This is a genomic window from Vibrio sp. 2CM40D, from assembly GCF_023161825.1.
GTDB classification, from domain to species: Bacteria; Pseudomonadota; Gammaproteobacteria; order Enterobacterales; family Vibrionaceae; genus Vibrio; species Vibrio alginolyticus.
In genome coordinates this window covers 346028-461370 of the sequence record NZ_JALNTL010000005.1, presented here as the reverse complement: position 1 = coordinate 461370, position 115343 = coordinate 346028, and the positions used below count along the sequence as shown (strand labels likewise).

At 44.8% G+C, this 115343-nt stretch carries 94 protein-coding genes, 1 tRNA gene and 1 other RNA gene (1 of these 96 cut by a window edge); 36 read left to right on the top strand and 60 right to left on the bottom strand.

The genetic code is table 11. The features are described from left to right. Positions 1–19: 19 nt before the first annotated feature. Both MTF70_RS14455 and MTF70_RS14450 read right to left on the bottom strand, forming a co-directional pair. Positions 20–1765 carry a GGDEF domain-containing protein gene (locus MTF70_RS14455; RefSeq protein WP_025768422.1) on the bottom strand — a complete coding sequence of 582 codons (1746 nt, stop codon included), beginning with the start codon at positions 1763–1765 and terminating at the stop codon, positions 20–22. Between the two features lie 35 nt (positions 1766–1800). Next, on the bottom strand, positions 1801–2760 hold the full coding sequence (locus tag MTF70_RS14450) for a TIGR01212 family radical SAM protein (protein WP_017633631.1): 960 nt from the start codon (positions 2758–2760) through the stop codon (positions 1801–1803). Positions 2761–3311: 551 nt separating this feature from the next. On the opposite strand from MTF70_RS14450, the gene gltB (MTF70_RS14445) reads away from it, so the two are divergent. The 10 genes from gltB (MTF70_RS14445) to MTF70_RS14400 all read left to right on the top strand — a co-directional run bounded on the left by gltB (MTF70_RS14445) (position 3312) and on the right by MTF70_RS14400 (position 20414). After that, positions 3312–7862 carry a glutamate synthase large subunit gene (gene gltB, locus MTF70_RS14445; protein ID WP_136976980.1) on the top strand — a complete coding sequence of 1517 codons (4551 nt, stop codon included), beginning with the start codon at positions 3312–3314 and terminating at the stop codon, positions 7860–7862. Further along, positions 7862–9331, top strand: a complete 1470-nt coding sequence (locus MTF70_RS14440; protein WP_248394064.1) for a glutamate synthase subunit beta — start codon at positions 7862–7864, stop codon at positions 9329–9331. The genes gltB (MTF70_RS14445) and MTF70_RS14440 overlap by 1 nt, the downstream gene beginning before the upstream one ends. 448 nt (positions 9332–9779) lie before the next feature. Further along, a complete protein-coding gene (gene gltB, locus MTF70_RS14435) occupies positions 9780–14243 on the top strand; it encodes a glutamate synthase large subunit (protein ID WP_205461395.1) in 4464 nt (1487 codons plus the stop codon). Positions 14244–14263: 20 nt separating this feature from the next. After that, positions 14264–15676, top strand: a complete 1413-nt coding sequence (locus MTF70_RS14430; RefSeq protein ID WP_005381833.1) for an FAD-dependent oxidoreductase — start codon at positions 14264–14266, stop codon at positions 15674–15676. A 91-nt stretch (positions 15677–15767) separates the two neighbouring features. Beyond that, positions 15768–16196: a DUF1499 domain-containing protein gene (locus MTF70_RS14425; RefSeq protein WP_025768418.1), complete on the top strand. Its 429-nt coding sequence runs from the start codon at positions 15768–15770 to the stop codon at positions 16194–16196. A gap of 63 nt (positions 16197–16259) precedes the next feature. Then, positions 16260–16955, top strand: coding sequence for a 5'-methylthioadenosine/S-adenosylhomocysteine nucleosidase (gene mtnN, locus MTF70_RS14420; protein ID WP_005381837.1), 696 nt, complete (start codon positions 16260–16262; stop codon positions 16953–16955). 11 nt (positions 16956–16966) lie between these two features. Further along, entirely contained in the window at positions 16967–17920 is a 954-nt protein-coding gene (locus MTF70_RS14415) for a cobalamin biosynthesis family protein (RefSeq protein WP_025768417.1), read from the top strand. Continuing rightward, positions 17920–18741: a vitamin B12 ABC transporter substrate-binding protein BtuF gene (gene btuF, locus MTF70_RS14410; protein WP_025768416.1), complete on the top strand. Its 822-nt coding sequence runs from the start codon at positions 17920–17922 to the stop codon at positions 18739–18741. The genes MTF70_RS14415 and btuF overlap by 1 nt, the downstream gene beginning before the upstream one ends. A 69-nt stretch (positions 18742–18810) precedes the next feature. Beyond that, on the top strand, positions 18811–19431 hold the full coding sequence (locus tag MTF70_RS14405) for a TRIC cation channel family protein (RefSeq protein ID WP_005387377.1): 621 nt from the start codon (positions 18811–18813) through the stop codon (positions 19429–19431). Positions 19432–19559: 128 nt separating this feature from the next. Continuing rightward, the gene (locus MTF70_RS14400) at positions 19560–20414 is read left to right on the top strand and encodes a LysR family transcriptional regulator (protein ID WP_044129573.1); all 855 of its coding nucleotides are present in this window, start codon (positions 19560–19562) and stop codon (positions 20412–20414) included. On the opposite strand, the gene MTF70_RS14395 is transcribed toward MTF70_RS14400, so the two are convergent. Next, positions 20356–21135: a TSUP family transporter gene (locus MTF70_RS14395; RefSeq protein WP_017821480.1), complete on the bottom strand. Its 780-nt coding sequence runs from the start codon at positions 21133–21135 to the stop codon at positions 20356–20358. The two genes, MTF70_RS14400 and MTF70_RS14395, sit on opposite strands and share 59 nt — an antisense overlap. Before the next feature lie 248 nt (positions 21136–21383). On the opposite strand from MTF70_RS14395, the gene MTF70_RS14390 reads away from it, so the two are divergent. Both MTF70_RS14390 and MTF70_RS14385 read left to right on the top strand, forming a co-directional pair. Then, on the top strand, positions 21384–22298 hold the full coding sequence (locus MTF70_RS14390) for a hypothetical protein (protein WP_248394062.1): 915 nt from the start codon (positions 21384–21386) through the stop codon (positions 22296–22298). After that, positions 22288–22707 carry a hypothetical protein gene (locus tag MTF70_RS14385; RefSeq protein ID WP_155396149.1) on the top strand — a complete coding sequence of 140 codons (420 nt, stop codon included), beginning with the start codon at positions 22288–22290 and terminating at the stop codon, positions 22705–22707. Before MTF70_RS14390 ends, MTF70_RS14385 begins: the two co-directional genes overlap by 11 nt. A 75-nt stretch (positions 22708–22782) precedes the next feature. Here MTF70_RS14385 and carB read toward each other — a convergent pair whose 3' ends face one another. From carB to secA, 5 genes are all read right to left on the bottom strand, one after another. After that, positions 22783–26016 carry a carbamoyl-phosphate synthase large subunit gene (gene carB, locus MTF70_RS14380; RefSeq protein ID WP_005381854.1) on the bottom strand — a complete coding sequence of 1078 codons (3234 nt, stop codon included), beginning with the start codon at positions 26014–26016 and terminating at the stop codon, positions 22783–22785. 16 nt (positions 26017–26032) lie between these two features. Next, positions 26033–27172 carry a glutamine-hydrolyzing carbamoyl-phosphate synthase small subunit gene (gene carA / locus MTF70_RS14375; protein WP_017821483.1) on the bottom strand — a complete coding sequence of 380 codons (1140 nt, stop codon included), beginning with the start codon at positions 27170–27172 and terminating at the stop codon, positions 26033–26035. 481 nt (positions 27173–27653) lie between these two features. Further along, positions 27654–28463: a 4-hydroxy-tetrahydrodipicolinate reductase gene (dapB, locus tag MTF70_RS14370; protein ID WP_005381860.1), complete on the bottom strand. Its 810-nt coding sequence runs from the start codon at positions 28461–28463 to the stop codon at positions 27654–27656. Between the two features lie 110 nt (positions 28464–28573). After that, positions 28574–28972, bottom strand: a complete 399-nt coding sequence (gene mutT / locus MTF70_RS14365; RefSeq protein WP_005381867.1) for an 8-oxo-dGTP diphosphatase MutT — start codon at positions 28970–28972, stop codon at positions 28574–28576. A gap of 155 nt (positions 28973–29127) precedes the next feature. Continuing rightward, positions 29128–31857 carry a preprotein translocase subunit SecA gene (secA, locus tag MTF70_RS14360; protein WP_025768412.1) on the bottom strand — a complete coding sequence of 910 codons (2730 nt, stop codon included), beginning with the start codon at positions 31855–31857 and terminating at the stop codon, positions 29128–29130. Positions 31858–32264: 407 nt separating this feature from the next. Between secA and MTF70_RS14355 the strand changes: the two genes are divergently transcribed. Next, the gene (locus tag MTF70_RS14355; RefSeq protein WP_025768411.1) at positions 32265–32723 is read left to right on the top strand and encodes a DciA family protein; all 459 of its coding nucleotides are present in this window, start codon (positions 32265–32267) and stop codon (positions 32721–32723) included. Positions 32724–32837: 114 nt separating this feature from the next. Here the strand turns inward: MTF70_RS14355 and lpxC are convergent, their stop codons facing one another. The 16 genes from lpxC to rsmI all read right to left on the bottom strand — a co-directional run bounded on the left by lpxC (position 32838) and on the right by rsmI (position 51146). Beyond that, on the bottom strand, positions 32838–33755 hold the full coding sequence (lpxC, locus tag MTF70_RS14350; RefSeq protein WP_025768410.1) for a UDP-3-O-acyl-N-acetylglucosamine deacetylase: 918 nt from the start codon (positions 33753–33755) through the stop codon (positions 32838–32840). A 101-nt stretch (positions 33756–33856) separates the two neighbouring features. Further along, a complete protein-coding gene (gene ftsZ, locus MTF70_RS14345) occupies positions 33857–35095 on the bottom strand; it encodes a cell division protein FtsZ (protein WP_017633617.1) in 1239 nt (412 codons plus the stop codon). Positions 35096–35125: 30 nt separating this feature from the next. Then, positions 35126–36388: a cell division protein FtsA gene (gene ftsA, locus MTF70_RS14340; RefSeq protein WP_005372946.1), complete on the bottom strand. Its 1263-nt coding sequence runs from the start codon at positions 36386–36388 to the stop codon at positions 35126–35128. Beyond that, positions 36381–37163: a cell division protein FtsQ/DivIB gene (locus MTF70_RS14335; protein ID WP_025768409.1), complete on the bottom strand. Its 783-nt coding sequence runs from the start codon at positions 37161–37163 to the stop codon at positions 36381–36383. The genes ftsA and MTF70_RS14335 overlap by 8 nt, the downstream gene beginning before the upstream one ends. Before the next feature lie 192 nt (positions 37164–37355). Further along, the gene (murC, locus tag MTF70_RS14330; protein ID WP_005387395.1) at positions 37356–38813 is read right to left on the bottom strand and encodes a UDP-N-acetylmuramate--L-alanine ligase; all 1458 of its coding nucleotides are present in this window, start codon (positions 38811–38813) and stop codon (positions 37356–37358) included. A gap of 23 nt (positions 38814–38836) precedes the next feature. Then, positions 38837–39904, bottom strand: a complete 1068-nt coding sequence (gene murG / locus MTF70_RS14325) for an undecaprenyldiphospho-muramoylpentapeptide beta-N-acetylglucosaminyltransferase (RefSeq protein ID WP_025768408.1) — start codon at positions 39902–39904, stop codon at positions 38837–38839. After that, positions 39891–41087, bottom strand: coding sequence for a cell division protein FtsW (gene ftsW / locus MTF70_RS14320; protein ID WP_025768407.1), 1197 nt, complete (start codon positions 41085–41087; stop codon positions 39891–39893). The genes murG and ftsW overlap by 14 nt, the downstream gene beginning before the upstream one ends. Before the next feature lie 18 nt (positions 41088–41105). Beyond that, on the bottom strand, positions 41106–42419 hold the full coding sequence (gene murD / locus MTF70_RS14315) for a UDP-N-acetylmuramoyl-L-alanine--D-glutamate ligase (protein WP_025768406.1): 1314 nt from the start codon (positions 42417–42419) through the stop codon (positions 41106–41108). Between the two features lie 39 nt (positions 42420–42458). Then, on the bottom strand, positions 42459–43541 hold the full coding sequence (gene mraY / locus MTF70_RS14310; protein WP_005372931.1) for a phospho-N-acetylmuramoyl-pentapeptide-transferase: 1083 nt from the start codon (positions 43539–43541) through the stop codon (positions 42459–42461). Further along, positions 43541–44905: a UDP-N-acetylmuramoyl-tripeptide--D-alanyl-D-alanine ligase gene (murF, locus tag MTF70_RS14305; RefSeq protein ID WP_205461397.1), complete on the bottom strand. Its 1365-nt coding sequence runs from the start codon at positions 44903–44905 to the stop codon at positions 43541–43543. The genes mraY and murF overlap by 1 nt, the downstream gene beginning before the upstream one ends. Continuing rightward, positions 44902–46383, bottom strand: coding sequence for a UDP-N-acetylmuramoyl-L-alanyl-D-glutamate--2,6-diaminopimelate ligase (gene murE, locus MTF70_RS14300; protein WP_054578500.1), 1482 nt, complete (start codon positions 46381–46383; stop codon positions 44902–44904). The genes murF and murE overlap by 4 nt, the downstream gene beginning before the upstream one ends. A 62-nt stretch (positions 46384–46445) precedes the next feature. Then, a complete protein-coding gene (locus tag MTF70_RS14295) occupies positions 46446–48239 on the bottom strand; it encodes a penicillin-binding transpeptidase domain-containing protein (RefSeq protein ID WP_086046525.1) in 1794 nt (597 codons plus the stop codon). Continuing rightward, positions 48236–48553 (bottom strand): cell division protein FtsL, encoded by a 318-nt coding sequence (gene ftsL, locus MTF70_RS14290; protein WP_005372920.1) that lies wholly within the window; start codon positions 48551–48553, stop codon positions 48236–48238. Before ftsL ends, MTF70_RS14295 begins: the two co-directional genes overlap by 4 nt. A 5-nt stretch (positions 48554–48558) precedes the next feature. After that, entirely contained in the window at positions 48559–49509 is a 951-nt protein-coding gene (gene rsmH / locus MTF70_RS14285) for a 16S rRNA (cytosine(1402)-N(4))-methyltransferase RsmH (protein WP_017633610.1), read from the bottom strand. Positions 49510–49684: 175 nt separating this feature from the next. Further along, positions 49685–50115, bottom strand: an RNA gene (gene rnpB / locus MTF70_RS14280) — RNase P RNA component class A. A gap of 167 nt (positions 50116–50282) precedes the next feature. Beyond that, positions 50283–51146: a 16S rRNA (cytidine(1402)-2'-O)-methyltransferase gene (rsmI, locus tag MTF70_RS14275; RefSeq protein WP_065274174.1), complete on the bottom strand. Its 864-nt coding sequence runs from the start codon at positions 51144–51146 to the stop codon at positions 50283–50285. Between the two features lie 68 nt (positions 51147–51214). On the opposite strand from rsmI, the gene MTF70_RS14270 reads away from it, so the two are divergent. The 4 genes from MTF70_RS14270 to MTF70_RS14255 are packed head-to-tail and all read left to right on the top strand — an operon-like array spanning position 51215 to position 54665. Continuing rightward, on the top strand, positions 51215–53026 hold the full coding sequence (locus MTF70_RS14270; protein ID WP_005372905.1) for a penicillin-binding protein activator: 1812 nt from the start codon (positions 51215–51217) through the stop codon (positions 53024–53026). After that, entirely contained in the window at positions 53013–53381 is a 369-nt protein-coding gene (locus tag MTF70_RS14265; protein ID WP_005372903.1) for a YraN family protein, read from the top strand. The genes MTF70_RS14270 and MTF70_RS14265 overlap by 14 nt, the downstream gene beginning before the upstream one ends. A 3-nt stretch (positions 53382–53384) precedes the next feature. Further along, entirely contained in the window at positions 53385–53975 is a 591-nt protein-coding gene (locus MTF70_RS14260; protein ID WP_005372901.1) for a phosphoheptose isomerase, read from the top strand. Positions 53976–53996: 21 nt separating this feature from the next. After that, positions 53997–54665 carry a BON domain-containing protein gene (locus tag MTF70_RS14255; RefSeq protein WP_025768401.1) on the top strand — a complete coding sequence of 223 codons (669 nt, stop codon included), beginning with the start codon at positions 53997–53999 and terminating at the stop codon, positions 54663–54665. A 71-nt stretch (positions 54666–54736) separates the two neighbouring features. Here MTF70_RS14255 and sspB read toward each other — a convergent pair whose 3' ends face one another. The 8 genes from sspB to zapE form a co-directional block, all read right to left on the bottom strand. After that, complete coding sequence (gene sspB, locus MTF70_RS14250; RefSeq protein WP_005387408.1) at positions 54737–55222, bottom strand: ClpXP protease specificity-enhancing factor; 486 nt, start codon at positions 55220–55222, stop codon at positions 54737–54739. Between the two features lie 17 nt (positions 55223–55239). Then, positions 55240–55875 carry a stringent starvation protein SspA gene (sspA, locus tag MTF70_RS14245; RefSeq protein WP_005372897.1) on the bottom strand — a complete coding sequence of 212 codons (636 nt, stop codon included), beginning with the start codon at positions 55873–55875 and terminating at the stop codon, positions 55240–55242. A 96-nt stretch (positions 55876–55971) separates the two neighbouring features. Continuing rightward, complete coding sequence (locus MTF70_RS14240; protein ID WP_005372881.1) at positions 55972–56709, bottom strand: cytochrome c1; 738 nt, start codon at positions 56707–56709, stop codon at positions 55972–55974. Then, complete coding sequence (locus tag MTF70_RS14235) at positions 56706–57971, bottom strand: cytochrome bc complex cytochrome b subunit (protein ID WP_005372880.1); 1266 nt, start codon at positions 57969–57971, stop codon at positions 56706–56708. The genes MTF70_RS14240 and MTF70_RS14235 overlap by 4 nt, the downstream gene beginning before the upstream one ends. After that, on the bottom strand, positions 57971–58561 hold the full coding sequence (petA, locus tag MTF70_RS14230; RefSeq protein WP_005372877.1) for a ubiquinol-cytochrome c reductase iron-sulfur subunit: 591 nt from the start codon (positions 58559–58561) through the stop codon (positions 57971–57973). Before petA ends, MTF70_RS14235 begins: the two co-directional genes overlap by 1 nt. Positions 58562–59255: 694 nt before the next feature. Continuing rightward, positions 59256–59648 carry a 30S ribosomal protein S9 gene (gene rpsI / locus MTF70_RS14225; protein WP_005372876.1) on the bottom strand — a complete coding sequence of 131 codons (393 nt, stop codon included), beginning with the start codon at positions 59646–59648 and terminating at the stop codon, positions 59256–59258. A 15-nt stretch (positions 59649–59663) separates the two neighbouring features. Continuing rightward, positions 59664–60092, bottom strand: coding sequence for a 50S ribosomal protein L13 (gene rplM / locus MTF70_RS14220; RefSeq protein ID WP_005372872.1), 429 nt, complete (start codon positions 60090–60092; stop codon positions 59664–59666). Positions 60093–60343: 251 nt separating this feature from the next. Then, the gene (gene zapE / locus MTF70_RS14215; protein WP_005387411.1) at positions 60344–61447 is read right to left on the bottom strand and encodes a cell division protein ZapE; all 1104 of its coding nucleotides are present in this window, start codon (positions 61445–61447) and stop codon (positions 60344–60346) included. A 195-nt stretch (positions 61448–61642) separates the two neighbouring features. On the opposite strand from zapE, the gene zapG reads away from it, so the two are divergent. From zapG to degS, 3 genes are all read left to right on the top strand, one after another. Next, positions 61643–62086, top strand: coding sequence for a Z-ring associated protein ZapG (gene zapG, locus MTF70_RS14210; RefSeq protein ID WP_005379861.1), 444 nt, complete (start codon positions 61643–61645; stop codon positions 62084–62086). A gap of 200 nt (positions 62087–62286) precedes the next feature. Next, positions 62287–63654, top strand: coding sequence for a Do family serine endopeptidase (locus tag MTF70_RS14205; protein ID WP_025768400.1), 1368 nt, complete (start codon positions 62287–62289; stop codon positions 63652–63654). 190 nt (positions 63655–63844) lie between these two features. After that, positions 63845–64909, top strand: coding sequence for an outer membrane-stress sensor serine endopeptidase DegS (degS, locus tag MTF70_RS14200; RefSeq protein ID WP_017633606.1), 1065 nt, complete (start codon positions 63845–63847; stop codon positions 64907–64909). Positions 64910–64946: 37 nt separating this feature from the next. Here the strand turns inward: degS and parC are convergent, their stop codons facing one another. The 6 genes from parC to nudF form a co-directional block, all read right to left on the bottom strand. Beyond that, positions 64947–67232 carry a DNA topoisomerase IV subunit A gene (parC, locus tag MTF70_RS14195; protein ID WP_025768399.1) on the bottom strand — a complete coding sequence of 762 codons (2286 nt, stop codon included), beginning with the start codon at positions 67230–67232 and terminating at the stop codon, positions 64947–64949. A gap of 3 nt (positions 67233–67235) precedes the next feature. Further along, positions 67236–69116 (bottom strand): DNA topoisomerase IV subunit B, encoded by a 1881-nt coding sequence (gene parE / locus MTF70_RS14190; protein ID WP_005387417.1) that lies wholly within the window; start codon positions 69114–69116, stop codon positions 67236–67238. 249 nt (positions 69117–69365) lie between these two features. Further along, positions 69366–69950: an esterase YqiA gene (gene yqiA, locus MTF70_RS14185; protein ID WP_017820245.1), complete on the bottom strand. Its 585-nt coding sequence runs from the start codon at positions 69948–69950 to the stop codon at positions 69366–69368. 47 nt (positions 69951–69997) lie between these two features. After that, positions 69998–70804, bottom strand: a complete 807-nt coding sequence (gene cpdA, locus MTF70_RS14180; protein ID WP_025768398.1) for a 3',5'-cyclic-AMP phosphodiesterase — start codon at positions 70802–70804, stop codon at positions 69998–70000. A 61-nt stretch (positions 70805–70865) separates the two neighbouring features. After that, a complete protein-coding gene (locus MTF70_RS14175) occupies positions 70866–71309 on the bottom strand; it encodes a DUF1249 family protein (protein WP_017633603.1) in 444 nt (147 codons plus the stop codon). Next, a complete protein-coding gene (gene nudF, locus MTF70_RS14170) occupies positions 71309–71959 on the bottom strand; it encodes an ADP-ribose diphosphatase (RefSeq protein ID WP_025768397.1) in 651 nt (216 codons plus the stop codon). Before nudF ends, MTF70_RS14175 begins: the two co-directional genes overlap by 1 nt. A 229-nt stretch (positions 71960–72188) precedes the next feature. Between nudF and tolC the strand changes: the two genes are divergently transcribed. Next, positions 72189–73517: an outer membrane channel protein TolC gene (tolC, locus tag MTF70_RS14165; RefSeq protein WP_005379884.1), complete on the top strand. Its 1329-nt coding sequence runs from the start codon at positions 72189–72191 to the stop codon at positions 73515–73517. 178 nt (positions 73518–73695) lie between these two features. On the opposite strand, the gene hldE is transcribed toward tolC, so the two are convergent. From hldE to MTF70_RS14150, 3 genes are all read right to left on the bottom strand, one after another. After that, positions 73696–75126: a bifunctional D-glycero-beta-D-manno-heptose-7-phosphate kinase/D-glycero-beta-D-manno-heptose 1-phosphate adenylyltransferase HldE gene (hldE, locus tag MTF70_RS14160; RefSeq protein ID WP_017633601.1), complete on the bottom strand. Its 1431-nt coding sequence runs from the start codon at positions 75124–75126 to the stop codon at positions 73696–73698. A 67-nt stretch (positions 75127–75193) separates the two neighbouring features. Further along, entirely contained in the window at positions 75194–78037 is a 2844-nt protein-coding gene (gene glnE / locus MTF70_RS14155) for a bifunctional [glutamate--ammonia ligase]-adenylyl-L-tyrosine phosphorylase/[glutamate--ammonia-ligase] adenylyltransferase (protein WP_205461406.1), read from the bottom strand. A 113-nt stretch (positions 78038–78150) separates the two neighbouring features. Next, a complete protein-coding gene (locus MTF70_RS14150) occupies positions 78151–79407 on the bottom strand; it encodes a methyl-accepting chemotaxis protein (protein ID WP_042521819.1) in 1257 nt (418 codons plus the stop codon). A 105-nt stretch (positions 79408–79512) separates the two neighbouring features. On the opposite strand from MTF70_RS14150, the gene MTF70_RS14145 reads away from it, so the two are divergent. Beyond that, positions 79513–80286 carry a potassium channel family protein gene (locus MTF70_RS14145; RefSeq protein ID WP_025768395.1) on the top strand — a complete coding sequence of 258 codons (774 nt, stop codon included), beginning with the start codon at positions 79513–79515 and terminating at the stop codon, positions 80284–80286. A 41-nt stretch (positions 80287–80327) separates the two neighbouring features. On the opposite strand, the gene MTF70_RS14140 is transcribed toward MTF70_RS14145, so the two are convergent. Continuing rightward, complete coding sequence (locus tag MTF70_RS14140; protein ID WP_005379894.1) at positions 80328–81860, bottom strand: inorganic triphosphatase; 1533 nt, start codon at positions 81858–81860, stop codon at positions 80328–80330. 212 nt (positions 81861–82072) lie between these two features. Here MTF70_RS14140 and MTF70_RS14135 point away from each other — a divergent pair, with 212 nt between their 5' ends. The 3 genes from MTF70_RS14135 (at position 82073) to MTF70_RS14125 (ending at position 84934) form a co-directional block, all read left to right on the top strand. Further along, positions 82073–82753 (top strand): TIGR00153 family protein, encoded by a 681-nt coding sequence (locus MTF70_RS14135; RefSeq protein ID WP_005379896.1) that lies wholly within the window; start codon positions 82073–82075, stop codon positions 82751–82753. Between the two features lie 131 nt (positions 82754–82884). Further along, positions 82885–84144 carry an inorganic phosphate transporter gene (locus MTF70_RS14130; protein ID WP_005379898.1) on the top strand — a complete coding sequence of 420 codons (1260 nt, stop codon included), beginning with the start codon at positions 82885–82887 and terminating at the stop codon, positions 84142–84144. Positions 84145–84322: 178 nt separating this feature from the next. Continuing rightward, a complete protein-coding gene (locus tag MTF70_RS14125; protein WP_005379900.1) occupies positions 84323–84934 on the top strand; it encodes a TIGR04211 family SH3 domain-containing protein in 612 nt (203 codons plus the stop codon). 88 nt (positions 84935–85022) lie between these two features. Here the strand turns inward: MTF70_RS14125 and ggt are convergent, their stop codons facing one another. From ggt to MTF70_RS14110, 3 genes are all read right to left on the bottom strand, one after another. Further along, positions 85023–86753, bottom strand: coding sequence for a gamma-glutamyltransferase (ggt, locus tag MTF70_RS14120; protein WP_025768393.1), 1731 nt, complete (start codon positions 86751–86753; stop codon positions 85023–85025). Positions 86754–87026: 273 nt separating this feature from the next. Next, on the bottom strand, positions 87027–87713 hold the full coding sequence (locus tag MTF70_RS14115) for a general secretion pathway protein GspB (RefSeq protein ID WP_205461410.1): 687 nt from the start codon (positions 87711–87713) through the stop codon (positions 87027–87029). After that, a complete protein-coding gene (locus MTF70_RS14110; RefSeq protein WP_025768392.1) occupies positions 87713–89329 on the bottom strand; it encodes an ExeA family protein in 1617 nt (538 codons plus the stop codon). Before MTF70_RS14110 ends, MTF70_RS14115 begins: the two co-directional genes overlap by 1 nt. Positions 89330–89466: 137 nt before the next feature. Here MTF70_RS14110 and MTF70_RS14105 point away from each other — a divergent pair, with 137 nt between their 5' ends. Further along, the gene (locus tag MTF70_RS14105; protein ID WP_205461419.1) at positions 89467–90687 is read left to right on the top strand and encodes a multifunctional CCA addition/repair protein; all 1221 of its coding nucleotides are present in this window, start codon (positions 89467–89469) and stop codon (positions 90685–90687) included. Between the two features lie 52 nt (positions 90688–90739). Here MTF70_RS14105 and MTF70_RS14100 read toward each other — a convergent pair whose 3' ends face one another. The 3 genes from MTF70_RS14100 to folB are packed head-to-tail and all read right to left on the bottom strand — an operon-like array spanning position 90740 to position 92396. After that, positions 90740–91543: an undecaprenyl-diphosphate phosphatase gene (locus MTF70_RS14100; RefSeq protein ID WP_205461421.1), complete on the bottom strand. Its 804-nt coding sequence runs from the start codon at positions 91541–91543 to the stop codon at positions 90740–90742. Positions 91544–91557: 14 nt separating this feature from the next. Beyond that, entirely contained in the window at positions 91558–92040 is a 483-nt protein-coding gene (gene folK / locus MTF70_RS14095) for a 2-amino-4-hydroxy-6-hydroxymethyldihydropteridine diphosphokinase (RefSeq protein ID WP_005387457.1), read from the bottom strand. Beyond that, entirely contained in the window at positions 92037–92396 is a 360-nt protein-coding gene (gene folB, locus MTF70_RS14090) for a bifunctional dihydroneopterin aldolase/7,8-dihydroneopterin epimerase (RefSeq protein ID WP_005387458.1), read from the bottom strand. Before folB ends, folK begins: the two co-directional genes overlap by 4 nt. A gap of 250 nt (positions 92397–92646) precedes the next feature. Between folB and plsY the strand changes: the two genes are divergently transcribed. After that, on the top strand, positions 92647–93258 hold the full coding sequence (gene plsY / locus MTF70_RS14085) for a glycerol-3-phosphate 1-O-acyltransferase PlsY (RefSeq protein WP_005379857.1): 612 nt from the start codon (positions 92647–92649) through the stop codon (positions 93256–93258). A 34-nt stretch (positions 93259–93292) separates the two neighbouring features. On the opposite strand, the gene MTF70_RS14080 is transcribed toward plsY, so the two are convergent. Continuing rightward, on the bottom strand, positions 93293–94108 hold the full coding sequence (locus tag MTF70_RS14080) for an alpha/beta fold hydrolase (RefSeq protein ID WP_205461423.1): 816 nt from the start codon (positions 94106–94108) through the stop codon (positions 93293–93295). A gap of 176 nt (positions 94109–94284) precedes the next feature. After that, positions 94285–95301: a tRNA (adenosine(37)-N6)-threonylcarbamoyltransferase complex transferase subunit TsaD gene (gene tsaD / locus MTF70_RS14075; protein WP_005379854.1), complete on the bottom strand. Its 1017-nt coding sequence runs from the start codon at positions 95299–95301 to the stop codon at positions 94285–94287. Positions 95302–95531: 230 nt separating this feature from the next. Between tsaD and rpsU the strand changes: the two genes are divergently transcribed. From rpsU to MTF70_RS14050, 5 genes are all read left to right on the top strand, one after another. Further along, on the top strand, positions 95532–95747 hold the full coding sequence (rpsU, locus tag MTF70_RS14070) for a 30S ribosomal protein S21 (RefSeq protein WP_001145625.1): 216 nt from the start codon (positions 95532–95534) through the stop codon (positions 95745–95747). Between the two features lie 27 nt (positions 95748–95774). Next, complete coding sequence (locus MTF70_RS14065; protein WP_005379720.1) at positions 95775–96218, top strand: GatB/YqeY domain-containing protein; 444 nt, start codon at positions 95775–95777, stop codon at positions 96216–96218. Between the two features lie 149 nt (positions 96219–96367). Further along, on the top strand, positions 96368–98134 hold the full coding sequence (gene dnaG, locus MTF70_RS14060) for a DNA primase (protein WP_005379719.1): 1767 nt from the start codon (positions 96368–96370) through the stop codon (positions 98132–98134). Between the two features lie 99 nt (positions 98135–98233). Beyond that, positions 98234–100096, top strand: a complete 1863-nt coding sequence (gene rpoD, locus MTF70_RS14055; protein WP_005395986.1) for an RNA polymerase sigma factor RpoD — start codon at positions 98234–98236, stop codon at positions 100094–100096. 155 nt (positions 100097–100251) lie between these two features. Then, positions 100252–100327 (top strand) — tRNA-Ile (locus MTF70_RS14050). Between the two features lie 224 nt (positions 100328–100551). Here the strand turns inward: MTF70_RS14050 and MTF70_RS24370 are convergent. From MTF70_RS24370 to MTF70_RS14040, 3 genes are all read right to left on the bottom strand, one after another. Next, positions 100552–100683 (bottom strand): hypothetical protein, encoded by a 132-nt coding sequence (locus MTF70_RS24370; protein ID WP_017634400.1) that lies wholly within the window; start codon positions 100681–100683, stop codon positions 100552–100554. Positions 100684–100750: 67 nt separating this feature from the next. Continuing rightward, the gene (locus MTF70_RS14045; protein ID WP_033906066.1) at positions 100751–101626 is read right to left on the bottom strand and encodes a phage integrase N-terminal domain-containing protein; all 876 of its coding nucleotides are present in this window, start codon (positions 101624–101626) and stop codon (positions 100751–100753) included. A 482-nt stretch (positions 101627–102108) separates the two neighbouring features. Continuing rightward, complete coding sequence (locus MTF70_RS14040; RefSeq protein ID WP_017634402.1) at positions 102109–102432, bottom strand: hypothetical protein; 324 nt, start codon at positions 102430–102432, stop codon at positions 102109–102111. 314 nt (positions 102433–102746) lie between these two features. Between MTF70_RS14040 and MTF70_RS14035 the strand changes: the two genes are divergently transcribed. From MTF70_RS14035 to MTF70_RS14025, 3 genes are all read left to right on the top strand, one after another. Next, positions 102747–103250: an Hcp family type VI secretion system effector gene (locus MTF70_RS14035; protein ID WP_140331584.1), complete on the top strand. Its 504-nt coding sequence runs from the start codon at positions 102747–102749 to the stop codon at positions 103248–103250. After that, positions 103247–104032, top strand: a complete 786-nt coding sequence (locus MTF70_RS14030) for a DUF4225 domain-containing protein (RefSeq protein ID WP_158173645.1) — start codon at positions 103247–103249, stop codon at positions 104030–104032. Before MTF70_RS14035 ends, MTF70_RS14030 begins: the two co-directional genes overlap by 4 nt. 384 nt (positions 104033–104416) lie before the next feature. Continuing rightward, positions 104417–104674: a hypothetical protein gene (locus MTF70_RS14025; RefSeq protein ID WP_248394060.1), complete on the top strand. Its 258-nt coding sequence runs from the start codon at positions 104417–104419 to the stop codon at positions 104672–104674. 60 nt (positions 104675–104734) lie between these two features. On the opposite strand, the gene MTF70_RS14020 is transcribed toward MTF70_RS14025, so the two are convergent. From MTF70_RS14020 to MTF70_RS14005, 4 genes are all read right to left on the bottom strand, one after another. Continuing rightward, positions 104735–105505 carry a hypothetical protein gene (locus tag MTF70_RS14020; RefSeq protein WP_248394058.1) on the bottom strand — a complete coding sequence of 257 codons (771 nt, stop codon included), beginning with the start codon at positions 105503–105505 and terminating at the stop codon, positions 104735–104737. 183 nt (positions 105506–105688) lie between these two features. After that, on the bottom strand, positions 105689–105889 hold the full coding sequence (locus MTF70_RS14015) for an AlpA family phage regulatory protein (RefSeq protein ID WP_158173642.1): 201 nt from the start codon (positions 105887–105889) through the stop codon (positions 105689–105691). Between the two features lie 195 nt (positions 105890–106084). Continuing rightward, positions 106085–107353, bottom strand: a complete 1269-nt coding sequence (locus tag MTF70_RS14010) for a VapE domain-containing protein (protein WP_213906566.1) — start codon at positions 107351–107353, stop codon at positions 106085–106087. Continuing rightward, the gene (locus MTF70_RS14005; RefSeq protein WP_213906567.1) at positions 107337–107537 is read right to left on the bottom strand and encodes an AlpA family phage regulatory protein; all 201 of its coding nucleotides are present in this window, start codon (positions 107535–107537) and stop codon (positions 107337–107339) included. Before MTF70_RS14005 ends, MTF70_RS14010 begins: the two co-directional genes overlap by 17 nt. Positions 107538–108100: 563 nt before the next feature. Between MTF70_RS14005 and MTF70_RS14000 the strand changes: the two genes are divergently transcribed. Next, positions 108101–109948 carry a KAP family NTPase gene (locus MTF70_RS14000; RefSeq protein WP_248394056.1) on the top strand — a complete coding sequence of 616 codons (1848 nt, stop codon included), beginning with the start codon at positions 108101–108103 and terminating at the stop codon, positions 109946–109948. A 339-nt stretch (positions 109949–110287) separates the two neighbouring features. Here the strand turns inward: MTF70_RS14000 and MTF70_RS13995 are convergent, their stop codons facing one another. The 3 genes from MTF70_RS13995 to MTF70_RS13985 all read right to left on the bottom strand — a co-directional run. Beyond that, positions 110288–112378: a UvrD-helicase domain-containing protein gene (locus MTF70_RS13995; RefSeq protein WP_248394054.1), complete on the bottom strand. Its 2091-nt coding sequence runs from the start codon at positions 112376–112378 to the stop codon at positions 110288–110290. A 4-nt stretch (positions 112379–112382) separates the two neighbouring features. After that, positions 112383–114740 carry an AAA family ATPase gene (locus MTF70_RS13990; protein ID WP_248394052.1) on the bottom strand — a complete coding sequence of 786 codons (2358 nt, stop codon included), beginning with the start codon at positions 114738–114740 and terminating at the stop codon, positions 112383–112385. Positions 114741–115076: 336 nt separating this feature from the next. Continuing rightward, on the bottom strand, positions 115077–115343 hold the 3' portion of the coding sequence (locus MTF70_RS13985; RefSeq protein WP_017633489.1) for a site-specific integrase. 1029 nt of this gene lie beyond the right edge of the window; 267 of the gene's 1296 nt are visible here — the last part of the coding sequence; its start codon lies off the right edge, out of view; the stop codon is at positions 115077–115079.

The window sequence follows — 115343 nt, the reverse complement described above, 5'->3', positions numbered from 1 at the left end:
AGCAAGCGGTCACAAAGCGTTAGCAAGAACTGGGGTGGATACAGGTGCGATTACGTCCATCAGCTTTAGCTTGGTATAACGCACTGTCAGCCATAGCGATGCCCATTTCGGGTTCATCACCATGCTGAGGAATGTAAGAGACCAGACCGATACTGACGGTAAGGCGTTCAGATGCTTCTGAACTGTCGTGTTCCATATCAAGCTGTAGAATTTTCTCATGAATACGCTGCGCTACGTTGCGCGCACCTTCCGTGGTGGTATTCGGCAATATAAAACCAAACTCCTCGCCACCATAACGCGCAACACAATCCGAAGAACGATTGATGACTTGTGTAAACACGGTAGCGACACTGACTAACGCTTCATCACCTTGTTGGTGACCGTAACAGTCGTTGTAATCTTTGAAAAAGTCGATGTCACATAACATGATGGTGAGCGGCAGCTTTTCTCGAGCGTGGTGGTACCACAATACCTGCAGCTGTTCGTCAAAACGGCGTCGGTTCGATACTTGAGTTAAGCTATCCATAAAGCTCAATTTTTCTAACTCTAGGTTGGCTTTTTCCAACTTTTGTTCTGCAAGATAACGCTCAGAAATATCACGCGCCATGATCAGCACACCATTCGTTCCTGATGCTTTATCTTTAAAAGGCGATTTCACCACATCAAACCACGTACTTTTACCATCACTACTCACGACTTTATCTATGTATCGAACTGGCTCTAACTGGCGTAATGCTTCTAAGTCACTGTCTGCTAAGCGCGCGTACATCTCTTTAGGAATCACGTCTTGGAGGCGCTTACCTATCAAATCAGAAATTTTTGAAATGCCTAACGCCTTAACAAAAGGCTGATTACACGCTTGATAGACCATGTTCTCATTGAAAATACCAATAGAGTCCGGACTGGCATCCAGAATCGTTTGTAAGATAGTATCTCTTTGCGCTAGCGCCACCTCTGTATCTTTGCGACGCTCCATTTCATCTCGCAGATTCTGTTGCATCTTGTGCCATTCAGTCACGTCATGACTAATAGACAGCGTACCGATAAGCTCACCACTCGGCGAAACAAGAGAGTTTTGATTGACTTCCAATAAGCAACTTCGACCTTGTGGATCCGTTGTCCATTTACGTTCGCTTTTTCTGGTCATCTCACCCAAGGCCTTGGATGCGCAAGCTTCTTCCCTTCGCCCTTGCCAGAATTGATCAAATGCTCGATTGGTCGTTAATAGATTGCCTTGGCGGTCTTGGGTACAAATCAGCTCTGAAAGTGAGTCTAATGCCGAACGTGCGATGATTAATTGGGCAAGTTCTTGTTGCTGCTCTTGGTGAGTGGCTTGATATGGCTGAGCATAAAGAATCCAAACTCGATGATTGCGCAATAAACTCTTTCTGCCTGACAGCTCCACTTTAATAGATTCACTATCAGATAGTCGCCAGTCAAAAGCCTGCTGACGAAAATGACGACTAGAGAAGCGCTCGAGAAACTGCTCAAGCTCATGAATATCGAATAAAGCAGGATACAAATACCCCGTTCCCAAAGAGCGAATGCCTAATAACTGCATCGCAGCCTGGTTAGATAGCAAGAGCTGAGCATGGCTAGTGTCCACCACTATGACTGGATAGGGAGAATCCGTTACTAGTTGCTTAAGTGATGTCTGAAAGTGCAAATAGATCAGTGCTAACGCGCACACGCCTGCGATTAACAACAAGACGACATAGCCATAACCGCCTTGACCACCCCAAAGCCAATTGAGTAACTGATCCATCGTTTAAACCTTCAAAGAACACTGGTTAAAATATATCAGTTATTTATTGAGCGATCTGCTATTAATTCCGGTTTAGTATAGATAAAGGTATTCCCCGTAAGACTCCCTTGAGCACCATGAGCACTGAGATCTCGACCAATTTCCGTCATCGCTAGCCAACGGTTTTCACACCACAGAGGCGATAATAACGTGGGCCTCCTAGCTGCTGATGAAACGCGATGATAAATCACATCTGGTGGTGTCATACGAATCATTTCACTGGCGATCGCAACATATTCTTCTAATTCAGGGGCTTCTAGCTTTCCAGCACGCCAAGCTTTCGCCATGGTGCTACCTTCGACAATATGCAAGCCATGTAACTTGATGCCATCCGTTCCCACGGCTAACACTTTTTGCAGCGTTTCAATATTTTCGGCGCGGGTTTCTTTGGGTAAACCCACAATTAAGTGAGTACAAACCTTGATTCCGAGTGTTCGCGCACGCTTAGTGATTTCGGCATAACACTCAAAGTCATGACCACGATTGATACGTTTTAGGGTGTCATTGTTGGCGGTTTGAAGACCTAGTTCTAGCCAAATTTCATAACCTTGCTGTACATAGCCCGACAGTAAATCCAATACCGCATCAGGGACGCAATCAGGACGCGTCCCCACACAAAGACCAACCATGTCTGCAGCCTTTAGTGCTTCCTCATACATGTTTTTGAGAACTTGTACTTCTGCATAGGTACTGGTGTAGGCCTGAAAATAAGCGAGATACTTCTTCGCTCTGTGAATTTCACCTGCGCGATCTTTTAACTGTTCGTGAATGCTTTTTATCTGGACTTCTTCATCTGCAAACGAAGCCACATTGCAAAATGTACATCCTCCCCGCCCAATCGTGCCATCGCGGTTAGGGCAACTAAATCCACCGTGCAATGTTAACTTATGAACCTTTTCACCGTATCGACGCTGAAGATCTTGGCCGATTGTATTGACCAACTCATGTAACTGCATAAATTCTCACCAACAATAAATCGTAATCAATCTCACTACGATCTGTGTAAATAAATTACATCCCTGCAAGAAAAAACACACAATATTAATCAATTCAAACACCCATCATGCGGGTCAAAATCAATAAACTTGCATAATTAAAGACAAAAAACGTTCATGTTGCGTAAATGTTAAACTAAAAATGCATAATTAAACGAAAAAATTGGGTCACAACGCCGACTTTTTCATTGCATTCTGAAGTGACAAAATTGTAGGATACTTACACAACCCCGTTATTTTTGTGACTTTTATTACAAAGCACACTGCGGGATTTGTCGGTGTTATCCCACTCCTACCTATATAAATCACTAGATAGTGATAATAAATAAAGGGATACCACCAAGGATTGTTTTTCTCGCAAAACTTTTCCTGCGAGATACGGAAAGGAATCAAGACCGGTCAACCTAGATCGGTGGCGATAATAAATATAAAGGACAAGACGTAATCAATAGTCTAGGTAGTATTTTCTGCCCGGTACTTTTGCGTCGACATTGAACTGGAAGGATGTATCTATGGTAGATAGAGAGCAAAATCCACAGGGTCTGTACACTCCGGAACTGGAGCATGACGCTTGTGGTATCGGTTTTGTTGCTCACCTTAAAAACCGTAAATCTCATGAAGTAGTGACTCAAGCATTGGATATGCTGGCTCGCATGGAACACCGTGGTGGTCAAGGTTGTGACCCATGCAGCGGTGACGGTGCGGGTATCTTGCTACAAAAACCTCATGAATTCCTATTAGAAGAAGCCGTTAAGCTAGGCATTAAACTGCCTTCGTTTGAAAAGTATGGTGTTGGTGTCGTTCTTTTCCCGAAAGACGAATACAAACGCGAGCAATGCCGTGACATTCTAGAACGTAATGCACAACGTCTAGACCTTGAAGTTATCGGCTACCGCGTATTGCCAACCGATAACTCAATGATCGGTGCAGACCCACTAAGCACAGAACCTCAGTTTGAGCATGTGTTTATCTCTGGTGGCCCTGGCATCACACCTGAAGAGCTAGAGCGCAAACTGTACGTACTTCGTAACTACACTGTACGTGTTTGCCTAGAAAGCGTTTCGAACATTGGTGACGACTTCTACATTAACTCAATGTCTTACAAGACATTGGTGTACAAAGGTCAGTTAACGACCGAGCAAGTACCTCAGTACTTCCTTGATCTGCAAAACCCGACCATGGTGACTGCACTAGCACTGGTACACTCTCGCTTCTCTACCAATACCTTCCCGAAATGGCGTCTTGCACAGCCTTTCCGTTACATTGCCCACAACGGTGAAATCAATACAGTTCGCGGTAACTTGAACTGGATGAAAGCCCGTGAAGCAATTCTAGAATCAGACCTGTTTACTCAGGCTGAAATCGACATGCTTCTTCCAATCTGTCAGGAAGGCAGCTCAGATTCATCTAACTTTGACATGGCACTTGAGCTCCTAGTTCTGTCTGGTCGCAGCCTGCCACACGCATTGATGATGATGATCCCGGAAGCATGGCAAGAAAACAAAAACATGGATCCTAAACGTCGCGCGTTCTATCAGTACCACGCGAACATCATGGAACCATGGGATGGTCCTGCTTCAGTATGTTTTACTGATGGTGTTCAAGTTGGTGCGACACTAGACCGTAACGGTTTGCGCCCTTCTCGCTACACAGTGACCAAAGACAACTTCCTAGTGATGGCATCTGAATCTGGTGTTGTGGATATAGAACCAGAAAACGTTGAGTTCCGTGGTCGCCTACAACCGGGTCGTATCTTCGTTGCAGACCTAGAACAAGGTCGAATCATCTCTGATGAAGAAGTGAAAGACACCATCGCAACAGCGCAGCCTTACGAGAAGTGGGTAGAAGAAAACCTACTGAGCTTGAAGAAGCTGCCAGATGCGAGCAACCAGTTCAGCCAACCTAAGCCAGAACACCTTCTACACCGCCAACAAGCGTTTGGCGTAAGCACTGAAGAAGTGAACGAAATCATCGTTCCAATGGCGAATGACGCGAAAGAACCATTATCAGCTATGGGTGCCGACTGGCCTCTTGCGGTTCTATCTCATCAGTCTCAACATCTTTCTAACTACTTCAAGCAGCTGTTCGCACAGGTAACCAACCCACCGATCGACCCGATCCGTGAGCGCATGGTTATGTCGCTGAACACTTACTTGGGTAAAGACCAAAACCTTCTGACTGAAACACCACTTCACTGTCAGAAAGTCGAATTAGAATCGCCGGTTCTAGCCAACTCTGAGCTTGAAAAACTGCGTGCGATCGATAACGAGCACCTACAAGCGAAAACGTTGGATATCGTATTCCAAGCTAGTGAAGATCAAGGCAAGCTTGAGCGCGCACTAAAACGTATCTGCCAATACGCAGAAGACGCGGTTATCGATGGTTACTCAATCATCCTACTCACTGACCGCGCAGTGAATTCAAACCACGCGGCGATCCCAGCAATGCTGGCAGTTGGCGCAGTGCACCACCACTTGATCCGTAAAGGTCTACGTGCGAAGTGCGACATCGTGGTTGAAACTGGTGACGCGCGTGAAACGCACCACTTTGCAACGCTACTTGGTTACGGTGCGAATGCGGTTAACCCTTACCTAGTGATTGAAACCATCATTGAACTTCAACGTACGAAGAAGTTGGATCCAGAAGCGAACCCTCGTGATCTGTTCAACAACTACCGTAAAGCGATCAATGGCGGTCTTCTGAAGATCTTCTCGAAGATGGGTATCTCAACGCTACAGTCGTACCATGGTGCGCAAATCTTCGAAGCATTGGGTATCCACAAATCCGTGGTCGACAAATACTTCACAGGGACGGTTTCTCGTATCCAAGGTCTAACCCTTGATGATATCGCCAAAGAAGTACTTATCCGTCACCGCATCGGTTACCCACAACGCGAAATCCCAATTCAAATGCTGGATGTTGGTGGTGTTTACCAATGGAAACAGCGTGGTGAGAAGCACCTATTCAACCCAGAAACCATTTCTCTACTGCAAGAGTCTACGCGCAACAAGAACTACGATCAGTTCAAGCAGTACGCGACAGCCGTAGATAAACAAGGTGACAACGCAGTAACTCTGCGTAGCCAGCTAGAATTCATTAAGAACCCAGCAGGTTCTATCTCTATCGACGAAGTCGAACCAATTGAAAGCATCGTGAAACGCTTCGCGACCGGTGCAATGTCATTCGGTTCTATTTCTTACGAAGCACACTCCACACTAGCTGTTGCGATGAACCGTCTTGGCGCGAAATCGAACTCTGGTGAAGGTGGTGAAGATCCAATGCGTTTCGAGCGCAAAGAGAACGGCGATTGGGAACGCTCTGCAATCAAACAGGTGGCTTCAGGTCGTTTCGGCGTAACCTCTTACTACCTAACTAACGCTGAAGAGCTGCAAATCAAAATGGCTCAAGGTGCGAAGCCAGGTGAAGGTGGTCAGCTACCAGGCGATAAAGTAGATGACTGGATCGGTGCAACGCGTCACTCGACTCCGGGCGTTGGCCTTATCTCTCCACCACCACACCACGATATCTACTCAATCGAAGATTTGGCTCAGCTTATCTACGACTTGAAGAACGCGAACCGCGCAGGCCGTGTAAACGTGAAGCTGGTATCAGAAGCAGGCGTAGGTACGATCGCTTCTGGTGTAGCGAAAGCGAAAGCGGACGTTGTACTAATCGCAGGTTTCGACGGCGGTACAGGTGCATCACCAATGTCTTCAATCCGCCATACCGGTCTTCCTTGGGAACTTGGCTTGGCAGAAACGCACCAAACGCTACTGAAGAACGGTCTACGTAACCGTATCGTGGTTCAAGCAGATGGTCAGATGAAGACACCTCGCGACCTTGCAGTGGCAACACTACTTGGTGCAGAAGAATGGGGCGTAGCAACCGCAGCATTAGTGGTTGAAGGTTGTATCATGATGCGTAAGTGTCATAAGAACACTTGTCCTGTTGGTATCGCGACTCAGAACAAGACGCTTCGCGAGCGCTTTGATGGCCGCGTAGAAGACGTCGTTACCTTCTTCCAATACATGGCACAAGGTCTACGTGAAATCATGGCTGAGCTTGGCTTCCGCACTATCGATGAAATGGTCGGTCAAGGTCAGAAACTGAAGATCCGCCAAGACATTTCTCACTGGAAATACAAGAACCTAGATCTGTCTCCTGTTCTCCACGTTGAGCAACCACGTGAAGCTGATGGTGTATTCAACCAAGCTCAACAGAACCACAACCTAGAAGAAGTGCTAGACCGTAAGCTGATTCAAGCAGCGATTCCTGCACTAGAGAAAGGCGAAGCGGTGAATGCCGAGTTCCCTATCGTCAACACGGACCGCTCTGCAGGTACCATGTTGTCGAACGAAATCTCGAAAGTGTACAAAGATGCAGGTCTACCTCAGCCAATGAACGTGAAGTTCAAAGGTTCTGCAGGTCAGTCATTCGGCGCATTCCTAGCTAAGGGCGTGAAGTTCGAAGTGGAAGGCGACGCGAACGACTACTGGGGTAAAGGCTTATCCGGCGGTACTTTAGTACTTTATCCAGATGCGAAATCAAGCATTGTCGCGGAAGACAACATCGTGGTTGGTAACGTGTGCTTCTACGGTGCAACTTCGGGTGAGTCTTTCATTCGTGGTATGGCTGGTGAACGTTTCTGTGTTCGTAACTCAGGCGCGAAAGTAGTAGTAGAAGGCGTCGGTGACCACGGTTGTGAATACATGACTGGCGGTGCAGCCATCATCCTTGGGTCAACAGGTCGTAACTTTGCCGCAGGTATGAGTGGTGGCGTGGCTTACGTATGGGATAAATCAGGTGACTTTGAGTCAAAACTGAACCCAGAGTTAGTAGACCTAGATCCAATCGAGCAAGAAGACAGAGATCTATTACTCGACATGCTAACTAAGCATGTTCAATTCACAGGAAGTGAAGTCGCTCAGTCTTTCCTAGACAACTTTGAAGCAAGCCTAGCCTCTATGGTTAAGGTAATGCCGCGTGACTACAAAGCGGTTCTTCAAAAGCGTAAAGCTGAAGCACAGTCTCAAGGAAACGAAACTCAAGTGGAGGCCGTATAATGGGTAAGCCTACTGGATTTTTAGAGCATGGTCGTGAACTACCACAGAAGATCGACCCAGCTGAACGCATCAAGAACAACAAAGAGTTCGTTCTGAACGAGGAGTTTGGTGACAAGATCAATACTCAGGCTTCTCGTTGTATGGATTGTGGTGTGCCGTTTTGTCATAACGGCTGCCCTATCGGTAACATCATCCCAGAGTTTAACGATGCGGTTTATCGTGATAGCTGGGAAGAAGCTTGGAACATTCTAAGCTCAACCAATAACTTCCCAGAGTTCACTGGTCGTGTTTGCCCTGCTCCGTGTGAAAGTGCTTGTGTACTTGGCATCAACCAAGATCCAATCACTATCTGTAATATCGAGAAAACCATCGTAGAAACGGCGTATCGTGAAGGGTACGCCAAACCAAAAACACCACGCTCTCGCACTGGCAAAACCGTTGCGATCATTGGTTCAGGTCCTGCTGGCCTTGCGGCAGCAGAGCAGCTAAACAGCGCTGGTCATACTGTGACGGTATTCGAGCGAGACGAGAAAGTGGGCGGTCTGCTACGTTTTGGTATCCCAGACTTTAAACTGAGCATGGAAGTCATTGATCGCAAGATCAATCTAATGGCAGAAGCTGGCATTGAGTTTAAAGTAAACCAACACGTCGGTGTTGATGTAAATGCTCAACAATTGCGTCAAGAGTTCGATGTGGTTCTACTAACCGGTGGCTCAACGGTTCCACGTGATTTGCCCGTTCCGGGTCGTGAACTAAAAGGCGTTCACTTCGCGATGGAATTCCTAGGTCAAAATAACCGCCGTGCCAACGACATGGATCTTAAGGGTAAAGAACTTCACGCCGCGGGTAAACACGTTGTCGTTATCGGTGGTGGTGATACGGGTTCTGACTGTGTAGGTACATCAAACCGCCACGGTGCAGCAAGCATCACTCAGGTTGAAATCATGCCGATTCCACCAGAGAAACGTCCTGCCAATATGCCATGGCCACAGTACCCGATGATCCTACGTACTTCGACGTCTCATGAAGAAGGCGTTGATCGTCACTGGAATATCCTAACCAAAGAGTTCATCGGCAATGACAAAGGTGAAGTTACCGGTCTTCGTTTAGCTGATATCGTTTGGCAAGATGCGAAACCAGGCGAGCGTCCAAGCTTCAAAGAAGTAGAAGGCAGCGAGCGTGTGATTCCATGTGATATGGCATTTCTAGCGATGGGATTCCTACACCCTGAACCAACAGGCGTACTTGCTCAACTGGATATCGCACTAGACGATCGCGGTAACGTAGCAACTCAAGATTTTGCTACTAACCAAGAAGGCGTATTTGCTGCTGGTGATATGCGAACAGGCCAATCTTTGGTGGTTCGTTGTATCAATGAAGGCCGCGAATGTGCCCGTGCTATCGATGATTACCTAATGGGTGGCACAAACCTAGAAGCAAAAGCAGATTCACTGATGCTTTCTGCTTAACGAAGCAGTCATGCTTCTCTCTTTCAATTGCCTAATAGCCATCAGCAATATCGATGGCTATCGGTGAAGAAAGAAAACAATTCCTTCCAATCTTTCTATTTTGACCAGCATTTTATGCTGGTCTTTTTTATCTCCCACAGAATCAAATGTTACTTTTTTGTAACAATCAATTTTCTATCTATTTGAAATTATTAAACTATTTTAGCTTATTAAATGGTAAATCGTATATTCACGTGATGATCCACTAATAACTTGACCTTTTTTACAATAAGCTATAGCTTGTGAAGTTGATGAAAATAAAACACTCAAAAAATGTTAAATATTTCACAATTTTTACTGAATAATTATACATAAAGCTATAAAGATGACGCATAGTTAGTCATCGATATCAACGTAAGCAGTGTTGATATATCTGTCGGGATGACGGATAAGCAAAGGGAGAATTGCAATGGCTCTTTATGATCCAAGTCTTGAGAAAGACAACTGTGGATTTGGCTTGATCACGCATATGGAAGGCGAACAAAGCCACAAGCTGGTACGTACAGCAATTTCTGCACTTGACCGCATGACTCACCGTGGTGGTATCGCCGCCGATGGTAAAACTGGTGATGGTTGTGGTCTTCTATTACAAAAGCCCGATTCCTATTTACGTCTTATTGCCGAAGAAAATGGTTTCAACCTTGGCAAGCAATACGCCGTAGGGATGATTTTCTTCAACCAAGATCCAGTCAAAGCTCAACTCGCTAAAGACATCGTCAACAAAGAACTGGCGCAAGAGACGCTAACTGTGGCTGGTTGGCGTGAAGTACCAACTAATTCAGAAGTACTCGGTCCAATTGCGGCCAACTCGCTTCCAAATATTCAGCAAGTCTTTGTCTCTGCACCGGCAGGTTGGCGCGAACGCGACATTGAACGTCGTCTCTACATCGCACGCCGTCGCATCGAGAAACAAATCACCGAAGATCCGGATTTCTACATCTGTAGCTTATCGACTCAAGTTTTGGTGTACAAAGGCCTATGCATGCCTGCGGACTTACCGCGCTTTTATCTTGATCTTGCCGATCTACGTATGGAATCTGCTATCTGTCTGTTCCACCAGCGTTTTTCTACCAACACTCAACCGCGTTGGCCATTAGCTCAACCGTTCCGCTACCTTGCTCATAATGGTGAGATCAATACCATTGAAGGTAACCGACAATGGGCACGCGCTCGTGCTTACAAGTTCTCGTCACCACTGCTGCCTGACCTACAAACTGCAGCACCGTTTGTGAACGAGACAGGCTCAGACTCGTCTAGCCTAGATAATATGCTAGATCTCTTTTTAGCTGGCGGCATGGATATCTTCCGTGCCATGCGTATGCTTGTGCCGCCAGCATGGCAAAACCACCCTGACATGGATCCGGATTTGCGTGCGTTTTACGATTTCAACTCCAAACACATGGAACCATGGGATGGCCCAGCAGGTATCGTACTGTCCGATGGTCGTTATGCTGCTTGTAACCTAGACCGAAACGGTCTACGTCCTGCGCGTTATGTAATTACCAAAGACAAGTTGATCACTCTGGCGTCTGAGGTAGGGATTTGGAATTACGCCCCAGATGAAGTTGCCAAAAAAGGTCGTGTAGGTCCGGGGGAATTGCTCGTCATCGACACTCGTAAAGGTAAGCTTTGGCAATCTAGCGAGATCGATAATGACCTGAAATCTCGTCACCCTTATCGCGAATGGATGGAGAACAACGTTCGCAAACTAACACCGTTCTCTCAGCTGCCTGAAGATCAAGTAGGTGAGCGCAGCTTTGATGAAGACTTGCTTAAGACTTATCAAAAGCAGTTTGCTATGAGCAATGAAGAAGTCGATCAAGTATTGCGTGTCCTCGGTGATATGGGGCAAGAAGCCGTCGGTTCGATGGGTGATGACACCCCGATGGCGGTTCTTTCTTCGAAAGAGCGCTTGGTGACTGATTACTTCCGTCAGAAGTTCGCGCAGGTCACCAACCCACCAATCGATCCACTGCGTGAGAAACACGTCATGTCGCTGGCGACCAGCATCGGTCAGGAAATGAATGTCTTCTGTGAAACCGATGGCCACGCGCATCGTGTAACCTTTGATTCTCCAGTACTGCTCTATTCTGACATGCAGCAACTACTAGAGCTGAGTGACGATCATTACCGTAATACCATTCTCGATATCAACTACGACCCACAACAAAAAGATCTTAAACAAGCCATTAATGATCTGTGTGAGCAAGCAGAGCAAGTCGTTCGTGAAGGCACGGTTTTAGTGGTTCTTTCGGACAGAGCCTTGGTCAAAGGTAAGTTACCAATTCCGGCAGCAATGGCAGTCGGCGCCGTTCAAACTCGTCTGATTGACGCGAACTTACGTTGCGATGCCAACATTGTTGTCGAAACCGCAACAGCCCGTGATCCACACCAATTTGCCGTCTTACTTGGTTTTGGTGCCACTGCGGTTTACCCATACCTTGCTTATGAAGCGTTAGGTAAACTGATTGATGATAAAGCACTAGAGAAAGACTACCGCGATGTGATGCAAAACTACCAATACGGCATCAACAAAGGCCTGTACAAGATCATGTCGAAAATGGGGATCTCAACCATCGCCTCTTACCGCTGCTCACAACTGTTTGAAGCAGTTGGCTTGAGCCAAAATGTGGTCGATCTGTGTTTTAAAGGCGTCACAACTCGAATTGAAGGCGCGAATTTTGACGACTTCCAGCAAGATCTTACAAACTTATCTCGTAAAGCATGGGCGAAACGCAAATCGATTGATCATGGCGGCTTGTTAAAGTACGTCCATGGAGGTGAGTATCATGCTTACAACCCGGATGTCGTCGGCACGCTGCAACAGGCCGTTAAATCTGGCGAAAGTAACGACTATCAGAGCTTTGCTAAGCAGGTAAACCAACGCCCTGTTGCCATGCTGCGTGACTTAATGTCGCTGAAAAAATCAGACTCACCGCTGCCACTTGAGCAAATAGAACCACGCACTGAACTGTTCAAACGCTTTGACTCAGCGGCAATGTCCATTGGCGCACTTAGCCCAGAAGCGCATGAAGCACTTGCAACGGCGATGAACCGTCTTGGTGGTTACTCTAACTCGGGTGAAGGCGGTGAAGATCCTCGCCGTTTCGGTACTGAGCGTAACTCACGTATCAAACAGATTGCTTCTGGCCGATTTGGTGTAACGCCGCATTACCTGACTAATGCGGATGTACTGCAAATCAAGGTGGCACAAGGTGCGAAACCGGGTGAAGGTGGACAGCTACCAGGACACAAAGTCACCGCAGAAATCGCAAAACTGCGTTATTCGGTACAAGGCGTGACTCTGATCTCCCCTCCTCCGCATCACGATATCTATTCGATTGAAGATTTGGCCCAGCTGATCTTCGACCTTAAACAAGTCAACCCGAATGCGCTGGTTTCGGTAAAACTCGTCTCCGAGCCAGGTGTCGGCACCATCGCAACGGGTGTAGCCAAGGCTTACGCTGATCTTATTACCATTTCGGGTTACGACGGTGGTACCGCAGCAAGCCCATTAACTTCGGTAAAATACGCTGGTAGCCCTTGGGAGTTGGGGTTGGCAGAGACACAACAAGCTCTGGTTGCTAATGGTCTGCGTCATAAGATCCGCCTACAGGTAGACGGTGGTCTAAAGACTGGTTTAGACGTAGTTAAAGCCGCAATTTTAGGTGCAGAAAGCTTCGGTTTTGGTACTGCGCCAATGGTCGCTATGGGTTGTAAGTTCCTACGAATTTGTCACCTCAACAACTGTGCAACTGGGGTTGCGACTCAAGACGAGACACTGCGTAAAGAATACTTCAAAGGTCTACCAGAAATGGTGATGAATTACTTCATCGGCCTGGCAGACGAAGTGCGCGGATTACTCGCCGAACTTGGCGTTGAAAAGCTGACGGACTTGATTGGTCGTACCGATTTACTTGAGGCAGTAGAGGGATTTACAGCGAAACAGACCAAGCTGGATCTATCCAATATTCTAGAAGCTCCAGTATCACCTGAGGGCCATCCGCTATTTTGGACAGAGCCAAACAAACCGTTTGATAAAGCTGAGCTCAACCAAAAGATCGTTGATGATGCCATGCATGCGGTCGAAAACAGTCAATCGGCAAGTTTCTTCTACAATGTCATCAACACTGATCGTTCTGTTGGTGCACGCTTATCTGGCGAAATAGCAAAACGCTATGGCAACCAAGGGTTGGCGGCTTCCCCTATCAAAATCTATCTTGACGGCACCGCAGGCCAGTCCTTTGGTGTTTGGAACGCAGGTGGTGTAGAGCTTTACCTCACGGGCGATGCGAACGACTACGTGGGCAAAGGCATGGCGGGTGGTAAAGTGGTTATCAAACCTCACCTTGGCACTGCATTTAAGTGTAATGAAGCAACCATCATTGGTAACACCTGTCTGTACGGCGCGACCGGCGGTAAACTATTTGCAGCCGGTAAAGCAGGTGAGCGTTTCGGCGTACGAAACTCAGGTACGATAGCCGTCATTGAAGGTGCTGGCGATAACGCTTGTGAGTACATGACTGGCGGTATTGTTGCCATTCTTGGTGCGACAGGTGTGAACTTTGGCGCGGGTATGACTGGAGGCTTTGCCTATGTTCTGGATGAGAACCAAAGCTTTGAAGGTCGAGTTAATACTGAGTCTGTCGAAGCCATCTCATTGTCCGATCTTTACATCCACCAAGAACATTTGCGTGGCCTAATTGCGGAACACCTTGAAGAAACAGGGTCGAGTCATGCTGAAAATATTTTGGCGAACTTTGATGAATGGATTCCAAAGTTCTATTTGGTGAAACCACAAGCGGCAGATCTTCGCACGCTACTTGGTCACCAGAGCCGCAGTGCCGCAGAGCTGCGTGTTCAAGCACAGTAATCATGGAGGATGTTTGAATCATGAGCCAGAACGTTTATCAATTTATCGATGTGCAGCGTGTAGATCCTGCGAAAAAGCCTATCAAAGTTCGTAAGATCGAGTTCGTTGAAATCTATGAACCGTTCACTAAACAACAGGCGACTGCACAAGCGGATCGCTGCTTAGATTGTGGCAACCCATATTGTGAATGGAAATGCCCAGTCCACAACTACATCCCTCAATGGTTAAAACTTGCCAATGAAGGTCGTATTCTTGAAGCGGTTGAACTATCGCATCAAACCAACAGCCTACCGGAAGTATGTGGGCGCGTTTGTCCTCAAGACCGCCTATGTGAAGGTTCATGCACGCTTAATGATGACTTTGGTGCCGTCACCATCGGTAACATAGAAAAGTACATTACCGACAAAGCGTTTGAAATGGGCTGGAAGCCAGATATGTCCAAGGTGGAGTGGACCGATAAAAAGGTCGCAATCATTGGAGCAGGCCCAGCTGGCTTGGCTGCCGCGGATATCCTAGTGCGCAATGGCGTTAAGCCAGTCGTGTTTGACCGCTACCCTGAAATTGGAGGCCTTCTGACCTTCGGTATTCCTTCCTTCAAGCTTGAAAAAGGCGTGATGGAAAACCGCCGCCGTGTGTTCACTGAAATGGGCGTCGAGTTCCGCATGAACATGGAAGTAGGCAAAGATGTCCAAATGCAAGAGCTGCTTGATGAATACGATGCTGTTTTCTTGGGCGTTGGCACCTATAAATACATGCGTGCAGGTCTAGATAATGAAGATGCACCGGGTGTGTATGACGCGCTGCCATTTTTAGTTTCGAACACCTACAAAGTCATGGATCTTGAGAGTAACCAACCCTTTATCGATATGGCAGGAAAGAAAGTCGTCGTACTGGGTGGTGGTGATACAGCAATGGACTGCGTTCGTACCTCAATTCGCCAAGGTGCCTCCAATGTAGTTTGTGCTTATCGTCGTGATGAGGCCAACATGCCGGGCTCTCGTCGCGAGGTAAAAAACGCAAAGGAAGAAGGCGTGAAGTTCATGTTCAACCTTCAGCCTTTGGGAGTTGAAGTGGATGCGTCAGGCAAAGTCTCGGGGGTCAAAGTGGTGAAAACCGCACTTGGTGAACCTGATGAAGCGGGTCGCCGACGCCCAGAGCCCGTTGAAGGCAGCGAGCACGTTCTACCAGCAGACGTTGTTATCATGGCGTTTGGTTTCCAGCCGCACAAAATGGACTGGTTAGCACCGTTTGATGTCGATTTGGATCAATGGGGTCGTATCAAAGCCCCTGCGAAGCAAGAGTTCCAATTCCAGACCAGCAATGAAAAGATCTTCGCGGGCGGCGATGCGGTACGAGGTTCTGATCTTGTCGTAACCGCAATTGATGAAGGACGAAAAGCGGCAGAAGGCATTCTCGATTACCTCGAAGTTTAATCTCAGCTAACCTCACAAAAAGGGTCCTGTTATTGGATCCTTTTTCTTTTGTATCCATATAATTAGAAACAAAATTATAAGAGTAAATATAATGAAAAAAGCCGCTCTCCTTTCCATTACTTTGCTCGGCTTAACCGCTTGTAGCCAAGGAGTCACAACCATGACGGATCGTTCTCAATCACCTTGTGGTGACAAACCAAACTGCGTCTCCACCCAAGACACGCGAGAAAAATACAACCTAACGCCATTTATCTTAGTTGATTCAGCGAACATCGACGCTATTGAGCAAGTTGCGCTTGAACTGCCAGGCGCGAAAACCGCGGTGAAAGAAAGCAACTACCTTCGTATCGAGTGCACATCTAAAATCATGCGCTTCGTGGATGACCTCGAACTAAAAATAGCAGGAGACCAACTGATTGTGCGCTCGGAATCTCGTGTGGGCTACTCTGACTTTGGCGTAAACAGAAAGCGCGCCGATCAATTACGAGAAAAGCTCACTCAAGCTAAGCTCATCAAATAGAAAACTGCCAACGGGGAGTGCTATACTCTCGGCCAACTAAAATATTTACCTAAAGAGAGTGTTATGAAAGTTGGTATCATCGGTGCGATGGAACAAGAAGTGACCATCCTGAAGCAAGCAATTACAAACTGCAAAACTGTAAATAAAGCAGGTTGTACGTTTTTCTCTGGTCAAATTAACGATGTTGAAGTCGTCGTACTACAATCGGGCATCGGTAAAGTTGCAGCGGCAGTGGGCACGACAATCCTTCTTGATGAATACCAACCAGACGTTGTGATTAACACAGGCTCTGCTGGCGGTTTCGATTCAAGCTTAAACCTTGGCGATGTAGTTATCTCTACAGAAGTTCGTCATCACGATGCAGACGTAACCGCTTTTGGTTATGAGATTGGCCAAATGGCCGGTCAACCAGCTGCATTCAAAGCGGATGACAAGCTAATGGACTTAGCCGAAAAAGCCCTAGCACAAATGGAAAACACTCATGCGGTTCGCGGCCTAATTTGTACTGGCGATGCGTTTGTTTGTACTGCTGAGCGTCAAGAGTTTATTCGTAAACACTTCCCGTCAGTTATCGCTGTAGAAATGGAAGCATCTGCTATCGCTCAAACTTGTCACCAATTCAACACACCGTTTGTTGTTGTGCGTGCAATCTCTGATGTCGCTGATAAAGAATCACCAATGAGCTTTGATGAGTTCCTGCCTCTAGCAGCAAAAAGCTCTTCCGAAATGGTATTCAAAATGCTGGAACTCATTAAGTAAACGACTCATTCATGGAAGAAGTTTTTCAGTCATTTTATGCCAACGGTGCGCTCCTCATTATGTGGGGTGCACTGATCTTGCACCTTTTAGTGCCAATCCCCCATTCAGCGCACCCCATCACTTTATGGCGAAAGCTAGCAGAGCAGCTAGCTAACAAAGTGAACAATAATCACAATTACTCACAGAGTGTAATCTCAGGCAGTCTTGCATTAGGCTTGATGCTGTTTCCTTGCTTGATATTACTGATTGCAGTAAAGCCATTTGTTTGGCAAATCCCTTTATATGAACTGGTTCTATTGATCCTTGCGCTAGACTGGCGCAACAGCGAAACGTTAACGAAACAGCTCGTCACAAGTATCTCTTCGGAAGACAAAGCCCAATGTCGAGCATTACTGCAACCATATCTTAATCGCGATACTGGTAGCCTCTCGCTCGTTGGCATAGGTAAAGCTGGCTCAGAAACCCTGATTATGGCATACAGCCGCAACGTGATCGGTGTGCTATTTTGGTACGCACTAACAGGTGGTATTGGTGCGTTAATGTATCGACTCACAACAGAATTAGCGCGAGTGTGGTCCCCTAGCCGACGCCAATATTTGCCCTTTGGTAAACCTGTGGTTCAACTGGTTGCTACTCTGGATATTATTCCACTTCGTCTCTTTGCCATACTTTTAGCTGCCGGAAAGAATACAAGTAATGTGCTCTCTGGAATACAACAGCAAGCGAAGTCTTGGCCCTTACCAGGACCTAGTTGGGTGTTATGTACTATCGGACACAAACTACAACTGTCTTTATGCGGCCCTGCTATCTATCAAGGTGTGCGTGCAGAGCGCGCAAAAATCGGTGGGCGCATTGCGCCATCGGCTATTCACCTTTCACAAATACATACGCTGCTCGTTTGGCGCGTCCTGGCTTGGATCGCAATCCAAAGTTTGCTTTTAGGAATAATTTATCAAGGATTATGATGAATAAATTATGCTTCGCATTAACGCTGTTTGTTTCGACAGCGACCGTCGCTCAACCCGCTCAACGCATTATAAGTTTAGCTCCACATGCCACCGAAATTGCCTTTGCTGCAGGGCTAGGAGACCAGCTTGTTGCTGTCAGCGAAATGAGCGATTATCCAGAACAGGCAAAGCAGCTAGAAAGAGTCTCAAATTATCAAGGAATTAAATTAGAGCGCATTATTGCTCTTCAACCGGACTTAGTGATTGCTTGGCCAGCCGGAAACCCCGCTAAAGAGTTGGAGAAAATTAAACAGTTCGGTATTCCTATCTATTACTCCACTACAGGTTCATTAGAAGATATCGCCAATAATATCGAGCAACTCAGCCAATACAGCGAAACTCCACAAGTAGGAAAAAAGGCCGCTGAAGATTTTAGAACGCAGCTGAGTACACTAAAAGAACAGTACAACACGAACGAGAAAGTTCGTTACTTTTATCAGTTGAGTGAAAAGCCTATCATCACTGTCGCTGGAAAGAACTGGCCAAGTGAAGTCTTTACTTTTTGCGGTGGTGAGAACATTTTCGCCGCATCCAGCGCGCCTTATCCTCAAGTTAGCATCGAACAAGTCATTACTCGCCAGCCAGAGGTTATTTTTACTTCTCGTCACGCAATGAGTAACGATGGTATGTGGGCTGAGTGGAGTAATGAGCTTCTTGCCCTTAAAAACAAACACATCTGGTCCCTAAACTCTGATTGGATTAACCGTCCGACACCACGCACATTGAACGCGATCAAGGAAGTGTGTGAGCACTTTAAAAGCGTTCGTCAAAAACGCTAACGATTTCGTGGCAAATACCGTACAATTTCCGCCCATTTTTTCTCACACTATTTAAAGGTACTAAGTAACATGGACTCCATGCTGCTTTATATGATCGATTTGTTCGGTACCGCTGTTTTCGCCATCTCTGGCGTATTACTGGCGGGCCGTTTAAAAATGGATCCATTCGGCGTTATCGTGCTCGGCAGTGTGACTGCTATAGGTGGCGGAACAATCCGAGACATGGCGCTTGGTGCCACTCCCGTATTTTGGATAACAGATACGACTTACTTATGGGTGATATTTGTTACGTGTCTACTAACCATGCTTGTTATTCGAAGACCCAAGCGACTCTCATGGTGGGTATTACCCGTTTGTGATGCCATCGGTCTCGCTGTATTTGTGGGAATAGGAGTAGAAAAGGCACTCGCCTACAATGCTTCTGGGATGGTCGCGGTGATAATGGGGGTTATTACTGGCTGTGGCGGTGGCATTATACGAGACGTGTTGGCTCGCGAAGTTCCTATGGTATTAAGAAGTGAAGTCTATGCTACGGCATGTATTATTGGCGGCATCTTCCATACGATGGCGGTAAACATGGGTTATGACCACTCAACGGCTTTACTCGCTGGTGTAATCTCAACGCTCATTATACGTCTCGGTGCGATTCGTTGGCATCTATCCCTGCCAACTTTCGCCATTAACCGTTAAACACCAACAACATCACTCATCATGGAGTCGACCAAGTGTCGGCTCCTCTCATTTATGCTCATTTGATTCGCCAATTCTTGGGCAATTCGCTAAATTATCTCAACCATTCCTAACTTTCATTAATCATTATGTTGCTTGAAGGTATTGAAACGTTACTTATCCTCAGTAAAGAAAAAACCATGAGCCGCACGGGCAGTCAACTCTATATTAGTCAGTCTGCCGTGAGTAAACGTATTTCAAATCTAGAGAAGAAGTTAGGAAAAAAATTGATAGAGCCAAATGGTCGGCACATAAAGCTGACCTCCGATGGCCTTGCCCTCATAAACACAATAGAACCCACGTTCAATGAGTTAAGAGGAAAAATCTACGATCAACAACAAATAGAAGACACTTCTTTAATCAAAATGGACTGCTCTGAAACCTTAGTGGCGGGATACCTCAGCATGATCATGGCAGAACACTTTGCCCATGATCAGTACATACGAATATCGACCAATCATACGCCACGCATTATTGAGAATGTGAAATCAGGTAAAGCGACACTGGGATTCTGTGCTGGTTATTTACCGCCTCACCATGGATTAATGAGCCTTCACCTCGCCGATGAACCTTTCTCAATTGTCAGTCGACATTCACTTTCACAACTACCTAAAGCTATTTTGACCAATGACCTAACTAACCCTGCCAACACATATCAACAAGCTATTTTATCCAAACACGGAATCGAACCTTTGATGGAAATGGATTCGTATACTGCGGCAGCACAACTGGCTTTGGGAGGTATGGCTCCCGCTTTAATCCCTAAATCTATCCTAACGATACTTAATATCACACCTAAGTTCTGCTATGACTTTGAAGAGCTAGATCAGTTAGTTCGACCAATACATATCTGCTTACGTCACAGCACATATCGTAGCGAGCGAGTTAAAGCACTGACAGAATCCATTGCTGATGTTGTTGCCAAAGAAGTTTCGTTGCCATAAGCATCGACATCACTATAACTAGAGGACGAATCCATTTTTGCCCTTTACTTACCACGACCTTCGCCCCTAACTGAGCACCAAGAAAACCGCCAACAGCCATAGTTAAGCCAAGCTTCCACACTGGCAACCCAGCTAAGATAAAAAAGAGTAGTGCCGCAATGTTTGACGTGAAATTGAGGATTTTGGTTCTAGCTGTGGCTTCGACCAAAGAAAAGTGACCTAGTGCAACAAAACAAACAGTAAAAATAGATCCAGTCCCAGGGCCAAAAAAGCCATCATAGAAACCGATCCCGCCACCAATGCATAGCGCAAACATCGCTTCAGATAACTTTGGTTCTCCATCGATTTTTCGCGTACTTGGCGCGAGTAAAAAATAGAGGGAAATGGCTATCAAAAGAACAGGGATCAAACTGGTGAGTACGCTAGCATCAATAAACTGCACAGCCTCGGCACCGATTGCAGCGCCTATAAAAGTGCAGAGTATCGCAAAACGCATTTCCTTTAAGCTAACAATACCGTTACGCACGAAATACCAGCTAGCAGAGAAACTGCCAAACGAACTTTGTAACTTATTGGTCGCTAGAGCTTGAGTCGGACTCAACCCCGCAGCCAAAAGCGCAGGGAGCGTAATGAGCCCTCCCCCACCAGCCATCGCATCAATAAAGCCTGCGGCAGTCGCAACCAAAAATAAGGCCAACAAAATTTCAACCGTGATTTCCACTACACTTCCTTTTTGAAGAGGTATCAAAGAGGAAGAAACGGTAGCACTTATTCACAAAACTACCAATGGAAAGTCAAGACACCAATCTATTCCTAATTTTCATCAGTTAATAAATCTAGAGAATGATACATTAAAAATATCAATTACATCCAAATATAGAGCCTCACCTCAAGAGCCTCTTAATATTTTGATAGAAAAAGAAAATGCTGTCTTAATAGGAAATATTTAATCTGATAAAAACGAAAATAATGGAAGCCTTACTGACTCGACCATCAATAAAAGAACAGCAATTACGCTTAAAAATCGAACAGATAGTGAATATTAATCAGCTATTCAGCGTTATTGACGCTAAACCAGAGACTAGCGGTGCGGGTGTAATTTATATTGATAACAAATTCACCGTTGTACGCTTAAGAGACTTTAAATCCACATGCCATATCAATCCTACCTTTATCATTCTACGAGAACCGATAAAATTACAATCATCTCAAGAATTTGCAAAAAAAATAAAACAGGAAGAGTCAAAATCAAGATTCAATCAAGAGCTTCTATCAGCGAGCATTAGCTGTATTGGTGCAGCGATTGGCTGGATTGGGGTAGTTGGTTCGGGGCTAACAATACCAGTAAGTGGTCCTGTGGGCGTAACTATGTCCTATATCTCACACGCCGCTACTGTTGCTGCCACAGCTCAATGTGCTATTGGAGTAGCAAGAACCCGTATGGTATCTAAATCACCAGACAAATTATCGGATATAGACAGTAATGAGTGGTATCAAAATACAACTAAAGCTTTAGATTACATCTCCTTAGCTGGAGCGGGCGCTAGTGGATATCAAACGATAAAAATGGTTCAATCTCTTAAGCAAACCACTAAGAAAGGCGTTCCCGAGATTCTAAAAGGCTTAAACAGACAAGAAAGAACAAGATTAACTAAAGAAATCATCCGTAAAAACCTTCCGAGCATTTCGAATAAAGCTCGTAAACAGCTAATGTTGTCAGGAGAAATTCCTAAGAGGTATTCACAAGCAACAATATCCGCATCCATTTCTCATCAGCTTCTAGATGCAATTGGAGGCTCAATTAGCATAGTAGAAAGCGGTTATTCGGGAGAGTTAAGAAATCTTGCTATTGGAATCTATGAGGAATTGAAAGTTGAATACTAAATCAATTAGCATAGCAAACATCTCACTAAGTATATGTTTATACTTGGCATTGACTATTGGTCTGGCTATTAGCTTAAGCATTTGGAATGACTGGTTTTCTTTCACTCAACACATTGCTCTAGATACTTACCTCCTTACATTGGGAGCTATTACGGTTGTTGTTGTATGCATTCCAAACATTCTGACAATAAGCAAAGGATTAAGTGTTGCTGCAAAAATAAACTTACTTACTATCTCTTTTATCATTCTCACTTGCAGCATTAATTTTGTTGTAGCAAATGGTAGTACTATTTCTTCATCTTTGGGTACATTGCTTGCCATCATTAGCTTAATGATCTTCAAAAGCGAAGCATACCAATCGTTCCTAGCACACTTTAATGCTCTTCATTTTAGAAAAACCTCGATATAAAAAAGCCCGCTCAAATGAGCGGGCAATGAGGTTGTCATGTAAGTCCTGATTAATGAGCTTACTGATTTTTATCTGTTACGCGTCTAGACTCGCTTTCACTTTAGCGTGTAACTCTTGAACCGAAGTTACTGACGCTTTTGCGTCTGCAGTATGAGACATACATGTAGCGAACGCTGCATTCAGTGTCGTTGTGTAGTTCACTTTTTCAGCCAGTGCACCACGGCGTAGAACTTTCGAATCTTCAATCGCTTGACGACCAGCAGCCGTGTTTACGATGTAGGTGTATTCGTTGTTCTTGATGCGGTCAAGAATGTGTGGACGACCTTCGTGTACTTTGTTTACCAAACGTGGGTTAATACCCGCTTCGCCCAGAATTACAGCTGTACCGTGTGTCGCATCCAACTGGTAACCCAGTTTCACTAACTTAGAAGCTAGGTCAACAACACGCTCTTTATCACCTTCACGTACAGACAGTAGCGCACGACCACCTTCAGGATAAACCGCACCACAACCTAGCTCTGCTTTCGCGTAAGCTTCTGCGAACGTTGCACCCACACCCATTACTTCACCTGTTGAGCGCATTTCAGGGCCCAATAGAGGGTCAACACCAGGGAATTTGTTGAACGGCAGAACCACTTCTTTCACTGAGTAGTAAGGAGGGATAATCTCTTTAGTAAAGCCTTGTGACTCTAGAGATTGACCCGCCATTACACGTGCAGCGATTTTCGCTAGAGGAGCGCCTGTCGCTTTCGATACGAATGGTACCGTACGAGCAGCACGAGGGTTCACTTCAATTAGATAAACGTCGTTATCTTTCACAGCAAACTGCGTGTTCATCAAACCGCGCACACCGAGTTCGAATGCTAACTTCTCAACTTGCTCACGCATCTTGTCTTGAATTTCCTGACTTAGCGTGTATGCAGGCAGTGAACATGCAGAGTCACCAGAGTGAACACCCGCTTGTTCGATGTGCTCCATGATACCGCCGATAACGACGCGTTCACCGTCACAGATAGCATCAATATCAACTTCGGTTGCATCATCCAAGAAACGGTCTAGCAGAACTGGAGACTCGTTCGATACGCTTACTGCTTCGTTGAAGTAGCGACGCAGGTCTTGCTCGTCGTATACGATTTCCATCGCACGACCACCGAGTACATAAGATGGACGAACAACTAATGGGAAGCCAATTTCTTTCGATTTCTCAACCGCTTGCTCCATCGTTGTTACTGTCGCGTTTTCTGGCTGAAGTAGACCTAAACGGTCAACAGCGGCTTGGAAGCGTTCACGGTCTTCCGCACGGTCGATAGCATCTGGGCTAGTACCAATGATTGGCACACCAGCCGCTTCTAGAGCACGAGCCAGTTTAAGTGGCGTTTGACCACCGTACTGAACAATCACACCTTTTGGTTTTTCAACGCGAGCGATAGACAGTACATCTTCCAGAGTTACTGGCTCGAAGTACAGACGATCAGACGTATCGTAGTCAGTAGATACCGTTTCTGGGTTACAGTTAACCATAATGGTTTCGTAACCGTCTTCACGCAGCGCAAGTGATGCATGAACACAACAGTAATCGAATTCGATACCTTGGCCGATACGGTTTGGACCGCCACCAAGAACCATGATCTTATCTTTGTCTGTTGGGTTTGCTTCACATTCTTCATCGTAAGATGAGTACATGTAAGCCGTGTCAGAAGAAAACTCTGCTGCACATGTATCCACACGTTTGTAAACCGGATGAATATCAAACTGCTCACGAGCACGGCGAATTTCACTTTCAGCGACACCAAGCAATTTAGACAAGCGAGCATCAGAGAAGCCTTTGCGTTTCATCTGACGAAGCACTTCTTTGGTCAAACCTGCGTAGCCGCCCGCCTTGACTTGTTCTTCGAGTTTTACAATTTCTTCGATTTGAACCAGGAACCAGCGGTCGATTTGAGTCAAGTTGAACACACCGTCGACTGACATACCCGCTCGGAATGCATCGGCGATGTACCAGATACGCTCTGCACCTGCTTCTTTAAGTTCGTGACGAATCTTAGTCAGTGCATCTGGCGCTTCCAGATCGACCATCTCATCAAAACCAGTTGCGCCAACTTCTAGGCCACGCAGTGCTTTGTGAAGAGATTCTTGTTGGTTACGACCAATCGCCATTACCTCACCAACCGATTTCATCTGAGTTGTCAGACGATCGTTTGCACCAGCAAATTTCTCGAAGTTAAAGCGAGGGATCTTAGTTACGACGTAGTCGATAGTTGGTTCAAATGACGCAGGTGTTGCACCACCTGTGATGTCGTTTTGTAGTTCGTCTAGCGTAAAGCCAACAGCCAGTTTCGCGGCAATTTTCGCGATTGGGAAGCCTGTTGCTTTTGATGCTAGCGCAGAAGAGCGAGATACACGTGGGTTCATCTCGATGATGACCATACGACCATCTTTCGGGTTGATACCAAACTGTACGTTTGAACCACCTGTTTCAACACCAATCTCACGTAGAACGGCTAGCGATGCATTACGCATAAGCTGGTATTCTTTGTCAGTCAGTGTTTGTGCTGGAGCAACCGTGATTGAGTCGCCCGTATGGATACCCATTGGGTCAAAGTTCTCGATTGAACATACGATGATACAGTTGTCCGCTTTGTCACGAACGACTTCCATTTCGTACTCTTTCCAACCGATTAGTGACTCATCGATAAGAAGTTCGTTGGTCGGAGATAAGTCCAGACCGCGACGACAGATTTCTTCGAACTCTTCTTTGTTGTACGCGATACCACCACCAGTGCCACCCATGGTGAACGATGGACGAATGATACAAGGGAAGCCAACCATATCTAAAACTTTGTAAGCTTCTTCCATGCTCTTCGCTGTATCTGCGCGAGGACACTCAAGGCCGATAGACTTCATCGCTTTATCAAAACGAGAACGGTCTTCCGCTTTGTCGATTGCATCAGCCGTTGCACCAATCATCTCTACGCCAAACTCTGCGAGAACGCCGTGCTTCTCTAAATCTAACGCACAGTTAAGTGCTGTCTGACCACCCATAGTTGGCAGAACTGCATCAGGACGTTCTTTCTCGATGATCTTGCGTACAACTTCCCACTGAATCGGCTCGATGTAAGTCGCATCTGCCATCTCTGGGTCAGTCATGATGGTTGCTGGGTTAGAGTTAACCAGGATAACTCGGTAACCTTCTTCGCGAAGAGCTTTACACGCTTGTGCGCCAGAGTAGTCAAACTCACATGCCTGACCGATAACAATCGGACCAGCACCAAGAATTAGAATACTTTGAATGTCAGTACGTTTTGGCATTATCTACTACTCCGAATTAAGCGCTGTGTTTTTTGATTAGTTCGATAAAGTGGTCAAATAGCGGTGCCGCGTCATGTGGACCAGGGCTCGCTTCTGGGTGACCTTGGAAGCTAAATGCTGGCTTGTCTGTGCGGTGGATACCTTGCAAAGAGCCATCAAATAGCGATACGTGAGTAGCACGTAAGTTTTCCGGTAATGTTGCTTCATCTGCCGCAAAGCCGTGGTTTTGCGAAGTGATCATCACAACGTTACGCTCTAAATCTTTTACTGGGTGGTTTGCACCGTGGTGACCAAACTTCATTTTCACCGTTTGAGCACCTGATGCTAGCGCCAGAATTTGGTGACCTAGACAAATACCAAAAATTGGCAGGCCTTTTTCTAGGAACACTTTGGTTGCTTCAATCGCGTAAGTACATGGTTCTGGGTCACCAGGGCCGTTCGATAAGAATACGCCATCTGGATTTAGTGCCAGAACTTCTTCCGCTGACGTTTCTGCAGGTACAACCGTTAAGCGGCAGCCGCGGTCAACCAACATTCGTAAGATGTTGCGTTTTGCGCCAAAGTCGTAAGCGACAACGTGGTATGGCAGCTCGCTGTCATCTTTCGCCTCTGGAAGTCCACCTTCAAGCGTCCACGAACCTTGCTTCCATTGATACGCTTCTTTTGTTGTAACTTCTTTCGCAAGGTCCATTCCTTTTAAGCCTGGGAATTCTTTTGCTTTCGCTAGTGCCAAAGCTTCGTCTAGGTTGTTGCCCGCAACAATACAGCCGTTTTGAGCACCTTTTTCACGCAGGATACGAGTGAGCTTACGAGTATCGATATCAGCGATGCCAACGATATTTTGAGACTTAAGATAATCAGAGAGGGATTGTTCGTTACGGAAGTTAGAAGCGATTAGAGGAAGATCGCGAATCACAAGGCCTTGTGCATGAATGGAAGAGGATTCTTCATCTTCGGAAGTGGTTCCGGTATTGCCAATATGAGGATAAGTGAGAGTGACGATTTGCTGAGAATAGGAAGGATCAGTGAGGATTTCTTGATACCCCGTCATCGAGGTATTAAAAACGACTTCACCAACGGAAAGACCATCTGCCCCTATGGACACTCCGCGGAACACTGTCCCATCTTCTAGGACCAACAGTGCTAATTTACCCAAGACAACCTCCAGAATAAAAATGCAAAAAAAATAAATCAAACTGCAAACATGCCTTCCTTTACCTATAAAATCTACATAAATAGGTATTTCAGACAAATTGGCGGTATTCTAAAGTTGGACTCGAAACCTGTCAACCTACAATCAAAAATAAATGATTAATTTCTAGCGAGTAAGGTCATTTTGAATCAGTAAGGCCCAAAAAGATAACTTTTACATGCTATTACATAGAGAGGCATAGAGGTTTAATGAATTTTACAAATTTGAACTTTTTAGAGATCACAAAAAAGTATGAGTTTTTCACGCAAACGTTCACCCAACAAAAAAGACATTAGTTTTTAGACATCAAAACCCAAAACACCCACAAAACAACCAAAACAACAACAAAAGTAAGCACCAAAATACTTTCTGTTAGAATCATTTCATTTACAACTAATTCTATAGATATAAAAAAGCCGGCTACCGCCGGCGAATAATTATGTATTTAGAGTTCATTCAATCCCAAAACATCTGTCATGGTATAAAAGCCCGCTGGTTTGGCACTCAACCAAACAGCGGCCTTGACGGCGCCATTAGCAAACGTCATACGATCGGTCGCTTTGTGCGTTATCTCCACTCGTTCCCCGATATCAGCAAACATGGCTGTGTGCTCACCGACAATATCGCCAGCGCGAATTGTAGCAAAGCCGATCTCATCTTTAGTACGTTCACCTGTGATACCTTCTCGCGCATAGACAGCTACATCATTCAGCTTGTTGCCCATCGCACCAGCAATGGCTTCGCCCATCCCGATAGCGGTACCAGAAGGAGCATCAACTTTATGACGATGATGTGCTTCGACAATCTCAACATCACAGTAGTCGCCCATCACTTTGGCTGCTTTCTCAAGAAGCTTAAATACTAGGTTCACACCAACAGAGTAGTTAGGAGCCATGACAACAGGCACTTGCTTAGCGGCTTCGTCAATCAGTTCACGCTCTGCATCACTGAAACCAGTCGTCCCAATCACAATACTCTTTCCATGCTTCTTACACAGTTCAAGATTCGCCAACGTACTTACTGGGGCAGTAAAATCGATGATTACATCAAAATTATCGACGTCTTTAGCAAGATCATCCGTTAAGAACACATCGAATTTGCCTTCACCACAAAGTTCACCGATATCGACACCGACAAGTGAGGACTCAGGTCGTTCTGATCCCGCGCTCACTGTCGCCTCTGGGTTAAGGTGTGAAGCTTTAACCAAATTACGGCCCATTCGGCCTGCTGCTCCTGCGATTGCAATACGAACCATTGCGCTTTCTCTCCTTCTCTGGATAACGAGGTTTGCTCTCGTTCTCTCGTTTCGCTTAATCTGTTTAAACTAACAACATACCGTGGTTACCACAAGCAAGTTCATCAGGCTTAAGCGAACTCTTTTACGACACGCACCAAGATAGGCACGTTCGCTTCAGGAAAGGCATAGTTACCCAATTCTCTTATCTCAACCCAGCGACCTTCTTGACCTTCTCGGCCGTAAGGCTCATTACTGAACTTAGATACCGTAATAAAATCAAACTTAAGTGATTTGTCTGGATAGTCATATTCCAAATGCTCGAAAAGGGCTTGCTCAGTAACTTCAATTCCTACCTCTTCTTCAAGTTCTCTTGCTAGAGCATGTTCAATACTTTCTCCTGACTCGACTTTCCCGCCGGGAAACTCCCAAAACCCGCCTTTATGCTTGTCGTCTGGACGCTTTGTAATAAAAATTTTTGATTTGTCTTGGTTAAAAATAATAGCCGCGACTATGTGAATTCTTTTCATAGGGGTTCCTAACTCTCAAGCCGTTACACTTCAACGGTCTTTGAATCTCTAAAACTATCCGATGCTATCAAAACTTATGAAATTCGACAGCCACAGAATTTGCTTAAAAAAAGAGCCGCCTAGGCGACTCTTTAAAAAATTATCTGACTAATACGTTAGTCGATTTTGCCGTGGCACTGTTTATACTTCTTACCACTACCACAAGGGCAAGGCTCATTGCGACCTACTTTGCGTTCATCACGTACCATTGGCTGACTTGAACCTTCTTCAGATTCTTCACCTTCAGAAAGAGGGTTTTGTGCTGCTGCGTGTTGCGCTTGAGCACGACGAGCGGCCTCTTCAGCTTGCGCACGACGTTGCTCTTCCATACGTTCAACTTCTTCTTGTTGCTGAACTCGAACGCGAGATAGAACAGTAATCACATCAGTTTTCAGCGCTTCTAGTAGACCTTCAAACAGTTCAAACGATTCACGCTTGTATTCCTGTTTCGGGTTCTTCTGCGCATAGCCGCGTAAGTGAATACCCTGACGCAAGTGATCCATTGCTGCCAAGTGATCTTTCCAAAGCGTATCCAGAGTTTGAAGCATAACCGATTTCTCGAAGTTACGAAGCACTTGCGCACCCACCACTTCCTCTTTCTCTTTGTACACTTCAACGGCTAGATTGATGATCTTCTCGCGTAGCGCCTCTTCGTAAAGCTTATCGTCTTCTTCAAGCCATTGCTTCACTGGCGCATCAAGATCGAAGTCTGCTTTCAAGCGCTCTTGCAGACCTTCAACGTCCCACATATCTTCTAGTGATTGTGGCGGGATGTACTCATCAATAACCGCGGTTAGCACATCTTCACGGTTTTGCTCGATCATACCGCTGATGTCTTCAACGTTCATCAATTCGTCGCGCAGCTCGTAGACAACCTTACGCTGATCGTTCGCCACATCATCGTATTCTAGTAGCTGCTTACGGATATCAAAGTTACGACCTTCCACTTTGCGCTGTGCTTTTTCAATTGAGCGAGAAAGCATTTTCGATTCAATAGCTTCACCTTCTTCCATACCACTTTGAATAAGGCTCGCCATACGATCAGAAGTGAAAATACGTAACAAAGAGTCTTCCATAGATAGGTAGAAGCGCGATGAACCCGCATCACCTTGACGACCAGAACGACCACGTAGCTGGTTATCAATACGGCGAGATTCGTGGCGCTCAGTACCAATGATGTGTAGACCACCAGCATCTAGTACTTGATCATGTACCACTTTCCACTCTGCTTTAATCGCATCGATTTGTTCTTGAGTTGGGTTCTCCAAAGCTTCCACTTTTGATTGCCAACTACCGCCAAGCACAATATCCGTACCACGACCGGCCATGTTGGTCGCGATAGTTACCGCACCCGGCATACCCGCTTCAGCAACAATTTCCGCTTCCTTCTCATGGAATTTCGCATTCAATACGTTGTGTTTGATCTTCGCTTTCTTCAAGGCGTTGGAGAGTAGTTCTGATTTTTCAATCGATACGGTACCAACCAATGTTGGCTGACCTTTCGCAACGCGCTCTTTGATATCTTCAATGATTGCAGCAAACTTCTCAGCTTCGGTACGGTACACCACATCCGGCATATCGTTACGAATCATTGGTTTGTTGGTTGGGATAACCACCGTTTCCAAGCCATAAATAGATTGGAACTCAAACGCTTCAGTATCCGCAGTACCTGTCATACCAGACAGTTTTTCGTATAAGCGGAAGTAGTTCTGGAAGGTAATCGAAGCCAAAGTTTGGTTTTCGTTTTGAATCTTAACGCCTTCTTTCGCTTCTACTGCTTGGTGAAGACCTTCAGACCAACGACGACCTGGCATTGTACGACCAGTATGTTCATCAACAATTACTACTTCACCTTCGTCAGTAACGATGTAATCAACGTTGCGCTCAAACAACACATGAGCACGCAAAGCGGCATTCACGTGATGCAACATGCTGATGTTAGTCGGTGAGTAAAGTGTGTCACCCTCTTCCATAAGACCATTTTTCACCAACAGTTCTTCAACGTACTCTTGGCCCGTTTCTGTGAGGTATACTTGCTTTGATTTCTCATCAACAGTGTAGTGACCATCACCACGATATTCTTCAGAGTCTTCTTTGTCTTGCTTTTTAAGATGCGGGATCAAAAGGTTGATTCGGGTGTATAGCTCAGAGCTATCTTCAGCAGGACCAGAAATGATTAAAGGGGTACGAGCTTCATCAATTAGGATTGAGTCCACCTCATCGACAACTGCAAAGAAGCGTTCACGTTGTACGCGATCTTCGCTACGGAAAGCCATATTGTCACGAAGGTAGTCAAAACCAAATTCATTGTTCGTTCCGTACAAGATGTCAGCTTGGTACGCTTCTTTTTTCTCTTGAGGAGGCATGTTTGGCACGTTTACGCCAACAGTCATACCTAAAAATTCAAATAGAGGGCGGTTTGTCTCTGCATCACGTTTAGCTAGATAATCGTTCACTGTTACAATATGAACGCCTTTACCAGCTAGGGCATTTAGGTAAGCAGGGAGCGTTGCCGTCAGCGTTTTACCTTCACCCGTACGCATTTCAGCGATTTGACCCGCATTTAGAACCATACCACCGATAAGCTGGACGTCGAAGTGGCGCATACCGTAGACACGCTTAGATGCTTCACGAACCGTAGCAAAAGCTTCTGGAAGTAGTTTATCAAGAGTTTCACCCTTCTCTAGGCGCTCACGGAATTCAACCGTCTTTGCTTTTAGCTCTTCGTCACTTAGAGCCTCGAATGTTGGCTCATAGTTATTAATTTCTTTTACAATTTTTCTAAGGCGGCGCAGTGTTCGGTCGTTGCGACTGCCAATCACTTTTGTCAGTAGCTTAGTTATCATTTTTCGTGAATCTCTCTTTATTCAGACCGTTCCCGATCTACTCATAATGCCTTCAGTCTCTGCCAGTTTGGAACTAAGAATACTGAGATAAATCATTTATCAAAGATATTGAGTTCAAACATCCATATTTCAAGGCTAAGTTTTGAAACAATGTGGCTTAGTGTAAGGATTTTTAATCGATACAACCATAAATAGACGTATTTGTTTGAAGCACTCTGAAGTTTTTACTTAAAGTGGTGACTGATTAGCCGATATTGCATACCGCAATATGTGTAATCCATCCAGAGCAAACTTTGCTTTTTACCTTGCTACATTGTAAAACTGAAGCTAAAGACGTTAATGTAAACTATACCTTGATAGAAAGCTGCTCTAGAATAGCTATATCTCAACAAAATTAGATTTTACCTATGCGTGATCACCGTCCAACCTCGACTGAAGATGTTATTGCTGAGTCACAGTTCAAGCAGATTCAAGAACATGCTGGAGAAATCTTACAGCTTAACCAAGCTTTGCAAGAGGTCTTACCCACGGGGACGGCCGATCATTGCCGAGTAGCGAATGTTCGTAACGGCCATCTATTGATCGATGTCTCTAGTGCCGCGATCAAAATGAAGATCGATTACGATCGCCTCATGATCCTAAATAAACTTCGTACTCAAGGCTTTGCCAAGCTGATGAGCGTTGAAGTGAGGATCAATCCTTCACTATATCGAAACCGCTTTCAACAAGGCGACAGACCTAAGCGTCCACCACTAACCGAATCTGCAGCAAAGTCATTAATGACGATTGCCGACATGGCGCCACCGAAAATTCAAGAGCGTTTAAAACGATTAGCCGATATGGCAGAAAAGGAAGATCGTAAGTGAACGTTATTTCAATATGCTGAAAGCTTGAATGTTATTGATAAATCCAGGATTAAAGCCAAATAGCAAAAAACCAGGCATAAGCCTGGTTTTTTTATTAATTCTAATGCCAAGTATTTACGCAAGCACCATATTTGGTTCTGCGAATGCTACTGGTGAGCCGACTTCTTCTTCGAATGTAGTCCACTCCCACGCTTCCTGATCTGCAAGAACAGCACGTAACAGTTGGTTATTTAAACCGTGGCCAGATTTAAAGGCACGGAATTCACCAATGATTGGGTGGCCACACATGTAAAGGTCACCAATCGCATCCAACACTTTGTGAGTCACAAACTCATTTTCAAAGCGTAGACCTTCTTCATTAAGAATACGGTAATCATCCAAAACGATAGCATTGTCAAAACTACCACCCAAAACTAGGTTTTGAGATTGTAGATATTCGATATCACGCATAAAGCCAAACGTACGTGCTCGAGAAATCTCACGAACAAAGCCTTTTGACGAGAAATCAAACAGCAAACGTTGCTCGTCTGATTCAATCGCTGGGTGATTAAACTCAATTTCGAAGTCCATACGGAAGCCGTTAAATGGTACAAATTCTGCCCATTTATCACCATCTTCAAAACGAACTGGCTTTTTGATACGGATGAAGCGTTTTGGCGCATTTTGCGTTTCGATACCTGCTTGTTGTAGCAAGTATACAAATGGGCTTGCACTACCATCCATGATCGGAATTTCAGGTGCGTCTACTTCGACAATAATGTTATCGATGCCCATACCAGCAAGTGCCGCATTCAAGTGCTCAACAGTTGAAATACGCACACCTTCATCGTTTACCAATGCAGTACAAAGCATGGTGTCACGAACCGAAGCTGGATCAGCTGGAAAATCTACAGGTGGATTTACATCTGTACGACGGTAAATGATACCTGTATTTGCAGCAGCCGGGCGCAGAGTAAGTGTGACTTTACGACCAGAGTGGAGACCCACACCAGTTGTTTTCACTATTTCTTTCAGAGTACGTTGTCTGATCATCTGCTTGCCTCTCAAAAATTTGCTACAAAACACGGCCGTCTGTAACGTCGACCGTGAATGCTACCATAATTTTGAGCCATGTCAAATTTATGGGTTAAAGATTAATCAGCCTGACGACGCAAAAATGCCGGTATGTCTAAATAACCACTTTCCTTTTCTTGCTTTGGAGCCGCAGAACTTTGGCTCGACGAAGCTGGAGAAGAAGGAGCAGTGTTTGTCGGCTGAGGAGTTACCTGTGGCTTCTCTTGCACTTGATTATTCTGCAAAGTCTGTGCCGGTTTTTCTTCAGCTTGCGTTGCCGCTGCTTGTTGCTGTGGTTGAGCTTGCGGCGTCGGTGCCACTTTAGCTTTACCACCCGCAACTAGCGTGATATCTGGCTTTTTCTCATTACCAATACCTGTCGCTACAACTGTTACGCGGATTTCGTCAGTCATATCAGGGTCTAGAGAAGTACCGATAACAACAGTCGCATTGTCAGAAGCGAATGCCTTCACTGTATTACCAACCGTCTCAAACTCGTCAAGACGCATATCCAGACCAGCAGTAATATTGACAAGAACACCACGAGCGCCCGCTAGATCGATGTCTTCCAGAAGTGGGCTAGAAATTGCCATTTCAGCCGCTTCTTCAGCACGGTCTTCACCTTTGGCGATGCCGCTACCCATCATTGCGTGACCCATTTCAGACATTACAGTTCTTACGTCCGCAAAGTCGACGTTGATCATGCCAGGGCGAGTAATTAGCTCAGCAATACCTTGAACGGCATTCTTAAGAACATCGTTAGCGCTTGCAAAAGCTTCTAGTAGTGTTACACCACGACCAAGTACTTTAAGTAGCTTTTCGTTTGGAATCGTGATCAAAGAGTCAACATGCTTAGAGAGCTCATCGATACCTTGCTCAGCAAATGCCAAACGCTTTTTACCTTCAAAACTAAACGGTTTAGTTACTACCGCTACTGTTAGAATGCCAAGCTCTTTAGCCACTTCAGCAATAACAGGCGCTGCACCAGTACCGGTACCGCCACCCATACCAGCTGCGATAAACACCATATCGGCGCCAGTCAGGGAATCTTTAATTCGATCTCTGTCTTCGAGAGCTGCGTCACGGCCAACCTGTGGATTAGCACCTGCACCCAGACCTTTAGTGATATCACCACCGATCTGAATTACATTGCCAACGCTTGTCTTACGAAGTGCTTGCGCATCAGTGTTGACGCTGATGAATTCCACACCTTCGATGGATTCACGCACCATGTGTTCAACGGCGTTACCACCGCCGCCACCAACCCCAACGACCTTGATTACTGCATCGTCAGACATTTCCATCATCGGTTCAAACATGTGTTGTCTCCGTTTATCCTGCAACTCAGGTTAAAACTCTTTTTGTATCCAGTTACGCAATTTATCGAAAAAGCCAGTTACAGATGAGCGTTTAGGTTCATTATAATCGCTATCGTCGCTAGACTGCATGTCTCTTGCGTAATGAAGTAATCCAACTGCCGTAGAATGGTACGGCTCTTTTACATAGTCAGTTAATCCGCTGACTTCGAGCGGTTTGCCGACCCTTACTTGATTGCGGAATACGCGTTCCGCACATTCTACCACTCCGTCCATTTGCGCAGCACCGCCGGTGAGTACAACTCCCGCAGCCAGATGGTGCTTGATACCCTCTTCGCGCAATTTTGCTTGTACAGAGTCGATAGTTTGGTTAACCAGTCCCATAAGCTCAGAGTAGCGTGGCTCAATCACTTCTGACAACGTTTGACGTTGCAGGCTACGTGATGGTCGTCCACCTACGCTTGGTACATTAACCGTGTCATCCTTACTGACCAGTTCACTCAAAGCACAGCCATATTTGACTTTTATTTCTTCAGCATCGCTCACTGGCGTGCCAAAAGCAAAAGCAATATCACTGGTTACAGCATTTCCTGCGTACGAAAATACTTCTGTGTGACGTAACGCACCGCCAGTCCAGATGGCCACATCCATCGTGCCGGCGCCAATATCAACCACACAAACTCCAAGCTCTCTTTCATCCTCGGTGATTACTGCATTACTAGCAGCAAGCCCAGAAAATACGAGTTGTTCTACTTTAAGGCCGCAGCGTTCTACCGCCTTAATAATGTTGCGTGCCATGTCATTATGGCATGAGATAAGGTGGACACTCACTTCCATTCTTACCCCAGATAAACCAAGCGGATTTTTGATTCCTTCTTGGTAATCAATGGTGAACTCTTGCGGGATCACATGAAGAATTCGCTGTTCATCACCGATTTTAATCGATTTTGCGGTATGGATAGCGCGATCCATGTCTTCTTGAGACACCTCTTCATCAGAAATCGTGCCCATACCTTTTTCAATTCGGCTTGCGATATGCTTACCAGACAACGAAATGAAGACTCGGCTGATCTGGCACTCTGCCATTAATTCAGCTTGATCAATTGCACGTTGTACTGATTTTACAACCGACTCCAAATCATTCACGCCACCTTTATCCATGCCGCGTGAGGGGCTACTACCTGCGCCAATAATATTAATTTGACCGTCTGGTAAAACCTCACCCACTAGAGCCGATACGGTTGCAGTGCCTATATCAAGACCAACAATAATGTTGTCATCAGCGGCCTTAGTCATCTGTACTCTCTTCTAACTCTTGTTCAGGAAACCAACCAACTGCGGCTCCTGTATCGTACCTAAGATCGATATAACTGATTCTTTGCGTGTCACTGCCAAGCTTGTTATAGAGCTTAAAAAAGCGCTCTATACGCTCAAGAAGAGACTCTTTACCGAGCTCTAATCGAATACCGTTATCAAGGATGATTTGCCAAGCTCGTCGCTCGTTTAATACCAGAGACGATATCGCTAAACCCAATTGCTGAAACTTAGGACTCAAATCACGGTAAGTCTGTAAGACTTCCGGTCCGCTATCTTTGGGTCCGTACAGCTTCACTTTTTCTTCTTGCAACAGAGCAACATCTCCATCAAAAACGAACCCGTTTTTATCTAACAGTTCGTTGCCATTCCAAATGGCTTCTGGTTGATGCTCCGTCAAAAAAACTTTTACTGTATCCGGCCACTGCTTTCGGATTGCGGCATGCGCTACCCATGGCAGAGCTTCGACACTTTGCTGTAATACATCAATATCCTGGGACATAAATGTACCGATGTGATCGATTCGACTAAATGCAGCCTGCACATCGTCAGCTTGGACATACTCCAGTTTCCCCTGAAGTACTATTTTGGAGAGAGGTAACCTTTGGTCATCCCACATCCAACTGATCGCCGCGTACAAAACAGAACTAATTAAAGTCACAACCACAACGAAAAATAACGCACCCAAGATTTTTTCTTGGCGACCAGGGTTGTTACCCGTATTTGGTCGCTCGTCATTCAGTGCAATATTCAACAACGTCTTCGTTTCCTGACTTTTGTCGTGTACTTTTTACCCATATAATTACGCAGAGGTAAAAGTCTTGACTTTAACCTTGGGATTATACTGAGCTCTTGTAAACTATCAAACACTGATAGCAATAAATCACAATGATATTGACGCAAAATCGAGATCTGAGTCTTTATCTGTCCTTCGCATCAACAATATGTGTCAGCCAAGCATCTTGTTTATATTCAATTTAAGACCTGCCAGCTGTTTCGCCACTTTACCAATATCACCCGCACCTTGCGTTAAGATTAGGTCGCCGTCTTGTATAACGTTAGCTAAAACTGAAGGTAATTGCTCGATTTCTGGAACAAAAATCGGGTCTACCTTGCCTCGGCTGCGAATTGTGCGACATAAAGCGCGCCCATCAGCACCTGCAATCGGCTTTTCACCCGCTGCGTAAACATCCAGCATGATCAATACATCCACCTGTTCAAGCACATTCGCGAAATCATCGTATAAATCACGAGTACGGCTATAACGGTGCGGTTGGAAAATCATCACCAAACGCTTGTCTTGCCAACCACTGCGTGCTGCATTAATGGTTACATCCACTTCTGTTGGATGATGGCCGTAATCATCAACAAGCATTGCATGGCCGTTGCCAGTATCAAACTCGCCAAGGTGATCAAAACGTCTTCCCGTACCTTGCGTACCAGCCATTGCCTTTAGGATCGCATCGTCTTCAATGTCATCTTCAGTAGCAACCGCAATCGCAGCAGACGCATTCAATGCATTGTGACGACCTGGAATATTCAGCGTGATATCTAAGTTAGCTCGCCCTTTACGTACTACCGTAAATTTGCCTTGCTGCCCCTCTTGACGATAATCTTCAATACGTACGTCGGCATCTTCAGAAAAACCGTAAGTTATCACTTGACGACTAATACGTGGGATTAACTCTCGAACCACAGGATCATCAATGCAAACAATTGCTTGGCCGTAAAACGGTAGATTATGAAGGAAATCGATGAAGGTTTGCTTTAAGGTTTCAAAGTCACCACCATAGGTATCCATATGATCGGCTTCGATATTGGTAACAATGCTCACCATTGGTTGCAAGTGCAGGAATGACGCGTCACTTTCATCTGCCTCTGCAATTAGAATACGACTCGAGCCTAGACGCGCATTTGTACCTGCGCTTTTCACCAAACCGCCATTCACAAACGTTGGATCAAGACCGGCTTCAGAATAGATTTGAGTAACAAGAGCGGTCGTCGTGGTTTTACCGTGTGTACCCGCAACGGCAATACCGTGACGGAATCGCATCAATTCAGCCAACATCTCTGCGCGGCGTACAATAGGGATGCGTAATTCACGTGCCGCCATCACTTCTGGGTTTTCTTCGTTGATCGCCGTTGACACAACAACCACACTGGCTTTTTCTACATTACTGGCTTGATGACCAATAAATACCGTCGCACCTTTTGATACCAAACGCTCTGTCACAGCGTTCTCTGATAGATCAGAACCTGTGATTTGGTAGCCTTCGTTCAACAGCACTTCTGCAATGCCGCTCATGCCCGCACCACCAATACCGATGAAGTGGATGGATTTCACGCGGCGCATCTCTGGCACCATTGCGCGAATCTGAGCTAAGTCTTGTGTATGTTGGATTGTCATCAATTCTATTCTCAATAATTCGGTTAACGCTTTTCGGTCAAAGCGACAATGGCTTGTGCGACAACTCGGTCAGCATTCAATTTTGCAGCGCCACGCGCTTGCTCAGCCATTGTAAGTAAAGCTTGGCGATCCAATTGTTGGATCTGCTGAGTCAGAGACTCAACGGTTAAATCTGGTTGTTCAATCATTTTCGCCGCGCCGCAATCCACCAAGTGGTCTGCATTAAGTGCTTGCTGGCGGTCTTTGTGCATGAATGGAACAAAAATAGCGCCTACACCTGCCGCCGAGACTTCAGAAACGGTTAACGCTCCAGAGCGACAAACTAAAAGGTCAGCCCATGCGTAAGCTTCTGCAACGTCATCAATGAATTCCATTACTTCTGCATTTACCACACCATTAGCTTGGTATGCTGCATTCACTTCTTCGGCGGCACCTTTGCCCGCTTGATGACGAATACAGTAATCTTCGCCCAATTTCGACATCACGTCTGGCAGAGTTTGGTTAAGAATACGTGCGCCTTGGCTGCCACCCATAACCAAAATGCGAATTGGACCTTGGCGCTCTTGCATGCGCTCAATTGGCGCTGCTAATTGAGTCACATCTTCACGAACTGGGTTCCCAACCACTTCGGCATTTGGAAAAGCGCCAGGGAAAGCCTGAAAAACCTTCTTAGCGATTTTCGATAACCATTGGTTCGTTAAACCTGCTACTGCATTTTGTTCATGCAGAACAACAGGAATGCCACTCATCCAAGCGGCAATACCGCCCGGGCCGCTAACATAACCGCCCATACCAAGCACTGCGTCTGGCTGCCAGCGTTTCATGTGAGCACGAGCCTGCATAATGGCATTGATAATTTGAAATGGTGCTGCAAGAAGACGTTTAACGCCTTGACCTCGTAACCCTTTCACTTTGATAAAGTCGATTTCAATGCCATGTTTTGGCACCAAATCCGCTTCCATTCGATCCGCCGTACCTAACCAACGGATCTCCCAACCTTGCTCTTGAAGCTGTTTTGCTACCGCCAAACCTGGGAATACGTGACCGCCAGTACCACCAGCCATCACCATCAAACGTTTATTTTGTTTCATTAGTTTGTTGTTCTGATTGTTCTTGCTCGCGTTTCAAGCGGCATTCGTAATCGATACGCAGCAATATGGACACTGCGACGGACATAATAATCAGACTGGAACCACCATAACTGATTAGCGGAAGTGTTAAACCTTTGGTTGGTACGATACCAGCTGCAGCACCAACGTTCACCAAGGTCTGGAACGCAAACCAAATACCTATACCGAAAGCCAGATAACCGCCGAACATTTCGCCTTCTTCAAACGCACGCTTGCCTATGTAAACCGCTTTTAGCACTAAGCTAAAAATCAACATTAAGACCAACACAACGCCCACGAAACCAAGCTCTTCAGCAAGTACCGCAAACACAAAGTCGGTATGCGCTTCTGGTAGATATTCCAGTTTTTGAATTGAGTTACCGAGACCTTGACCGAACCATTCACCACGACCAAACGCCATCAAAGACTGAGTCAACTGATAGCCACTGCCAAATGGGTCTTCCCACGGGTCAAGGAAGGAGGTTACTCGTCGCATACGGTATGGCTCGACGAGAATCAAACCTACCACAGCGCCGATACCTGCCACCATCAAGGCGAGAAACTGGGTTAGTTTTGCACCTGCGATAAAAAGCATGCCAAACAGCGTGACCAGCATCACGACGACCGTCCCCAAGTCTGGCTGACCAAGTAGTAATACTGCAAAGAAGGCAAACACCATGATTGGCTTCATAAAGCCACCAAAGAACGTTTGTCGTACTTCGTCTTGCTTTCGAACTAAGTAACCAGACATGAAGATAAACAGCGATAGCTTCGCGACCTCCGCTGGCTGAAGGTTAAACAGCCCGAGGGGAATCCAACGAGACGCACCATTAACCGACTTACCCGCCAAGAGCACGATGATCAACAGTGCGAAAGAAGCCCAAAGTAAGTAATGGCTCTTCTTAAACCACTCTTGCAAAGGCACTTGCAAAATAACAGCGGAGGTCCCTAACGCCAGCACGAGAAACGTCGCATGACGAAACATAAAGTGGAACGGCTGTTCCGTTAATCGAGAGCTGATTGGAAATGATGCAGAGGTTACCATGACCAAACCAGTCAACATCAAACCCAGTGCAATCCACACTAACTGACGATCAAACATCGCCTCTGGGGCTGGATGCTTGAGCCAATTGCCAATACTGCGTTTAACGTTACCTAAACCCACGAAGTGTGTAACCTTTAATTATGCATATTTCTGAGCAAGAGCAGCGAAAGCATCACCTCTTGCCATAAAGTTGTCGAATTGATCAAAGCTAGCACATGCAGGAGACAGCATCACCATATCACCTGGTTTTAACTGCGAAGATACTTGTTGAATCACATCTTCCATAGTGTCGAAACGTATTGCAGATTCATGCAGTGGCATAAATTCATCGCCATCAGCGCCAAAGCAACACAGTTGCAAGTTAAGCGTCGAGAAGATCGGTTTTAATGGCGAGAAGTCAGCACCTTTGCCAACACCACCAACGAGTAAGTAGAGCTTGCCTGTCGATTCCAAACCAGATAGCGCAGCCATAGTGCTGGCAATATTAGTTGCTTTAGAGTCATTCACCCATTTGACGCCTTGATTATCCGCAACCACCTGGCATCGGTGTGTCAGTCCCGTGTAATTTTTAAGTGCATTCAATGCTTTGTGATAGTTTACGTCCGCAGCTTTTAATAGCGCTAAAGCAACCAGAGCGTTAGATAAGTTGTGCTTACCAACCAACTTAAGCTCATCACTTGCGACAACTCGTTGACCGTGATCGAGCAGCCAAGTACGGTTGCCATCCACCTCGAGACCAAAGTCCTGATTGTCGCTGCCAAATGTCACCAATGGCATCTCTGCGTCTGGGAAGGTTTCTTGATCATCACGGTTCACGACTGCAAGAGCAGCATGGTTAAAAATACGCAACTTAGCTTGTCGATAGTCAGACATGCCTTGATAACGATCCATATGATCTTCAGAAAGATTCAGAAACGCAGCGGCTTTGAGCTTTAAGCTTGACGTCGTTTCTAACTGGAAGCTCGAGAGTTCGAGTACATATAGGTCTGCGTCTTGTTCTAACAAATCCAGTGCAGGCACACCGATGTTACCACCAACGCCAACATCCAAACCTGCAGCCTCAGCCATCACACCTGTGAGGCCGGTTACTGTGCTCTTACCGTTTGAGCCCGTAATCGCAATCACCGGTTTCTGCACCGCCCAAGCGAATAACTCGATATCACCTACTACGGCCGTACCTTTTGCTAATACGGCTTGGATCTCTGGTGTCGCTAGCGCAATACCAGGGTTGGTCACGATAAGATCCGCGTCAGAAAGCCAGTCTGTATTCCAACCACCACTATGCAGTTGAACACTTTCCGGCAAGCGCTCTGCACCTGGAGGGTTTACACGAGTATCAATGACTTTGACCACAAGTTGTGGCTGATTTTTTCTTAGGTGTTTAACGACAGAGAGCCCGGTAATACCGAGCCCTACGACGACAACACTATGTATGTTTTGCCAACGTTCCATATTTGATCACACTGTAAATCTTGTTCTTGGAAAGCGCGATTAACGCACTTTCAATGTCGCAAGACCAATCAGAACAAGAACCATAGAAATAATCCAGAAGCGCACGATTACGCGAGGTTCTGGCCAACCTTTCAATTCGTAGTGGTGGTGAATTGGTGCCATACGGAAAATGCGCTGACCACGTAATTTGTAAGAACCTACCTGCAGGATGACTGATAGCGTTTCCATTACAAATACGCCACCCATGATCACCAACACCAACTCTTGACGAACTAGAACAGCAATGGTGCCCAATGCACCGCCAAGCGCTAGTGAGCCCACATCGCCCATGAACACTTGTGCTGGGTACGTGTTAAACCACAAGAAACCAAGGCCTGCACCTACGATTGCTGTACATACGACAACTAACTCAGAAGCATGTGGTAAGTATGGTATATGAAGGTATTCAGAGAAGTTAACGTTACCGGTCGCCCATGCAATAACCGCGAAGCCTGCTGCAACAAGAACCGTTGGCATGATTGCCAAACCGTCTAGACCATCAGTCAGGTTGACCGCGTTACTTGTACCTACAATGACAAAGTAAGTCAGAATGATATACATCAAACCAAGCTGCGGCATGATGTCTTTAAAGAATGGCACCACTAGCTGAGTTGCTGCTGTGTCTTTACCGTAAGCATACAATGCGAAAGCGACGACAAACGCGATCAACGACTGCCAGAAGTACTTCCAACGCGCGATCAAGCCATCGGTATTTTTGCGTACCACTTTACGATAATCATCAACAAATCCGACCGCACCGTAGCCAAGTAAGACTGTCAGTACCGCCCATACGTAAGGGTTGGATAAGTCTGTCCATAGCAAAATCGTGATTGAGATGGCCGCTAAGATCATGATACCGCCCATTGTTGGGGTACCACGCTTACTAAAGTGAGATTCAGGACCTTCGTTACGCACTACCTGACCAATTTGCAGCATTTGCAAACGCTTGATCATGATTGGTCCCATCCATAATGACAGACCTAGAGCGGTTAATACGCTTAGGATTGCTCGAAAAGACAAGTATTCAAACAATCGGAAAAAAGACAGGTATGGCTGTAGCAGCTCGGCAAGCCAAATAATCATTAATAATACTCCTTCAAAGCAGCAGCGACTTCAAACATACGTGCACCGTTCGCTCCTTTCACCAATATCGTATGGTTTTCAGGAACGGCTTGGTCTAGATGCTGCTTGATGTATTCAATCATCTCTTGGTGCGTCTCAAAATGAATGCCTTGGCAAAGATCACTGATCACCTTGGCGTCTGCACCATATGTGAGAACATGTTCAAATTTTTGTGGGGCAGCATGTTCCCCGACTTGACGATGAAGTGCAAGACTTTCCTCGCCCAATTCCGCCATATTACCTAAAATCAGCCAGCGTTGACCTGGGAAAGCGGCCAATAAATCAACTGCCGCTTTCATGGCTGGCACGCTCGCGTTGTAGCTGTCGTCAATCAATTTTATCTTTTCGCTCAGCGCTTCAACCTCGACGCGACCTTTCACTTTGTTCAAATGTTTAAGGCCAGCGCGAACCTCTTCTAATGTGGCGCCCATTTGTAACGCAATAATAGAAGCAGCGATGGCATTCGCAACGTTGTGTTGACCTATGATACCCAGAGACAGTTCAATTTCTTGTGAGCTTGCTGCGATATGTAAGTCAAAGCTTGCTTCACCTGCGGCGTTCAATACGATGTTAGAAGCGAAGAAGTCTGCATCAGTATTACTTTGTGAAAAAGTAATGACTTTCTTATCTGCTAACACTTCATCCCACTTGGCTTCACCATTGCTGTCTAGGTTAACAATCGCAATACCACCAGCTGAAAGGCCTTGGTAGATTTCACCTTTGGCTTGTTTCACGCCATCGATAGAACCAAAGCCTTCAAGGTGAGCGGCTGCTACATTGTTCACTAACGCGATATCTGGTTTTACTAACTGAGTCGTGTAAGCAATTTCACCTATATGGTTAGCACCAAGCTCAATCACGGCATAATCATCATCCTGCTGTGAGCGTAATAATGTCAACGGAACACCAATATCATTATTGAAGTTACCCGCCGTGAATAGCACTTTGCCTTTCAATTGCAGGATACTCGCAACCATTTCTTTTACGGTCGTTTTACCGCAACTTCCGGTGATGGCAACGGTAGGTGTTTGGCATGCTTGATGCACCCAAGAAGCAAATTCACCCAATGCAAGTTTGGTATCCGACACCACAATTTGCGGCACATTCACATCTAAGCGTTTTTCCACGAGTAAAGCACCGGCACCTGCATCTACCGCTTGTTGGCAAAAGTTGTGCGCATCAAAGCGCTCCCCAACTAACGCGACGAATACAGCCCCACGCTCAATCGTTCGTGTATCAGTAGAAACCGCGTCGATAAGTAGCTCGTCGCCGAATCGCTCACCACGAGTGATGTCTGCAATTTGAGATAACGTTACTTTGATCATGAGGTCAATCCTAAAAGTTGCATTGCGGACTCGCGGTCGGAGTAATGAATCGTTTCGCCATTACGAATCTGATAATCTTCATGGCCCTTTCCAGCTAACAAGATAATGTCGTTTGGCGAAGCATTTTCAATGGCATAAGACAGTGCTTTGAAGCGGTCATGCTGAACAATCGCTTCAGCAGGTTTTGACAGCCCAGCTAACATGTCTTTCACAATCTGAACCGGGTCTTCGCTGCGTGGGTTATCGTCAGTCAACACCACTCTGTCGCCTAGACGCTCTGCAATTTCCGCCATCATTGGGCGCTTACCTGCATCGCGATCGCCACCGCAGCCAAAAATAGCCCACAGCTGGCCTTCACAATGAACTCGTAAAGCTTGCAGCGCTTTTTCTAAAGCATCAGGAGTATGGGCATAATCAACCACGACTTTGGCACGATCCTCAGTTTGGAATAACTCCATTCGGCCGAGTACAGGTTGCAGTTGACCTGCGGTTTCGAGTAACGCTTGTTTCTCTTTACCTAAGCTTAATAAGGTCGCAAAAGCGAGCATTAAGTTGGTTGCATTAAACTCACCAATCAATGGCGCGTGCAATTCACCTGAGCCAAATTTACCATCGAACTTAATAGTAATCCCTGACTCCGCGTAACTGACTTCCGTCGCCCAAATTGCGCTTTCAAATTCAGTATTCGGTTTGAGCGAAACAGCGACCGCATTACTTAACTGCGACGCCCATTGATGACCTACTTCATCATCAACATTGATAATGGCACGTTCACATTGGTGTTGCGTGAACAACCCAAGCTTTGCATTGGCATACTCTTCCATCGTGCCATGGTAATCAAGATGGTCACGACTTAAGTTAGTAAACACGCCCGCCGCAAATGATAATGCTTTGACACGACCTTGCGTCAGGCCATGGGAAGATACTTCTAGCGCGGTGTATGTGGCTTGTTGATTTGCGAGAGAGGAGAGCGTTTTCTGAATTTCAACGGCATTCCCCGTTGTATTCGCAGCTTGTTGCAAGTTATTGAGGAAGCCATTTCCTGTTGTTCCCATTACCGCCGCTTTATGGTCAAGCAGTTCTAGCCATTGCGCTATTAACTGGGTAATGGTGGTTTTGCCGTTGGTGCCGGTGACACCAATCAAATCCATATCAGGGTAAGCATAAAGCTTTCCAGCAATTGCGGATAAACGTTGGTCCAACCTATCAATGTAAATGACGGGAACATCATCAATGATTTCCACCGTACCATGTGTTTTGACATCGCAGGCTTGCGCCAGGGCTGCATTTGCACCTTGCTCAATTGCAGAGGCAATGAATTTACGCCCATCCACAACATGGCCAATCACTGCTACAAACGTGGTTCCAGGTTGAACTCTTCGGCTGTCGAGCTCCAATTCAGAAACAAGAACGGACGATAAGCTAGGGCAATCCACCCAAGGGGAAAGCAGCACGTCCATACTGATGGCTTTAGTCATATTTGTTCTCCGAGCTTTGGCTCAGGTTTTCTTAATTTTGTTTGCTCAGTAAACCACAGGGCTTACTGTTGGAATTTGTTTTCGTCAGGTGCAACATTGAGTATTTGTAGCGCGCCTTTCATGATTTCAGAGAAGACAGGAGACGCTACCGAACCACCATAGTAGTCATCACCTTGAGGCTCGTTTACGATCACCACCAAAGCAATTCGCGGATCGCTAACCGGAGCAAGCCCAGCCGTGTAGGTGATGTACTCGTCGCTGTACCCGCCAGCAGAAGCTTTACGTGATGTACCTGTTTTCGCTCCCACTCGATAACCAGGAACTGCTGCTCTGCGAGCCGAGCCCCCTTTTTGAGTTACGGTTTCCAACATGTCTAATACTTGACGCGCATACTTCGCACTCACCACTTGACGTGACATGTCATGATCATTGCTTTCAATAATATGAATAGGCTCGTATTTGCCAAGGTTTCCAAGCGTCGCATAAGCATGGGCTAGCTGGATTGGTGTAATTGATAGACCGTAACCAAACGCAATCGTGGCGCGCTCAATTGGCGACCAACGAGTTCGTGTAGGAAAAATACCCGTCACTTCCCCAACTAGGTTTAGGCCAGAAAGCTCACCAAAACCCACTGAACTGTACAGCCCAAGAAGCGCCTCTACCGGCATTTGCATTGCTAGCTTCGTCACACCGATATTACTCGACTTTTTAAGGATCGTGGTCAAGCTCGCTTTGCCTACGCGAGAGACATCTCTGACTCGACTACCACCTAAACGTAGGACACCATTACCGGTATCTACGATGGTATCTTTATCGGCTATCCCATTTTCTAAGGCGGCTAAAATAACGAAAGGCTTAATGGTCGAACCGGGCTCCATTGAGTCCGTGATCACTCGGTTACGCATTTGATAGCTTTGCCAATCGCTACGATTGTTAGGGTTGTAAGAAGGAGCATTAACCATGGCCAATACGGCGCCCGTTTTTACATCCAACATGACAACAGAACCCGAAGTAGCGCGGTGGTCCGCAACGGCTTGCTTAATCGCACGATACGCAATCGCCTGTAGGCGCTGATCGATGGTTAACTGAAGTGATTTACCTTCTTGCTTGTCTTGCCAAGCAATGTTTTCCACAACACGACCATAGCGATCTTTACGAATAGTTTTCTTACCCGCCGCGCCAGTGAGCCACTCATCGTAGCTACGCTCCACACCTTCTAGGCCATGCCCGTCAATGCCTGTTACACCGACTAAGTGAGCACTAACCTCACCTGCAGGATAATAACGACGAGATTCCGACTTAAGGCCAACACCTGGCAGCTTTAGCTCACGAATATAGTTCGCCATGGCCGGACTGACCTGGCGCTGCAAGTAGATAAAGCGACGTTTTTCATTGCGCTTAATTTTGTCTATTAACCCTTGTCGGTCAATACCAAGAACATCCGCTAATGCATGCCAACTTTTGGTCTGGCTTAACGCGTTTTCTTTAAATATAGTGGCAGGATCTGCCCAAACCGCCTCAACCGGCACACTGACAGCAAGCGGCTCACCATTTCGATCCGAAATAATACCGCGAGCAGAAGGAATGGATTTAACACGAACCGAACGTAGGTCACCTTGTTTAATCAGGTTATCTGGCTCAATGATTTGGATGTAGGCTACGCGTGCCACCAAAAGGGCAAATGCACAAAAAACAAAAAACAGTAATAGATGGAAGCGCCAACGAATCAAGAAAGATTCTTCGACCGCCACTTTCACTGCTTTGTTATCGGTTTTCTTATCCCCCGTAGCCGCTTTCTCTTTTGCTACAGGTTTACGCTTATTGGCTTGTTTCGTGTTGGATTTTTTTCTAATCATTTGAGCGTGACAACCACTTCTTTATCGCCATCAGGTCGTTTCATTTCAAGTTCTTTTTTGGCAAGGTCTTGAACACGACTGTGTTCCGCGAGGGCAGTTTCTTCCAACATTAAGTTACGCCATTCGCTATCTAATCGTTCTCGTTCAACCAACGTATGGTCTTTCTCGGTGATCGCTTGACGCGCATGGTGGGTAGCAAATACCACTCCCATTGCCGATGCCACGATCAATAGCAACAACAGTAATGGCCAGCGACCAACAGTGAGGAGATCCGTTGCAATCAACTTAGCAAGATTAGGAGTGGATTTCGTCATAATAATTAAAGCTTTTCTGCAATTCTTAACACAGAGCTGCGCGAACGAGGGTTCATTTCAATTTCTTGTTTGCTTGGTTTAATCGCTTTGCTCACCGCTTTCATATTCGCACTACCAAGAGCACGAATTTGCTCTTCCGTCATTGGAATACCGTGTGGCACTTCAGGCCCTTTGCTCTCTTTACGGATAAAACGTTTGACCATACGGTCTTCCAGAGAGTGGAAGCTAATCACAGATAAACGGCCTTCAGGAGCAAGAATGCTCGCCGCGCCTTTAAGTGCCGTATCAATTTCTTCTAACTCACTGTTGATGTAAATACGAAAAGCCTGGAAAGCACGAGTCGCAGGGTGTTTTTTCTCTTTAAAACTTTTCGGTGCGGCATCTGAAATCAATTTTGCCAGCTGACCAGTGCGAACCATTGGCTCATTTTCTTCATCTTCACGGTAGGCAACAATCGCTTTTGCAATACGGCGCGCATGTTTATCTTCCCCGAACTCGCGAATGACCCAAGTGATATCATCGAGGTCTGCTTCCATCAACCATTGAGATACTGGAATACCTGATGTCGGGTCCATACGCATATCTAGCGGACCATCTTTCATAAAGCTAAAGCCACGCTCTGCGTCGTCTAACTGAGGAGAAGAAACGCCTAAATCCAGAAGAACACCATCCACTTTTCCAACTAGCCCATACTCTTCAGCATACTCAGCAATACCAGAAAATGGACCATGAATAATGGTGAAGCGAGGGTCATTGATTTTGCCTGCCTCAGCGATCGCTTGAGGGTCACGGTCGATACTGTACAGTCGGCCATTTTCACCGAGTTTAGATAGAATTGTCCGGCTGTGACCGCCACGGCCAAATGTTCCATCAATATAGACGCCGTCTGGTTTGATAGCTAAGCCATCAATGGATTCATTTAATAACACGGAAATATGTTGGAAGGTTTCGGTCATAGCTTTCTCGTTGAATGATCTTGAAGCGATTCTTTAGTGTACTGATTTCCTACATCATCGCCACCACAAGTCTAAAGTTAGACGTGATTTACGCCAAGTTTATTGGTAATGACATAGTTTGCGTCAATTAAATGCAAAAAACCCATCACTACCGAAGTAGAGATGGGTCTCGAATAGGTGGAGCCGACACATAAGCCGGGTTCTGTTCCGCTTGCACGGCGGTAGCCATTCGTCTAGGCCAGCAATCACTCACTGGCTCGAGCAACCTACCCGCCTCCTTACGCGAGCAACGCAATGTGGAGGCCTATTTGGTCTTGCTTCAGGTGGAGTTTACCCTGCTACGAACTATTGCTAGTCGTCCGGTGCGCTCTTACCGCACCCTTTCACCCTTACCTGTACCCTTACGGGCCATCGGCGGTCTTCTCTCTGCTGCACTTGTCGTAGGCTTGCGCCCCCCAGGCGTTACCTGGCACCTTGCTCTATGAAGCCCGGACTTTCCTCCCCTTTGTCAGTCTCCCGAAGGACGTCAACGTCAGTCTCCCAAAGGGACTTCGACGTCAGTCTCCCGAAGGACATCAACAAAGCAGCGACTACCCAGTCAGCTCCGAGGGCGGATTGTATAGAGTTCTCACTTCAGAGTCTAGTTAGATCACAGATATGATGAAATGAATGCACTAAGTGATGACTTTTTAGTCAACGTGCCAAAAATAGATAATAAAAAGGCCGATGCCTAAACATCAGCCCTCATTGACCATTTATCTCGCTAGCGGCACTTAGTCTAAGTTTTCTAAGCCCCATTTATATAGCGCATTCTTCTTCAAGTTATGTATTTCTGCCACCAAAGCAGCTGCTTTTTTCAAAGGCAGCTCTTTGGTCAAAATCCCTAACGTGCGTAAAGCCTCTTCAGGTAGTGAGTCGTCTGTTGTTTCACGATGGCCATGTACCAACAATACCATTTCACCACGCTGTTGGTTATCGTCACTTTTCACCCATTCAATCAGCTCACCTAACGGCATGCCTTGAATGGTTTCAAAGGTTTTTGTTAGCTCTCTTGCCAACACAACTTCTCTATCTGGGCCAAGAACGTCTAACATGTCTTGTAGAGAGTCTAAAATACGGTGCGGTGACTCGTAAAAAATACACGTACGCTCTACCGAAGCAATCTCTAGGAATTTATCCTTACGACCTTTGCTTTTCGGTGGTAAAAAACCTTCGAAGCTAAAGCGATCCGATGGCAAGCCAGAGGCACTTAACGCCGTAATGACCGCACAAGCACCTGGAAGAGGCACAACTCTAACGCCCGCTTGACGACATTTTGTCACCAAATGGTATCCTGGGTCGCTGATAAGTGGCGTACCAGCGTCAGAAACTAATGCGATAGACTGACCGGAAAGCAGCTTTTCTACCAAAACTTGTGCTTTTTGCTGCTCATTGTGGTCATGTAGAGCAAAAGTTTTGGTTTGAATATTGAAGTGAGACAGTAATTTGCCCGTATGTCGAGTATCCTCAGCGGCAACGATGTCCACAGTCGACAGAATTTCGATAGCACGTTGGGTGATATCCGCTAAATTTCCGATTGGAGTCGGTACGATATAGAGAGTTGGCCCCTCATTCGGCAACTTATTTTTATCTGTCATTTGTTTACCATCACTTCAACGATTAATATAGAGACAATTTTGTACAAAATTATAGAGAACTCACGGCAATGATTAACCATAAGAGACTCAGTGTACCACGCATACTTACTCCTGTTGCACTAGCAATTACGCTCGCCGCCTGTTCTTCAGGTCCAAGACAGCCTGATGGCGTTGATGTAACACTTGAGCCTACTCAGTCTGTTCAGAACTATATGATCCAAGCTGATAGCACGGAAGGCAGTTTACAAAATGACTGGTTGATCATGGCAACCAAAGCCGCGATTCAAGCAAACCAGTTTGATCAAGCAGAAATGTTGATCAAGCGCCTAGCTCGTCAACAGTTAACCGAAGTTCAGCAAGCAGAGTGGCAACTAGCGCGTGCGACCATACAGCAAAAACAGGGTAATTACTCTCAATTGCTGCAATTGTTGAATTTTAAACCTTGGTGGAAGTTGCCAAATGAGCAATGGAAAGACTACTACTTGATGCGTGCCGACGCTTATCAAGGTCTTAACCAAGCGTTTGAGGCAAACCGCCAACTGGTTGCATTTGGCCAATATGCATCGTCCGCGGAGCAGAGAGAGATTTCTAGCCGTATTTGGATGAACTTTGGCAGCTACTCCGAGTACGAACTGACCTCATTAGAAACAGAGCCAAATGAAGATGTTTTGGATGGTTGGCTACAACTCGCTATTTATGCGAAAACGCTGTCGGGCAACTTATCCCAACTAAAAAATACCCTCGAACGCTGGTTAAACGAGAACCCATCGCATCCAGCCGCTATCTACACACCAGAAGAGATTCAAAACATTCTCTCTCTAGACATAGTTAAACCAAACAACACCGCTTTGTTACTGCCGCTTACTGGTAAATTCTCGCCACAAGCGCAATTAATTCGTGATGGTTTTGTGTTTGCGATGATGAATGATCGTAACCGTGATCCAAGCGCTACCCTCACGGTAATAGACACTAATGCGTATAACGCCGACCAAATTAAACAACGTTTGATCAATGAAAACATCGATTTTGTTGTTGGTCCTCTAGAAAAAGAGAACGTTGAGCTATTGCACACAACCATGGATGGCTCAGAAAATGGTCCTACGATTCCAGCCCTTGCGCTAAATATTCCCGAAGATGTGCAACCAGATAGCAATATTTGCTACTTGGCATTATCACCAGAACAAGAAGCCGCACAGGCAGCGAAACACTTGTTCAGCGAAGGCTATAACTTCCCTCTGATTCTGGCACCAAAGGGCAGCTTTGGTGAGCGCGTAACTGAAGCATTCAACAAAGAATGGCGCAAGTACAGCTCTAATAAAGTCGCAGCAAGTTATTTTGGCGACAAGCGCCAACTTCAAAAAGACATCAATGAAGTATTTGGCCTACAAGAAAGCAAACAACGTATTGCTCAGATGCAATCACTAATGCGTATCAAGCTTGAAACACAGCCACGTAGCCGTCGTGATGTCGATGCGGTTTATATTGTTGCTAGAAGCACGGAACTGACTTTGATCAAGCCGTTTATTGAGGTAGCGATTAACCCAGACGCCAAAGCGCCACAAATTTTCTCTAGCTCGCGTAGCAACAGTGGCGGCGCGACTTACGAAGATCTAACAGGCATCATCTACAGCGATATCCCATTACTGATTGACCCAGACCCTAGCGTGACCGCTGAAATGAACGAGCTGTGGTCAGAGCAATCTAACATGGAAAAACGTTTGAAAGCACTGGGTATGGATGCGTATAAATTGATTGGGGAGCTGCCACAAATGAAGGTCGTTCCGGGCTACTCAGTTGGCGGCCAAACCGGTATTTTAAGTATCGACAATAATTGTGTTGTACAGCGTGAGCTAAGCTGGGCTGAGCGTGGGGCTCTTTAGCAAGCGCCAAATCGGAAATCAATATGAAGCTCTGGCGAAGCAATATTTACAACGCCAGGGCTTAAACTTTATTGAACAAAATTTTCTGACTAAGGTCGGTGAGATTGATTTAATCTTCCAACAAGGTGAAACTATTGTGTTTGTTGAAGTCAAATACCGTAAGAACAATCACTTTGGCTCGGCAGCAGAAATGGTGACGCACGCTAAAATGCGCAAGCTAGTCAAAACAGCACAAGTTTGGCTTAGCCAACAAAAGCGCTTAAAACACAATATCGATTATCGATTTGATGTCATCGCCATTCATGATAATGGGCGAGATATCAACTGGATAGAAAACGCAATCTCTGAAGGATAAGCGATGCTAGACAGCATTAAAGACAGCTTTACAGAAAGTATTCAAATTCAAATCGCAGCAGCAGAGGCGCTGCCTGATGCCATTACTCATGCAGCTCAAGCGATGGTGTCGAGCCTGCTTAATGGCAATAAAATTTTATGTTGTGGTAATGGCGGCAGTGCTTCAAACGCTCAACAATTTGTTTCTTGTCTTTTAAACCGTTTTGAAACTGAGCGCCCTAGCCTACCAGCAATGGCCTTAACCGCCGATAATACCACCCTAACCGCAGTGGCCAACGATTACCACTACCAGGAAATCTTCTCAAAACAGGTACGAGCGTTTGGTCAACCAGGCGACATTTTGCTTGCCATGTCGACTAGCGGTAACAGTAAAAATATTATCAAAGCGATGGAAGCAGCCGTAACTCGAGACATGACGATTATCGCGCTAACAGGAAAAGATGGCGGAGAGATGGCAGGACTGCTCGGTGAGAACGACGTCGAAATTCGTATTCCATCACACCGCACTGCACGTATTCACGAAGTACATATGGTAACACTCCATTGCCTTTGTGATCTTATTGACCAAGTGCTTTTCCCTGCTCACGAAGAGTAACCAAGACTGAGAGTCAGAATTATGATACGTAGCCTTGTTATCTTATTAACAGCATTGAGTTTAAGTGGTTGCGCAGGTTTGTTTATCGCAGGTGCAGCAACCACAGCGAATATTGTCACGGACACACGCACGACAAAACAAATCTGGCAGGACAATAACATCGAATTCGAAGTTGCGGCGATCGGCAATAAAGCACCGTTTAAAGGTGAAGTTCGTGTCGTTGCCAGTTCATATAATGGGACTGTAGTCCTTATGGGACAAGCTCCGACACAAGACCTTATCCTTGCTTTAGAGCGAAGGGCTCGAGAAGTTAGTGGTGTAAAAGTCATACACAATCAAATCAAACAAAAAGAGCCACTCACTGTTACCCAGATTAGCAATGACAGCTGGATCACAACCAAAGTAAAGTCAGCTTTGCTTACTGATTCTGAGCTTAATGGTGTTAAGGTTAAAGTGATCACCGAAGATGGCGACGTTTTTCTGTTTGGTTATGTCACGCCAGAGCAAGGCGATCGAGCGACAGAAATCGCACGTAATATCTCAGGCGTAAAACAAGTCATTAAAGGGTTCCAATACGGCGAAATGGAGCCTGTTGAAGTGGACTTACCGAGTGACGGTGTACAAACAATAGAAAGTGAGGCAAGCACAGAAAATGAAGAGAACGTCGAAGTCTTTACGATTAGTGAGTAATTTCCAAAGTCTGGCTTGAAATCATCTTCAACAAGTTAAAAAGAAAAAAGCAGCGTAACGCTGCTTTTTTATTATTTAATCACTCTTAAGCTTGGTTTGCCTTTTGGTCGAGGAGCATCGTCCTCTTCGGCATCTGAATCAGAAACTAACTCAGAAGGCTCATCGCTAACCGTTGTGAACGATGGGGATGATTCTTCCTCGGTCATCGCTTCTTCTTCGATGTGAGTGTACGCTTCTTCTGGTTCAAACATAGTACCAGCACCATTCTCACGTGCATAAATAGCTTGAACAGCATACACAGGCACGATCACTGAGTGCGGACGACCGCTAAAGCGAGCATGGAAGGTAATCGCATCATTACCTAACTCAAGATTACCCACTGCACGTGGCGCAATATTCAAAATAATTTGACCATCTTGAATAAATTCAACCGGGACACGCACCCCTGGCATTGTTGCATCCACAACCAAGTGAGGAGTCAAGTCATTGTCTACTAACCAGTCGTAAAATGCGCGAAGCATATACGGGCGGCGAGCAGTCATTTTTGCAATATCCATAACGTGTTTTAAATCGCTTAGCGAACTAGGCGCATTTCACGTTCAGCTTCAGTCAAAGAAGCAAGGAACGAATCACGTTCAAATACGCGGTTCATGTATACCTTGATTTCTTTTGAACCAGGGCCAACAAGATCGATACCAAGTTGAGGCAAACGCCACAATAGTGGAGCTAGGTAACAATCGATCAAGCTGAATTCTTCGCTCATGAAGTACTCATATTCAGCAAAAATTGGCGCTAACGTCAGAAGATCATTACGCAGCTTTGTGCGTGCTTTTTCTGATTCTTCCGCATTACCTTTCATCACTTTTTCAGCGAGTGAATACCAGTTGCGTTCGATACGGTACATCATCAAGCGGCTGTTGCCACGAGCAACAGGGTAAACCGGCATTAGAGGTGGATGAGGGAAACGCTCGTCCAAGTACTCCATGATGATTTTTGAATCGTAAAGAGCTAGCTCACGGTCAACAAGAGTTGGCACTGATTTATATGGGTTTAGCTCAACAAGCTCAGCAGGAAGGTTTGCTTCGTCAACAAGCTCAACTTCAACACTTACGCCTTTTTCAGCTAGTACAATGCGAACCTGATGGCTATACAAATCTGATGCACTTGAGAAAAGAGTCATCACAGAACGTTTATTGGCAGCTACAGCCATGGAGCCCTCCAGTACACTTACAAATAAAAACAATGGAGGCTAAGCCTCCATTGTACATCAATTAAAATTGGGAATTAGCACGGTATTTTAGCACAATTAATGCACATCGCGCCAATACTCTTTCTTGAGCATCACAACAACGATGGTTAGAAGCACTAAGAAGCCCATTACCCACCAGCCTAAAGCATGACGCTCAAGCTGCACTGGGTCACCTGAATAAACTAAGAAGTTAACGAGATCGCCAACCGCTTTGTCATATTCGCCTTCACTCAGCTCACCCGTGCCATCGGTTTCAGTACCAACAACAACTTGTACTTCTTCGCCATCTACGATTTTCGTATCGTAAATCGGCGTCGGGATGCCCTGTAGCTCTTCAAGTACATGCGGCATACCAACACTCGGGAATACGATGTTGTTCACGCCGAATGGACGAGATGGATCAACATAGAAAGAGCGTAAGTAAGTGTATAACCAATCAGCACCACGAACTCGTGCAACCAACGTAAGATCTGGTGGTGGAGCACCAAACCAGTTTGCCGCTTGCTTCGGTGGCATAGCATTGACCATTAGATCACCGATTTTCGCTTCAGGATTGAAAATCAGGTTTTCTTTCATTAAGTCTGTTGGAATTTCCAAGTCTGTTGCTACACGCTCGTAACGTTGGTATTGCGTAGAGTGACAAGCAAAACAGTAGTTCATGAACAACTTCGCGCCGTTTTGTAGCGAAGCTTTATCCGTAAGGTCAACATTCGCTTTATCCAGCGGAACATTGGCCCCAGCTGCCATCGCTAGTGATGGCAACATAGCAAATAGAATTACAATCCACTTCTTCATTTGAATGTCACCCTCTCTGGTAATGGTTTGGTTGCTTCATTTTTGCTGTAGAAGAACAGCAACACAAAGAACATGAAGTAACACAAGCTAAAGATCTGAGATAGTAGTGTGTACGTTGGTGTAGCAGGTAACGCACCTAAAATACCCAGAGCGATAAAGGCGATAGTGAACTGTACAATATTCAATAAATGAAGTTTGCTACGGTAACGGTATGAACGAACTTTACAACGATCCAACCAAGGTAGAACAAACAGCACTGCAATTGACGCGCCCATTAGGATAACACCTAATAGTTTGTCTGGAACCGCGCGTAAGATTGCGTAGAACGGCGTGAAGTACCATACCGGAGCAATATGCTCTGGTGTCTTCAGTGGGTTTGCAGCTTCAAAGTTAGGCGGCTCAAGGAAGTACCCACCCATCTCTGGGTTAAAGAACAGCACGTAACAGAAGAAGAACAAGAAACCAGCGACACCGACCAAGTCCTTAACCGTGCCGTACGGATGGAAAGGAATCGAATCAATGATGTCATATTTCTTCGTGTAGTAATCGTGGAACTTGAATTGCGTTTTGTAATCGTCGCCCATTGAGCCTTTTGGCAGCTTAGTTTCGATACCATCCGGGTTGTTTGAGCCTACTTCGTGCAGCGCCAATACGTGCAGAACAACAAGAAGAAGCAAAACGATAGGCAGTGCAATAACGTGTAGTGCGAAGAAACGGTTTAGCGTTGCACCAGAGATGATGTAGTCACCACGAATCCAAAGTGTTAGGTCATCACCGATAACAGGAATAGCACCAAACAGGGAAATGATTACCTGCGCACCCCAGTATGACATCTGACCCCATGGAAGTAGGTAACCCATGAACGCTTCAGCCATGAGAACTAGGAAGATCAACATACCGAAGATCCACAACAGTTCACGAGGTTTTTGGTATGAACCGTAGATCAAACCACGGAACATGTGAAGATACACAACAACGAAAAACGCTGACGCGCCAGTGGAATGCATGTAACGCAGAAGCCAACCGTACTCTACATCACGCATAATGTATTCGATAGACGCAAATGCACCGTCACCTGAAGGAACATAGTTCATCGTTAGCCAAATACCCGTTAGGATTTGGTTAACAAGAACCAGCATCGCCAGAGAACCGAAAAGGTACCAAAAGTTGAAGTTCTTAGGCATTGGGTATTCAGACAAATGCTTTTTATAAGCATTCATTGCAGGAATACGCTTTTCAACCCAATCTAACATTGCTTGCATTATGCATCTCCCTCATCAACACCCACAATGAGCTTGGTATCGCTCAAATACATGTGCTTAGGAACGACAAGGTTCAACGGAGCAGGTACTCCTTGGAACACTCGACCAGCCATGTCGAACTTAGAACCATGACAAGGACAGAAGAAGCCAGATCTTACGCCCTGCACCTGCTCTGAGAAAGAGTCAGGTAGATAGGTTGGTGAACAACCTAAGTGGGTACAGAAACCAACTGCGACGAAAAACTCTTCCTTAATCGAACGAAACTCATTCTGAGCGTACTCAGGCTGCTGCTCCATTTCAGATTGTGGATCGCGAAGCTTATCACCGATCGATTTTAAGTTATCCAGAACGCTTTGAGTGCGGCGAACAATCCATACAGGTTTTCCCTGCCACTCAACACGAACCAGCTGACCTGGTTCAATTTTACTTATATCCACTTCAACCGGTGCGCCCGCCGCTTTGGCTTTAGCACTCGGATTCCATGATTTGATAAAAGGCACGGCGACGGCGACTGCCCCTAACCCACCAACAACTGCCGTTGTAGCGGTTAGAAAACGCCTGCGACCGTTATTTAAAGGCGCGTTGCTCATCCAAACATTCTCCCATTTGCTCCCTTTGGATCGTTATTATTCCGCTTATAAGAGCATGGCTAACAAATAATGAATTTAGTTCTATTTATTGGAGGGAAATGATAAAGAAAACCCTACTTTTTGACAAGATAAAGCTACCTTTTTGTAACATTTGTGAGGCAAATCGCTCGCGTCGTCACAAAAGCGGCAGAATTATAAAAAATTGATGTGATTTGTAACAAGAAAGCACCACATAGAAGCCCCGCTGAAAGCGGATAAAACCTTTTATCTTGGTAGTTTTCAGTTAATTACACAGAGAAATATTTCGTATTACGCGTTCAGCTTACTGTGTTTATATTTTCAATTTTGTAGCACGCAGAATGCTCAAAAAGGAACGTAAGTCATTTTAAAACATGTTACAGGAAGAATAAGATACAAAGACATTCTTGTTGATGAATACATCTATGCTGCATCGCAAGAGAAAGCGTGGTGAGTCGCGGTTAAATAAGGCACACATATAAAACGGCACTGGCAACCTTTCGACGAAGAGGACGAATAAGAAGGTCTGCTCGGAGTGTGATGATAAGTGAAGGCTGTTCGTTGCTTGAAGACAAGTATGATGTCTTTAAATACAAAAAAGCCCGGCATAGAGCCGAGCTTTTGGTACACAGTTTCCAGAGTAACTCTGAAAAGCATAATTCCCGATAAGAGGAAATTAACGCTTAGAGAACTGTGGACGACGACGTGCTTTACGTAGACCAACTTTCTTACGTTCAACGCAACGAGCGTCACGAGTAACGTAGCCAGCTGCGCGTAGAGCAGGACGTAGAGACTCATCGTATTCCATAAGCGCGCGAGTGATACCGTGACGGATAGCACCAGCTTGACCAGAAATACCGCCGCCTTTAACTGTTACGTAAAGGTCTAGCTTTTCAGTTAGTTCAACTAGCTCTAGAGGTTGTTGTACAACCATACGTGCTGTTGGACGACCGAAGTATTCGTCAAGGTTACGCTTGTTTACTACAATGTTACCGCTGCCTGGTTTAATGAAAACACGTGCAGCTGAGCTTTTGCGACGGCCAGTGCCGTAGTATTGATTCTCTGCCATTTTCGAAATCCCCAATTAGATGTCTAGTACTTGTGGTTGTTGAGCAACATGGTTGTGCTCAGCGCCCGCGTAAACTTTTAGCTTACGGTACATAGCACGGCCTAGAGGACCACGTGGAAGCATGCCTTTAACTGCAAGCTCAAGAGCCATCTCAGGTTTACGATCGATCAACTTTTCAAAAGTGATAGATTTTAGACCACCTGGGAATTCAGAGTGACGGTAGTACACTTTGTTCTTAGCTTTGTTACCAGTTACAGCAACTTTCTCAGCGTTGATAACGATGATGTAATCACCAGTGTCAACGTGAGGAGTGTATTCAGCTTTATGTTTGCCACGTAGGCGAGATGCAATTTCACTTGCTAGACGGCCAAGAGTTTTACCTTCAGCGTCTACAACGTACCAGTCGCGTTTTACAGTTTCTGGTTTAGCAACGAAAGTTTTCATGCTAACAATAACCCGTTAATTAAATTTTAAACTTTAAAGGAACACCCAATAGTGCTCCCACACTGTCTAAGAGCCCAGTCATCACCCCTTCGAGTCGTTGGTACTCTCGACCTTCAATTTCGAAATAACTTCGATAATCAGGTCTGCAGTAACGGTGGGTCGCAGGATTATAGAGAAGAGCGAAGAAAAAATCACCTTTTTTTGCGCCAAATCACTAATTTTTTCTTCACTTTTTTAAGAACCCATTGGATCTAGGCCAAATGTTCACGCGCGAGATACTCATGACTTTGCATCTCAGTAAGCCGAGACAAACAGCGCTTAAATTCGAACTCTAACTGCCCATCAGTATATAAGTCGGCCATTGGCACTTCAGCAGAAATAATCAACTTAACATTGCGCTCGTAAAACTCATCGACCAGCGCGATAAAGCGTCTCGCCGCATCATCGATTTTTCGGTTCATTTGTTGAACATCTGCCAGTAATACCGTGTGGTAAATACGAGACAATTCAATGTAGTCATTTTGACTGCGAGCAGTTTGACACAACTGAGCAAACGACGCATGCAGCACCCCGTCGCTTGCTTCAATCACCGCTAGTTGACGGTGGTTAACTTCGATTTGATGAGCAACAAACTGACGCTCTCCAGTCAGCTGCTGATAATATTTGTTAAGGTTTATGCTAGCCTGCTCATCAAGCGGGTAATGGTATATTTCAGCCTGTTCTAACGTTCTTAAGCGATAATCAACGCCACTATCGACATTCAACACTTCACAACGCGCCAAAATCATATCGATCGCGGGCAAAAAGCGCGCTCTTTGCAAACCGTTACGATATAAGTTCTGCGGCTCAATGTTTGAAGTCGCGACTAGGATCATCTGCCGCTTGAACATTTCTTGAAGTAGCGTTGCAAGGATCATCGCATCAGTAATGTCGGAAACAAAAAATTCATCAAAGCAAACCACATCGGCTTCTTCTTTAAATTTATCCGCCACTTTTGATAGCGGATTTTCGACATCACCTAACAGCTTCAACTCATCATGTACTCGATACATAAATCGATGGAAGTGGACGCGCATTTTTCTTTGGGTCGGTAAAGCATCAAAAAATGCATCCATAAGGTAGGTTTTACCGCGACCTACGCCCCCCCAAAAGTAAAGGCCTTTTGGTGGTTCAGGCTTGTCGATTTTTTTCCCCATTAGCTTTTGCCATTTGGAAAGCTGAGGCACAGGCGCTGACTGAAATTCAACGATAGCATGGTAAAGCTTGTCTAATGCAACGACCGCTTGATACTGAGCTTCATCACGCTGAAACCCGTGTTCTGCTATGTCTTTTTGATATTGTTGTAGTGGTGTCATCGTATTAAGTCGTATAGAGGTATAGAGAAAAGGGTTACCTCGGGGTCAACTTTGAGAATAGAGAGAAGTAGTTATCAGTCCCCGAAGACATACTGCTATTTTTCTTTATCGGCTGTTCAAGCCATAGTAACATGGACGAGCACCGCGTGTAACTAAGTAGTAAAAGACTTGTTAAAACAACTATAAGGAGCAGTTATGCCTTGGATTTATGCCATTGTGGGTTTGCTGGTCGGTACAATCGTAGGCGTAGTCATTAGTAGACTAACCACCCCTGAATACAAAAAACAAAAGTCTGTGCAGAAAGAACTTGAAGCGGCCAAGTTTGAATTAGAGCAACAACGTCAAGAGCTCGTCGATCACTTTGCACAAACCGCAGAAATGTTGGACACCCTAGGTAAAGATTACACCAAGCTATACCAACATATGGCCAAGACCTCTTCTGAGCTTTTGCCAAACTTACCAGAACAAGACAACCCGTTTGATAAGAAAACGGCAATGTCGTCTGAAACCATTGCAGAAGATCAACCAGAGTTTAACGAACAACCAAAAGACTACGCTAATGGCGCCACCGGTCTTTTGAAGGATCAAGAGAAAGAAATCATTAATGCTCCCGAAGCGGTAACCGCAAAAGCATCATAATCCTCTCTTACTTCTATCTAGGGCCGATACATTTGTATCGGCCCTTTTTTGAACTTTTTCACCTCACCTTCGCTCTAACTTGGGTGTGCACTGCCTCCCCTTTTGATTGTCCGAACTAGACCCTATATTAGTTATTAACAAAGTGAACTAACCGTTCGGATATTTCTTTTTGGCAGACATGTTTCAAGAGGAGTTATTGGATGAAAAAACCACTGCTTGCGCTCACCGTTCTATCTCTGAGTTTGGGTTCGATTATTGCCCCAGTTCAAGCCACTGCCGCATTACCTTTGAATGTGGATGGCCAACAGTTACCTAGCTTGGCACCAATGCTTGAGAAGGTGACCCCAGCTGTTGTGAGTATTGCTGTAGAAGGTAAACAAGTACAAACCAGCCGCATTCCCGAGCAATTTCAATTTTTCTTTGGCCCAGACTTTCCTATGGAACAAAGGCGAGAGCGCCCGTTCAGAGGTTTAGGGTCTGGTGTCATTATTGATGCGAAGAAAGGCCATATTGTCACTAACTACCACGTGATCAAGGGGGCAGATGAGATTCGAGTTCGCCTCTTTGACGGGCGCGAGTATGACGCTACGCTCGTTGGCGGTGATGAAATGGCCGATGTTGCGTTACTTAAATTAGAGAAAGCGAAAAACTTAACGCAGATTAAAGTCGCGGATTCCGACAAACTGCGTGTCGGTGACTTTACGGTTGCGATTGGTAACCCATTTGGACTCGGTCAAACTGTGACTTCGGGTATTGTTTCAGCCCTTGGTCGTAGTGGCTTAAACGTTGAAAACTTCGAAAACTTCATCCAAACCGATGCCGCAATTAACAGCGGTAACTCTGGTGGTGCATTGGTCAACCTTAATGGTGAGCTGATCGGTATTAATACTGCGATTTTAGGCCCTAACGGCGGTAATGTGGGTATTGGCTTTGCGATTCCATCAAACATGATGAAAAACCTCACTGATCAAATTCTAGAGTTTGGTGAAGTCAAACGCGGCATGTTGGGTGTGCAAGGTGGCGAAGTAACCTCTGAGCTAGCTGATGCATTGGGTTACGAGTCAAGTAAAGGGGCCTTTATTGGTCAAGTCGTACCGGACAGCGCAGCCGATAAAGCAGGGTTAAAAGCCGGTGACGTAATTGTATCGGTGAACGGCAAAGCGATTAATACTTTCTCAGAGCTCCGCGCAAAAGTGGCAACACTGGGCGCAGGTAAAGAAATCACATTAGGTGTGGTTCGAGATGGTAAGAATAAAACCTTTGATGTAACGCTTGGCGAATCTACGAATATGAAAGCTAAAGCGGAGACATTACATGAGGGACTCAAAGGTGCGGAGTTAAGCAATACAACACCAAGTGATGTAATCCAAGGTGTTAAAGTATCGAGCGTTGCAGATAACTCTCCAGCGGCTCAATATCAATTACAACAAGGTGACATTATTATCGGTGTGAACCGTCAACGAGTGAAAAACCTTGCCGAGCTTCGTACAATCGTAGAGAAACACAAAGGTGTACTGGCTCTTAATATTCAACGTGGTGAACGTACTATTTATCTTGTCATTCGTTAACCACTTTCAACGTGATAGGAAATAAGGTTTTCGATGCATAGTACTGAGCGATAAGGCTCGATCACTTTTCCTTATCGCTCAATAACTAATGAAAAGGGCAGCGCGATGACGTACTGCCCTTTTGTTATTTTTCAATGTAATGCTATTCTTCATCTTCGATGCCATTTTGGCGCTCACGCATGGAGAGGATATGCTCAGCTTTTTATTACGTTCTGTCTTTTTAGGCTTGGCTACTGCCGCAGTGGTATTACTGGCGGTTCCATCTTTGCGCAACAACGTAATTCCTGCCGCGCTTGATCCTCAACCTGTTAATATCGCATCAGTCGAGTTGACGTTTAATCAAGCGGTCCGAAGAGCAGCGCCTGCAGTGGTAAACATCTACAGCCGTAAGTATGTTGAGAATGATCGCAGTAAACTCTCGACTCAAGGTCTGGGGTCAGGTGTCATTGTTAGTGAGAAAGGCTACATCATTACTAACTATCATGTGGTTGCTCAAGCTGATCAAATTGTTGTGGCATTACAAGACGGCAGAGCCGCAGCGGCTCAGCTCGTAGGGACAGATAAACGTACTGATATAGCCGTGCTGCGTGTCGAAGGTTCGAATTTGCCCGTAATCCCTCTGAACTCTAATTACAAACCACAAGTGGGCGATGTAGTACTAGCCATCGGTAACCCATACAACCTTGGACAAACCACAACGTTCGGCATTATTTCTGCCACAGGTCGTTCATCTATTAGCGATGGTCGTCAAGCATTCATTCAAACCGATGCCGCCATCAATGAAGGTAACTCTGGTGGAGCCCTAGTGAACACACAAGGCGAGCTCGTCGGCATTAACACCGCCTCTTTTCAGCAAGCGACAGACTTAGAAACTTACGGTATTTCTTTTGCGATCCCTGCGCCGCTAGCCAGTAAGATCATGCAGAAAATCATCGCTGATGGCCGCGTGATTCGTGGTTATATTGGAATCGACGGCCAAGACATTAATGCGGTCACTGCTCGCCTGCTTGGAAATGAACACATAGGTGGTATTGTCGTACTTGGTATTGATCCAAATGGTCCAGCCAATGCGGCAGGCTTCCAAAAGCAGGACATCATTATCAGTATTGATGGCAATAAAGTGCAAGGGCGTCAGAGCGTTATGGATATCGTCACCGATTTACGTCCTGGCACCACCGTGGACGTCGGTATCATTCGCAAAGGAAAAGAGATGACCTTGAAAGTCACCATTGCCGAAGACAAGCAAGAAGCATAAAAAATCCCAGCCATTGGCTGGGATTTTTATTTGTGCGTTACTCGCTATCGCTCGGTGTTTCCGTCGTATCGGAATCATCCAGCTCAACTTCAATGCGAGTGACTCGCTGCAAACCTCTCGGTAATAACCCACCTCGGCGACCACGTTCGCCACGGAAGTTATCAAGGTCAGACGGTTTAAGACCCAACTTTCGCTTACCCGCGTACAGCGTTAACGATGCACCTTTTGGTAAAGACATTAAGTGAGATAGTACTTCTTCTCGCTCTTTTGCTTTAGCAGCAGGAATGTTGATGATCTTATTCCCTTTACCTTTCGCCAGTTGTGGCAAGTCTTTGATTGGGAACAGCAGCATGCGACCTTGGTTAGTGATTGCTAAGATTTCATCAGAGTCTAAATCTTCAATCTCTTTTGGCGTCATGATCTCAGAGTTGGCAGGTAAAGTGACGAGCGCTTTACCACTGCGGTTTTTAGACAGCAAGTCCGCGCCTTTACATACAAAGCCGTAACCTGCATCTGAGCCCACCAGCCACAGCTGCTCTTCTTCACTCATGATGACTTGGCGAATACTGCTACCAGCCGTAATATTCAAGCGACCGGTAATCGGCTCACCTTGACTACGAGCAGAAGGCAGTGAGTGCGATTCCAGAGAGTAACTTCGACCGTCACTACCTAGGAATACCGCAGGCTGATTACTCTTACCTCGAGCATGCGCTAAATACTTATCACCCGACTTATAGTTTAAGCCTTCGGCATCCACGTCATGGCCTTTCGCGTGACGAATCCAACCTTTCTCAGAAAGCACAACCGTGATTGGCTCACTTGGTACGAGGTCACGTTCAGTCAGCGCTTTTGCTTCTGCACGCTCAACCATTGGAGAGCGACGGCCATCACCGTATTTCTCTGCGTCTGCTTTGATTTCTTTTTTCAGTAGTGTGTTCAGACGACGCTCAGAACCGAGTAGCTGTTCTAGCTTCTCACGCTCTTTCTCTAGCTCGTCTTGCTCACCACGGATCTTCATCTCTTCTAGTTTTGCTAGATGACGAAGTTTGGTATCTAAAATTGCATCCGCTTGGATATCGGTAATACCAAAGCGTTCCATCAGCACCGCTTTTGGATCGTCTTCAGTACGGATGATCTCAATCACTTCATCTAGGTTGAGGTAAGCAACCAACAAACCTTCCAAGATGTGTAGACGAGCCATGACTTTGTCTAGGCGGTGTTGTAGACGACGACGCACAGTCGTACGACGGAACTCGATCCACTCAGACAGAATTTGCACCAGACCTTTAACTTGAGGACGGTTATCCAAACCAATCATGTTCAAGTTAACGCGGTAACTGCGCTCAAGATCCGTTGATGCGAACAAGTGGTTCATCAACAAATCACAATCGACGCGGTTTGACTTAGGCACCACAACGATACGCGTTGGGTTCTCGTGATCCGATTCGTCACGAAGATCGTCAACCATTGGCAGCTTCTTCGCACGCATCTGGTTAGCGATTTGCTCAAGCAGTTTGGCACCCGATACTTGGTGAGGCAAAGAAGTGATAACAATATCAGAACCTTCTTTATGCCAAACCGCGCGCATTTTGATGCTGCCACGACCGTTGCGGTAAATCTTCTCGATATCCGCTTGCGGCGAGATAATTTCTGCTTCTGTTGGGTAATCTGGACCTTTGACATACTGCATCACGTCCGGCAGTTCTGCTTTCGGGTTGTCGATCAAATGAATAGTCGCATCTGCGATTTCACGAACGTTGTGCGGTGGGATGTCTGTTGCCATACCAACGGCAATGCCGGTTACACCGTTAAGCAGGATGTGAGGCAGACGTGCTGGCAACATTTGTGGCTCTTTCATTGTGCCATCAAAGTTAGGTTGCCATTCAACCGTGCCCTGACCAAGTTCGCCAAGCAATACTTCAGCAAACTTAGACAGTTTTGCTTCGGTATAACGCATTGCCGCAAATGATTTCGGATCATCTGGCGCACCCCAGTTACCTTGACCATCCACTAATGGATAGCGGTAAGAGAATGGCTGAGCCATCAATACCATCGCTTCGTAACACGCTGAATCACCGTGCGGATGGTATTTACCTAGCACGTCACCAACGGTACGTGCAGATTTTTTGTATTTTGCTGATGCAGAGAGACCAAGCTCTGACATCGCATAAATGATGCGTCGTTGAACCGGCTTTAAGCCATCACCAATGTATGGCAAGGCGCGGTCCATGATTACGTACATCGAGTAGTTCAGATAAGCGTCTTCAGTGAACTTGCGCATTGGCAATTGTTCGACGCCATCGTAGGTAATTTCTGTAGACATCCGTTACACCTCTGCCAAGTCGCCGTTGTTTTGTAGCCAAGAACGACGGTCATCTGCACGCTTTTTACCTAGCAGCATGTCCATCATTTCCATGGTCGCCGTAGAGTCGTCAATGGTTAACTGCACTAAGCGACGCGTGTTCGGATCCATGGTGGTTTCACGCAACTGAAGTGGGTTCATCTCACCCAGACCTTTGAATCGTTGCACGTTGATTTTGGCTTTCTTCTTCGACAAGCGCTCTAAAATGCCATCTTTTTCATCATCATCGAGGGCGTAGAACACTTCTTTCCCGCAGTCGATTCGGTACAGAGGCGGCATCGCCACATAGATATGACCCGCTTCCACTAGTGCGCGGAAGTGACGAGTAAATAGAGCACAAAGCAGCGTTGCGATGTGAAGACCATCCGAGTCCGCATCGGCAAGGATACAGATCTTACCGTAACGAAGACTCTCGAGGTTGTCGCTATCTGGGTCAATACCCAAAGCAACAGAAATATCGTGTACTTCTTGAGACGCAAGAACTTGATCGGCAGAGACTTCCCACGTGTTCAAGATCTTACCACGCAGTGGCATCACGGCTTGGAATTCACGGTCACGTGCCTGTTTTGCCGAGCCACCCGCAGAGTCACCCTCCACAAAGAAGATTTCAGTGCGACTTAAGTCCTGTGCTGAACAGTCGGTCAACTTACCTGGCAGTGCTGGGCCGGACGCCACTTTCTTACGTACGACTTTTTTCGCTGCACGCATACGACGGTGTGCGTTAGCGATACAGACTTCTGCCAATTGCTCTGCGAGCTGAGGCTTTTCGTTCAACCAAAGACTGAACGCATCTTTGACAACGCCAGAGACAAATGCCGCGGTTTGACGAGAAGACAGACGTTCTTTGGTCTGGCCTGCAAATTGCGGGTCTTGAATCTTAACCGACAGCACGTAAGAACAGCGGTCGAAAACGTCATCACCCGTTAGCTTCACACCACGAGGTAATAGATTACGGAACTCACAGAATTCGCGCATCGCTTCCAACAAGCCTTGGCGTAAACCATTAACGTGCGTACCACCTTGAGCGGTTGGGATTAGGTTAACGTAGCTTTCGGTGATCATCTCACCGCCTTCTGGCTGCCAAATTACCGCCCAGTTTGCCGCTTCAGTATCCGCCAAGAACTCACCAGTAAATGGTTCTTCAGGAATAACTGGATAGCCTTTTACACCTTCCGCAAGATAGTCTTTCAAACCATCTTCGTAGTACCACTTATAGTCTTTGCCATTAACTTTGTCGGTTAATGTGATTTCTAAGCCCGGACACAAAACCGCTTTTGCGCGCAGGTTGTTGACTAGGCGCGTCACAGAGAAGTTAGCCGAATCGAAGTACTTCGCATCAGGCCAGAAATGTACGCTGGTACCGCGATTGCGACGACCACATGTGCCAGTTACGGTCAGATCAGACACTTTCTCGCCGTGTTCAAATGCAATTTCATACACTTGACCATCACGACGAACTGTTACTTCAACGCGTTTTGACAACGCGTTTACTACAGATATACCTACCCCGTGCAAACCACCAGAGAATTGGTAGTTTTTGTTAGAGAACTTACCACCCGCATGTAGCTTACATAGAATTAGCTCTACGCCTGATACTTTCTCTTCTGGGTGGATATCAACAGGCATGCCTCGACCATCATCGATCACTTCGAGTGATTGGTCAGCATGTAGGATGACTTGTACTTTTGAGGCATGTCCGGCTAGCGCTTCATCGACACTGTTGTCGATAACTTCTTGGCCCAAATGGTTTGGGCGCGCTGTATCCGTATACATCCCTGGTCGGCGACGTACTGGCTCTAAGCCATTCAGTACTTCAATGGCACCAGCATTATATTGTTCAGTCATAATACGGAATTATTCTCAAAGTTTACTTGTTGCCTGAGTATCACCAATGGGCGTACCCATACTCAGGAAACGAAAAAGCCACCCTGTTCACATCACTAAGAGTTTGTAAACATGATGCATAACAAAGTAGCCAGGGTCCTCGACCCTTAAGATCTTTTGGCAAAACATAGTCGGAAAGCATACCGCCCATGTCAAGAAACGGTTGGATATATCAATAAAAACTATGAGCCTTTTCCAATCGCTTTCGAATTACAGTTCTAGAAATTCGATAATCTGTGCAGGATAACGCTCAAAGCCTACAAAACTGTGATCACCGCCTTGTTCTACTGTTTGCTTAGCGTCTGCAAACTTATCTACCGCTTGTCGATAGTCTAAAACCTCATCTTCTGTTTGTTGCAATAACCAAAAAGAATGTGGCGACGCGATGCTTTGTACATCAAGAGCTTTTAACTCGTCAATATGACAAGCTTCAAGTGTATAGGTTTCATGCGTATATGGGTTAGTTTGCTTACCCAAATAATCTACTAGCAACTCATAAGGCTTGACTGCGGGGTTGACCACTACCGCTTTAAACCCAAACTTGTCATTTAGCCACGTTGACATAAAACCGCCTAATGAGCTGCCCACTAGACCAATTTTATAGTCGTCTTTATATTGCTCGATAATATCCAACAACATTTTCGCCGCTTGCTGAGGATAACAAGGTAACTGGGGAACAATCACCTTAATATCAGGCCTATGTTGCTCGCAGTAGGCTCTCATCACATTCGCTTTCATGGAGAGTGGAGAGCTATTAAAGCCATGGATATAGAGAAGAAGTGAAGGTTTACTCATAGATATCTCGCACAAAAAAGCGAGCCCGAACAGAGAGCTCGGGCGCGTTAGTAGCCGTTAGAAGAGAAGTCTGGTTGGAACTGGCCATCGGGAAGCCGACCTACTTGGGTCGTAATATCGCCACAAGCGTGTAGTTGCAGCTCCCGCCAACCAGGCGAAGTGGTATCAAGGGCAAAATCATCCGAGTTAGGCTTAAACTGAACACAAGTTGAGGGTGTTGCCATCACTCGAATGCCCTTGTGAAGCACATTCATATCTTGATGAACATGACCACAGAGAATGCCTTTCACGTTATTAAAACGCTCGACAACCTGCCAAAACGCTTCGGCATCTTTTAAAGTATGTTGATCAAGCCACGCGCTTCCCACCAGTAACGGGTGATGATGCAACAAAACAAGTGTGTGTCTTTCTGGGTGTTCGGCTAGCTTTTCTTCGAGTAGCGTTAATTGCTGATCACTCAAGCGCCCATGAGGAACGCCAACCACTTGCGAGTCTAAAAGAATTAACTGCCAATGCTCGCCAATCAATACATGCTCTGCGGCTTTGATTTGTGGCGAAGGCAAAACACTGCCCATATTAGGCTTGTAATCATGATTACCAGGTAGCCAAAAACAGTCTTTCTCTAGCGGTTCAATGCCGTTGGCAAAGCGCTGATAAGATTCTGCACTATGGTCTTGGGAAATATCCCCCGTCGCCAAGATGTAATCAAACGCCACGTTGCGGCGTAAAACATCAGCAACAACAGCATTGAAGCTATCGACTGTTTTTACGCTTAGCAAACTTCCCTCATCGGCAGCAAACAGATGAGTATCCGTAATTTGTAAAAGTTTGATGCTGTCACTAGATGATTGCAAAATGAAAACCTGATTCGTCCACTATATCGTTATTTGTTATTTTCCTTTAGTGACGTGACGATCAATTGAAGGCAAGTGGTGTTCTACTGATACCACTTCGTAAACAAAACGTCAGCCATTCACCGAGGAATGTGTTTAATTGATGCTTTTCATCTTTCTGCATCAGTTGGTCATTGGGATAATCATACTTAGCTTTTATGCGAGAGAACTCTCCGCTTGAGCATACTTCGGCTACTCTCGCATCATGATAAAGCCTGACAGACATCGTCGGTAAAGGAAACACTGGCGTTTCATCACTCTGACATATCTCAACAACTGTGGTGTATTTTGTGATTTCATTCACGGTCAATTGGTAAACCATGTTCGCCGCTTGGTAGCAACGTACATCCCCAACTTCGGCAGAAGCAGGCAATAAGGCGTTCAACTTAGCGTAGTTGGTCTCATACGTTCTCATAAGACCAGCTAAATCAACATGATATTGTTGTTTTTCAGCCAATTGTGCCATTACTCACTCTCCACCGTTTGGGATTGTCCCCATTCTGACTTTAACTCTTGATGGTGTAATTGCAGCCATTGCAACGCAATAATCGACGCACCATTTTCAAATTTCCCGTCCTTCACCCATTGATACGCCGTTTCACGACTCATGACATGAACTCGGATATCTTCATTCTCATAGTCTAAACCATGAATGCCGTGCGCTTTAGACGCATCCACTTCACCAACAAAGACGTCTAGCTTTTCCGAGCAACCACCAGCCGAAGGATAATAAGAAGTGACAGGTATAACGCGCCCCACCTGAATCCCCGCTTCTTCGACAGCCTCTCGACGAATTACGGCTTCAGCTGATTCATCGCGGTCAATCATACCGGCGACAATTTCTAGCTGCCAAGGGTGTTCATGTTCCAACGCGCCAATACGAATCTGTTCAATGATTACGACCTGGTCCGTCTTTGGATCATAAGGAAGCATCGCTGCTGCGTGACCACGCTCGAACATTTCTCGTTCGACAACTCCACTCCAACCACCAGCAAATAGCCTATGCTGAAAGCGGTATTTCACCATTTTGAAAAAACCTTCAAATAAGGTTTCTTTCGAGATGACTTTTACATCTCGCGAAGTAAAATCTTGTTGTTGTTTGTCACGCTGTTGCATTCAACACCTCTCTGAGTGAATCCTGTAGTTTACTCATTGTTATTCGCTTGCTCAAAGGACTTGGCTCAACTTTTTGTATAATAGTTACAAATTAATTTAAGTCTTCGCTAAAAATTTATTGCACAAGTGGATAATTACGTGTAAAAAAGTGCAAACTTTAGAGTAAATATCGTGCAAATTGAGTTAAACTACTGAGAATTAACCAATCTATGGACCGCGGGAATAGAAAATGAAAAAATTGCTTCCACTATTTATCAGTGCAGCGCTAGGTAGCATGAGTACGTCTGCGTTCGCAGACTCTTTGGCTGAAATCTACGACTTGGCAAAACAAAATGATCCACAATTGCTCAGTGTAGCAGCACAACGTGACCAAGCTTTCGAAGCAATCACCTCAAGCCGTAGTGCTCTATTACCACAGATCAACCTTACTGCGGGTTACAATTTAACTCGTGGTGATACTGAATACGATTCAAATCTAATTAGCGACGTATCAAACGATGGCAACGCGCTAACCGCTGGCGTTAGCTTTTCACAAGCACTTTACAACCGCGCATCTTGGATCTCTCTAGATACTGCTGAGAAAAGTGCTCGCCAAGCAGACGCAACTTACGCAGCGACGCAACAGGCACTGATTCTTCGCGTGTCACAAGCGTATTTTGAAGTTCTACGCGCACAAGATAATCTTGTTTTCGTACGTGCAGAAAAAGCCGCGGTTGGCCGTCAACTTGAGCAAACTAAACAGCGTTTTGAAGTAGGTTTGTCTGCAATCACTGACGTGCATGACGCACAAGCTCAGTACGACCAAGTGCTAGCGGACGAAGTGTTGGCAGAAAACGCGCTCACTAATAGCTACGAGTCACTGCGTGAAATTACAGGCCAAGAGCACAAAGATCTCAACATTTTGGACACTGGCCGCTTCACTGCTAGCCCATCGACCGTACCAGCTGAATCGCTCATTGATGAAGCAAAAACCAAAAACCTGACCTTGCTATCTTCACGTATTCTTCAAGACATTGCGCGTGACAATATTTCACTAGCAAGCTCTGGCCACCTACCAACGCTCTCTCTAGATGGTGGTTACAACTACGGTGATACTTCTCATAGCTCTCGTGACAACACGACAGACAACTTCAATATTGGTGTGAACCTTGCAGTACCGCTATACACAGGTGGTAACGTAACCTCTCAAACCAAACAGGCTGAATACGCGTACGTGGCAGCAAGCGAAGATCTTGAAGCACAGTACCGTAGCGTAGTCAAAGATGTTCGCGCACAAAACAACAACATTAACGCCTCTATCGGCGCATTACGTGCGTATGAGCAAGCGGTTATTTCTGCACGCTCTGCACTAGAAGCAACAGAAGCTGGCTTTGATGTAGGTACTCGTACTATCGTTGATGTACTGGACGCGACTCGTCGTCTATACGATGCGAACAAAAACCTATCGAACGCTCGTTACGACTACATTTTAAGTGTTCTTCAGCTACGCCAAGCAGTTGGTACGCTAAGCGAACAAGACATCTTGGACGTTGATGCAGGTTTGAAAGCGGCAAAATAACCGCGAACTGAATACTTCAGGTCTTAATAAATAAAAAACGCCAGTTGAGTTATCAGCTGGCGTTTTTTATTACTTGTAGTTCAGAGCTTAAAAGTGCCTCTGAACTACAAGTATCAAAAAGGCCGCACTTAGCGACCTTTATGAGCAAATAGCATTTCAATGCTAACAAACAGCAGCCTTAGCCCTTACCGCCTTTGATTGCATTAATGATTTCACTGGTCGAGCAGCCATCTTCAAAGTTCAATACACGAACTTCACCACCCGCCGCAATGACTTCTTTACCACCAGCAATCTCTTCTGGTTTGTAGTCACCGCCTTTTACTAGCAAGCTTGGTAGAACTTCTGAGATCAAACGCTGCGGCGTATCTTCACTAAATGGTACAACCCAATCCACAGCGCCCAAACCTGCCAACACCGCCATGCGGCGATCGGTTGGGTTTACCGGACGACCAGGGCCTTTAAGGCGTTTTACTGACTCATCGGTATTAACCGCAACGATTAGGCGATCGCCCAGTTCAGCAGCATGGTTTAAGTAAGACACATGCCCAGCGTGTAGAATATCAAAGCAGCCGTTTGTCATAACGACTTTCTCGCCACGAGCACGTGCTTTTTTCACCGCTTCGATCAGTGCTTTTTCTGAAATCACACCGTAATCCGTGTCTTGGCTGCCATGTACCGCTTCTGCTAATTCAATCTCAGAAAGCGTTGACGTGCCTAGTTTACCAACCACAACACCTGCCGCTGCGTTTGCTAGTGCACACGCTTCTTCAAATGATTTGCCTGCGGCAACAGACGCTGCCAATACAGAGATAACCGTGTCGCCCGCACCTGTCACGTCGTACACTTCTTTCGCTTGAGTTGGAAGGTGGAACGGTTCCTGGCCACGACGAATCAAGGTCATTCCGTTTTCGCTGCGTGTCACTAAAAGCGCTTCAAATTCAAACTCTTCAACCAAAGCCAGTGCTTTCTCTACTAGCTCTTGGTCAGATTTCACTTTACCTACAACGTCTTCGAACTCTTTCATGTTTGGCGTAAGAAGTGTTGCGCCACGGTAGCGTTCAAAATCCGCACCTTTCGGGTCAATGAAAACCGGAATATTTGCTGCGCGCGCTTTTTGAATGTATGCCTGAACATGCTCTAACGAACCTTTTGCGTAGTCAGACATAATCACGGCTTTAACGTTTGGCAGTGCGGCATCCATACGTGATAGCACAGGTGCAGAATCTGTGTTTTCAAACTTGTCTTCGAAGTCGAGACGAATAAGCTGTTGTCCACGGCTCATTACGCGAAGCTTCGTAATCGTTGGGTAATCAGGCAGTGCAACGAAATCGCACTTCACATTGAGTGAGCTCAGCGTCTCCGTCAGCACTTTTGCAGGCTCATCTTCCCCAGTTAGACCAACAATGTGAGCATGGCCACCTAGTGATGCGATGTTCATCGCAACGTTCGCAGCACCACCAGGACGCTCTTCATTGTTTTCTACTTTTACAACAGGAACCGGCGCTTCAGGAGAAATGCGCCCGGTTGGGCCATACCAGTAACGATCTAGCATGACATCACCGATGATGAGCACACCAGCGCTGTTGTAATCAGGTAGAATTGGTTTCATTGTTGGTCTCCAAAAATTAAATCGAAGTGAGTTTATCACAGCCCTTATCGAGGCTAAATATATGGTCTTAACTGAACCACTGATTCCAAGCCTGTTTTACCCACTCCCTTTCGGCAACAAACTTATCTTCCACCACATCAGCGTCTAAATTGAGTAGATTTCGGCGGTGTATTTCGTTGCGCATTGTCGTGTAAGCACGTATCAACTGCATTGCTTGGTCTTCGTCCATAACATCTTGCGCAATGAGCGTTTCAAAGATGCGCACATTATCACACCAACGCGTCAATTTCGGCTTATCGTGACTATAGTTAAGCACTAGGTACTGAGCGAGAAATTCGATATCGGTAATCCCACCTACATCTTGCTTGAGCATAAAGCGGCCTGGCTTTTTCCCCCCAAGATGACCGCGCATTTTTTCTCTCATTTCGACAACGTCTTTTTTCAGTTCAGCTTGATCGCGTGCTTTGCACAACACATCATGCCGCGTATTGTGAAATGCTATCGCCAGTGGTTCATCACCATAAATCATGCGCGCGCGGACAAGTGCTTGATGCTCCCATGTCCACGCGTCTTGATGTTGATAGTCGTCGAACGCGTCCGTTGGGCTAACCAACAAACCCGATGCACCGGACGGACGCAATCGGGTATCGACCTCGTATAAAATACCGGAAGCGGTGCGAGTGGAGAAAATATGAATGATACGCTGTGCTAAACGAAGGTAGAACTGACGACCATCAATCTCTTTTTTGCCGTCAGTGTAGACATTGACTGGGCAGTCATGCATGAAGACAATATCCAAATCGGAGTTATAGCCGAGCTCCCACCCTCCGACTTTACCATAACCAATTACAGCAAAGCCTTTGCCTTCACGATCTTTCACATGCGTTGGCTCGCCGTACTTTTCAGACACTTGCAACCAAGCCTGACTGATCACCGCATCCACGATAGCTTCCGCTAAATAAGTTAAATGGTCACTCACTTTCATCACTGGCAATGCGCCAGCAATATCTGCCGCTGCAATACGCAAAATACAAATTTGCTTAAACTGACGCAACGCTTCCATTTGCTGTTCCATATCATCTTCAGGAATACGTGCCAAATAATCACGCAGCTCTGTACGGTAACTGTCTAATGGAATGGGATTGTACAGCTGCGCAGGGTCGATCAACTCATCAAGCAAGATAGGATAACGAGACAGCTGCTCTGAAATCATTGGGCTTGCGGTACACAAACGTACGAGCTGCACCAGAGCCGCTGGATTCTCATCCAATAATTCCAAGTAAGTTGTGCGAGTGCAGATGTTGTGTAGCAAGTGAAGTACACGAGATAAACCAAACTGTGCATCAGGATGGGCAAAGACCGCATCAAACACTTTCGGCATCAAACGATTGAGCACTTCGCGTCCACGTGGGCCTAACGTTTTTTTGGCCAGATCGGTTTTAAAGTTGATGATGGTTTTCGCGCATGAAGCAAAGTCTTCAATCTGAATATCCTGCTGCAAGATATGCTCAAGAACGTCTTGTTTGTCGGCCATATCCCATAGCTCATGAAAATGACGAGCAACGGTAGTCCCCTCGTCTTCTTCATCATCACCAATTAGTGATTCAAAAACTTGGTGAACATTTGCCATATGCTGCTGGGTTTGCTCAATTAATTGCTCCCAACAGCTCATTTTCATCGCGGTGGCGAGCTTTAAGCGTTCGGTTTCGCAATCAGGCAGCGTCTGGGTTTGCTTATCCGCCATTGCTTGCAACAAGTTTTCTAATTGACGCAAGTACTTGTATGCGGCTTCTAGATCGCTGACTTCTTGTGGAGTAAGCAATGCCAGCTCTTCAATGCCTTGCAGCGTTTCCAACAGCCCTCGATTACGCAAAGAAGGCTCTCGACCACCTCGAATTAATTGAAAAACTTGAGCGATAAATTCAATTTCTCGGATGCCACCCGCACCTAGCTTAATGTTGTTATTCAACCCTCGGCGGCGAACCTCGCTACTGATCATCGACTTCATTCGTCGCAAAGATTGAATCGCACTGAAATCAATATAACGACGAAAAACAAAAGGGCGCAGCATTTGGCGTAGCTCTTGATACTGCGGGTACATCTCACATCCCATCACCCGAGCTTTGATCATCGCGTAACGTTCCCAATCTCGCCCCTGTTCTTGGTAATAATCTTCAAGTGCGGCATAGCTCATTACCAAGGGGCCACTTTCTCCAAATGGGCGAAGTCGCATGTCGACGCGGTAGCAAAAACCATCGAAGGTTTGTTGGTCGAGCGCTTTGATGATGCGTTGACCAAGACGAGTAAAGAACTGGGCATTGGCAATGCTTCGGCGTGCGCCTTGGGTTTCGCCATTCTCTGGGTACGTGAAAATTAGATCAATATCGGAAGAAAAGTTTAGCTCGCCACCACCCAGTTTCCCCATGCCGATAATTAACATCGGCTGCACTTCACCGTCCTCACTTGTTGGTGTGCCCCACTCCTGACAACACACTTGATATTGCCATTGATAGGTTTCAAAAATCATCGCTTCTGCCAACTCAGATAAGTGGCTTAAAGACGTCTCTAGCGACCATGCATGCGTGAAATCCTTCCACGCAATGTACACCATTTCTCGGTTGCGAAACTGACGCAACACGCGATGACCAGACATCTCATCAGGACATTGTTCCAACAGTTCAGCAAGACGTGAGCGGTAAGACTCCTGACGACTTGGCTGCGCTAACATACTTGGCAACTCACGGCCTAGGACTTCATCGCGATGAATGGCTTCGGTTATAAATTGGCTTAAGCCCGCCACATAACGAAATTGCTGCGCAACCTCATCGGGCCAAAGGGGAAAATAACCTGCGTCTTGGGCGTTTTGTACGGCAGATTCAGCGATAGAAATCAGTGGCGAAGGCAGCTGCATTTTTCTTCCTTGTTTGAAAAGCACGGTAACTCATTCTTTATACCAGACTGAAAGCAAATAAAAACGCCCACAAAAGGTTTGTGGGCGTTTTATCAAAAGTTCGGGATCGAATATTAAACTTGGAAAGATTTGATCTTCTTGTCTAGCTCACCTGCATTATTTTGCATCATTTCAGAGGTTTCTAGCAGCTCGGTAACGACAACAACTGAGGCTTCCACCAACTCACGTACATTGGTGAGGTTTTGGCTCATCTCTTCTGCAACACTGCTTTGCTGACCAGACGCCGTCGCGATCTGGAAGTTCATGTCATTGATTTGCGTCACTTGCCCAACAATACCATCGAGCTCAGATCCAGCATTAGAAACCAGCTCGTTTCCATCTGCCGCTTCTACAACGCTTTTTTCCATGAGTTCTACCGCAGATTCAGCACTGGTTTGCAGCTGTGCGATCATCTCTTGAATTTCTACCGTCGCTTGTTGTGTACGTTGGGCAAGGTTACGAACTTCATCTGCAACCACAGCAAAACCCCGCCCAGCCTCGCCAGCTCGCGCCGCTTCAATCGCCGCATTCAGTGCAAGCAGGTTGGTTTGTTCAGAAATGCCTTGAATCGTCCCCACAACGCTACCAATGGCTTCAACACGTTCTTCAACTTGGTTAACCGCTTGTGCCGATGAAGCGATATCCGATGAAAGTTCACTCATTTTCGCCATTGTACTTTGCAAGAACTGCTGACCAGAAATTGCTTGCGCGGAAGCTTGCTCTGTTAGAGAAGATGCCGTCTTGGCATGTTCCGCAACCGTTTGGACCGTCGACGACATTTCACTCATCGCCGTAGCAAGTTGATCAATTTCGTTAAACTCTTCTTGCGCCGATTCCTTCGTTTCCGACATGCTCAGTGTCATGACTTCGGTGAGCGTTGATAATTCATCAGACGCATTAATTTGCATTTGAATCACATCGTGCAATTGTCGACGTGTCTTTTCTAATTCACGTGCCACGTCTCCGTATTCATCTTTACAATCCATACCAAATGGAACAGAGAGGTTCTTGCTCGCCATCAGTTTGATCGCGTCGCTCAGATACTGTGTTTGACGCAACATCACTCTAGCCGCCGCTAATAAGAGCACGACAAAAACCACTATCAATAAGGCGGTTTGCCAAGCAACTTGCGTTAAGTATGCTTCATAATGCTGTTGGGCAACTTGCGCGTTTTGTGTCGCCGCTAAAAGTGAGTCGTAAAAAGTGTTTGCGTCCCACAGTTGTTTTGCCACGATCAGGACAGTACTGAAGACCATCAACATGACCATTTTAGGCACCAGTCGAATGTCGGATATGACCCTTTCCCATGGCTTAAATGCCAGCTTTTCCATTGTCAGTTCTCCACCGAGTCTTATATAGTCTTTATCTATAATCTTTATATTACTTATAGTTATGTTCGCGCTTTGCGTGGTTACGCGATTTATTTTGAGCTTCGTATGAAAAACAATGATATCAAAGACAGCACACGACCGATGGGCCTGTTGTCACTAATATTGTCTTTTATGGCACTATTTGTGATCTCTGGCTTGTTGTTTTTCCCGATCGATCACGAAACCCGTCAAGTTCTTATCGGTCTGGATTTCATAATCTGTAGTATTTTTCTACTACAGCTCACCATTGATTTGATCCGGTCCACAGATCGCTGGTTATTCCTTAAACGTCATTGGATAGATTTCGTGGCGAGCATCCCATTGATAGAGCCCCTGCGCTTTGCTCGTATTTTTCATATTATGCGAGTGGTATTAGTACTGCGTTCGTCAAAGTTCATTTTGCATCAGCTCAAAGAAAACCGCCGCGAAACTACGGTCGCCTCTATACTGCTATTGATGGTTATCCTCATAACGCTCGGTTCTAGTGCAATGCTGTTTATCGAAGCGAAAAACCCAGAAGCGAATATTCGCACTGGCGCCGATGCTTTGTGGTGGGTATTTGTAACGATCTCAACGGTTGGTTACGGCGATCATTATCCTGTGACCTCCATAGGAAAGTTTTTGGCTGTCATCATCATTGTTTGCGGGGTGGGTATCTTTGGTATGATCTCGGGTCTTATCACCTCTATCCTTACTGCTCCAACGAAACAACAGACGCACAGTTCAATCAATAAAGAACGTATGCTCGAGCAGCTCCTAACCCAACAAGCGCAAATACTAGAACGACTCGATTTCATGGAAAAAGAGCTACAACAACGTAAAACAGAGACAAAAAAATAGGACCATGCAGTCCTATTTTTTTGTCGTTACCACCAGAACGATCATTCACGCCAATAAGGCTGTACTTCCACACTGATCGCTCGGGTTTGATCCATTGCATGCAAAATTGAGCGCTCTTGACGGTGCAACCAGCGTTCTAACTGCTCTTTTTCTGCGTCTTCCAGCATATCAACCAACGGGAGCAAGTGGTTCAGCATTAGCAGATCATCGATACCATGCACCAGATCCGCCCATGGTAAACGGAAGCTGTTACGCTCATCCGAGTTATACAAACTCGCGAAACCAATACCAGTATAGAGGTTACGCAATAAGCGATAACGCTGATCAACGTACTCTTGCGCCGTCAAATCGCGCTCTGCTGGGAAAGCTTCCATTAGCTCAGCCCAAGTGCGATCGAGCTGAGTAACTGAAAACGGCATGATATTACTTGCCATTTTTTCACGTGCTTTTTCATCAAGAAATGGCTGCCAACCGCGCGCTAAGATCCAGCGGCTTAGATCCAGCAGTAACCCTGTGTAACGCGCGGAATTGAGCAACCCTAGCACTTCTTCACGGCTTGGCAACTCTTGTAACTGCTGAGTCAACTCAGATACTAAGAACTTACGTGCATCCAACTTGCGCAGCACATTGCCTTTGTCATCTAAAAGCTCTTCAAGGTGTGCATGCTCATCCAACCAACTCAATTCTTCTTCCAACCATTTAAGCTCTTGGCGCAGAATCGCGCTCGCGCGACGAGGGACAATCCCGCCAAAAATGGTCAATGTTTGACGAATGAAACGAATGGCATTACTGATTTCACGCAGTGCTTCCACGCTGTCACGCTCAGCATAAATTTGCTCGTGATAATGCCAATGAGACAAAGCGTGCTCTAAAGAGTTGATCAAGCAAAATTCAACGGTATCCGTCGGACTACTGTCCACAAGTGCCAATGATTTTACTTCATCACCCGCATAACCGCTTGCAAGTCGATAACCTTTCGCCGCTTTGCTCAAGTTACCCAAGCGCATACCACCTTGCTCGCAAAAGCTGCGTGCCAGTGTGAATAAAGCTTCGGTTTGGCCAGACTTAAGTTCCAGTTCAACTTCGCAAATTGGCTCTTGCTTCTCTTCTTCGTCTTCACCTTTGGCTACAACTAAGCCTTGGTCAAAAGCAACTTCAATCTGACTGCCATCGGGCATGCCAATCAGCCATTGTTCACGTGTGAAGTTGGTCGAGAATAATGGCATAAGCTCGGATTGCAGCGTTTCTGCATCTTTACCTGGAGGCCAAATATCTAGAGGATGAAGCGACAGATTAGGCTCGTCGCTAGTGTGCTCAGCATTGTATTCTGGTCTTTGATGTAAGCCTGCGACGACGCGTCCTGCTGTCTTTACGGTTTGGACGAATACATCATCAAAACGGCGAATTCTTAAACCAATGTCGTGCTTTCGAAGCCATTTATCGGCAGTATCAAAATAGGTGTTACCCAAGTCACGACAACTATGCTGAAGTACTTTTGTCTCAGAAATTTTTTCTTTTAAAGTTTCTGAAAATTCAGGAGAAACAAAAAACTTCAGTTCTATTTCGGTTTCCATAGCTATACCTTTCAAAGCAGATAGAAACAGGATATTGCGTAATTTCTCACACGGCAAGAGAGAAATATCGCCGGAATGATGATCTAAAACAGTTTTAATGAGCGATTTAATGCGTTACCATGCGCGCCTTTATAGCCATCGTTCAACATTTCGCCAAGCACTCAGAAATGGTGTATGTTTTTTTAAGGTTATAGTTATTAGGTTGAATGACCATGCCAGTAAATACAATTATGGGGTTATTTGCAAAGTCCCCAATTAAGCCTTTGCAACGCCACGTTGTGTGTGTCAACGAATGTTGTTCACACTTGGTGAAATTCTTTGAAGTATCTTCAAAGGGTGATTGGGAAAAAGCAGCAGAAATCCGTGCACAAATTTCTCACCTAGAGAAAGAAGCGGATGTGCTGAAACGTGAAATCCGTCTAAAACTGCCTCGCGGTTTGTTCATGCCAGTCGACCGTACTGACATGCTTGAGCTTTTGACTCAACAGGACAAACTTGCAAACCTGGCAAAAGACATTGCTGGCCGTGTATATGGTCGTCAACTTGTCATCCCTGAGGCTCTCCAACCAAACTTCCTCGCTTACGTTCAACGTTGTCTTGATGCTGCCGATCAGGCGCAAAAGGTAATCAATGAACTTGATGAATTGCTAGAAACCGGCTTCAAAGGCCGTGAAGTGACGCTCGTCGCTGAAATGATTCATCAATTAGACGTTATCGAAGATGATACCGATGCCATGCAGATTGAACTTCGCCAACAGTTGATGGTGATTGAAGCTGACATGAACCCTATCGATGTCATGTTCCTATACAAGATTCTTGAATGGGTAGGTGGTATTGCCGACCAAGCGCAGCGCGTAGGTGCTCGTTTGGAAGTCATGCTATCTCGATCTTAAAACATAAAGTTAACGACATAACGAAGAGCATAATTAACACGTGTCATAGGGACGATGACTATTTTCATCGTCTTATGGTTTGGCGCGCGTAAAATTTTGTTCCGCTTGTTATAAAACAACTAGGTATTACGATGGATATCCTTGCGAACTACGGCACTGTCCTGATTATTGTTGCAGCGATTTTTGGTTTCATGATGGCGATTGGTATTGGCGCGAACGACGTTGCTAATGCGATGGGTACATCTGTAGGTTCAAAAGCGCTAACTGTAAAACAAGCTATCATCATTGCGATGATCTTCGAATTTGCAGGTGCTTACCTTGCAGGCGGTGAAGTAACCGACACTATCCGTAAAGGTGTAATCGAAACTTCTTTATTTGCTAGTCAACCAGATGTTCTTGTCTACGGCATGATGTCTGCGCTTTTAGCAGCAGGTACATGGCTGCTTCTTGCTTCTTACATGGGCTGGCCAGTATCAACGACTCACTCAATCATCGGTGCAATCATTGGTTTTGCATGCGTATCAGTAGGTACTGAAGCGGTTGACTGGGGCAGCGTTCAAGGCATTGTTGGTAGCTGGATTATTACGCCAGTGATTTCAGGTTTCTTTGCTTACGTTATCTTTGTCAGCGCACAGCGCCTGATTTTTGATACTGAGAACCCTCTGTTTAACGCGAAACGTTTTGTACCTGTTTACATGTTCATCACAACAATGGTGATTGCACTTGTAACCATCAAAAAAGGTCTAAAACACGTTGGTCTTCACCTGACCAATGGTGAAGCCTGGATGTGGGCAGCAGCAGTTTCAGCACTTGTGATGATTGGCGGCTACGTATACATCCAGAAAAAATTCGCTAATCGCGAAGAAGACCGCAGCTTTTCTGGCGTGGAAGGTATCTTCAGCGTTCTGATGGTTATCACCGCTTGTGCGATGGCATTTGCACACGGTTCAAACGACGTTGCAAACGCCATTGGTCCACTGTCTGCTGTCGTATCGACTGTTGAACACATGGGCGAAATCAGCACGAAAAGCACCATCGCTTGGTGGATTCTACCTCTTGGTGGTATTGGTATCGTGGTCGGTCTTGCAACACTAGGTCACAAAGTAATGGCAACCGTTGGTACAGGCATCACTGAGCTAACGCCTAGCCGCGGTTTTGCAGCACAGCTAGCAACAGCATGTACGGTAGTTCTAGCGTCTGGTACAGGCCTGCCAATTTCAACCACTCAAACATTGGTTGGTGCGGTTCTCGGTGTTGGCTTTGCTCGTGGTATCGCAGCACTGAACCTAGGCGTAGTTCGTAACATCGTGGCATCATGGATCGTTACACTACCAGCGGGTGCGTTATTGGCCGTAGTATTCTTCTACGGACTTCAAGCGATGTTCGCTTAAGACACTCGTCAATAGAATGTAAGCGCTTTGTCATTATTGACTCAAACGCACAGAAAGGGAGGCTTTGCCTCCCTTCTTTGTTGCACCGAAGTTTGAAACTGCATACTATTCGTCTATTTCCGGCTCCAATCATTCGGTGCCAACGCTGTCTCCAAGAAAAATCGTTAAGGGATTTACTGTGAAAAAACTAATCATCACGGTTTTGTTTACTTTGCTAGCAGCGCCAGCGGCCCTAGCAGCAGACCGTTATATTTCTGATGACCTCTTCACTTTTATGCACTCAGGTCCAAATAACACCTACCGTATTATTGGTAGTGTTAACGCCGGTTCTAAAGTACAACTGATTAAAACCAACCGAGATACTGGCTACACGCAAGTTCGTGATGACCGTGGTCGCACTGGTTGGGTACAAAGCAAGTTTGTGACAAACCAAGAGAGCATGGCAATTCGCCTTCCTCGCATTGAGAAAGAGCTAGCCGAAGTAAAAGAGCAGCTTGCTAATGCTCGTCAAACTTCTGATGCAGAGAAAGCAGGTCTTGTTACCTCTCTCGAAACACGTAACCAACAAATTTCAGATCTAGAAAATAAATACTCTGAGATCAGTGATCAGCTTACTTCTGTTGAAACAGAAAACCGCGAGCTACGCGCAAAGCTGGATACACAAAAAGATGACATGCTGCTTAAGTACTTCACTTATGGCGGCGGTGTTGCAGGTTTAGGTTTACTATTTGGTTTGATTCTTCCGCATGTCATGCCTCGTAGAAAGCGCTCTCCTGCGGGTTGGGCATAAACCCTTACGCTTTTATCTTTAAAAAGAACGCAAAAGCCAGTCGATATTGACTGGCTTTTTAGTTTGCTTCGTTTGATAGAAGTGAGTACTACTCCCCCATTGAACTAGAGGCTCGACGACGATCCGTTGCGCCATAAAGCTTGCCATCTTTTAGCTCAATTGCATTCAAACCGCTTACCACTGGAATAACGTGCACTGGGTAGCCAAGCTCCATAAACTCAGGCACCAACATTTCTGCGAACGTTTTCTTTTCCACCAGCAAACCAGTCGGGTCATAAGACTTGGTGCGGTCTATCTTAGTGCCATACTGGATGTTTGGTAAGTCAATAGCCTCTTGCGCTGATAAATTCCAATCCAGCACCCCAACCACGGTTTTGAGTACATACCCCGGGATTTGTGAACTACCTGGTGACCCAACCACCAAACGCAAGTTATCATCACTGTCCATCACCATTAATGGCGTAATAGCCGAACGTGGACGCTTGCCCGCTTCAATTGAGTTTTGCGTAGGCTTGCCGTTAACCGTTGGCTGAGGTGAGAAGTTAGCCATCTGCGCATTCAAGATAACGCCATCGACCATCACACCCGAGCCCATACCCGTGCCAACGGTGCTGGTCATCGCAATTGCATTTCCATCTCTATCGACGATAGAAATATGCCCTGTATCTTTGCTCTCGAAGCCTTGATATTGCGCATACTGAGTTTGCGTTATCTGTCCTGCTTTTGGATCCTCTTTTAAAGTGCCATTATCAGGGATTAAATCACGTCTCTGATCTAGATAGGCTTTAGACAACAACTGTTCAACTGGCGTTTCCACATAATCCGGATCTCCGGCATACGCAATACGATCGGCTTTTGCAATTCGCATCGCTTCAGTCATGAGACGCCAAGGTTCCACATCCGTTTTCGCCATATGGGCAATGTCATAGGGTGCGAGCAGTTCAAGACTCTGAGCGACCATCACACCGCCCGAAGCTGGGTAACCAAAAGAGACGATTTTATTCCCACGGTAGTCGCTCTCAATGATGTCACGCTGCTTCACTTGGTAATGTTTAAAATCTTCTAAAGACAACTTCTCGTGTTGGTCATCAATACGACTATTAACCGTCTCTACGATGTGCTGACCAAGCTCACCACCATAAAGGTAACGATCGCCTTGTTGCGCGATCTTCCTCAGCGTCTCAGCCATCTTAGGGTTCTTCATCAAGGTTCCCGTCGGCTTAATATCGTCCCCTTGCCAATACAAGGCTTTCACTTCCGGATCTTGCTCAAGTCGGCTTTGCTCTCTTACTACGATGTCGTAGGTGTAGCTGTTCATCGCGTACCCATTGCTCGCCAATGTAATCGCCGGCTTAATCAGCTCTGCCCATGGCAACTTGCCATATTGTTCATGAGTGGTGTAAAGCAACCGCAATGTGCCCGGAACCGCAACAGAACGAGGGCCTAATATTTCGTTGCGACTGAGTACTTCCCCATTCTCAACAAACATTTCAGGGTTCGCGCTAGAGGGCGCTTCATCTCGACCATCAAGGGCCAGAAATTTTTTCTCGTCATGTTGATAAAACAGCGCGAAAGTCCCGCCGCCAATTCCGGTCATATCTGGCTCAACGACAGACATCACCATCTGCATCGCGACCATAGCATCAACAGCATTACCGCCTTCTTTCAATATTGAGTAACCGGTACTGCTCACGTAAGGATTCGTCGCACTGACCATGAAATCTTGCCCGCGACTATCTGGTGTAACTGGGAATGGGTCTGGCTTTGCTGCATAGCTTGTCGATGCAACAATGCTTAAAGAAAAAATCAGAATACGCATGTGTCTCTGTTTAGACTCCTATTATGTGATGGGGTCTAACGTGGACCAAGTCATTACTCCGAAGTTCGTGAAGATGGTGTCTTTTTACACAACGCTGACTGGAATCGCGCTATCAATAGATGAATGATATTGGTGCTATTTAAACGACTGAGGAAAGCTATATTTTGCTTGTTTGAGTATCTAGAAATCATCACCAGAATAGATGCAAAAGATGCTCTGAAAAATAAAAAGCCAGCGATATGATTTCGCTGGCTTGATGTGTTTCTACAAGAGTTACCCTTTCCACTCATACAACGCTGGTATACGAATTTGCTCACCTTGGAACTCAACAATCACAGCTTGCGGTTGTATTTCTCTTAGAGTGACCTGATCATCAACGACATCCCCCTGATGATACTCAACATTGTTAATTTTCACCCAACGGCGATTTTCATCACTAGCGTACATATGGGTTTGCAAATTAAGCGCAGGTAGACGCCCTTGCCACTGGTGAGCGTTGCGCTCTAAATCGTTCACGCGTGCCGTTTGTGATGACGAATTGTCATCATCTCGGGATAAGGCATTTTCGACCTTCCTAGCTAAATCTGGAGATAATGAGGATAAATCCAGATCATCCAAAGACAACCCGAGGTCCTCTTCAGCAGCAGAAGTCGTTTGGGTTGATGCTGAGTCGCGTGTTTCATCTCTGTTTGGTGTATGGCTCGTGTATTCATCGGGGGTGGTAAATGTACCAAAATCACGCGATAGCTCTGCACTTGGCCACTCTCTTGGCAATTGGGCCAACTGGGTGTTCTCTGGATAGTCTAATACTTTGAAAGGTGATACCACTTCGACCTTTTCTATCGGGGACGTTGTATCTACTTCAACACTCGGTGCAAAGAGATCTAAGTACCAAGCGACTCCGATAGCAGAAGCAGTGATTGGCAGCAAGAACAGACCTATATGTTTCACAGCTGACATTATGCGTCCTCCTTCTCTATTCTCGCCAGTTGAGGCGCATCTGGCTGAACATTTTGCTGAAGTCGGTCTAGCGTTCGCTTACCTGCAATACCATCGACACCAATTCCTTGCCAACGTTGAAATAACTCGACTCGCTCTTTCATCGCACCATCAAAAATAGACGTTTCAAGCAGTGGCTCACTCACCGCTTCTGCTAATAATCGGTCTAATACTTCAATCGCAGGGCCTTCCATGTCTAAACGTAATGTTTCATTCAGCGGAGCATGCCGCAGTTCGATAATATTGCCCTGCCACAACGGCTTTAGCCACGAAACTGGCAGACGCAGACGCTGCTTGCCATTGAGCACTTCAGCTTGGTCATTACCGACGGCATATAGAATGACATACCCAACATCACCTTGATAATTCAACTCCAAGATCACAGGGCGATTTTGTTGCATCAACAGCGGCCAAGTCGCCATTTTACGCTCACAACGCATAGTCGACTGCGGTTCTGACAAACAAAGATTATCGCGAACCGATGCTTGATACCCCCACAAACGATACAAATCATTTACAGCGAGGTTCGACTGTTTTTGTGTTAACAATAAATCACGCTGCTCATCCGTTAACTGTTGGCTTACGACGGTTGGTGTTGGCTCTACTCTTGGCTCCGTCACTTGTGTCAACACTGACGTCGCTTGAGCTGGCATATAATTCACGACCGCCCACCCCGTACTTAATGCAGCAATAAGGCCTACCGTGACAGAGCCCCAAGCAGGCCAACGGAAAGTCCGGCGCTCTTTTTTATCTTGCTGATAAATATCTGCCTGAAACTGCATCACCTCTTCACAGGCCTGCTGAACGGTTTGCTTATCCACCACCACATTACCCTGGTGATAACTAATGTTGAGGGATTTGTCACAGATAAGGTTGATGAGCCGCGGTATACCGTGACTGTATTTGGCTATAAGTTTACAAGAAGCACGATTAAACAGTTGCTGGTCGCCACCTGCTGTATGTAGTCGAAATGCGATGTAATCTTCTGTCTCTTTTTCATCCAACGGCAATAGGTGATAACGCCCGGTAATACGCTGGGCAAGTTGGCGTAGTTGTGTTGTTTGTAATAACCGCTGCAATTCAGGCTGCCCGACCAACAACACTTTGAGCAATTTTCTGGTATCGGTTTCCAAGTTGGTCAACAAGCGCAACTGCTCTAGAACGTCGGCAGCAAGGTGTTGAGCCTCATCAATGACCAGCAATGTCTGCCAGCCTGAACGATAATTACGCAGCAAATATTGATGGATAACCTGGTTTAGCTGTTTGAGGTTTGCATCTGGCGGATAGGTGATTTTGAACTCATCGCAAATGGCTTCGAGCAAGTCTCTACTCGAAAACGTGGGATTGAGAATAAGACCCGCTTTGGTGTTATCACCCAAATTCGCCAGCATCGCTTTTGCGACGGTCGTTTTGCCTGTACCTACTTCGCCAGTAAGCATAGCAAAGCCACCGCCATCGCCTAGCCCAGCTTGGAGATGTGTGATTGCCTCTTTGTGACGTTGGCTTAAATACAAATAACGTGAGTTTGGAACAATCGAAAATGGTTGTTCGACAAACCCAAAAAAGTCCTTATACATTAGGCTCTCCAGCTAAAAAACCACCTGGGAATAGTCAGACATGGTATAAACGCTCTTCTTCTATTCTTAGGAGTAAAGAAAAGTACCATTGCTTGCTACAATGTCCAACGGCATATCCATAAATTAAGAGGTAATTCGTGCAAGTTTATTTAGTAGGTGGCGCAGTTCGAGATAAATTGCTCGGAATTGATAGTTATGACAACGACTGGGTGGTCGTAGGCGCGACGCCCGGGATGATGCTGTCCCAAGGATACACCGCCGTTGGTAAAGACTTTCCTGTATTTCTGCATCCCAAAAGTAAAGAAGAATATGCCCTTGCACGAACAGAGAGAAAGTCAGGTTCTGGTTACACTGGTTTTGAATGTTTCTTCGATCAAAACGTCACCTTAGAAGAAGATTTGATACGTCGTGATTTAACCATTAACGCGATGGCAATGGAGAGTGATGGCACGATCCATGACCCATATGGTGGCCAGCAAGATCTCAACGATAAACTGCTACGCCATGTATCAGACGCCTTTATTGAAGACCCTCTACGCGTTTTACGTGTCGCTCGCTTCGCAGCGAAGCTTGCTGATCTAAACTTTACGGTTGCCGACGAAACCATGCGGTTAATGCGTCACATGGCAGAGTCCGGAGAGCTGAGCACACTGACTCCCGAGCGTGTTTGGCAAGAATGGCATAAATCTCTCTCTACTCCTCGCCCTGATATTTTCTTATCGGTTCTACGAGACTGTGGTGCATTAACCGTGGTGTTACCTGAAATTGATGCACTATTTGGCGTACCTCAACCTGAGAAGTGGCATCCAGAAATCGATACTGGCATCCATACTTTGATGGTGGCAGAGCAAGCCGCAAAATTGAGTAACTCACTCCCCGTCAGGTTTGCCGCCCAAGTGCATGACTTGGGTAAGGGCGTGACGCCAGAGAGCGAATGGCCAAGCCACAAAATGCATTGCCATACAGGATTAAAACTGATCAAAAAGCTGTGCGAACGTGTCCGGGTACCAAATGAGTTTCGTGATTTAGCCTTGATGGTGTGCGAACAGCACTCCAATATTCATCGCGCGGCTGAACTTAAACCACAAACCATAATTAAAATACTCAATAAGCTCGATGTGTGGCGTAAGTCCGAACGTCTGCAAGATATCTTGCTTTGCTGCCAAGCGGATCACGCTGGTCGTAAAGGACTGGAAACGCAACCATATCCACAGGCGGATATTTTTAGGCAAGCCTACCAAGCAGCAGCGGCAGTTGACGTTCAAATCATAATCAAAGAGGGCTTTAAAGGCCCTGCGATTCGTGACGAGCAAGAAAAACGACGTATTGAAGCAGTGAAAGCAGCACTTAAGAAGTAACGAACAAACAAAAACGCCCGCGGATTTCGCGGGCGTTTTTCGTTAACATCAATTATGAACTTAATAGAAAAGCGAACAAACCGATGCCCAAAATCAGACGGTAAATCACAAACGGTGTCATGCCCATGCGTGAAATCATCTTCAAGAAGAAGTGGATACAGATGTACGCACTGATAAACGATGTGATAATGCCAGTCATTAAGAAACCAACATGGACAGGTTCACCACTGGTCACTAACTTCATGACTAAGTAGCTACCAGCTAATGTAATGATTGGGATCGACATTAAAAATGAAAAGCGCGCAGCCGCTTCTCGAGTAAAGCCAAGGTAAAGCGCTGCTGTGATGGTCGCCCCTGAACGTGAAGTTCCAGGAATCATCGCTAAGGCTTGAGCAATACCGATAAATACAGCTTTCTTCCAACCCGTTTGGTATTCATCGGCAACGAGTTTAGCGTTTTTGTCTACCCACCATAGCAACAGGCCAAATACGATCGTAGTAGTCGCGATAACGTAAGCGCTACGTAGATACACTTCAATGATGTCTTTCATCAATAAGCCGAACACACAAGCTGGAATCGTCGCAATCACGATCATCCAAGCCAATTTAGCTTCTTTACTGCGATCTCCTTTAAAGATCGAAGCAAATAACGCTTGAAACAAAGTGATTACTTCATGACGAAAATAGATCACGACAGCCATTAATGTACCGACGTGAACAGCAACATCAAAGGCCAGACCTTGATCTTCCCATCCTAAAATAGCGGAAGGCAGGATCAAATGGGCAGAGCTTGAGATAGGCAAAAACTCTGTCAGCCCCTGAATCAGAGCCAAAATAAAGGCTTCAAAATAACTCATGTAAACAACTCAAATTAAAAATGAAAGGAAACGGGTTTGAGCGAATCGACTGGCTGCATAGCATGCCAAATGTCTGCGACTGTGCGTCCATCGCCTGGGATCACTAATTGCGGTTCGAGATCATACAGCGGCTTTGTGACAAAAGGATATTTGTAGATATCACTGCGAGGTAGCTCAGGTTTTTTCTTGGAGACGCGCTCACCGAACAACACTATATCGAGATCCAGTGTTCGATCCTGATACTTTTGCGCGTTTTCTTCGCGTCCCCACTTAAATTCAATCTCGCGTAGTTGATGGCTCAACTCTTCTAATGACAACTCGGTACGCATTGCAACGACAAAGTTGTAGAAATTCTTGCTGCTAAAACCAATAGGTTCGCATTCATATATCGGTGATACGAGGAGATTTTCTCCAAGCCGTTGCAGCTCCTGATACGCAGCAAGCACATGTTGCTCTCTTTCTACGTTCGTCCCAACACCGATATAAGTGGTGATCATGCTCGGCCTCGCTCAATCACCACACCAACAGCACGTGCTTGCGGCACGGCGCCAGGCTTCGCTAGGCGGATTTTCACCCAAGGCACAGAGAAACGCTGCATGATAAGCTCTGCTACTTCTTCAGCCACGCGCTCGACCAATAAGAAACGACCATTTTCAATGTGGTTAAGTACCGCCTCACTCACCTGCGAATAATCCAGTGCATCTTGCACATCATCACTTTTGCCCGCAGGCTTATTATCGTGCGCCATTTCAATATCTAGAACCAACTTTTGTTTGATTTGTTGTTCCCAGTCGTACACGCCAATGGTGGTGATAACTTCTAACTGTTCAATAAAAACTTTATCCAGAGCCATCTTATGTCCTTCTATTACAGAGGTCGGATACCCGTGAGGGGTAATTTGATCGTAGTATTCTATACCTAAGTAACATTTACTTTGGTCATCACAATGTTACTTAGGTATAAACTGCGAAAGCATCTTTATATACAAGAAATCACATAATGCAAGCTCTATCACAGTGAGGATTTCTGCATTATGTAAATTCGGGGTATGATAGCAACTACGCGGGAACCGAGCATTAAATTCCAATCCATCAAGGACTTCTATGGACGCACTGGCACTGATAATGACAATGGCCGCCTATTTATTAGGTTCGGTTTCCAGTGCGGTTTTGATCTGTCGACTCTTAAAACTGCCAGACCCACGCAGTGTGGGATCTAACAATCCTGGAGCAACGAACGTATTGCGTATTGGCGGACGAGGAGCCGCTGTTTCAGTCTTGTTGTGCGATATGCTCAAAGGCACTATCCCCGTGTGGGGCGGATACTTTCTTGGTATCGACCCTATCATTCTTGGCGTCATCGCCATTGCTGCCTGTCTTGGCCACATGTACCCCATTTTTTTCCACTTTAAAGGCGGAAAAGGTGTCGCAACCGCGCTTGGCGCTATCGCTCCGATTGGTTTGGACTTAACAGGATTGGTAATGTTAACTTGGCTGTCAGTAGCCGCGCTATTCCGCTATTCATCCTTAGCGGCTCTCGTCACGGTTTTGGTCACTCCGTTTTATACTTGGATGTTTAAACCGCAATACACGTTACCTGTTGCTATGCTGTGCTGCTTAATCGTATTTAAGCATCATCAAAATATTCGGCGGCTTTTGTCTGGCGACGAGCCAAAAATCGGCGAGAAAAAACTGACACAAAAAAACTCGGCTTAATGCCGAGCTTTTCGTTTAAAGAAGGATGCATTGGTTACGCATGAACTCGATTCAGGAAGTTCAACAACATCTGGTTGACGAACTCAGGTTGTTCTAAACAACTGATATGTCCCGCTTGGGGAATCTCCACCAACTCACTGCCTGTGATGCAGTCTTTCATTAAATAAGATTCAAAAACTGGACGTGGTTTATCTTCACAGCCCACTGCAATTAACGTCGGCAGAGCAAATTTTTCCGAATCCTCAATCACATCCCGGCGACCAAACACCATACGCCCTATGCGAGCTACTTCCACCGCACGCTCACCGTTCAGCTCTTCTAAACTGCGTTTGAATGAAGCGACAAGTTCAGGGTTATCCTGATTGACGTTGTTGGCAAAGAACAGCGGCACAACGGCTTCAATAATTAGCGCAGGCACTGCTTGGACTTGGCTGATGGTATCAAGCATTGCAAAATACTTCTTATACGTAACTTCTGGCTCCCAGCCAATGAAGGTATCCATCAATACCAGTGACTTAACACGTTGCGGCGCTTGAGCCGTTAGCTCTGCTCCCCACATGCCGCCAACAGATAAGCCCACTATCGAGAGCTCTTCGATATCTAAATGATCCATCAATGCCAACATATGTTGTGCATAGTCGGCCAATGACTGTGTCGATGCAGGTGCAGCGTCCGATTCACCATGTGCCCAAAGATCTGGCACAATACAACGGAATGACTGGCTTAAAACCTCAACTTGTGGCGCCCACATTTGGCTATCCCAAAGGTAACTATGACCAAATAGAAGCACAGGGCCCTCACCTTTATCTAGATAAGCAAGTTGCTGACCTTCAATTTCAAACTTATTCATTGTTATATCCATTTCTTATTCTTCCACGTCATCCTAGCACTGAAACAATCGCGAACTGATCGCATCAGTCAGAATGTAAAACGAGGCGGTTCATTGAATAATTAAAAATAAAGGCCTCTGAGGAGCAGAGACCTTTATTACAAAGAACCGGTTTCAAACCTACCGCATAAATTTGACTAAGCGACAGGTGTTAGTTGATCAATTGGCCAACGTGGACGAGCCTCTACTGACATATCAGCCACTTCGCCATTCTTCAAGCGCTGCATGCCTGCGTAAGCGATCATCGCACCGTTATCTGTACAGAACTCAGTACGTGGGTAGTAAACTTCGCCGCCAACTTTCTTCGCTAACTTCTCTAACTCAGCTCGCAAACGACGGTTAGCACTCACACCACCAGCAATAACAATGCGTTTCATGCCTGTTTGCTCAAGCGCGCGCTTACATTTAATAGCCAACGTAGCACACACAGCCTCTTCAAATGCCAATGCGATGTCCGCGCGGGTTTGCTCGTCATCACCGTTTGCAGCAATCGTGTTAGCCGTAAAGGTTTTTAGACCAGAGAAACTCATGTCCAAACCTGGCACATTCGTCATTGGGCGCGGGAACTTAAAGCGGCCCGGTGTACCTTTTTCCGCCAGTTTAGATAATAGTGGACCGCCTGGGTAATCCAAACCCATTAGCTTCGCTGTTTTATCAAACGCTTCGCCCGCCGCATCATCAATCGACTCACCTAGAATTTTGTACTCACCGATGCCTCTCACTTCCACCATCATAGAGTGACCGCCCGATACTAATACCGCCACAAACGGGAACGGTGGAGGGTTATCTTCCAACATTGGGGCCAATAGGTGACCTTCCATATGATGAACAGGTACCGCTGGCACTCCCCAAGCATAAGCAATACTGCGACCGATAGTCGCGCCCACTAATAGCGCCCCAACAAGACCAGGCCCCGCGGTATACGCGACACCATCGATGTCTTTTGAAGTTAAGTTCGCTTCTTTTAGTGCCTCTTTAATAAGAGGAATGGTTTTCTTTACGTGGTCACGTGAAGCCAACTCAGGCACCACACCGCCGTAATCTGCGTGCAGTTTTACTTGGCTGTATAGCTTGTGTGACAAGAGACCGTTTTCATCGTCATAAATTGCGATGCCAGTCTCGTCACAAGAGGTTTCAATACCAATAATGCGCATGGTTTTCTCAGTATGCTTTCTGTATAGAGGAAATTTGGGCGTCATATTACCTCGCCTTGGTGCTGCAAACAAATTTTGTACAGACAATAATCGACAAAAGGCTTTACAAAGTAGTTGTGATCGGATTAAAATTCCGCACCATTTTTGATCAAGCTGGTAAGAGACCTAACAATTGTGATTTGGTCTGTTGAATACCAGCGTTAACGAATAACCCCTGAGGTGAAAGGCATATGCCAGTAGTTAAAGTACGTGAAAACGAACCGTTCGACGTTGCTCTACGTCGTTTTAAGCGCTCTTGCGAAAAAGCAGGTATCCTTTCTGAAGTGCGTCGTCGTGAGCACTACGAAAAACCAACTACAGTTCGCAAACGCGCTAAAGCAGCGGCTCAAAAGCGTCACGCTAAGAAGCTAGCTCGCGAAAACGCTCGTCGCGTTCGCCTGTACTAATAACTGAGCTCCAAAAGGAATTTAGTTATGGCTCTGATTGATCAACTCAAAGAAGAGCAAAAATTAGCGATGAAAGCCAAGGACAAATTGCGCCTTGGTACTATTCGTTTAGCCCTATCAGCAATCAAGCAACGTGAAGTTGACGAACAGATTACTCTGAACGATGACGACATTCTTGCAGTATTGACCAAGATGGTTAAACAACGTCGCGACTCTGTAGCGCAGTTTGAAGCAGCGGGTCGTCAAGATCTTGCTGATGCGGAACAAGCAGAAATTACCGTTCTTGAGGACTTTATGCCTCAACCACTGACAGACGAAGAAGTAGCGGCTCTCATCGAGAACGCGATTGCTGAATCTGGCGCAGCTGGCATGCAAGACATGGGCAAAGTAATGGGCGTTCTGAAACCGCAAATTCAAGGGCGTGCAGATATGGGTAAAGTAAGCGGTTTAGTTCGCGCTAAATTGGCTTAAGGTACCCCACCCAATTGCAGCAAGCCGTGCTATCCTTTGGAGCGCACGGCTTGTTTGTATCTGGATGGATGGAATGAAATCAATGGGCAATACGCTCATTCTTTTAAGGCATTCACTCCACTCATCATCTTCTTTTTTTGTTAGGTTTTATGGCTGGACACATCCCTCGCAGTTTTATCGATGACCTTCTAGCTCGACTTGATATTGTCGATATCATCGACGCACGTGTGAAACTTAAGAAAAAAGGCAAAAACTACGGCGCATGCTGCCCGTTCCACAACGAAAAGACACCCTCATTCAGTGTCAGTCAAGAAAAGCAGTTCTACCATTGTTTTGGTTGTGGCGCGCATGGAAATGCCATCGATTTTTTGATGGAGTTCGACCGACTAGAATTCGTCGAAGCCATTGAAGAACTCGCTTCATACTTGGGTTTAGATGTTCCTCGCGAACAACGTAGCGGCGGTAATGGTTCGTTTCAATCAGGCCCACAAGCAAGCAGCAGTGAAAAACGTAACCTATACGACTTAATGGGCAGCATTGCTCAATTTTATCGTAACCAACTCAAACAGCCAGCAAGTAAGGTGGCGATTGAGTATCTAAAAGATCGCGGCCTGTCTGGTGAAATCGTCCAGAAGTTTGGCATCGGCTATGTGGCTGATGAATGGGATTTAGTTCGTAAGAACTTTGGTCAGAATAAAGAAAACCAAGACATGCTCGTCACTGGCGGCATGTTGATTGAAAACGATAAAGGCAACCGCTACGACCGATTCCGTGGTCGAGTGATGTTTCCTATTCGAGATAGACGCGGCCGAGTAATAGGCTTTGGTGGTCGAGTATTAGGTGATGGGACACCAAAATATCTCAACTCACCCGAAACCCCGATATTTCATAAAGGTAAAGAGTTGTATGGCCTATATGAAGTACTACAAGCGTATCGTGAGCCACCACAAATTTTAGTGGTTGAAGGCTATATGGATGTTGTCGCGCTTGCTCAATATGGCGTAGATTATTCCGTTGCCTCATTGGGAACCTCGACAACGGGCGATCACTTGCAGGTGTTATTCAGGCAAACAAGCACCGTCGTGTGTTGTTATGACGGTGACCGCGCAGGCCGTGAAGCCGCGTGGCGTGCCATGGAAAATGCATTGCCTTACCTAACGGATGGTCGCCAGTTAAAATTCATGTTTTTGCCGGACGGAGAAGATCCCGACTCTTATATCCGACAAAACGGAAAACAAGCATTTGAGCAGCAAGTGTCTAATGCGATGCCCTTGTCTGAATTCATGTTCAGCTCATTGACTCAGCAGGTCGATATGAGCACGAAAGAAGGCATGGCAAAACTGAGTACTCTTGCGGTTCCTCTCATTGATAAAGTCCCTGGCGGCACTTTAAGACTATACTTGAGAGAATTGCTTGGCCGCCGTTTGGGTTTGGTTGATGAACGCCAACTACAGCAGCTAATTTCAAAACAAGGTAAAGAGGATAAAAGGCCTCAACCTCATAAAGAAATCAAGCGAACGCCGATGCGAGAAGTGATCGCGTTACTGATTCAAAACCCACAATACGTAAGTATGGTGCCAGATCTAACTAGCGTTAGAGATTTGCCCATTCCTGGTCTAAGTTTATTTGTTGATGTACTTGATAAATGCCAAGCGCATCCCCATATCAACACAGGCCAATTATTAGAGCATTGGCGAAACAGCCAAAATGAGACCCTTCTGTCTCGTCTCGCGAGTTGGGACATTCCACTCGATGAGGACAACCAAGAAGAAATCTTTTTAGACTCACTGGATAAAATTATTGCCCAGTGCGTAGAAAAACAAATTGAAAACCTGCAGGCCAAAGCAAGAAGTGTCGGTTTATCAGCCGAAGAGAAAAGGGAGCTGCTAGCACTTATGCTAGATTTAAAAGCGTAACCCTGTTTAATTAGTCAGCAACGATTTAATTTGTTATAGTAAGTGGTTTGCATTTCGCATACTGATTCCTTCACCAGATTACGAAGTTGGATACCGTCTATGGATCACAATCCGCAGTCACAGCTAAAGTCACTTGTTATTAAAGGCAAGGAACAAGGCTATCTGACCTACGCCGAAGTAAATGACCACCTACCTGCTGAAATCGTAGATTCAGAACAGGTAGAAGACATCATTCAGATGATCAACGACATGGGCATTAAGGTAGTAGAAACTGCTCCTGATGCTGATGATTTAGCACTGAACGATGACACAAATATTACCGATGAAGATGCAGCCGAAGCTGCAGCCGCTGCACTTTCTAGCGTAGAGAGTGAGATTGGTCGTACAACAGACCCAGTACGTATGTACATGCGTGAGATGGGTACTGTCGAACTTCTAACTCGCGAAGGCGAAATCGACATCGCAAAACGTATTGAAGAAGGTATTAACCAAGTTCAATCGTCTGTTGCTGAATACCCAGGCACAATTCCGTACATTCTTGAGCAATTTGACAAAGTTCAAGCTGAAGAACTACGTCTTACAGACCTAATTTCAGGTTTTGTAGATCCAGATGCTGACGACACCGCTGCACCAACGGCAACACACATCGGTTCTGAACTGACTGAATCTCAGTTAGAAGAAGAAGACGATGAAGACGTTGATGACGACGAAGATAGCGATGACGATTCAGATGATTCTGAAGAAGATGTAGGTATCGATCCAGAATTAGCGCTAGAGAAATTCAACCAACTACGCAGCACCTATCAAAATCTTCAATTAGCAATCAACGAGTACGGCTATAACAGCCCGAAAGCAACCGTTGCTAATGAAATGATGCTAGACGTATTCCGCGAGTTTCGTCTAACGCCTAAACAGTTTGATCACCTAGTGAATGAACTGCGTACTGCTATGGATCGCGTTCGTACACAAGAGCGTCTGATCATGAAGTCAGTGGTTGAATACGGCAAAATGCCGAAGAAATCATTCATCGCGCTGTTCACTGGTAATGAATCAAGTGAAGCTTGGCTGGATGAAGTTCTTGCTTCAGACAAGCCATACGCTGAAAAGATCAAACGTAACGAAGAAGAAATCCGTCGTTCAATCGCTAAGCTAAAAATGATTGAAGAAGAGACTTCTCTAAACGTACAGAACATTAAAGACATCAGCCGTCGTATGTCTATCGGTGAAGCAAAAGCTCGCCGTGCGAAGAAAGAGATGGTTGAAGCGAACTTGCGTCTTGTAATTTCTATCGCGAAGAAATACACCAACCGTGGCCTACAGTTCTTGGATCTGATCCAGGAAGGTAACATCGGTCTGATGAAAGCGGTAGATAAGTTCGAATATCGTCGTGGTTACAAGTTCTCGACTTACGCAACGTGGTGGATCCGTCAGGCAATCACTCGTTCAATCGCGGACCAAGCACGTACGATTCGTATCCCGGTACACATGATCGAAACGATCAACAAGCTAAACCGTATTTCTCGTCAAATGTTGCAAGAGATGGGTCGCGAGCCACTACCGGAAGAACTGGCAGAGCGCATGCAAATGCCAGAAGACAAGATTCGTAAAGTTCTAAAAATCGCTAAAGAGCCTATCTCAATGGAGACACCAATCGGTGACGACGAAGATTCGCATCTAGGTGATTTTATCGAAGATACAACGCTAGAACTTCCGCTAGATTCTGCAACTGCAACTAGCCTTAAGGTGGCAACAAAAGACGTGCTTGCAGGTCTAACGCCACGTGAAGCGAAAGTACTTCGTATGCGTTTTGGTATTGACATGAACACTGACCATACTCTAGAAGAAGTTGGTAAGCAGTTCGACGTTACTCGTGAGCGTATCCGTCAGATCGAAGCAAAAGCACTACGTAAACTTCGCCACCCAAGCCGCTCAGAGACTCTGCGCAGCTTCCTAGACGAATAATCGCAGCGCATACAAGCTTTTAGAAATCAAAAAAGGTGACTTTAGGTCACCTTTTTTATTATCTACTGTTCTAAGTGGATAAAAACTAAGCGCAATTGCCCTAGTTGGTATCTAGACACCTTGCAACGCTTCCCCTATAATCGTTGTCCTATTAAGGCCCCTTAGCTCAGTGGTTAGAGCAGTCGACTCATAATCGATTGGTCCGCAGTTCAAGTCTGCGAGGGGCCACCATATTCTAGAAGGCGTAGCAGGTTAGTACCTGCTACGCTTTTTTTGTACCTAGTGATTTTGGGTGTAGTTGTGGGTGTAGTTAGGAAGTTGCTTAGCTCACAATTTTGGACGCTTTGCTGAGCTTGCCAACATTTTTCCATCACGAGCAGAACAGAAAATTCGATAAGATAATAAAAAAGCGCCCCCTTATGTGAAAGGGGGCGCTTTTTTATTATCTGCCTATTTTACTCAATTCCGTGTTTACGATCATACCAAATAGCTAACAAAGGCAAACCGATTGTACCAACGGTAACTAGAGCTAAAAATAAAAGTTGAGCTAAAGTCATACCCGTTACATCCAAAAGTTGTACTAACATATTGAAACCCGCCCTAGTGTTCTTGTGGTTATATTTTAACCTAAAAATACAAAACTTGATAATGTGCTTACCGGCCAAGATAGATAACTGTAATCTCTTCTCGCTCATGCCCTAACTCTCTACTAATAATAAGGCGAGCTTCTTTATCTGCACTTTTTTGTTCTCTACTCAGCTCTCTGCTAGTTAAACCACCCGCTTTAGGTGCATTCATTCCTGTCAGTTCTATGTATCGCTGTTGAGCATATTGATGGCGTAGACCATGGTTCTTGCATAACCCAACCTTCCTACAAGTATTTTCGTAGTGCTTTAGCTGTTGAATGTACTTTTTGCCTGCGGGAATCAGAGAGCCTCTTGGGGCAATAGCTATAGCCCGCTCTAATACCTGCTTTTGATATTCGTTTCTGATTGGTACCTCTCGCGCCTTGCCACCTTTAGTCCAAGAACCCATTAAATGAATTCTATCTGCTTTAATCGCTATACTGGGGTTAAACTTCAAAGCTTCTTCCCGCCTCAGACCGAATGCAGATTGTAGCTCTAACGCTATTTTTATATATGGGTCTGAGATTGCGTTAAACTTTACTTCATCAAGCTCTTTCGCCTTGTTGGTACTATTGTCACTGAAAACTCTCTTTCCTATCCCCAACTCTTCATTGGACTTGGGTAACAAATGCTCACGTCCAGTCTTTTCGAATACCCAACGAATATGTGCCATTCGGTTTTTTATAGTTCCAACGCTTAAGCCTTGACTTTGCCAATGCTCAACCAAAAATTTTACGTGCTTTAACTTAAGTGTATGTGGAGTTAAGTGCCTGTACCCTCCTCTCTTTAATTGTTTTTCGATTTGGATGAGGATGTTTTTACGTGCAGCTTGAGATGCATAACTCCCATCAATGTTGCGCTTCATTAACAAAACTAGGCCGTGTCGTAAGTTTGGTTTGCTCATGACTCTTACTCCTAAACAAATAAGAGCCATATAGCTCATATGGCTCTATCTACTTGAAAAATGATGGAGAAAACGTAATCAAACCACGTGAACCTGATGGTTAGTGATAAGCCCAATTCAAACTTATGGTTAGTAAGATGAATGCCTCAGAGACGATTAGGGCAAGAATGATGGTTTGTGTATCGATAGTTACGAATGTCGTACATGATCTACTTGAAGAAGCGTGAGCATCTACGAGAAGAGCATTGTGACATCACAATGCTGGTTACGTTTCTTTCTCCTGTTGAACATTTATGATTTATGAAGAGTCTTTATAGCGACAGCTACTTTTTTATTTACGTGATGAGACTACCAATCTGTCACTTGGCTGTCACCAAGTGACCCCGCTTAAAAGAAATAACGAGAATATAGAAAAAATAAGGTGATGCGCTCGTGGTATACCTCCTGTCACTACCTATTTCACAGCTAGTGACAGGAGGGCTTTAACGTGCGTTCTTTATGCTGTTGAGCAGTGGTTCTTTGATATTATCGATACATAGAACAGCTTCTTGCAAAGACGACTCAAGGCGTGGATCAAAGTAACCATACTGAACGAATATCTGACGTTTGATGTCATCTGGAGATTTCAAGTAATTGATTATATTTTCATCTGTAAGCTTAAATGGTGGCTCTTGGATTAACATGGCCGTAATTGCTTTAGCCATGACGGCGCGATGCTGCAAGTCCAAACTCGTGACAGCATCTCTAAACATACCTTCTATGTCTTCCATGTAGCGCTTCCAAATAAATTCGTCCATCTGCACCATACATCCCCCTTTACGTTGTTTTGTTCGCACTGCGAACATTCACTTACAGTATCACTATAAGCGAATCAGAAAATCTTAATGTGAACAAAGCCAAGAGCAATGAATAAAATGTAATGAAGATGCTCTTCTAAGCAGTAATTAGGTTAATACTAAGGCCTGACTAAAGAATGCTGCTGACCTTCACGAATTTGATAATACCTGCTTTTAGAGCGTCTTCACGGACATTTCAACTAATAAGAACATCGATATGCAAGGTGACCCACTTAGTTTAGTTTGCTAGCATTTTTTGCACGTTTAAGATTCAGGAAAAACCAATGAGTACAAAAGCTTACCTATCCATAGAGAGCATCATGAGTGGTTGTCTATCAACAGGCTGCAATACTTTCTATTCTATGGGAAACAGCTATCAGCTAGGTCATGAGGATGAGATTACCGTCCTATCTTTCTCTCATTCGATTGCACACGATAGCCGCTCGATCCATGCTCCAATTCAAATTGTTAAGAAAATTGATAAATCTTCACCAGTATTGGCTCAAGCGTGCTCCGATGGGGAAGAGTTAAAATGCCGCCTGACTTTTTATAGGCCAAATCATAAAGGTGGGGATGAGCTTTTTTATGAGATAACGTTGAGTGGTGCCCTAATTAGGTCAGTTTCATCTCATATGCCACATGTCGTCGACTTCAACGAAAGCGAGATGACAGAAACTGTCGCTATTTCATACAGGGATATTAACTGGCGTCATGTTGGAGCAAACACTGCTGCTTTTGCATCTTGGATACAGCCACTTTCCGAACTTAAGGAAAAAGCAACCCAATGAGCAATATTCCTACGCACATAGAAGAAGACGAAGTAAGAGTTGCAGTTAGAGGTTTGCTTCGTCAAGCTAACATGTACAGCATGAGTCACTTGCAAGACCCAACCGTCCAACATCAATTTCGGGAAGAATATCGTTTTCTTGGTCAATGCCTATTGAATGATTACAGAGATGGGATTCTAGTAGGGAGCAAAATTGTTCGTCTGGTAAAGCAAGAACGACAAAGCTTGATTGATCAAGCTCTTGAACTGGGCAAATATGGTATTGGTCTTATAGCTGGAGTAGGACAATTATCTGCTGGATATGGTATCTGTGTTACAAGCTCTGTTTTTTCTATAGCTGGCGCGTCTTGGTGCAGTGGCGTTGGTACTCCAATGATTACTCACGGGGGAAACAACATTTATGAAAACTCATACAATATAACTGGTAATATCGTTCAGAACTGGAAAGGGCGATATACCGGCGATTATGGTGACAATAATAGCTTTATACGAAAAGGATATCACTTAGCAGCAGAACAGATGGGAATGGCACCGAGAGATGGTGATGCCGCATACGCTGCCGTAGATATCGCAACAAGCTTATATGGATTAAAAAGCACTTTAAAGGCCGTCCCACATGCGAACGTGCCGAATGCTCGCCAATTTAAACTTTTTTACTACTCATCTAAAGATTTTTCGAAAGGGTGGAGAACAATGTCTAGTGGTGCATTACTCAACGAAACGTTTGGTAATTATAATACTATGGAAGGTGCGATCTCCCCCTACCTTGAAGAGGGCCAATAATGTCAGTAGTGCAATACGCATTCATTAGTCTAATTGGACTAGGAACAAGTCACTTTTTGTCAGAGCGTTACAGAAAAAAAAATACTAATATAAGATTTATTTTATATGTTGCTGCGGCATGTGCATTTGGCCATCAGCACTACAGCATTTTGTTTGAAAAAACCATTGTCGACAATTGGTTATTCTTCATTAATTCTAACTCCGAAACTGTATCAGACTCTCTGAGGTTTATGAGTTTTGTTTTCCTAGTGTCCACTACTGCTACATTACCACCATCTAAGTTTAGCAAGCTCTTTAATCACTTCTCTCGTCGTGATTGATTAAAGCGCTTCACAAAGTTCGGAAGCCTTATCTATAATTTGAAAGGCAATGTGAGGACGGAACATGGAAGATAAAAAAGCCCTCAGCCCACTATCAATACTCAGCATGACTTGTATTTCACTAATCGAAAGCATCATTTTAATTCTAGACGCCTCAAGAGATAGTGAAGATAGTGAAGATAGTGAGCATATCAGCTTTGACGATGGGCTATCAGACAACATCTACTTTGATGACATCGGATGTGAGTTCGAGCGGGATTTAGAGGGTAAGTTGAGGAATAGGATTACAGAAAAACGACATAGAGATAATTCAGATTGGTAGCTGGGGAAAAGTGACTCAACATTTACTGTACATTAAGTCACTTCATTCTAATTATATGCTTCAGTCAAGTGTATTTGTTTGGTGATAAGAGAAAGACCATAACCAATCGCCAGCTTCCACTTCATCTAAAGGCACTGGCTCTTGGTTTAAGCCAAAGATCATCAATTTACTGCTTCTTCCATCTACACTATGAACCAGTTTAAGGTCAACAAGCTCAACTTTCCCATTAAATCTGCAAACGTAGTAAGAGCCTTCATTTGTAGGTTGGCTCATAAACCAAGGTGAGCGCTCTGGTCCTACTGCACTAAAGCAATGGATATTCCTAGCAAAGTTAAATACCGCCTCAACGAGCTCCGGTTTACTAAATTCAGACGTAATCTCTACATCATGGGCAAGTTGAAATGGAGATATGCTCCAACCATAACGATTAAAGCTATCAACAAAAAAATCGATTAAGTTATCAGCATTATCTCTTAAGGCATCCATGTAATCATCTAGATAGAATCCAGGCTCATCAAACAATGAGAGGTCCACATATCTAAATACTTTAACCCCCATAACTGACTTAGCCCAATCTAAAGCGGTGCTAAGGTTCAAAAACTGCTTTGTGTCCTTACCGTAATCAACTATTACACAACCAATGTCTTCTATCACAGAACAGAGAGCATTATCATGATTTAACGGAGTCATTGGAGATAAATACTCCTCATAATAACCAAACAACACATTTCTCATGTCAACATGACAAGACATAGCTATACTTGTTTGGTTGCAATATTTAACTGATGCAGAATCAAACTGCTTGCTCCAATTACGCTTAATACTATTCATATTTCCTTCCTTCTGGTGAATGAGAAGCGAACAACCCCTCAATGTCAGAAAGAATGTTAAAGCCGATGAAGTTAAATATTTTTTTTAAGCTAACGATTACTGCATTTATCCCAACAAGTGGGATTAACGTTCGCAGTGCGAACAAAAAGCGAGGCTCATAGCCTCGCTTACACTTAAATAACTTTAATTGTAATCTTCAAAATACTGTTCTTGAGTAACCAACCAATCAACAAAATCTCTTTCTCGCCACCCCAAACAGCGTCCGTTGATTTGAATTGGTTTAGGAAAGCACTTGTCTTTGGCCCACCAACGCCAGATCGTCCTCGGACTGCGACCTAGTGAGTCTGAAACTTCTTTAAGGGACATAATTCGGTCTCTTGCCATGAACATCCTCCTTTTTTCATTTGATGACTGAACCAGTATCTTTGATAAAAAGAGGTGTAACGGTTTTAAGAGGTCGATTGATTGAATTGATAACAATGTTCGCAGTGCGAACGGTATACACTTGGTTTTTCTCAATTTACTTCACTTACTCCACTTTAAGTGAGGTAAGTGAAGTAAAGTTATAAACATACAATCTCAGAAATGTGGACGATAGCTGCTTGGAAACAAATACAGCCTGTAGCCATCTTTGTAACGAGTTTCAATTTTCCCCTCATCAGCTAATCGCTGTAGAGCTCTGCCGACATGAGCAACATAGTTACATGGTATGCCTAAGATCTGGCTAATTTGGCCAGGTGCAAGCCATTCAGTCTGGCTTCGATTATCATCAGCCTCCATTGATATTCGCTCCTGAAGCATTTTATACCAACGCCCTTTATCCAAATATTTATCTGATACCGTATCAACCAGAGCCTGCTCGTCCATTGACAGTACCCAAGGCTCACCAGCTTCATACATGTGCTTGACCTCCAACCAAAACTGCCGCAATGACTCGGGCTCTTCTTGGCGAAGGCTGCCAGTTCCGTTGTATTGCCACCCGAGAATCCGATTCACAGTAGTCATATCAATGGGTTCATTTAGTTCAATTACACCAAACCGAGTATTACCCGTTCTGTCCTTCAAGAAATCTTGGCCGTTTACCGTCGCTATCAAAAGCGTTTGCCTCGGTTTTTTGAGGTCGGTACGCGCATAGGGCAACCTGATTGTGTCTGCCTCTTGGGATATAAATGCTTTCAGCTGACCTTGACTGTGCTTTGTTGAAGACTCCAGTTCACCGAGTTCAACAATCCATGACTTAATAATAGGTAACACGCTATCTTTACAACGAGGATCTAAAGCCCGACCTCCAAGAAATGCCCCTTGTACGATGTCACCTATTCTTGATAAGAAAGCAGTTTTTCTAAAAGACTGCTTACTCTGAAGCACTGGCACTAACTTACTACTAAACCGAGGCTCGTACAGCGCCGCAATACAACCAACAAGCCACCTCCGCATAATTAGCTCCGTAACTTCAGGTCTCTTAGAACGGATGCACCCAATAACTTTTTTCACTCGTTCGACGCCATCCCATTTAGAGTCAGCCAGATACAAAACAATAGGGTGATATGAACGCTCTTTTGCCAAAACATGTAGATGATCACCAATTGCTGCTTTTGGTACATCGAATCTTGCACATTCGCTTATCAGCTTACTCATTAACACCTCATATTCCATAACCTTACCGTTATGGATCACTTCTATCTCAGTGTTCATCGCATTTAAGTAAGGGATATACCCTTTGTGCTCTAACAGTACCCTTAGGTTGTCATCTGTATTCAGAATAAGCTTCTTAAGCCCTTCCTTTTTCTTGTCTGGAAAATCGAGTTGATGCTCGCTCGGCTGACTTTTATCACTTGCTGCTGTCACTTTTCCCCCCTTGATTCTCCATCCAGTTATCTAGCTCAGACTCTCGCCACCCAAGGCAGCGTCCATTAATCAGAATGGGTTTCGGAAATGTTTTCTCTTTTGCCCACCATCGCCAAATAGTTTTGGGAGTTCGTCCTAAGGCTTCTGAGACCTCTTTCAAGGACATGATTCGGTCATGTGTCATCAACTTTCTCCTTATCTCATCAAATGACAGGAGTTAGTATCTTGGAAAAAAAAGGAGGGAACGGTTTTAGGAGGCCGATTGCTTTAATTGTTCTTGTCAACAAACTGCAACCAGAGAAAACTGCTCGCAGTGCGAACAGAAGATGAAACTCGGAGCCAAAAGATTTGCTAATAAAAAGTTTGTCGTGATCGACTCAGGCTCCTTCTGGACATAAATTAATTTAGGGTTTCAGTAGCGCTTTCGCTTTCGGATAACTCTTAGTATTGCAAAACGCAATCAGGCTCCCCTTACAGCAGTACTTTAGATAGAAGAAATTGGACAAAACTGTGTTAGAAATGACTTAATAGTTTCTTGAAAGCCGGGCTAAAACGGGATAACGAAAACTAACTAGAAAAAGCAAGACATACCCCATTTGTTGCTCTTAATTAAACGTGGAATAAGCCTACCCCTATTTCTGACATGCCGAAATAACCAGCATACAGACTCAGCAAGTGATTAATTAGCGGTCATATGAACTAGTTAGATAAGATACACTAGATAAAACTAATTTATTGTGAATAACCATGACAAACAAAGCAACACAACAGATTATTGAGCAACTAAAGGACTCTAGTCACCCTCCAATCATTCTGCTTGATGGGGCTTGGGGGATTGGAAAGACTCACTTAATCTATAATGAACTATGCCCACTAATTGAATCCAATCCTCAAGAATTTGGTGATTATCATTACGTTTCAGCTTTCGGTATCAAAAACGTCACTGAGTTCCAAGATCAGATAGTCTCACTGTACATATCTAACCAAGAGGAAGGCTCTAAGTATCTAGATGGTTTAACTCGTCTCAGTGGTAAGCTCGCACGAATGTGTGGTGCTGATGCTAGTGAAGCAGGAGTAATTCAAGGTGTCATATCTGGCACTACTGGTTTTCTGCGCCAAAAAGCGATCCAAAACATGAAAGATATCACTCTTGTAGTCGATGACTTGGAGCGATTGACAGATGAAAAGCTAATAGCAGACATCATGGGAACCTGCTTACGATTTGCCGAGCACAACAAAATCAAGATTATTGCCGTCGCAAACGCAACTGCATTTAAAGATAAAACCAAAGTTGAAAAATCTTTCAGTGACGTAATCAAACTCACTAGAACGACTGAAGAACTGCGTACCATTATTTCTGATATTTACGATGGAATGCTGGATGTTGTGGTGGAACACACGTTTTTTCAAACTATTAACCATGCACAAATGCATAAATTAGATATCAATAACTTACGAGTACTTCAACGAGCCGTAAACCGAACCATTAAACTAATGAATAGAATTAATCTTATCGAAGGGGTCAATGAAAAACTCTGTGCCGAAAGGTTAACTCAACATATTGTTCTTATTACACTCTATAGCTACGTTAACAAACTAGATCTCGACGCCTTTGTATCAATACTTGAGAGTGCTCAAAAATGGCAATCACACCGATTGGCAGCAGCGGTAGCAAGCCGTAGTGGAAGTCCAAATGAGGGGGAAGAACTCACCAAAGATGAGCTGCAACAAAAAGCTTTGTTCGACCAACTGACTTCGCTGCTTAACGGATTAGCCTTTAGCGATACTTTAGCTGAATATTGCTTTACTAACCTCATACCAGAACTGAGTGATGAAGAGTTTATTGAACGATTCCAACTACCAAGACTAGCGAAACCAATAGATATTTTCAAAACACACACCTTTTATAGTTTTACTTCTGAAGAAGAGTTCGAGGAAGGTATTACACAGCTGGTAGATCTACTCTTCACTACGCCCAATGTGAATTGGTCAGATTGGATAACATGTTGTGATACATACCTATTTATGCACGAGCGAGGGTATTTTGAAGACGCTAATATCGATGAGCTTTCCAAGAGGCTTGAAGAAAGAGTTTTAGAAGATGGCGTTATTGATCTGGATACGGTAAACCATTCCCGTTTTCCTAACAGAGGCTACTCATCAAATCAAATCAGCACGACTAATTTTAAGAAGGCCATCGATGAAGTAAACCAGCGTTCTAAAACTAAACAGAGAGAAGCTATTACAGACAGCTTCCTAAAAGATTGGCGATATACCATCTATAAGCCTCAAAGTTACATTGAAAATCAGGCATTTTTCCATAGCATCGATAACGAACGACTTGCTGAAGCTATTGCTCAATGGAGTGCGATGGAAATAGCGGAGTTCATAGGCTTTATGAGACAGAGATACCGTATAGTTAATGACCGAGAAAAAGCTCATCTAGAACTACCTGCTTTACTCCAGCTTTCAAAACAATTGAACCTAAAGCGCGAATATATGTCAGGGCGGCTAAAAAAAGGGGTTATCAAAGAGCTAATAGATGAGCTTAATTCCGCTGTCACCACCATTGAGACAAGACAAGAACAGAAATAACTTGTATTAGCTGCTTGACCAGCGGCTAGTCGTAACACGTTTTGGGGCAGAAACGTGCTAGAGCGGTTCGGCCTAGCACGAGTATGGACAAAAGTTTGTCAGTGACTTTACTAAATTAGTAAATCATTAATAACTACAGGTATGGAAAGTCGCTTTGACCCGCCCCCAATAACTAAGCTGAATCAGGAAAAAAACTCAATAAGGAAGTTCCTCTATTGAGTATTACTCAAGTAAAAAACTGGATGGTTTTAGTTATATGAGAAAGACAACTCTAACACCTTGAAGTACAAGTAACCCGACATGACTATTTATTATTAAATAATCATGCCTGACTAAGAATTAGACCTCTGGCCAAGGTTTGCTTTCGCCAAAGATAGTGTTAATACCACTCTCAATGTCCGATATATCATCCAAGTAGAGCACTCTGAGATTTTTTATCGCTCTCGAGCAAGCAACATAGAGCAAATTTTGTGTATTAATATGATTTTCTTCAGTCACGGAATCAGGGAATAAATGTTCTTTTTTTATTGCATCCTGTTGTACAGCATTAAAATAGTTTTTAAATTTATCTTTATTCTTTTTACCAAAGCTATGCTCTAGGATGATGGCAACATTCTTATACTCTTCTCCCTTAGTGCCATGATAAGTATGATAGGTAATATCATCGACTTCGATACCATCAATAAAGTTAACCCAATTTATTAATGATGTAATTTGTAAATCTAAAACGCTATCCACTTTCTCTTTAGCTTTGTCATCATCTGAACCTTCATTCATTAGAACGTTAATACTTCCTAACAATGTTGAACGAAATGCATCAGCAGAAGCAACGTTATCATTCTCATAATTAACTCTATTAATCAGAGCTTTACCTAGTGCATCTTTAGATTCGACTTTTCCAAGTAGCTCAATGACTAGATCAACCCAATCTCTGAATGATTCAATGCTTTCATTGTTTAATTCACGAATAACCAAGCTCGCCTTTGAAAAGGAAAGATTCTTACTTGATGCACCAAAAATATCATAGTAAGAAACCTCTCCCTGCTGTATATCTTGATAAAGCTTAATAAGATGGTAGATAGTCAAGACCGTTGGATTAAGCTTCTCTAATTGATGAGATAAAACTTGGGTATTTAAGTCATTATAGTAAATAGTTGACTTGCTATACACATCATACACTCTCTCAAATCCATTAAAGCTTGCCATGAGTCGGTTCGTTAAGACTAGGCAATGGATCTTAGCATCATCGGCAGCTGTATAGCCTTCTTCCTTACTAGCTTTAGCTAAATCACTTTTATATTCAGCAATAAATTGCTTTGCTGTCCCTAACTTATCCTCAGAGTTATTATAATAAAAGCGTACAGAACCATCATTTCTGTCATCAAAGATAGGCTTTTGAATTATTTCGTCATTACGAATTTTATTCGCCACATCAATGACTTGCTGGTGTGAGCGACGATTAAATATCTTTTTGACATCATAGAGACCATCATGAAGCGCTGTGATATTTTTCCCAACCCCGTCCTCATAGATACACTGTGCAGTATCACCGAAGTAACCAACCATCCATTCTTTATTGTTTTTAATCGCATAGTCATGAATGGTTTTGACGAACTTAACCACGTTTCTATGTGTATCCTGATACTCATCAATAAAGAAATAAGGGTAACTATCAATAATAATGCGACATAGAGTAGGATATGTTTCAACGAGTTTCAGTCCATACTCAAGTAGAGTATCATGACTAAACTTCATACGATGCAACCTATCTGTATTTACCTTGCTATCATAATTAACACGCTCTTCTTTTCCATCACCAATTTCTTTCAAACATTTATCAAGGCTATAATTCTTATACAGCAGCCCAACAACATATTTAAAGTTTACAACATTACTTAGGCATTCATTAAGAAAATCTGGCTTTTTTATTTCAGTATTATTTATATAAGCCTCTTTAAAAGGAGTAGCCGCTAATTTATTTGACTGATAGAAAAGTTCTTTAGTTTGTATGGCAAAATCAATAAACTCTTGTTGCTTTAACATATCAAGGGCGTTAAAGAACTTTGCTTTCTTAGAACTATATAGCTCTTGGATGTTTTTATTTATAACCTCCTCTATTTTTTCTTTATGACATTTCAAAAGCTGAGGCTGAGCTCTTTTTATTAATTCCCATAACCTTTCGTGAATAGTTGAAACATGTACCACCTCTGTATTTCCAAGTCGACTCTTAATCTCATTAACCGCAACATTGGTATAAGTGATACAGACCACTTTTTGCGGACTTTGGGTAGCTGAAATCTTATTGATGGTAACGTATTTTAATGTTTCTATCAGTGCATAGGTTTTACCCGCACCAGCACCTGCATTGAAACGAAAGCTATTAAAGCCATCGATATATTTATAGATTCTTTTCTGAGTATCAATTTCCATAATCTCATTTGGCATCATCGGTTATGACCTCCGCATCATCTAATCTCATATTTTCAGCTTCCATATCACCCCCTGCTTCCACTTGATTTAAGGAAAGCATATCATTCACTTGAAGATTTCTTACAAGCCACTCTAAACCATCTTCTAGGTAGTTTGGTAAATTAGGCAAATCATCACTATTTTCTGAAGATAGAATTCTGAAAATTAACTTATTAGAGAAATCACTTTTACTGTCCGATAATTTCTTCTGTAGTTTGTATGAGTTATGGATTAAGTTTTCTCGTAAGTCTTTACGACTGTCGTCAGACTTTAGAATTTGATTATAGATTTTTGGCCTACAGTCTTTTATCACATCATTAATAATATCGTTTTTATAATTCGTTAAAATGAGTGCTTCTTCTAGGCTAGTTGCATACTGTCCCTCAATAGGATCTTTTTGAAATACCACATAAATATTATTATTATCAACGAACTTTATATCATTAAGAATTTCTTTTTCACTATCAGACTTTCCTGCAAACTCTTTATTTATGAGTTTAATCGTTGAGTTGGTTGTTATACGGCCATCAAGACTAGTAATTTGTGTGTAAGTTGGCTTGATATTTTCAGGCTTTCTATCGCAGCGGGTACCATAGCTATTAGTTAGCGTGCCATTAGAATATATTCCATGTCCACATCGATTACATTTATCATATTTCTCATGCTTTTCGTTCTTCTCACACTTTTCCCGTTTGATATCTAAGTCGGTCACAATCAAACTAGGAATACTTAGTTTTTTCGCCAATGGTAGATACAATTTACCATGAGCACCATTTATATTAAAAACAGAAATATAGTAATTACTTAGAATTGAGTGGTTTTCCAAATGGTAATTTAGTAAGGTTTCTTCTGTAACTCCTTCAACAAATATAATAGCGTCAGAGAAGAATAACTCAGAAACTTTGTACTTTATATGCTTCTTTAAGAAGTTAAGCTTTTCATTGGCATCACTATCTTCACTAGAAACCACCGCATCATCTGTCAGATTAACGACTTTTGTACATTTATTGATTGAAGTTAAATAGTTAAGATTATTGAAAGTATTACTGCTATGAATCTTACTGTTAACAATATGAGAAGAGTGAGTTGTTATCGCTATCTGACACTGTAGTGTTTTTTTACCTTTTGAGGCGGAATTTGCGATATCTAATGCTTTTATTACCGCATTATCAATACGCTTAATAAAGAACTCTTGCATCTGAGGGTGCATAAACGCTTCTGGCTCTTCAATGAAGAGTAAATTAATGTGACTAAAGTGGCTTTTGTCTTCATAACTATCTACAAAGTGGATGATTTCACCAATAATGTTTAGTAGATTTATATAGCCTAATCCAAACTGATCTTCAGGGATGTAATCTTTGCCATCCATAAAGTTGTATTTAATTAGCCCTTTCATTACGGCATCGTAAGTAACATTGCCCGATAGACTAAGATCAACCTTGTTTGAGCTTTCTACTTTTCCCAAGACTTGAGAAATATTTTTACTTTTAGAGCTCACATCTCCAGATATCAGTGTATTTATCGACTCTATGCTTTTTTCTAAAGCAGAGCGAGAGCTATTATCATGAGAGAACTGAAAGGCAACTATTTTGTTAAAGACGCTGCTTAGTACATCCTCTTTAAGGTGGCGATTGGCTTTGATTTCTTTAATATTAATCAGTTTTTTAAGGGAAAATTTCTCTGTTGTGTCTCCAAGAGAATCTACGAATGCAATTTGATAAAGGTTCCCCTCTGTTTGAATAACACTAGTCTCTTTTGAAAGCAATGCGTAAAACTTCTCAAACCAATGACTAGTTTCATCTTCTAAGTGACTAGTATTAAAAATCTTACTTGCTTCTTCTTTAAATGTAGATTCCTCGCTAAGTACTACCTTAACTATGATGCAAACGCTAACAGGCTCACCATCACCTTTTTCACTAATTGAGATAAAAGGTGCAAGATGAGTCATTAGGTCTTCATCATTAAAGTCCACTTTAACCTTCAAGGTGAATTCTAAGTTTGGCGTTTCTAATCCTTTAAATTTTGTAGCATTATCCGCTTCAAAAGCTTGTTTGTACTGGTTGAACACGTCATTTAAGTAGGAAAGGTTAAAGTCTGATGCCGAGGGTTGTTCATTATTGCATAGCATCTTTAAGGCATTGACGACGGTAGTTTTACCTGCATTATTCTTACCGATAATTAAGGTTGTTGAAGGAGCAATCACTGACCTTGATTGATTTCCTTCAGAACTCATATCTATAACTTCAGGCTTAACAAAGCATACTGTGTTATCTGTAGAACGAAATTTTCGGTAATTCTTTATGGTTAGACTTTCTAAATGCATGATATTTACTTCCAATAATGATTGACGCCCCCCAGAAGAACCAAACTATGTGAGGCCAAATGCATAACGGTATGCCATTCTAGCAGTATGTGGTCTCCATGAAAATGGATTAGGTTTAGCTGGGCAAACGTACATAAACAACATGTGAATGAGTTAAAGATCTAACGCATAAAGGGGCACTTCTGAGTTACGGAGTGCCAACTGTGAAAGTTCTGGACATAATCGAGTGAGAATCAATTGAGCATGAAATCGTAAGACGTTATTTACAACTCTACGATACATCAATAAAAAGAAACAAAATAATGCAGCGTTAGCAGTGCGAACATCAATCCCACTTCACCAAAGACTAACCACGTTTGAATCTGTTTCCTCTGCTCTAGATAACTTGCTTTCCCATAACTCCAAAGCATAACGCTTCTCAGCCAAATATTCGTATCTATCGTAATGTTTTGAGCTAACGTCGTTTAGAGCATGGTTTTGTAGCCTGTCTCTCAATGCCTTACTTACCCCAATCTCTCCCATCAATGTTTTACAAGTTCGACGTAAATCCCTAGGGATAAAATACTCAAATTGCGGGTGATCATCTCTATAACGAGCAATGAC

What these genes read in the sequence shown, in the direction of transcription:
- MTF70_RS14455 (WP_025768422.1), bottom strand. Translation starts at nt 1,765, where the DNA reads ATGGATCAGTTACTCAATTGGCTTTGGGGTGGTCAAGGCGGTTATGGC.
- MTF70_RS14450 (WP_017633631.1), bottom strand. Translation starts at nt 2,760, where the DNA reads ATGCAGTTACATGAGTTGGTCAATACAATCGGCCAAGATCTTCAGCGT.
- gltB (WP_136976980.1), top strand. Translation starts at nt 3,312, where the DNA reads ATGGTAGATAGAGAGCAAAATCCACAGGGTCTGTACACTCCGGAACTG.
- MTF70_RS14440 (WP_248394064.1), top strand. Translation starts at nt 7,862, where the DNA reads ATGGGTAAGCCTACTGGATTTTTAGAGCATGGTCGTGAACTACCACAG.
- gltB (WP_205461395.1), top strand. Translation starts at nt 9,780, where the DNA reads ATGGCTCTTTATGATCCAAGTCTTGAGAAAGACAACTGTGGATTTGGC.
- MTF70_RS14430 (WP_005381833.1), top strand. Translation starts at nt 14,264, where the DNA reads ATGAGCCAGAACGTTTATCAATTTATCGATGTGCAGCGTGTAGATCCT.
- MTF70_RS14425 (WP_025768418.1), top strand. Translation starts at nt 15,768, where the DNA reads ATGAAAAAAGCCGCTCTCCTTTCCATTACTTTGCTCGGCTTAACCGCT.
- mtnN (WP_005381837.1), top strand. Translation starts at nt 16,260, where the DNA reads ATGAAAGTTGGTATCATCGGTGCGATGGAACAAGAAGTGACCATCCTG.
- MTF70_RS14415 (WP_025768417.1), top strand. Translation starts at nt 16,967, where the DNA reads ATGGAAGAAGTTTTTCAGTCATTTTATGCCAACGGTGCGCTCCTCATT.
- btuF (WP_025768416.1), top strand. Translation starts at nt 17,920, where the DNA reads ATGAATAAATTATGCTTCGCATTAACGCTGTTTGTTTCGACAGCGACC.
- MTF70_RS14405 (WP_005387377.1), top strand. Translation starts at nt 18,811, where the DNA reads ATGGACTCCATGCTGCTTTATATGATCGATTTGTTCGGTACCGCTGTT.
- MTF70_RS14400 (WP_044129573.1), top strand. Translation starts at nt 19,560, where the DNA reads ATGTTGCTTGAAGGTATTGAAACGTTACTTATCCTCAGTAAAGAAAAA.
- MTF70_RS14390 (WP_248394062.1), top strand. Translation starts at nt 21,384, where the DNA reads ATGGAAGCCTTACTGACTCGACCATCAATAAAAGAACAGCAATTACGC.
- carB (WP_005381854.1), bottom strand. Translation starts at nt 26,016, where the DNA reads ATGCCAAAACGTACTGACATTCAAAGTATTCTAATTCTTGGTGCTGGT.
- dapB (WP_005381860.1), bottom strand. Translation starts at nt 28,463, where the DNA reads ATGGTTCGTATTGCAATCGCAGGAGCAGCAGGCCGAATGGGCCGTAAT.
- mutT (WP_005381867.1), bottom strand. Translation starts at nt 28,972, where the DNA reads ATGAAAAGAATTCACATAGTCGCGGCTATTATTTTTAACCAAGACAAA.
- secA (WP_025768412.1), bottom strand. Translation starts at nt 31,857, where the DNA reads ATGATAACTAAGCTACTGACAAAAGTGATTGGCAGTCGCAACGACCGA.
- MTF70_RS14355 (WP_025768411.1), top strand. Translation starts at nt 32,265, where the DNA reads ATGCGTGATCACCGTCCAACCTCGACTGAAGATGTTATTGCTGAGTCA.
- lpxC (WP_025768410.1), bottom strand. Translation starts at nt 33,755, where the DNA reads ATGATCAGACAACGTACTCTGAAAGAAATAGTGAAAACAACTGGTGTG.
- ftsZ (WP_017633617.1), bottom strand. Translation starts at nt 35,095, where the DNA reads ATGTTTGAACCGATGATGGAAATGTCTGACGATGCAGTAATCAAGGTC.
- ftsA (WP_005372946.1), bottom strand. Translation starts at nt 36,388, where the DNA reads ATGACTAAGGCCGCTGATGACAACATTATTGTTGGTCTTGATATAGGC.
- murC (WP_005387395.1), bottom strand. Translation starts at nt 38,813, where the DNA reads ATGACAATCCAACATACACAAGACTTAGCTCAGATTCGCGCAATGGTG.
- murG (WP_025768408.1), bottom strand. Translation starts at nt 39,904, where the DNA reads ATGAAACAAAATAAACGTTTGATGGTGATGGCTGGTGGTACTGGCGGT.
- murD (WP_025768406.1), bottom strand. Translation starts at nt 42,419, where the DNA reads ATGGAACGTTGGCAAAACATACATAGTGTTGTCGTCGTAGGGCTCGGT.
- mraY (WP_005372931.1), bottom strand. Translation starts at nt 43,541, where the DNA reads ATGATTATTTGGCTTGCCGAGCTGCTACAGCCATACCTGTCTTTTTTC.
- murF (WP_205461397.1), bottom strand. Translation starts at nt 44,905, where the DNA reads ATGATCAAAGTAACGTTATCTCAAATTGCAGACATCACTCGTGGTGAG.
- murE (WP_054578500.1), bottom strand. Translation starts at nt 46,383, where the DNA reads ATGACTAAAGCCATCAGTATGGACGTGCTGCTTTCCCCTTGGGTGGAT.
- MTF70_RS14295 (WP_086046525.1), bottom strand. Translation starts at nt 48,239, where the DNA reads ATGATTAGAAAAAAATCCAACACGAAACAAGCCAATAAGCGTAAACCT.
- ftsL (WP_005372920.1), bottom strand. Translation starts at nt 48,553, where the DNA reads ATGACGAAATCCACTCCTAATCTTGCTAAGTTGATTGCAACGGATCTC.
- rsmH (WP_017633610.1), bottom strand. Translation starts at nt 49,509, where the DNA reads ATGACCGAAACCTTCCAACATATTTCCGTGTTATTAAATGAATCCATT.
- rsmI (WP_065274174.1), bottom strand. Translation starts at nt 51,146, where the DNA reads ATGACAGATAAAAATAAGTTGCCGAATGAGGGGCCAACTCTCTATATC.
- MTF70_RS14270 (WP_005372905.1), top strand. Translation starts at nt 51,215, where the DNA reads ATGATTAACCATAAGAGACTCAGTGTACCACGCATACTTACTCCTGTT.
- MTF70_RS14260 (WP_005372901.1), top strand. Translation starts at nt 53,385, where the DNA reads ATGCTAGACAGCATTAAAGACAGCTTTACAGAAAGTATTCAAATTCAA.
- MTF70_RS14255 (WP_025768401.1), top strand. Translation starts at nt 53,997, where the DNA reads ATGATACGTAGCCTTGTTATCTTATTAACAGCATTGAGTTTAAGTGGT.
- sspB (WP_005387408.1), bottom strand. Translation starts at nt 55,222, where the DNA reads ATGGATATTGCAAAAATGACTGCTCGCCGCCCGTATATGCTTCGCGCA.
- sspA (WP_005372897.1), bottom strand. Translation starts at nt 55,875, where the DNA reads ATGGCTGTAGCTGCCAATAAACGTTCTGTGATGACTCTTTTCTCAAGT.
- MTF70_RS14240 (WP_005372881.1), bottom strand. Translation starts at nt 56,709, where the DNA reads ATGAAGAAGTGGATTGTAATTCTATTTGCTATGTTGCCATCACTAGCG.
- MTF70_RS14235 (WP_005372880.1), bottom strand. Translation starts at nt 57,971, where the DNA reads ATGCAAGCAATGTTAGATTGGGTTGAAAAGCGTATTCCTGCAATGAAT.
- petA (WP_005372877.1), bottom strand. Translation starts at nt 58,561, where the DNA reads ATGAGCAACGCGCCTTTAAATAACGGTCGCAGGCGTTTTCTAACCGCT.
- rpsI (WP_005372876.1), bottom strand. Translation starts at nt 59,648, where the DNA reads ATGGCAGAGAATCAATACTACGGCACTGGCCGTCGCAAAAGCTCAGCT.
- rplM (WP_005372872.1), bottom strand. Translation starts at nt 60,092, where the DNA reads ATGAAAACTTTCGTTGCTAAACCAGAAACTGTAAAACGCGACTGGTAC.
- zapE (WP_005387411.1), bottom strand. Translation starts at nt 61,447, where the DNA reads ATGACACCACTACAACAATATCAAAAAGACATAGCAGAACACGGGTTT.
- zapG (WP_005379861.1), top strand. Translation starts at nt 61,643, where the DNA reads ATGCCTTGGATTTATGCCATTGTGGGTTTGCTGGTCGGTACAATCGTA.
- MTF70_RS14205 (WP_025768400.1), top strand. Translation starts at nt 62,287, where the DNA reads ATGAAAAAACCACTGCTTGCGCTCACCGTTCTATCTCTGAGTTTGGGT.
- degS (WP_017633606.1), top strand. Translation starts at nt 63,845, where the DNA reads ATGCTCAGCTTTTTATTACGTTCTGTCTTTTTAGGCTTGGCTACTGCC.
- parC (WP_025768399.1), bottom strand. Translation starts at nt 67,232, where the DNA reads ATGTCTACAGAAATTACCTACGATGGCGTCGAACAATTGCCAATGCGC.
- parE (WP_005387417.1), bottom strand. Translation starts at nt 69,116, where the DNA reads ATGACTGAACAATATAATGCTGGTGCCATTGAAGTACTGAATGGCTTA.
- yqiA (WP_017820245.1), bottom strand. Translation starts at nt 69,950, where the DNA reads ATGAGTAAACCTTCACTTCTTCTCTATATCCATGGCTTTAATAGCTCT.
- MTF70_RS14175 (WP_017633603.1), bottom strand. Translation starts at nt 71,309, where the DNA reads ATGGCACAATTGGCTGAAAAACAACAATATCATGTTGATTTAGCTGGT.
- nudF (WP_025768397.1), bottom strand. Translation starts at nt 71,959, where the DNA reads ATGCAACAGCGTGACAAACAACAACAAGATTTTACTTCGCGAGATGTA.
- tolC (WP_005379884.1), top strand. Translation starts at nt 72,189, where the DNA reads ATGAAAAAATTGCTTCCACTATTTATCAGTGCAGCGCTAGGTAGCATG.
- hldE (WP_017633601.1), bottom strand. Translation starts at nt 75,126, where the DNA reads ATGAAACCAATTCTACCTGATTACAACAGCGCTGGTGTGCTCATCATC.
- glnE (WP_205461406.1), bottom strand. Translation starts at nt 78,037, where the DNA reads ATGCAGCTGCCTTCGCCACTGATTTCTATCGCTGAATCTGCCGTACAA.
- MTF70_RS14150 (WP_042521819.1), bottom strand. Translation starts at nt 79,407, where the DNA reads ATGGAAAAGCTGGCATTTAAGCCATGGGAAAGGGTCATATCCGACATT.
- MTF70_RS14145 (WP_025768395.1), top strand. Translation starts at nt 79,513, where the DNA reads ATGAAAAACAATGATATCAAAGACAGCACACGACCGATGGGCCTGTTG.
- MTF70_RS14140 (WP_005379894.1), bottom strand. Translation starts at nt 81,860, where the DNA reads ATGGAAACCGAAATAGAACTGAAGTTTTTTGTTTCTCCTGAATTTTCA.
- MTF70_RS14135 (WP_005379896.1), top strand. Translation starts at nt 82,073, where the DNA reads ATGCCAGTAAATACAATTATGGGGTTATTTGCAAAGTCCCCAATTAAG.
- MTF70_RS14130 (WP_005379898.1), top strand. Translation starts at nt 82,885, where the DNA reads ATGGATATCCTTGCGAACTACGGCACTGTCCTGATTATTGTTGCAGCG.
- ggt (WP_025768393.1), bottom strand. Translation starts at nt 86,753, where the DNA reads ATGCGTATTCTGATTTTTTCTTTAAGCATTGTTGCATCGACAAGCTAT.
- MTF70_RS14115 (WP_205461410.1), bottom strand. Translation starts at nt 87,713, where the DNA reads ATGTCAGCTGTGAAACATATAGGTCTGTTCTTGCTGCCAATCACTGCT.
- MTF70_RS14110 (WP_025768392.1), bottom strand. Translation starts at nt 89,329, where the DNA reads ATGTATAAGGACTTTTTTGGGTTTGTCGAACAACCATTTTCGATTGTT.
- MTF70_RS14100 (WP_205461421.1), bottom strand. Translation starts at nt 91,543, where the DNA reads ATGAGTTATTTTGAAGCCTTTATTTTGGCTCTGATTCAGGGGCTGACA.
- folK (WP_005387457.1), bottom strand. Translation starts at nt 92,040, where the DNA reads ATGATCACCACTTATATCGGTGTTGGGACGAACGTAGAAAGAGAGCAA.
- folB (WP_005387458.1), bottom strand. Translation starts at nt 92,396, where the DNA reads ATGGCTCTGGATAAAGTTTTTATTGAACAGTTAGAAGTTATCACCACC.
- plsY (WP_005379857.1), top strand. Translation starts at nt 92,647, where the DNA reads ATGGACGCACTGGCACTGATAATGACAATGGCCGCCTATTTATTAGGT.
- MTF70_RS14080 (WP_205461423.1), bottom strand. Translation starts at nt 94,108, where the DNA reads ATGAATAAGTTTGAAATTGAAGGTCAGCAACTTGCTTATCTAGATAAA.
- tsaD (WP_005379854.1), bottom strand. Translation starts at nt 95,301, where the DNA reads ATGCGCATTATTGGTATTGAAACCTCTTGTGACGAGACTGGCATCGCA.
- rpsU (WP_001145625.1), top strand. Translation starts at nt 95,532, where the DNA reads ATGCCAGTAGTTAAAGTACGTGAAAACGAACCGTTCGACGTTGCTCTA.
- MTF70_RS14065 (WP_005379720.1), top strand. Translation starts at nt 95,775, where the DNA reads ATGGCTCTGATTGATCAACTCAAAGAAGAGCAAAAATTAGCGATGAAA.
- dnaG (WP_005379719.1), top strand. Translation starts at nt 96,368, where the DNA reads ATGGCTGGACACATCCCTCGCAGTTTTATCGATGACCTTCTAGCTCGA.
- rpoD (WP_005395986.1), top strand. Translation starts at nt 98,234, where the DNA reads ATGGATCACAATCCGCAGTCACAGCTAAAGTCACTTGTTATTAAAGGC.
- MTF70_RS24370 (WP_017634400.1), bottom strand. Translation starts at nt 100,683, where the DNA reads ATGTTAGTACAACTTTTGGATGTAACGGGTATGACTTTAGCTCAACTT.
- MTF70_RS14045 (WP_033906066.1), bottom strand. Translation starts at nt 101,626, where the DNA reads ATGAGCAAACCAAACTTACGACACGGCCTAGTTTTGTTAATGAAGCGC.
- MTF70_RS14040 (WP_017634402.1), bottom strand. Translation starts at nt 102,432, where the DNA reads ATGGTGCAGATGGACGAATTTATTTGGAAGCGCTACATGGAAGACATA.
- MTF70_RS14035 (WP_140331584.1), top strand. Translation starts at nt 102,747, where the DNA reads ATGAGTACAAAAGCTTACCTATCCATAGAGAGCATCATGAGTGGTTGT.
- MTF70_RS14030 (WP_158173645.1), top strand. Translation starts at nt 103,247, where the DNA reads ATGAGCAATATTCCTACGCACATAGAAGAAGACGAAGTAAGAGTTGCA.
- MTF70_RS14025 (WP_248394060.1), top strand. Translation starts at nt 104,417, where the DNA reads ATGGAAGATAAAAAAGCCCTCAGCCCACTATCAATACTCAGCATGACT.
- MTF70_RS14020 (WP_248394058.1), bottom strand. Translation starts at nt 105,505, where the DNA reads ATGAATAGTATTAAGCGTAATTGGAGCAAGCAGTTTGATTCTGCATCA.
- MTF70_RS14015 (WP_158173642.1), bottom strand. Translation starts at nt 105,889, where the DNA reads ATGGCAAGAGACCGAATTATGTCCCTTAAAGAAGTTTCAGACTCACTA.
- MTF70_RS14005 (WP_213906567.1), bottom strand. Translation starts at nt 107,537, where the DNA reads ATGACACATGACCGAATCATGTCCTTGAAAGAGGTCTCAGAAGCCTTA.
- MTF70_RS14000 (WP_248394056.1), top strand. Translation starts at nt 108,101, where the DNA reads ATGACAAACAAAGCAACACAACAGATTATTGAGCAACTAAAGGACTCT.
- MTF70_RS13995 (WP_248394054.1), bottom strand. Translation starts at nt 112,378, where the DNA reads ATGGAAATTGATACTCAGAAAAGAATCTATAAATATATCGATGGCTTT.
- MTF70_RS13990 (WP_248394052.1), bottom strand. Translation starts at nt 114,740, where the DNA reads ATGCATTTAGAAAGTCTAACCATAAAGAATTACCGAAAATTTCGTTCT.